This window comes from Nocardia callitridis (assembly GCF_039543305.1).
GTDB lineage: Bacteria > Actinomycetota > Actinomycetes > Mycobacteriales > Mycobacteriaceae > Nocardia > Nocardia callitridis.
Window position 1 is genome coordinate 404,713 of the sequence record NZ_BAABJM010000004.1, and the last position, 104,279, is coordinate 508,991.

Consider the following 104,279-nt stretch of genomic DNA (forward strand, 5'->3'; position numbering starts at 1 on the left):
TGGGGCAGCAGAATTGAAGTCAGGTGGTGGTGGCGCCGAGTTCGGTGCGCGTGGTGGGGGTGAGGGCGGTCGTGGTCACCATGTCCGGGGAGGGTGTGGTGCGTTTCACGGTGTTCTCGTCGTCGGGTGGTGTGGTGGCGTGCGCGGAGACATAATCAGCATCAGCATCAGGCAGTCGCTACGGCGGGTGCTGGGTGTTCAAACAGTGAACCCTGCTGTGGCTGGTGCCAACTCATGCGCAAACCGGTGGCGGTATCGAACAAATGAATGTGCGCGGGGTCCACGCGCAACGCGATGGCGTCGTCGGCGTTCACCCCGGCGGGCCGCGGTGCGCGAGCACACAGCATGTGCTCGCCGGTACTGAAATGGATCAGTTCCTCGCTGCCGAGGTTCTCCACCATCGTGGCCTTACCTCGGATCTGCACACTGGCGGGATCCAGGCGCAACTGCTCGGGACGCACGCCCGCGGTGACCTCGACGTCCGCGCCGAACTCGGCCGCCTCGATCCCCAAGGCCGTGTCGATGCCGTCGGCGACGAGAAACAGCTCGCCGGCACGCTCGGTGACCACGGCGGGGAAAAGATTCATCGGCGGCGAGCCGAGGAACCCGGCAACGAACGTGGAATGCGGCCGGTCATACAGCTCGGTCGGCGTGCCGAGTTGCTCCACCCTGCCCGCATTCAGCAGGGCGATGCGGTCGGCCATCGTCATCGCCTCCACCTGATCGTGGGTGACGTAGAGGAACGTCGCGCCCAGACGGCGGTGCAGCGAGATCAGCTCGGCGCGGGTGGCGCTGCGTAGCTTGGCGTCGAGATTCGACAGCGGCTCGTCCATCAGGAAGGCTCCGGGATCACGAACCATGGCGCGCGCCAACGCGACGCGCTGCCGCTGTCCACCCGACAGGGCGGCGGGCCGGCGCCGAAGCAGCTCACCCAAGCCGAGCACGTCGGCCACCTGCTCGACTCGTTCGGCGATCGCGGCACGCGGAGTGCGCCTGGCGCGCAACGGGAATCCGATGTTCTTCGCCACGGTGAGGTGCGGGTAGAGCGCGTAGCTCTGGAACACCATCGCCAAATCGCGCTGCTGCGGTGCCTGGTCGGTGATGTCGTTGTCGTCCAGCAGTATTCGACCCGACGACGGCTCCTCCAGTCCCGCGATCATGCGCAGCAGAGTGGATTTGCCGCAGCCGCTGGGGCCGAGCAGTACCAGGAACTCGCCGTCGGCGATATCCAGGCTCACCGAGCGCACGGCGTACGGGTCGGCGTCGGTATCGTTTTTCGAGGCGCCGAATTTCTTCGACAGCTGCTCGATGCGCAGTCGTGCCACCAGTTCTCCTCAGTCCGGCAACCGGCCGGAGTCAATCCATGACGCGACTTTCGTCGCGATCGCGGGTGCGTCTTTCACCCACAGAAAGTGATCGCGGTGCGCCACCGTCGAGTTCTCGTCGGCGTGCCACCTGCTGACCCGCGCGCTCGGCATCCTCGATACCAGGAAATCGACGTTCGACTTCGGGCCGAGCACATCCTCCGACAGCGAGATGGCCAGTACCGGTGCGGTCAGCTCGCGCAGCAGCGAGTTGTACTTGCGCCGAGTGCCTTTCGGTCGGTAGTAGCTGGTCAGCGAATGCCACGACCAGTCACGCATCACCCCGCCCGGCATCGGTGCGGGAATGAGCACCCCGCCGGGCCAGTGGCCCTTCCAACGTGCGATCAATCCGATCCATTGGATCTGGCTCAACGCCTCGAACCAGCGTCGGGGACCGAAGGCCCACCAGAACACCGTGCCGGTGCCGATCACGGTCACCCCGGCCACGCGGTCGGGGTTCGCGGCCGCGAACAGCAGGGCCAGCTGTCCGCCGAGGCTGTGGCCGAACAGGTGGATCGGGGCGCCGGTGAAGCGTTCGGTCACCGCCGCGACCACCGCGGGCAGATCGGTCTCCAAGAGCTCCAGGTAGCCGAAATCCCGGTGCTCGCCCAACGGTGGCGTTGCCTCGCCTTGCGCGCGCAGATCCACCGTGGCGACCGAAAGACCCTGGGCGTGCAGCGCTTTCGCCAACGGCAGATAGGTCTTGGCCTTGACCGCCATCGCAGGCAGGATCAGCACCACCGGCGCGTCGGGTCGGCTGTTCGGGAGAAAACGCAGTGTCAGCACACAGCCATCGCCCGTCTCGACCCGCCGCGATTCGAGCGCGTTGAATTCAGAGCGCTTCTTCGGGGCTTCGGTGGTCACCGGTCGTCCCCGGCGATCGCGAGGTCGCACACATAGTCGAAGGTGAACTTCGCGACCAGCACGTCGCGGTCGTCCAACAGCGAAGCCTTGCCGGACAATTCGTGGCGTCCGGACACCGTCGCCGTCAACACCTCGGCCAACTCGCGCAGATCCACGGTGGCGATCGCGCGAATCCGACCCATCGCTGGCTTGCGGTAGGACGCGGTCGCGGTGCGCAGCACCAGACGCTCGACGGTGTGCAACCTGGTCGCCGCCGCGCCGACGAACGCCGCCGCGCCGCCGATATCGGCGGCGGTGAACAACGCGCCTGCGTGCACGGTGCCCATGTGGTTGCCGACCGTGTCACCGGCGGGGATCTCGACGACCGCGCGTTCGGCGCTCACCTCGGTCACCGCCGTGCCGATGTGGCGACCGAACGGCACCAGATCGTGCGACACCGCGCGCAGGTATTCGTAATCGACGGCGGCGGGGTCGAGTTCGGGATAGGCGGAGGCGAATCCGGCGATCTCACGGGTGGTCATGTGTTGTGCTCCCTCTCGGCGGATGGTTTGGGTTCGGTGCGGTGTGCTGGACGTTTGTGGCTGTGTTGGATGTCGGCTGCCTGCGTTGGTGGTGAGCGGTGCTCGACGTCGGCTGCCTGCGTTTGGTGCTGTGCGTACTGCGCGACGGGTGTTGAGCTGGCACGGCATCTCCGAGGGGTCCCTCGCAGATCCGAGTCAGCTGCCTGTGCTCGATGCTGTGCGTACCGCGCGACGTGCGATAGACCAGCGCAACACCTCCGAAGGCCCCTCGTATATCCGAAATGCCCTCGCCTCCACCAGGAACCGCGCCACCAGGTAGTCCTCGCAGACGCCGAGTCCACCGTGTAGCTGCACCGCGCGGTCGAGCACCCGCCAGACCGCCTCGGAGACGAAGGTTTTCGCGATCGACGCCTCGTGCCTTGCTTGCGAGGCCGTCGGTCCCTTGGCGTCGATGGTTTCGGCGGCACGCAGGATCAAGCCGCGTGCGGCGGCGATATCGATCTCGCTGTCGGCCACCAGACCCTGCGCGATTCCGTGCTCGGCGATGGGTGTGCCGAAGGACGTGCGGGTGCTGATGTGGCCGATGGCCAGGTGGTGCGCGCGCACCGCGAGACCCAACCAGTTCATGCAGAACACCAGGCGCGACGGGGCAAGCCGCACCTGCGCCAGCGCCAGACCCTGGCCGACCTCGCCGAGTACCGCCGCATCCGGCACCTCGCAGTCGGCGAAGGTGACCTCGCAGTGTCCGCCGGGTGCGCTGGTGTAGTCCAACGTCGGCATCCTGCGCCCGACCCGCAGTCCCGGGTTGTCCTGATCGACGAGGAACATCGTCGGCCCGTCGTTGGTGCGTGCGACACAGATGGTGAACGCCGCACCCTTGGCACCGGTGATCAGGTGCTTGGCACCGTTGATCACCCATCCGCGGTCGGTTTCCTCGGCCACCGTCTGCAACATGCCGGGATCCGAACCAGCGCCGGGACCCGGCTCGGTCATCGCGATCGACGAACGCACCGCACCCGAGGCCAGCGGTGCCAGATACCGTTGCCGCTGTTCGGCATTCGCGACATGGGCCAACAGGTGGATATTGCCGTCGTCGGGCGCCCACGCGTTCACCGCGATCGGGCCCAGCAGGCTCGCCCCCGCAGCCTCCAAGACCGCGGCCTGAGCGCGCGTGTCGAGGCCGAGGCCGCCGTACTCGGGGTCCGACAGCGGCCCGAATACGCCCGCTTCCTTGGCCTTCTTCTGCAACTCGAGCCGCAGCGCGTCGTCCATCACCCTGCCGTCGACGACAACCTCGCGTTCGACCGGAATGACCTGTTCGCGAATGAACTGGGTGGTCTTGTCCACCAATTGGCCCACTGTGCTCATGGCGCAAGTGTCGGCGGGGCGAGCAAGCCGAGGTCGGGGCGATAGTCAATGTCGATTGTGCGAATCGACTGCCCGTTTCTCTCGCACAGACCCCCACGGCGTCGGCGACGGTGATCGCGACGACGAGAGCCGGTGAGGGGACGAGATGACGGAGTTTCCGGTACGGGTGAGCGCCCGACATGACGAGGCGGCGGGCGTGTTCTCGCTCCAGTTGGCCGCCGTCTCGGGTGCGTTGTTGCCGTCGTGGACGCCTGGTGCGCACATCGACGTCGCGGTCGGGGACGCCGGGGTGCGGCAGTACTCGTTGTGTGGCGACCCCGGTGACCGCGGCCGGTGGCGCATCGCGGTGCTGCACGAGCCGCGAGGCCGGGGTGGTTCGGCGTATCTGCATCGCACCGCCGAGGTCGACACGGTGCTGCGGGTTTCGGGCCCGCGCAACAACTTCGAGTTGGTCGACAGTGCGGACTATGTATTCGTGGCCGGGGGGATCGGGATCACGCCGATTCTGCCGATGCTGGCGGCGGCGCAACGCCAGGGTGCGCGCGCGAGGTTGTACTACGGCGGCAGGACGCGCGGCCACATGGCTTTCACCGAGGAGATCACCAGCCGGTACCCGGATTCTGCGCTGCTGCCACAGGACGAACACGGATTATTGCCGCTGGCGAGCATTCTCGACGCGCACCCAGCGGCCGTCGTGTATTGCTGTGGTCCCGAACCGTTGCTGTCCGCCCTGGAGGCGGTGGGCGCTGAGCGCGGTGCGTCGGTGCACGTGGAGCGTTTCGTACCCAAGGTCGTCGAGCACGCGCCGGACACGGAGTTCGAGGTGCGGCTCGCTTCGACCGGCAGGACGCTGCGCGTCGGCCCGAACCAATCCATCGCCGACGTACTGGAGTCCGCGGGTGTCGCGCTGATCACCTCCTGCCGCGAAGGCACCTGCGGCACCTGCGAAACCCCGGTGCGCGCAGGCGATATCGACCATCGCGACTCGCTGCTGACCGCCGAGGAACAGGCGCGCGGCGACACCATGATGCTGTGTGTCTCCCGTGCCAGGTCCGGGGTGCTGGTCCTGGATATCTGACTTGTCGACCCGTTCGGTGTCGGCACACGGTGCGCTCGACGCGCCGGATCTCGAGAAAATCGGAGAGGAAAACACAGACGATGAGGAAATTCGTTGCGGTGGCCGCAGGACTGGCCGCCGCACTCGGTATCGCGTCCGGAGCTGCGACCGCGCAGCCCGGCGGCGAGGAGGCGATCGGCTTCACCGCCGATCACACCGACACCACCACCATCATCAAGATCGATGCCGGTTCGATGGTCAACGAAGACGGCGTCTTCAAGATCAAGGCCGCCGACGGCACCACCCTGGCGGGCACCCCGCTGACCTTCCGCGTCGACGACTTCGAGTTCCCGATCGCCGCCGACATCGCGGATCGCTCGGCGACCCTGACCCCGCAGCTCGACATGGCGCACGCGACCTACAAGCCGGTCGCCCTCCCCTTCGAGGACAAGGCACCGTGGAAGACCGACTACGAGCGTGAGCAGGCGGCCTGGAGCCGGATGACCAGCACCATCAGCATGGGCGCCTCCATCGGCACCCTGGTTGGCGGCATCGGCGGCGGCGCCGTGGGATGCGTGCTCGGTGGCATCGCGGGCGCCACGGTCGCCTCGGCCACCATTGTCGGCCTGTTCGGTCCGTTCATCCCGGCCGCCGCCATCGGCTGCCTCGGTGGCGTGCTCGCGATCGGCGCGATCGGCACCGTCGCTGGTCAGATCTTCGTGACCGCACCGGTCGCGATCGGTGCGGCCATCCAGTACTTCACCACTATCAACCAACCGAGCGTCCAGCCCGCGAAGTAGGTAGTGGCGAAGATCCCGACGAGCATCGTTGGGGGACACCCGACCCCGTCCTGTCTGTCCTCGACAGGGCGGGGTTCTCGCCATCTCCGGGGTTCGGCGGGGCCATCGCGTCGGGCGCACGAGCGCGGGGTGGGCCGGGCGTGCCGAGGTCGGCGGCTCCTCGCCTCGACTCGTGGTCGAGGGTTGACGGAGACTGCGCGCGGGAGAACAGTTGATCGCAGCAGCGGCGTCCACCTTCCGCCTCACGGCCATAAGTCGGCGCCGATCTCAGCGCGACGGGTAGACGGTCGAGCCGCGTTCTCGCAGCTACGCGACTACGACGCGAGATGTCAGACACAGGCAGCACACCCCACTCTTCGCCGCCGCCATCGCGGTGGCGCTCAGGAGATGATCATGCGAGCTGTTGTGTACGAAGGCCCCAAGGAAGTCCGCGTCGAAGAAGTACCCGACGCCAGGATCGAACAACCGACCGATGTGCTCGTGCGGATCACCGCCACCAATATTTGCGGGTCCGACCTGCACATGTACGAGGGGCGGACCGCCATGGAGACCGGGCGGGTGCTTGGGCACGAGAACCTGGGGGAGGTGGTGGAGGTCGGGTCCGGCGTCGTCTCGGTGCGGGTCGGCGACCGCGTGTGTCTGCCGTTCAACATCAGCTGTGGGTTCTGCCGCAACTGCGAGAACGGACTGACCGCCTATTGCCTGACCAACAATCCCGACCCCGACATGGCCGGTGCGGCCTACGGCTTCGCCGGGATGGGACCGTTCAACGGTGGCCAGGCCGAATACCTGCGGGTGCCGTTCGGTGACTCGAACTGCCTGAAGCTGCCGGAGGACGCGCAGGAGAAAGAGAACGACTACGTCATGCTGTCGGATGTCTTTCCGACCGGATGGCACTGCACCGAACTCGCCGGGGTCAGCGCCGGTGACGCCGTGGTGATCTACGGTGCGGGCCCGGTCGGCCTGATGGCCGCGTACTCGGCGATGCTCAAGGGTGCCGGCAAGGTGATGATCGTCGACCGTCAACCGGATCGGCTGCGGTTGGCCGAGCAGATCGGCGTGGAGCCGATCGACGATTCCGCCGCGCCCGCCGTCGACCAGATCCTCGACCGCACCCACGGCAAGGGTGCCGACCGTGGCTGCGAATGCATCGGCTACCAAGCCCACGACCCCCAGGGCAATGAGAATCCCGCGATGGTGCTCAACGATCTGGTGCGGTCGGTGAAATTCACCGGCGGTATCGGCGTAGTCGGCCTCTACCTGCCGCAGGACCCCGGTGCGCGGGATGCCGAAAGCAGGCGGGGGCGGATCGATTTCGACATGGGTCAGTTCTGGTTCCGCGGCCAGTCCATGGGAACGGGGCAGGCGAACGTAAAGAGCTACAACCGCGGCCTGCGCGATCTGATCCACGAAGGCAAGGCTAAGCCGTCCTGGATCGTCTCCCATGAACTCCCGCTGAGCGAGGCGGCCAGCGGCTACCGGCACTTCGACGATCGCGACGCGGGGTGGACGAAGGTCGTCCTCAAACCCGACTTCGCGACGACGGCGGGCGTGTCGTGACCCGCCGACTGGTGTCGGTCTCGCGCAGTGCTCACCCGACCTCGACCAGGCGCTGGCCCGGTCCGACCGCGGTCAAGCCGAGCGCGCGCAGCGCACCCCAGACGGTGGCCTGGTTCGCGGTGACGATCGGTTTGCCGAGTTCGCGTTCCAGCGGTGCGATGAGGTCGTAGGTGGCGAGACCGGTGCAGCTGACGAAGAGGGCGTCGGCGTCGGGATGGTCGGTGCGCCTGATCAATTCGGCCACCCGGTCGTAGGGCACCAGGGGGATCTCGGCGGGCTGCAGGCCGAGGCCCAACTGGCTGACGACCTCGAAACCGGAGGCGGTGAGGAAACCGCGTAGGCGTTCGCCGACCGCGTCGATGTAGGGGTGTGCGACCGCGATTCGGCGCGCACCGACGGCGTGCAATGCGGCGACGGCGGCACCGGAGGTGGTGGTGGCATGCGGTGCACCCTCGTCGAGCATGGCCCGTCGCAACGCGGCCTCGCCCTCGATTCCGCCGATGAAACTGCACGCGGTGCACAGATATACGAACGATTCCGCCTGCAGCGTGCGCAGTTCGCGGGTCGCTCTGGTCAGTACTTCGGGTCGATTCAACGCCGTGACCAGAGCCAACCCCTCCCAGCTCGGCGCGGGGTCGGTGCGCGAGAGGAACAGTGACGTGCTCTCCGGTGCCCAGCGCCAGAGCTCGCGGTCTCGATTGAAGTCGAACGACGCGACGACGCCGATCCCGATCTGTGGCTGCGGACCCGCTGGAATTTCCGTCATACCTCCACGGATACCACGTGACACATCACCCCGAAATCCCTGCGGCCTCGCCGATTCGTGCTAACGATGCGGTATGGAATCGAGCCTGTCGAAGCCGTCGCGTTCTTCCTACGATGTGGTTGTCGTCGGGGGTGGGCACAACGGGTTGGTCGCGGCCGCGTACGCGGCGAAGGCGGGTCGTACGGTGCTGGTGCTGGAACGGCAGGCCAGCACAGGTGGGGCCGCGGTATCGGCGCGGGTGTTCGAGGGCGTAGACGCTCGGCTTTCGCGTTACTCGTATCTGGTGAGTCTGCTGCCCGATCAGATCGTGCGGGAACTCGGACTGACGTTCGCGACCCGGCGACGCCAGATCTCCTCCTACACTCCGGTCGGTGACACCGGTCTGCTGATCGACAACGCCTCGACCACGCGTACCGGCGAGAGCTTCGCGCGGCTCACCGGGTCGTCGCGCGAACATCAAGCGTGGCAACGGTTCTACGAGTCGACCGCGCGGATGGCCGAGCGGGTGTTCCCGACCATGACCGAGCCGTTGCCGACGCGGCCGGAGCTCGAACGCGTCGTCGACGACGCCGCATTGTGGCGGGCGGTGTTCGAGCGCCCGCTGGGGGAGTACATCGAGTCGAGTTTCGCCGACGACACAGTGCGCGGTGTCGTCCTCACCGACGCGCTGATCGGCACCTTCACCCACGCGCACGACACGTCGTTGCGACAGAACCGGTGCTTTCTCTATCACGTGATCGGCGGCGGGACCGGCGACTGGGATGTGCCGGTCGGCGGCATGGGGGCGCTCACCGACGCGCTCGCGACCGCGGCGCGTTCGGCGGGGGCGGAGATCGTCACCGACGCCGAGGTGACCGCGATCGAGACCGACGGTGCCGGTGCCGAGGTGCGATTCGGGGACGCCGTGGTGGGTGCGCGACATGTGCTGGTGAACGCGGCACCCTACGAGCTCGATCGGCTGCTCGGTCGACCGTCGGCCTCGAAACCCCAAGGTGCGCAATTGAAGATCAATATGTTGCTGCGCCGTCTGCCTCGACTGCGCGATGCTGGTGTCGACCCGAGCGAAGCCTTCGCGGGCACCTTCCACATCGCCGAGTCGTACGCTCAGCTGGACCGCGCCTACGGGGAGGCGGCGATCGGGCGGCTCCCGTCCGCGCCGCCCTCGGAGATCTACTGCCACACTCTCAGCGACCCATCGATCCTGTCGCCGGAGCTGACCGAGCAGGGGGCACAGACCTTGACTTTGTTCGGATTACACACTCCGGCAAAGCTTTTCGAGAAGAACCCGGAGGCCGCCAAGTCGGAAGTGGTGCGTGCGACCCTCGCACAGCTGGATGCTGTGCTCGCCGAGCCGATTTCGGAGTGCCTTGCCGTCGACGGAAACGGCGAACCGTGCCTGGAAGCGAAGACGCCGGTGGAGCTGGAGCGCGAGGTAGGCCTGCCCGGCGGGCATATCTTCCATGGGGACTTGACTTTTCCGTATCTTGCCGACGATGCCGAAGATACGGCGAACGATTCGGCTACCCGTTGGGGTGTGGCGACCGGTCTGCGCAATGTGTATCTGTGCGGAGCTGGCGCGGTTCGAGGCGGCGGGGTGAGCGGCATTCCTGGCCACAATGCGGCCATGGCCGTGTTGGAAACGGATCGACGCGGCGCGTGAGGCTCGCGCCGCGTCGATGTTCGTTCGCGTGCTGTCGCACGAGCGAACAGTTCGGTTTTCGGTAGTTCGCTGCTCGGTAGTTCAGTCCTCGGCGACAACAACCTGCACGTCGATATTGCCCCGCGTGGCATTGGAGTACGGGCACACCTGGTGCGCCTGGTCGGCCAACTGCTGTGCCTCGTCCTTGCTCAGGTTCGGCAGCGTCACCTCGAGGACGACCGCGAGTTCGAAGCCGCCCGCGTCGTTCGGGCCGATGCTCACCTTCGCGCCGACCGCCGAGTCGTCGATGTTCGCCTTGGCCTTCCCACCGACCAGGCGCAGCGCCGAGTGGAAGCAGGCCGCGTAGCCTGCGGCGAAAAGCTGCTCCGGGTTGGTGCCGACCCCGCTGCCGCCCATCGACTCCGGCGCGTTCAGGTTCACATCGATCTTGCCGTCGGTGCTGCGGGCGTGGCCGTTGCGGCCGTCGCCGGTGGCGAGCGCTTCGGCGGTGTACAGGACCTTCATGGATGTTCTCCCTAGGTTGACAGGTATCTGAGGTCGGTGCCCTGCATATTCAGAGCGATGGGGCGCAACCGATGGGTCCTGCTAGCTCGGGCCCGGCGGCTGGTCGATGCTGTGGGTATTGCGGGACAGCCGTGCGTTCCGCGTCGAGGCATCCGGTCATGTGGCTGCTCCTGTCGACTGCAGTGCGGTGCTCAAGCGGCGAAGCATGGCGCGCAGCGTCAGAAATTCTGCTTCGGAAAGGCCACTGGCCTCGCTCATTTCGGCCGGGATGCAGGCCGCCTCGGCCCGCAGGCCTTGCCCGCGTTCGGTGAGTTGGATCTCGACCCTGCGCTCATCGGTGTTACTGCGGCGTCGGTGTACGAGTCCCGTCGCCGCCAATCGCTTGAGCAGCGGAGACAGTGTGCCGGAATCAAGTGCGAGCGCGGTGGACAGGTCGCCGACGCTGCGACCGTCGCGCTCCCATAGTGCCATGAGCACGAGGTATTGCGGGTAGGTCACTCCGAGCCGTTCGAGCTTGGGTCGGTAGACCGCCGTCATCGCCCGCGACGCCGCGTACAGCGGGAAGCAGAGCTGCTCGTCGAGGGTGAGTGGATCGGTCATGCGACAAATATAGCTCACAATATAGTTGTGCACAATATAAATAACGCTGCCGTCTCGCGAGTTGCCTCGCGATGCGGTGGGCTCCGGGTTCAACAGCCGGAAAATGCGCGGCGGCTGGATGTTCGCTCCGAGCGGCTCGAGCCCCGACAAACCGAAGCGACCGCGCTTCACGTGAAATCCGCATAACTGTTGCTACGTTCACAGCCCAGTCGGAGGACTTACCAGTCCGCAACGTGTCGGTATCGCGTCGATGCCGACCCCAGCGAGGAGAGCGATGACGGCGGGGCGTGAAGTGGCACAGGCGATCGCGCACACGATTCGGGCGATGGTTGTGGTCACCATCCTCGTCTGCGTCGGCGTCACGGCAGGACCCGTTGCGGCGCAACCCGCTGCTACCGGCGACGCGCAACCCACCGTCGCGCAACCGGCGACCGGCGACGCGCGGGCCGAGGACTGGACCGCATTACACGACGGGCCGCAGCCGTATCCCGATGTGCGCATCGACTCGGATGTCCCGATCACGATGTCCGACGGAGTCGTGTTGAAGGCCAACGTCTACCGGCCGGTGAAGGCCGACGGCACGGTCGAGTCCGCGCCGTTGCCCACCATCGTCAACCTCACGCCGTACACGAAACTGCTGACCAATCTGGTGGATTCGGCGATGTCGGCCCCCGGCCTGCAACAGATGACCATGGACATCGTGCGGCGCATCAACCTGTCCGGGACGCCGATCAGTGGCTTCGAAGACCTGCTGCACGCACTCGACGGCGGCACCGTGCAGACGGTACTGGGGCTGGACCGCAACCTGATTCGCAGCGGCTACACCGAGGTCGTCGTCGACGTGCGCGGTACCGGCTTCTCCCAGGGAATTTGGGACACATTGGGTGCACGCGAGCAGCTCGACACCCGTGAGGTCATCGAGTGGGCTGCGGCGCAACCATTTTCGGACAAGCAGGTGGCGATGAGCGGTGGCTCGTACGCGGGGATCAATCAGCTGCGCGCGGCCGAGGACGCGCCGTCGGCATTGAAGGCGATCTTCCCGGTAGAGGCCGGTAGCGACCTGATGCGTGACGTCGTGGCACCCGGCGGCGGGATCGGCACCACGTTTCTTCCGTTGTGGCTGAGCAATGTCAACCAGTTGAAGCTCATCCCGGACGTGGCCTCGATGTTCAACGGCACGTTCGACTGGACGTGGCTGCGCGACCGCGCGAAGGAACCCGCCAGCAACTACGACCTGCTCACCCAGGCGTTGCTCACCCCGACGCTCAACGAGATTCCGCCCGCGCTGGCCTCGGTGCTGGACGAGAACAGTCCCTTCCGGCAGGGCATCCTCGGCCATCCCGAGCGTGTGAACGTGCCGACCTTCGTCTACGGCGGCTGGCACGACATCTTCGCCAACAGCGCGACCAAACTGTACAACGAGATCCCGTTGCCCGCGGGGGAGAAGCAGCTGATCGTCGGCGACACCTATCACGCGAATCCCGGTGCGGGAACAGGTGCTCCGGGCGCACCGCCGCGGCTCGAGGTATTGCAGCGGGTGTGGTTCGACAAGTGGCTCAAGAACATCGACCACGGAACCGACAGCTTCGGCCCGGTCACCGTGTGGGAGCAGGGTGGCGGCTGGGTGACCCACGGACAGTTCCCGCAGACCGACGTCAACCACCGGCGCATGTATCTGTCGCCCGCGGCGAGCGGCAGCACCACCGACAGTCGTCACGACGGCTCGCTGACCACCGGCGTCGCACCGGAATCCGAGACGCTCACGGTGGCACCGGGAATCTCCAATGCCTGTTCGCGTGACACCGCACAGGGGTCGGCGGGAATCGCCGCAGTCCTGGACCAATGCGCGAAGGATTCGCGAATCGCCGAACGGGACGCCCTCACTTTTACCACGGCGCCGGTCGAGGAACCCACGGTGATCTCGGGTCCGATCAACGCGCATCTGAACACCGTGCACGACGCCGAGGACGGCTACTGGAGCGTTACGGTGAATGATGTTTCACCCGACGGTGTTTCGACGGTGTTGAGCACGGGTCAGCTCACCGCGTCGATGCGCGGGGTCGACGAGGCAAGAAGTGTGCGTTCGGGTAACGGCGATTTCACCGCGCCCTACAACCCGCTCACCCTCGACAGCATGCTTGCGGTGGTCCCCGGCGAACCCGTCGAACTCGACGTCGCCATCATTCCGACGCAGGCGGTCCTGCAGCCGGGGCACCGGCTGCGGGTGGACGTATTCGCGGGAAACTCCCCGAAGGCGTTGGCATTTCGCCCCATGCTCAACAACACCGAGTTGAAACCGCAGCACCTGCGTCTCGACCCGAGTGCGCCGAGCTTCCTGAACATCCCGAGTACCAAGCCGATCGGCTGATCGGCGCTGGTATCGCGGAATGCGTTTGGTACGAAGCGATCAGAGGTGGGTCGCGCGTACGAAGCCCGCGCCCATCGAGTTGGTGTCGTCGGAGGGGCGGTCGAGGTACTCGGCGATCAGCGCCGGAGGATTGAAGTTCTCGACCTTGTCGAATCCGGCCACGCGCAGCTCCGCATCGATCTCCTCGGGGGTGAAGTAGCTCAGCACCGGCTCGCCGATTCCCGCGATGAGCTCGGCGCTGGCGGCCATCGCTTCCCTGTGCTCGGCCGCGACGCTGGACAGCGGGCCGAGGTAGTCGATGACGACCGAGGTCGGGCCCGGCTGCTCGATAATGAAACGCAGTGTGGCACGGATGGATTCGAGGGTCAGGTACATCACCACGCCGAGCCAGACGAACACCGCTGGTTCGTCGCGGCGGAACCCGGCCGCGGCGAGACCGTCGGCCAGGGTGCCGGTTTCGAAGTCGACCGGGCTGAAGGTGAGGGTTTCGGGGACGGCGATATCGGCGGCGGCGAGGCGCTCGCGCTTCCATGCCTGGGTGTCGGGGTGATCCACCTCGAAGACCTGGAGGCCGGGGAAGGGGTTGCGGTAGGCGAAGGTGTCCAGACCGGCGCCGAGGACGACCACCTGTGTTGTTCCGTTCTCGACGGCCGCGGCGACGGTGTCCTCCGCCAAGCGCGCGCGGGCGGCGACCATCAAATGCGCTTGGTCACGCAAGGTTTGGTTCTCGGGCAGGTCACCGAACATGTGGCTGGCGACGGCGAAGAAATCCTCCGTCTGTTCACCGATGATGGCAGTGGCCAGCGGGTCGGTGAAGATTCGCAGATCTTCGAACTCTTGGTGATAGGCGCGAGCGTAGGCGGCGGCGAAGGCAGTCTGACTGGGTTGACCGGTCTGCATACGCCCAAAAATACTCGCGAGTACAGGCGCGCGCAGCGGTAGCTACGCACACAGGAGCGTGAGGGTTCTCACGGCATATCTTGTGAGACAGGACATTTCGTACGGACCGCTGAATAGCCGACATTCCGGACGTGGCCGGGTTCTGGTGCGTACCCGGCCTCGTCGCGAAGTGTTCACACCTGCGGCAATACCTGCTCGGCGATCAGCGCGAGGTGATCGAGATCGGCCAGATCCAGAATCTGCAAATACACCCGGCTGGCTCCGATCTCCCGATACCGGCCGATCTTCTCGACCACCTCGGCGGGGGAACCGGCGAGACCGTTGGCCTTCAACTCATCGACCGCACGGCCGATGACGGCGGCACGGCGCGCGACCTCGGCGTCGTTCGCGCCGACACAGGCGACCAGCGCGTTGGAATACACCAGGTCGTCGCCGCGCCCGCGCTCCTTGGCTGCCGCGCGCACCCGATCGAACTGCTGCGCGCTGTCCTCGACCGAGGCGAACGGAATATTGAACTCGGTGGCGTACTCGGCGGCCAGGCGTGGCGTCCGGGTAGCGCCGAGTCCACCGATCAGCACCGGCACCGGCTGCTGCACCGGCTTGGGCAGCGCGGGGGAGTCGGCGAGCTGAAAGTGCTTGCCGTCGAAGGAGAAGGTCTCGCCCTGCGGGGTCCCCCAGAGCCCGGTGACGATTGCGAGCTGCTCCTCGAAGCGGGCGAACTTGTCGTCGGGATACGGAATGCCATAAGCGGTGTGCTCGTCGGCGAACCAGCCGGTGCCCAGCCCGAGTTCCACTCGGCCACCGGACATCTGGTCGACCTGGGCCACCTGGATGGCCAGCGGCCCAGGCAGCCGGAAGGTGGCAGCCGTGACCAGGGTGCCGAGGCGAATGCGCTTGGTTTCCCTGGCCAATCCGGCGAGGGTGATCCACGCGTCGGTGGGGCCGGGCAGTCCGTCGGCGTCGCCCATCGCGAGGTAGTGGTCGGAGCGGAAGAAGGCGTCGAACCCGAGATCCTCGGTGGCCTTGGCCACGGCCAAGAGCGTGTCGTAGCTCGCACCCTGCTGCGGCTCGGTGAAGATGCGTAGTTCCATATCCACCATCGTGCTCGATCGCCGCGCCCGGTCGCCGCGTGGGTCGGGCTTACGCGGGTGCCGGGCAGGACCCGTCGGACAGCAAGGGCACGCAGACCTCGGCGGCATCGGAGACCAACAGGCCGGCGCCGAGAACGAGCGACACCACCGCGATGACGCCGAAGACGAGCACCCAGAACAGGCCGGGCACGTGTGTCAACCTGGCCAGTTGATCGGCATCGGAGTCGACGTCACCGGTGTGGCGCCCACGCAACTGCCTGCGCCGTCCGCGTTGCAGCTCGATCACCGGCCGCGCCCCCGCGAACAGCAGCACCCACGCGGCGAGATACGCGAAACCCGCCTGCAATGTGTCGGTGCCGAACCAGGACACCGCGAACACCAGCGCACCGAGGCCGACGACGGTCAGCACACCGTAGACATTGCGCACCTTGAGCAGCATTACCGCGAGCAACACGATCGTCGTCCACAGCATCAAGGTGATGCGGCTCGACCCGAGTAACGCGGCGAAGGCGAGGCCGAGCAGTGGTGGCGCGGGATAGCCCGCCATGGCGGTGAGAATCATGCCGAGGCCGTAGGGTTTTCCGCTCGATACGGTGAGACCCGAAGTGTCGGAATGCAATCGGATGCTGTTGAGTCTGCGCCCGGTGAGCAGGGCGACCAAGGCATGCCCGCCCTCGTGCGCGATGGTGACCACATTGCGGGTGATCCGCCAGACCGGGGTGTAACCGACCAACAGCAGTGCGACCACCGCGGCACCCGCCACCAACCACCACGGCGGCTGCGCCTGGGTGGTCGTGAGGCGGTCGAGGAGCGAAGAACCATGGTCGACCAACTGCGCTGAGTTCACCGCCGCACCTTATCGGCCCGACGTCGAACGCGCGCGACTCGGCGGTGTAGTCGAAACGGAGGCGCTCATTGCCGAGCGCAGAGGGTGATTCACCTTCGTGTCCGCGGGTCCGTCGGCGGTGGCCCGCTAGTTGTGGGCCGGCTAGTTCTGGCGCAGCGTGCCCGAGATGGTGCCACCGAGCGCGCCGGGAGTGCGGTAGGACAGGGTGCCGTCCTGGCGCAGGGTGATGGTCGAAGCCTTGCCGTCGTCGGTGCAGTCGCTCGCACCGCCGGAAAGCCTTGCGGTGAAACCGAGTTCGGTGGCCGTCGCGGTGTCGAGCCGTTCGGTGCGCTCGCAGCGGGTGCCGAAGGTCGTGCCGATGTTCGCGGAGGTGGCGACCTCGTCGCCGACGGCGCCACCGTGAATACTCAGCTCGATGTCGAAGGCGACCATGCCATCTTGCGCGGTGCCCTGCCAATCGCCGACGAACGCCGCGGGCACTTCTGTGCTGGCCGGGCCAGCAGATCGCCGCACGGTGCTGCTCGGTGCGTCGACGGTGGTCAACGGTGATTGATCGGGAGTGGTCGCGGCGTTGTTGTCCCGCAACTGCGTCCCGACGACGAACGCGGCGGTGGCCACGGCTACGGCGACAAGTACCGCACCCGCGCCGAGCGCGACCCGAGCGCGGGTGCCGATGCTGTTTCCGGGCGGGGTGGGCCGACCGGGGATCATGCTCGCGCGGTCGGTGTGCGCCGAGGCCGAATACGTCGGTGGACCAGCTGGTGGCCCGAGCCGCACATGCGTCGTGGTTGCGCGTGATGGGTCCGGTGGATCGCGGCGGTCCTGTGTGGTGGTTGAGAGTGCCTGGTTTGGTGAGTGTGGATCGCGGTGGTCTTGTGTGCTGATCGAGGGTGAGTGGTTCGGTGAGTGTGGATCGCGTCGGTCGTGCGACGTGATTGCGTGTGACAGGTCTGCCGGGGGCGGCTCTCCCCGGTCTTGTGTCGTGGTCGAATGTGACGGGTCTCGTGCTGGCACCGCCGCGTTCGAGCGCGACGGGTCGGTCGACGTTGCCCTGGTAGTGGACCCAGTCGGCATTCCAGCCTCGGGTGGTGTCTCGAGGTCGAGCAGCAGCGCCATGCGTCTGCCGATCTCCGCCACCGCGGCGCCGGGTAGCCAGCCGCCACGCTCGGACGGGCCGAGCCGCGCCAGCTCGGCGACGATGTCGCTCGGCGTCGGTCGCGCGGCCGGGTCCTTCGCCAAACACGCGGCCGCCAAGGGGCGCAACGAGTCGGGAAGGCCGTCGAGTCGCGGCGGTTCGTAGACGACCCGCCAGAGCACCCGCATCATCTCGTCGCCACCGAAGGGGCCGTGCCCGGTCGCCGCGAAGACAAGCACACCGCCCAGCGCGAACACATCGCCCTCGGGGCCGACGGGCTCGTTGCTCGCCTGCTCGGGACACATGAACGCCGGTGAGCCGACGACCTTTCCGGTCGTGGTCAGCACGCTGTCATCGACCGCGCGGGCGATCCCGAAATCGATCACCCGGGGGCCGTCGAGAGTCAGCAAGACATTCGAGGGCTTGAGATCGCGGTGGATCACTCCGGCCGCGTGGACGGCGACCAACGCTTCGGCGAGGCCACGGGCGAGCACCACCAGCGAATCGCGCGAGAGCGGTCCGTAGCGCTCGACCGCCTCGGTCAGCGAAGGTCCCGGCACATAGCCGGTGGCGAGCCACGGCGGATCAGCGTCGACGTTCGCGTCGAGCACCGGCGCGGTGAACTTGCCGTCGACACGTGCGGCGGCCGCGACCTCGCGGCGAAATCTCGCACGGAATTCGTTGTCGCCCAACAAATCCGGGCGTACCACCTTGACAGCGACGGTGCGTCCACCCGCACTGCGCCCGAGATACACCCGGCCCATACCACCGGATCCGAGCAGGCCGAGGATGCGGTAGTCGCCGATCCGCGTCGGATCATCCACGCCGATCGGTCGCATCGCTCGGTCGTCCCTTCCCATCCTTCGAACCCAAGCAGAGTACCCAGCGGGGAGCAGCACGCTCGCCCCGCCGGTCGGATCTGCCCCGATCTCAGCTGGCGACGCTGGGGACCGGCGTCGCGACGCCCTGGCGCAGCCGCCGGGCCAGCAGGTAGGCCGCGATCGCGGCGGGCACATTCATCAGCACCCCGTATACCGCGGGCGGCACTGCCATCGCTTCACTGTGCAGCACGGATCCGGCGACGGCGATCGCGACGGCGGCATTGTGCACGCCGATCTCCATGGCCGAGGCAATCGCCTGATCGGTGTCGATCGAGAACAGTCGCGGCACGAAATAGCCGATGAGCAAGCTCAATGTGGACAGCAGCAGACATATGGCGCTGAGTGTGCCGATGTTCTCGGTAAGGGTGTCGAAGTTCTTGGCGACCGCGGCGACCACCACCAACGCCAACACCACGATCGACACGATCTTGACTGCTCCGCGCATGCGTTGCGCCCACGCGGTGAATCGGTGGTGCACCAGCATGCCGATCGCGGCGGGGATCAGCACCACCGCGAACACCTGGGCGAACTTGTCCGGGCGCAGGCCGACCGCGGCGTCGTCGTCGAGAAACAGCGTCGAGCCGAGCGCGACCACCAACGGCAAGGTGAACACCGCGAGCACCGAATTGATGGCGGTGAGCGTGATATTCAGCGCCACATTGCCCCCCGCGATATGGCTGAACAGGTTCGCCGACGGCCCGCCGGGGGAGGCCACCAGCAGCAGCATCCCCACCGCGAGCGCACCGTGCAGCCGGAACAAGGAGATCAGCCCGAGGCAGATCACCGGCAACACGATCATCTGACACACCAGCGCGATCACTGCCGCCTTCGGAAAGCGCAGTACCCTCGCGAAATCGCCGACGGTCAAGGTGAGCCCGAGCCCGAACATCACCAAGGCGAGGGCGAGCGGAAGAAACACCGCGAAAGCCGTTGAACCCATGCTGGTCTCCTCCCGTGCCGACGCGCATCGGCAGATATCGTCGGCTCGACGTTAGCCAGCGCAACCGGCACCGGACAACCGCAATCGTGCGGCGAGTGCGGGTGGCACAGCAACAGCCTCGCCGCTAATCCGTAACGACGGTGTTTGTTCGCGCGCTGCGCCGGGCTTGTTCGAGGACGCGCAGGGCCGCCGACGCTTCGGCGGGTGGCACAGCAACAGCCTCGCCGCTAATCCGTAACGACGGTGTTTGTTCGCGCGCTGCGCCGGGCTTGTTCGAGGACGCGCAGGACCGCCGACGCTTCGGCGGGTGGCACAGCAACAGCCTCGCCGTCCAATAGTGCTGCCGCGAGCGCGGTGTAGAACGCGGGGTAGTCGCCTGCCAGCGTCGGAACCGGCGTGAAATCGGGGGCCGCGCCGAGGATGCCGTAATCGCCGGGATCTACCAAGCCCCAAGGGTTTCCGTCGTCGGGACGGCGGCCGGAGCGCAGTGCCGCTTCCTGTGGGTCGAGACCGTAGGTGAGGTAACCCGCTTCGGAGCCGAGTACCCGAAGGCGCGGGCCGAGTTGCGGCGCCACCGCACTGGCCCACAGGTGTGAACGCACCCCGTTGGTGTGGGTGAGCGCGACGAATACATCGTCGTCGGTGCTGATGTCTTGGCGTCGTCGATCGAGTTCGGCGTACACCGAGTCGACCGGACCGAACAGGGTGAGCGCCTGGTCGACGAGGTGGCTGCCGAGATCGAAAAGCAGCCCGGCACCGTCGGCGTCGGTGCCGACCTCACGCCAACCGCCCTTGGACACCGGCCGCCAGCGTTCGAAACGAGACTCGAAACGACGGATCTCGCCGAGGCTTCCGTTGTCGATCAGCCGTCGCGCGGTCAGGAAATCGCCGTCCCAGCGGCGGTTCTGGAAGACCGTCAACGCGACGTTCGCCCGCTCGGCGCGCGCGATGAGATCTTCGCACTCGGCGACCGTGACCGCGAGCGGCTTATCCACCACCACGGGCAGTCCCGCCTCGATGGCCCGCACGGCCAACGGTGCGTGTGCGCGATTCGGGGTGGCGATGACCACCAGGTCGTAACGTGCGGCGTCGGTGAACACCGCGTCGGCGTCGGCCAGCACGCGCACCCCGGGGTACTCGGCTCTCGCCTGATCAGCACGCTCGGCCGAGGAGGTCACGACGGCCGCCACCCGCATCCGTGGCTGTGCGGCGACCAGCGGCGCGTGGAATACCGATCCGGCCAGGCCGTATCCGATGATCGCGACGTCGAGTGTGCTCATGCCGGGAACGCTACCCGCGACGTGGTGGTGGTCTGGAAAACCGCGATTCCTCGCGCCGGGGCGCAGTGCGGCTGTGCTCACACATCGCCGAGTGGGCGGTACGGGATTCGCGGGATGCCGACCCCCTGTCTCGGGCATTGCGGCGCGTGGAACACCGTCATGACCGGCAGTGAGCGCCTGTTTGTAACGATCGAAGCCGACGCCAAGACATACCTTCCGACGTGCGCTGCACTACCCGGCGAAACCGAGTGCACGGCAACGTGTCTCGTCAGCGTGACACAGGTCGGCCGGAAGAGCAGCCGACGCTCGACCAGGTTTCGGAGGTGTCTGCGATGGACACCCTGTTTATGGTGAAAGTGAACCGGTTCGTCGCTGTTGACCACGGTACGAACCGGTCGGCAACCTGAAAGGGGATACCCGTGATGCGGCTACCTCGACCCGTCCTCGTCGGCTTGTTCGCCGGACTCACCGTTGTCGCGAGCGCGGGCTGCGCCGGCGCCGACACCTCGGCTGCCGCCGAGCAAACACCGATCGTGGCTACCAGCGAGATCTCCCAGGACTGCGGGGTCGATCTGGCCTCGCAGACCATCCAGGACGCCATCGCGACCCTGCCGACCGAACCACAGACCGGCCGAGGCTGGTCGACCAACCCCGCGGGATTCCAGGGCAACTTCGACCCGTGCGCCACCCTGTCGACCGCGATCGTCTCGATCGAGGGCGCCACCGGCAGCTCACCGAACCACGTGCTGCTGTTCCACCAGGGTGAATACGTCGGCACCGCCACCCAGAAGGCCTACGGTCTCGTTTCTCTGGACGCCTCCGCGAGCACGGACGACACCGTCGTGATCGCCTACCGGGCACCCGGCACCTGCACAGCCTGCAACGACGGCGCCGTGACCACCGTCGGCTACCACTGGGACGGCACGAAGGTCGAGACGATCGGCACACCGCCGAACTGATCGCGGCTCAGCCGTATTCGGCGGTGGGTCGCCGCGACCCAATCATCGCGCCGGGGCGAAGTATTCCTGTTCCGGGCGGCCGGTGCTGCCGTAGCGCAGTCGCATGCGGACGATGCCCTCGCCGACCAGCGTGGCGAGATACCGTTGCGCGGTGGCACGGGAAATGCCGATAGCTGCCGCGGCTTCCGCTGCGGACAAGGCCGCGCCGCTTTCGATAATCGAGTGCAGGACAAGGTCTTTGGTGGGGGACGTGGCGACCATGGCTGGCGTCGACGGCACCGAGGGCGGGTGTAGTGCGCGCAGAGCCGTTGCCACCGAAGCGCCGTCGACCTGCGGTGCGGACAGTAGCCGACGATACCGGGCGTACCCGGCGAGGCGGGTGGCCAGCTCGGTGGGCGGGAACGGCTTCACCAGGTAGCCGAGTGCGCCGCCCGAGACCGCGGCGCGCACGGTCACTGTGTCGGTCGATGCGGTGAGAACCATGCTGTCGCAGTGCAGTTCATGAACGAGATCGATACCTGAGCCGTCGGGAAAGTAGACGTCGACCAGCGCGAGGTCCACCGGTGTTCGTGTCAGGAGATCGCGCGCGGCGACGAGGGTGTTCGCGGTGCCGGCGACGGCGAATCCCGCCATCGCCTCGACGATCCCCGCGTGCAGGTCGGCGACCCGGAAGTCGTCGTCGGCGACGAGGACGGTCAGATCCGACGGGGCTGGCGTGGCCATGGCACCTCACTGTCGATCAGCACGCCCGGAATGCGGGCGATGAATTCGGCGCCGGTCAGCGGCGCGCTGCCGCCTCCAGCACTGGACAACCGCACGTCTCCGCCATGGGTGCGGGCGATCTGGCGGATCAACGCCAGCCCGACACCGCGCCCACCGGGTATCTCGTCGTCGACATGCGTTGAGGTGCCCTCGGTGAACAACACCTCGGCAACCTCGGGTGCGACACCGTCGGCACTGTCGGCGACGGTGATGTGCAAGGTCGAATCCTCTTGCACGAGTTCCACTTCCACCAGGCCGCCGGTATCGGCGGTGCCGCGCACGGCCTCGATGGCGTTGTCGAGCAGGTTGCCGAGCACGGTGGTGACGTCCACCGGGTCGGCGAGGCTGCCGTCCACCCAGGTGTTGGGGCCGAGTACGAGTTCGACGCCGTTCTCCCTGGCGTGCGCTGCTTTGGCGGCGAGGAAGGCTTGCAGGTAGGCGTCGTGGATGGCGTCGATGCCCGGTGTGGCCGCACCCAGGGGGCCTGCGCCGATCAGCTCGTCGATCGAGCGCGCGGCCTCCTCGGTGTGTCCACCGTGCAGCAGTCCGCTGACCAGGTGCATTTTGTTGGAGAATTCGTGGCGTTGCGCGCGCAGCACGGTGCTCATCGACTGCACGGCGTCGAGTTGGCGGGTGAGTGCCTCCACGTCGGTGCGGTCGCGGACGGTGAGTACGGCGCCGAGGTCGTGACCGTCGTGGGTCACCCTGCGCGCGGAGATGACCACGATGTGCGAACCGACCGTGGCCGTGGTCGGCGCTTCGGCGAGGCCGCGGAAGATCTCGAGCACCCTCGGCGTGAGCCCGACCGCTTCGACCGGCTGCCCGATCGGCGCGTCGATGCCGAGCAATCGGCTGGCCTCGTCGTTGACGAAGGTGATGCGCCATCCGGCGTCGACGGCGAGCACGCCGCGCCCGATGCCGTGCAGTACCGCCGCCTGACCACGCACCAACTCCGCGAGTTCCGCGGGTTCGAGGCCGAGGGTGAGTCCGCGCCAGCGACGAGCGAGCAAGATCGAACCGGCGATGCCGACGGCCAGCGCGAGCGCCACCAGGATCCCGGCGGTCCGCAGGTCGTCGAGCAGCTGATCGCGTACAGCGCCGGTGCTGATCCCGACGCTCACCTGTCCGACTACGCGGTCCGAATCAGGTGCGAGCACAGGGACTTTCGCGCGCACAGAGTCGCCGAGGGTGCCCTCCTCCTGGACGATCACCTCGTGTCCGGCGAGCGCGTCGGAGGGATCGGTACTCACGTGCTCGGCCAAGCGGCCTCGATCGGGGTGGGCCAGGCGCATGCCGGAGTCGTCGGTGATCACCACGAACAGGGCGTCATTACGGACGGTGGCGTCGACGGCGAGCTGCTCCAGCGGGCCTTCGGCCAGCGTGCGCCGCGTCCGCGGATCGGTGCCGATGTCGCCGGGTGCGTACCCGGCGACGCCGAGGCGCACGGCGGGGTCGGCGGCGACGGTCCTGGCGACCGCGAGCGCGCGCTGGCCGAACGCGTCGTGCAGCCGCTGATCGCTGACGTAGCCGAAGACCGCGAAGGTGACACCGAGGGTGAGCGTGACAACCACGATCTGCAACAGCAGAACCTGTGTACGCAACCGCAAGGCCGGTGCCGCTTCGATGGCCATGGCCGGAGCATAAACCACGGCGATGGCGATGAGCAGAATGCGCAGAAACAGCGAATCCACCGTTTGCGCGGGTTGTGCGCACAAGCACTGAACTGTGGGCCCCGCCACATAGGTTCCCTCTATCTCGACTGTCAGGAATGAGGGCAATGACCGAACCACTCATCGAGCTGCGGAACGCGACGAAGCGTTTCCCCGGCTCAGGCGGCGGCATTCACACCGCCGTGAAGGATCTCGACTTCCAGGTAGCACCGGGCGAATTCGTCGCCGTGGTCGGCCCGACCGGGTGCGGGAAGTCGACCACGCTGTCGCTGGTGTCGGGTCTGGAACCCGCTTCGGCGGGACAGACGACCGTGCGCGGGCGTGCGGTGGACGGCATCCCCGAGGGTGTCGGCTACATGTTCCAGCAGGACGCGGTGCTGCCGTGGAAGAGCGTGCTGGACAATGTCGCGTTCGGTCCGAAGCTGCGCGGTGCCTCGAAATCCGAGGCGCGAGCGAAGGCTTCGGAATGGGTGCGCATCGTGGGCTTGGCCGGATTCGAGAGCTACTACCCCCACCAGCTCTCCGGCGGCATGCGCAAGCGGGTGTCGTTGGCGCAGACCCTGGTGAACGAGCCGGAGATCCTGCTGATGGACGAGCCGTTCAGTGCGCTGGACGTGCAGACGCGCCAACTCATGCAGGACGAGCTGCTGCGAGTGTGGGCGGGCACCGGTGCCGCGGTGATCTTCGTGACCCACGATCTCGAGGAGGCGATCGTGCTCGCCGACCGGGTGATCGTGATGACGGCGAGTCCGGCGACGGTGTGTGGCGACTTCACCGTCGGGCTCGAGCGTCCGCGCAGTGTCGAAGAGGTGCGCCTGACGCCCGAGTTCCGCGCGATCTACCAGGAGATCTGGCAGACGCTGCGCGATCAGGTCGAGGCGGCGCGAGCGAAGGGAGCCGACCGTGTCGCATGAGGTGACGACCCGCGCGTCGGAACCGGCCGAGGTGCCGGTACACGAAACCGAAGAACAGATCCTCGCACGCGTGCGAGGTAAGGCCAGGCAGGTGCGGCTGCGCACCTGGGGGCTGCGCCTGGCACTGATCGTGTTGTGGCTGGGCTCCTGGGAGCTCACGGCGACCAAGTGGATCGATCCGTTCTTCTACTCCAAGCCGTCGCTGATCTGGGAGCGGCTGATCGAATGGTTCACCGAGGGCACTCAATTCGGGTCGATCTGGTTGCAGATCTACACCACGGTGCAGGAGGCGGTGCTCGGCTTCGTCATCGGCACGGTCGCCGGTGTCGTCCTCGGCGTGCTGCTCGGCCGTAGCCGCTACTGGTCGGACGTGCTCGCGCCGTTCATCAAGGCGCTCAACGCCGTTCCGCGTATCGTGCTGGCGTCGCTGTTCATCATCTGGTTCGGTCTCGGCCTCAGCTCCAAGGTCGCGACCGTGGTGGTGCTGGTGTTCTTCGCGGTGTTCTTCAACGCCTTCACCGGCGCGCGTGAAGTGGACGGCAATGTCATCAACAACGCGCGCATTCTGGGCGCGGGACGTCGACAGGTGTTGGTGTCGATCGTGTTACCCAGTGCGACCACCTGGATTCTGTCCAGCCTGCACACCGCGTTCGGCTTCGCGTTGATCGGCGCCGTCGTCGGTGAATACGCCGGGGCCAGCAAGGGTTTGGGCCTGCTGATCAGCAACGCGCAGGGCACCTTCGACTCGGCGGGCATCTATGCGGGCATGATCGTGATCACCGTCATCGCGTTGCTCGCCGAAGGGTTGATCGGCGTCGCGGAGAGCAAGTTGCTGCGATGGCGGCCTTCGCAGGCGAGCGCGAGTCAGGCGGTCTGAGCATGCGGTATTCGGCAAGCAAGTACCGCAGGCGGGTCGTCGCGGTGGTGGTGGTCGTCGCCTCGCTGCTGCTGGCGACCGGTTGTCGGGATTCGCGGCATATCCCGATGAAGGACGGTCGGCCGCAGATCACGATCATGGTCGGCGGATTGGAGAAGGTGATCTACCTGCCCGCGATGCTCACCGAACGTCTCGGCTATTTCGCGGACGCCGATATCGACGTCCAGTTGCTCGGCGAGCAGTCCGGCGCGACCGCCGAAACGGCGTTGCTTGCGGGCGATGTGCAGGGCGTGGTGGGTTTCTACGACCACACCATCGACCTACAGGCCAAGGAGCAGTGCATCCAGTCGGTCGTGCAGTTGGCGGATGTGCCGGGCGAAGTGCAATTGGTGTCCGCGCAAGACGCCGCGAGCATCACCTCGCCCGCCGATTTTCGCGGCAAGAACCTCGGCGTGACTTCGCTCGGCTCCTCGACCGACTTCATCACCCAGGCGCTCGCGGGGCAGGAAGGCATGTCCACCGAGGACTACACCAGGGTGAAAGTCGGTGCGGGCCAGACCTTTATCGCTGGCATGAATCACGACGGCATCGACGCGGGAATGACCACCGACCCGACTGTCGCGCAAATGGTGAACTCGGGTGAGGCCCGTGTCCTGCTCGACATGCGTACCGAGGAGGGCACCCGTGCCGCGCTCGGCGGCCTGTATCCGGCGGCGTCGCTGTATATGGGCTGCGCGATGATCGACGCGCATCCGGAGATCGTCGGCAAGCTCGCATCGGCGTTCGTGCGGACATTGGGCTGGATCAAGGCGCACACCCCCGAACAGATCGCCGAGAAGATGCCCGCTCAGTATGCGGGTGGGGATCCCGCCCTGTACGTCCAGTCGATCCGGGACTCGATCGGCATGTTCAACGGCGACGGCGTGATGAAAGCCGAAGGCGCGCGGAACGTGTTGGACATCCTCGGCAAGTACTCGAAGAACGTGCAGCCGGTACGCGATCGGATCGATCTGTCGAAGACCTACACGACACGATTCGTCGAGCAGGCCGCACGCGCGCCACAGTAGCGACGCGCGTGCGTGGCGTCGGCCGGTATCAGCTACCGGCCGACGCTGCTGCCTGTTCGGCCCCGGATTGGGTGGTTTCCCGCGCCGCCAGCTCCGACTTCCACTCCCGGAAGCCTTCCTCGGTGCGCCCGCGCCGCCAGTACCCCGAGATCGAGTTGGCCCATTGCGCGGAGATACCGCGTTCCTTGCGGATGTAGCGGCGAATGCCGTGCATGACCGCGTTCGCCTCGCCGTGCACGAACACCTGGACGTTGCCTTCCGACCACGGCGCGGCGCGGACGGTTTCCGCGAGCAGTTCGCCGGGTGCCTGCGTACCCCGGTGCAGCCAGGTCACCTCGAGCCCCGCGGGATTGCGCAGGGGCAGTTCGTCGTCGGGCCCGGCCACCTCCAGATACACCTGGCCCACCGCGCCCTCGGGCATGGCCTCCAGTGCGGCCGCGATGGCGGGCAGTGCCGATTCGTCCCCCGCGAGCAGGTGCCAGTCGGCGTCCGCGCGCGGCGAGTAGGCGCCACCGGGGCCGAAGGCGTCGATGGTGTCGCCCGGCTTCGCCGCGGCCGCCCACGGTCCCGCGATGCCTTCGGTGCCGTGGAAGACGAAGTCCGCGGCCAGCTCGCCCGCCTCGGTGTCCACCGAGCGCACGGTGTAGGTGCGCAGCACGTCGATACCGTCGCGCGGGAAGATGAACTTGACGTAGGAGTCGGTGAACTCGCTCGGCTGGAACGCGCTGAATCCTGGTCCGCCGAGGTAGACCCGGATCAGATGTTGGGTCAACCACTCCGTGCGCTGCACGGTGAACGTCGTGCGTGGTCGTGCCATGAGATGATCCTCCCGGTGTTCTTAATGTTCAAAATTAGTTAGGGTTGCCTTATAAACCCTACCTTGCCGTGATCGTGGCTCGGGCACGGCCGCCCTCGCCCACCATCCTCGTCGGCCCTGTTCGCGGCCGCATCCTCGGTGTAGGTGTGACGCGTAGACCCAGGGTCCGGTGGGTCGGCCGTAGGCGCGGGGTGTATTTCTGAACCGTGAACTTTTCGGGGCGTTGCACCCGGTTGCTGGCTCGTTACCCGGCGAATCGGTGGTCGTGGCGGTAGCGTGTCGATGTCTCGAGGCCGGTGGCTGTCCAATCGGCGTTCGAGTTCCATTCGGCGAGCGGACATTTCGGGTCCGACGCCACCGCGTGTCTGGGAAGGACCCACAAGTATGACAGCCTCCGACCGTCAGTTGACGGACGCTGGAATGGCCGGGACGCCGGGCGGCTCGCCCGAGTCCGGGCCCTCCGAAGGCTATTCGCGTGGACTGAATCCACGCACCATTCAGATGATCGCCATCGGCGGCGCGATCGGCACCGGCCTGTTCTACGGCGCGGGTGGCGCGATCGAGCAGGCCGGACCCGGCCTCATCCTGGCTTACCTCGCCGCGGGCCTGGTGATCTTCGTGATCATGCGGGCACTCGGTGAGCTGCTCACCTACCGCCCGGTCTCCGGCAGTTTCGCCGAATACGCGCACGAATTCGTCGGTCGCTACGCGGGCTTCGTCACCGGCTGGTCGTACTGGGCGGTGTGGGTCTCGACCTGCATGGCCGAGATCACCGTCGCGGGCAAGTACGTGCAGTACTGGTTCGATATCGCGCCGTGGATCACCGCGCTGGTGGTGCTGGCGGTGATGTTCTTCGCGAATCTGATCTCCGTGCGGCTGTTCGGCGAGGGCGAGTTCTGGTTTTCCACGATCAAGATCGTCGCGATCATCGGCATGATCCTGCTGGGTATCGGCGTGCTGATCATCGGCTTCGGCAACGCGGCCGACCCGACGGTCACCAACCTCTGGGCCGACGGTGGCGTGTTCCCGACCGGCTTCGGTCAGTCGCTGCTGGTGTTGCAGATCGTGCTGTTCGCCTACGTCGGTGTCGAACTCGTCGGCGTCACGGCGGGGGAGGCGCGGGAGCCGCGCAAGACCCTGCGTAAGGCGATCAACACGCTGCCGTTCCGGATCGGACTGTTCTACGTCGGCGCGCTCGTGGTGATCCTGTCGGTGTCGAGCTGGCGCAACTTCCACGAGGGCAAGAGCCCGTTCGTCGAGGTCTTCCAGCAGATCGGCATCCCCGGCGCCGCGGGCATCATCAATTTCGTGCTGCTCACCGCCGCGCTCTCGTCGTGCAACTCCGGTATCTACTCCACCGGCCGCATGTTGCGCACCCTCTCGCTGCACGGCGAAGCGCCCGGCGCCTTGCGCAAGCTCAGCTCGCGCGCGGTGCCGCACGTCGGCATCATCATCTCGGCGGGCGCCATGGTGATCGGCGTGATCGTCAATCTCATCTCCCCGGACAAGGCGTTCGCCTACATCACCTCGGTATCCACCATCGGCATCATCTTCGTGTGGGGCATGATCCTGGTCTGCCACCTGCTCTACCGCGCCAAGGTCGCGCGCGGTGAATTGCCCGCGAGCGATTACCGACTGCCCGGCGCACCGGTCACCACGGTGATCGCGCTGGCGTTCCTCGCGATGGTGGTCGTGCTGCTGTTCTTCACCGAGAGTGGGCGCACCGCCGTCGCGGTCGGTGTCGGCTGGGGCGTGCTGGTGACCATCGGGTACTTCGTGATGAAGGCGGTCGTGAACAACGACGCTGATACGCCGGTGGCGACGACCGATCACCGCTGACGCTCATTCGGTTCGCCGAAAACGACGTTCGTGCCGACCCACCATCGCGGTGGGTCAGCACGAACGTGTTGGCAGTTGTACCGGCGCCTGTGCGGTCACGGTTTTCGGGCCAACCGGAGTATCGACGGCGACCGCGTCACCGGCGGTGAGGCTGACCGTCGTGGACCGCCGCTCGATCCGCACCGTGAGCCTGCTGTCGCGAACGGCCAAGCCGCGCACGGTCATTCCGTCCGGAAAACCCGTGGGCAGCAGGGGATCCAGGCGCGGGCCCGCCTCGGTCCAGCGCAAGCCCGTCGGTCCATAGAGCAGCCCTTGCAGGAATTCCGCCGCACCGGTGACGAAGACCCGCGCGGACCCACCGACCGCGTTCGCGCCGGAGCGCTCGCCGCGCGCCTCGGAATGCAGGCCGTAGGGCTCCTGCGCGTACGGCACCACCGAGGCGTCGAGAAATCCCTGCGTACGGCACGGGTCGAGGCCGGAGCTCAGTATCGCGCCGACCGCATTGCTCATGTTCGGTCCGTCGGGATCAGTGCGGTCGAAGTAATAACGCATCGTCGCCTCGGGCGAATACCCCTGCGTGGCATAGTCGAACGGATAACTCAGCAGGACCGTATCGGCCTGCTTGATCGGGGCGCCGGTGTAGCCGAGGTATTCGGCGGGCACGCCGGGCGCGATGTCGCCGGGCATCGCCATATGCGCGGCGATATCGGCCCAGCGCGGGTCGACCGGTGCGCCGACCGTCGCGGCGGCCTCACTGGCGGTACGCATGGTGTGCATGACGCCGCCATTGGTGAGCGCGTTGTCGATCGAGGTCGCCACGTATTCGTCCGCACCGCCGACGGGCGCGTAGTGATACCGACCGTCGGGGAGTTTCGGTCCGATGCGTGCGGTGAGATAGTCGGCGATCGCCATGATCACGGGCGCGCCCGCCGTGCGCAACCACTGTTCGTCGCCGGTCGCCAGGTAGTACTGCCAATGCGCGAGCGCGATCTCGTTCTGCAAGTGCTCCTCGACCAGCCCGCATACCGCGGGCGAGGCGCACCGCTGGGCAGGTCCGTCGTCCCAGGGATACAGCGCGCCGGGCAGGCCGTAGGCGCGAGCGTTCGCCTTCGCCTGGTCGAGCGCGGCGGCGCGGAAGTCCACGATGGTGCGCGCGAGGTCGGGGTAGAGGGCGAGCAGCGTTGGGTAGATCCAGGTCTCGGCATCCCAGTAGGTGAGGCCGCCGTAGTCGTCGGAGGACAGCCCCGCGGGCTGCACCGACCACCGTTGTCCCGCACGCACACTGGCGAGGACCGAGTACAAAGCCGTGTGGATCCAGCGCCGGTAGTCGGCGCGCCCGGGTATCTCGATGCTCGGCTTCCACAACCGATCCCACTCCGCGACATGCTCGGCGTGCAGCTGCTCGAAGCCGTTCTCGTGTCCTTGCTCGGAAGCCGAGGTGGCAAGTTCCCTCGGGTCGGGGCCGTCCGGGGTGGCGGCGATACCGACATACTTGGTGAACGAATAGGATTGTCCCGCAGCGACATCAGTGTTGAGCCGCAGACCTTCCTCGACGGGAACACGGCGGGAGTCGTCGGGGGCGTCGAGGGTGGAGACGAGGAAGGCGGTGTCGGCGGTGCCGTCGGCCCGCACACCGACGGTGCTGCGGCCATCGACCGGGTCGGTCTCCCGCGCGATCGGCGTCACCCGACGGGCAGCGGTGGTGTCGAGCGAATCGGTGACGGCGAGTTCGCCGGAACAGCCGGGCGTCAGCGTCAGCCGTGCGACGGCGAGATCGGGCCGCGACCTGGAAACGAAGGTGTCGTAGCGCAATTCGACGTCGTGGTCGGCATCCGGCGACCAGGTGAGCTCGGTGGTGACCGTCGCGGACCGAAAGTCCATGGTCTGTCGGTAGTTTCGCACCGTAGCGGGATCGACGTCGGGACGGTAGGTGTGTCCGGCGACGTCGAGGGCGAAGCCCGACCACGCGGGCAGCGCGGCGATCACCTGGGTGTTGTTCCACGAACCCGGTTGGCGCGCGTAGAAACCCGCGAGATAGGTCCCGGTGTAGCGCGACTGCTCGAGCGGAAACGACGTATGGACGCCGGGCCCGTAATCGAAATACCCGCCCCCGCTCGGCGGCAGGACGGTACCTAGGTGTCCGTTGCCCAGATAGGGTGCCGCGTGAAAGTCGGTGGGTTCGAACGTCTCCGCGACCGACGACCACTCGTCGAGCGGCGCCGCCGAGGCCGGTAGCGTGCCGATGGTCACCGCTGGCGCGAACGTCATCGGAAGAACTGCGCAGGTCACAAGCACGCGAATCATCGACGGCATGGCCAAGACTGTATCCGCGGTAACGCTGCCTACCCGGCACCTTCGCCGCTCGGCGCGAGTGCCGGTTCGCGCAGGGGAGGGTCGAGTGTGCGTGCTGCTCGAGGCTGCGGCTTGAACCGGCTGGACACGGTGCGGGTCGGAGTGTCGGTCCGCTCAGGGATCGAGTGTGCGTGCTGCGTTCGTTGATGTGGTCGGGGCACCCACGCGTCCAACAAGAACACCGAGCCGCCCATGGCCAGCGCGTACGTAGTGCACCCGACCCAGGACAGGACTTCCCGATCCGGGTGCGGCACACCGGTTCTCGTGTCGATGGCGCTCGCACCGAAGAATCGTCGCCTGGTCGCGGCCGTCTTCGGGGCGTGGGGCGGGCCCGAGGGGGTCAGCCGGGTAGCGCGCCCGGCTTGCGGTAGCTGCGTGCGATGAGCGCCGAGCGCAGGTACCAGACACCCGAGGACTGGGACGGGTCGAATCCGGTGAGCTGGCCGACGCGCTTGAGTCGGTAGTCGACGGTGTTGGTGTGCACGTGCAGCGAACGCGCGGTGCGCTGACGGTTGAGGTTGTTGCTGATGTGGCGTTGCAACGTCTCCAGCAGTTCCGGGTGTTCGTCGAGCGGGTCCAAGAGGGTTCGCAACCGGTCGAGTCCCGGTCCCGGCCTGGTGAGTTGGTATTCCAACGCCAGGTCGTCGAATCGGTAGAGGCCGCGCATGCAGTGCAGGCGCTGCACCATGTCCAGCAGTTCGTGGGCCTGGTCGGCGGCGGAGGGTACCTCCGAGGGGGCCGCCTCGACGACGGCCGCGGTCACCGGAACCTGGGCGGCGTGGGTGAGGTGTTCGACGAGTGCGTCCAGATCCAGTGCGGTGACCAGCTTCTCGGGCAGCAGGATGGTGCCGCCGTCGACGCTGAGCAGCGCGAGCACGCCGTGGCCGCACTGTTTGGCGAGCTCGGCCTGCAACCGACGCAGCTTACGGCGGGCGACCACCTGCTGGTTGACGCGGGGATTGCGTTCCTCCGGATGCGGCGGAATCGTCACCGCCAGCACCGAATACGACGCCGCGATCTCGATGCCGCATTCGCGCGCCATGGTGGAGGTGGGGTGCCCGCCGAGCAGCGCCGAGGTGAGGGTGTGTGCGGCGGTATGGTGTTCGCTGACCACCGAACGCAATTCCTTGACGTAGGCGCGCGAGACGGTGGAGGTGATGGTGTCGAGTACCTCCAGCAGCCTACGGTTGATCGTCTTGAGGTTCTCGAAGTCGTCGGCGGTGGCATTGGCGAGGATCATGTCGAAACCGAGCTTGCAGCCCTCGTGTACGGCGTGGTGGATGGTGTCGATCGGGATGCCTTCGCGTGCCCACGCTCCCGCGGCATTGTGCAGTTGCTGTGTCTTCTCCGGAATGTCGCTGCCGTCGAGCATGCTGACGGCCAATTCGAGACAGACGCGGGTGATGGTGGTGATGTCACCGTTGATGGCTTCGCCGGGCAAAGTGCGGCAGGGAACGACGTTCTCGACGAAGTGGCCGACCATCGTGCGCGAGAGCGCCCACACATCCTGTAGTGACGAGGTGATCGGTCGCCCCGAAACGATGAGGTCCTGACGAGTGGTACTGGTGATGGTCATTGACAGACTTCCTTCCATCCCCGAGCTGAGCACATCACGCTAACCCGCGTGGTCGCGTCCCGAGGGGGTCCGCTACGGGTTCTGAGTTTTGTCGAACCGCGTGGCGGGAACGCTGTGACAGGTCATAAGGCCAGTTTCCGACTTCGAGGTTTCGAATTGTGGGTGCGGTTGGACCTCCGGTTGGTCGGCATGCCCGTTTTGCCCGGTGCATACGCGGGAGCTATGGGTTGTGACCCCGCACAACCGCGGTGGTGGCAGCGGCGCCCGCGCCCTGCATAGTTACTGGTGGGTAACGTTAGTGGCGGTAGGGAACTATCACAAACGGTGCCGCTACCTGTTCGTTCATTTGCCGAAAGCTCCCGGTCAGCTCGAAGGAGACCAGTTCAGCCCGTACCGTCGAATGCTGGAGGGCGACGCGGAGGGAGTGCTGATGAGCATCGGCCCGCACGACGAGGGTTGGGCTGGGATAGACCGGTCGAACCGAGTACCCGAACCCTCGGGGCTCGACCGGAACTTTATCGACCCCCACCCGCAACATAGTCCGGACGCCTTGCTGAAGGCAGGCTTCGAGCAGGCACTGGTTCTGGTGGACGCCGCGGAGGCGTCGGGCATCGTGGCACTCGGATGGTTCGAGCGCGCGGCCACCGAGTGCGCACTCGCCGGCATCCCGATCGAGGCGGTGCACGCGGTGGTGAGTGATGGCGTGACCGCCGCATTGCAACGTTGCGAAGACTCGGTAGTCACCGTCACCGTCGCGGAAGCCGACTGTGAGCGGGAACAGAGCGCCGAGCCCGAGCCGGACACCCTGTCGGGCTTTCTCGGCCTGCTGAATTCGGCGGTGTCGCGTGCCTACGCCGTGGCGACGCCATAGTGCGGCGGGCGGCCGCGGCGACATTGGGCAGGGCGACACGGAACGGCGACGCCGGGTAAATCGGCCACACTGGGTAAATCAGCACCGAGCAGATCGAAACCGTAAGGCCGCCAGGCGCTTACGGTTTCGATCTGCTCGGTGTGCGCTGTTTGTCGCGCGGTGCTGTTTGTTGCGGGAACCTACCCCTGCGCACCCGCGTTCGAGCCAGCGCTACGACTGGGTCTTGCGGTCCATCGCCTCTTTGAACGACGGCCACGAATTGTGCAGATACTGCTGCCAGTAACCCCAGGAGTGGGTGCCGGTGTCGCGGAATTCGAAGGTGGCGGGAATGTCCAACGCCGCGAGCCGATTCTGCAATTGCAGCGAGCACTGGCGCATCACCGCCTCCAACACACCACCACTGACCAGCTGACCGATCAGCGTCCCGCCGTTGTCGATATTCGGGCCGTCCAGCGTGTCCAACTCACCCGCCGTTCCGGTGCCCGCGGCCACGTAAATGGTGGTGCCGCGCAGCTTGTCGGCGTTCACGAACGCGTCGTTGGCCGCCCACGCCGGGTCGCTGCCGGGGCCCCACATGTTGTCGGGGTTGCCGTTCCAACGGGTAACGACCGCCTGGGTCATGGCCTTGCCCGCGGGATCGCTGGTCCCCACGCAACCACTGTAGGAACCGATCGCCTGGTAGGTCTCGGGTGCGGCGATCGCCAGCTGGAACACCGAGGTGGCCGACATCGAGATGCCGACGATGGAGTTGCCGCCCGAGCCGTGGAAGGCGCTGTCGATGATCGGCGTCAGTTCGTCGACCAGGAAGGTTTTCCATTGCTGGCGTCCGAGGTCGGGATCGTCGGCCTTCCAGTCGGTGAAGTAGCTGCCCTCGCCGCCGACCGGGATCACCACATTGACCTGCTTGTCGGCGAAGAAACCGTCGACGTCGGTCTTGGTGTGCCAGTTGCTGCCCTCGGTACCACCGCTGCCGCCGTTGAGCAGATACAGCGTGTGCGCGGGGGCCGAACCGTCGGGTGCGGGGAGCACCTTGAGCGTGATGTTTTTCGCCATGGCCTGCGAATACACCGTCACGTCCAGCATCCGCCCCTTGTCCGGCTTGACGGCGACCAGGTGCGAGGTGTCCGGCGCGGGCAGGGCGGCGGCGGTCAGCTCCGGGATGCTGACGGGTGCCTGGTGCTCGGACGGCTGCGCGCCAGCGGCGTTCGGCAACGCCGCGGTCAGTCCCACGGTTACCAGTATCGGCATGACGCGGCATGCGCGACGGGCGATCCCGTTGCGGGACTGCCTTGTGGCACGGTCGAGCACTCGACGCCTCCTCGGGGGTGTTTTCGGTGGTCTTGGCTGTGCGCGTAGAACGGTATGTCGCAATCCAAGAGTGCGACAAGCGGTTTCATGGGTTATTAGGAGATACGACCAGTGCGCCATCTTTCGCTCTGGGTCGGATCACAAGATTTCCTCGGCCGCATGGCGATCGGGTGAGTGATGTCGTTAACTCGGTGATCGTGGTGGTGTCGATCGGCGTGATCGTCGACTACCACCGGCAGCCGGTTCTGCTCGGAACAACGTTGAGCACCTCGGTGTGCGACGCGACCTCGGGATCGTGCTGCCGGGCCTGGTGTTTTCGAACGGTGACAACCGCTCGACGGCACCCTCCCGCTGCGCGAATCGAGGGCATCTGTGGTCAATTTCGGGTTCATCGATGAATGGCGACCCAATCCCGGCAAGCTCACCAGCTGGTCGGTTACCCCACAATCGCTCGAGGCGGCGATGCGTGCCCCTCGGCATGCGACACCACCGTCGCACCAGCAGGAGGAATACCTGCGCACGGCGTACCGGACCGCAAGTCCGCAGTGGCGCGGATCGCGGCTGTGTACGGTCGTATTCACCGTGCCGGGTGTCGCCGACCTCGACGCGCTGACGCAGACCTTCAACGCGTTTCTGCGTCGTCACGACACGTTCTCCAGCTGGTTCGCCCAGCGCGACGATGGGAGCATCGTCCGGCACGTGATCGATCCCGACATCATCGATGTCGCGCCGACCGAGCACGGCTACCTGGACTCGGTCGAGGCGATCCATGCCCAGGTGGAGTCGGGGACCCCCAATGCCTTGCGATGGGATTGCTTCACCTTCGGTGTGATCGAGCACGAAGGGTCGTTCACCCTCTACGGTGCGGTGGACCATCTGCACACCGACGGCATGGCGCAGGGTCTGACCTGCGTCGATCTGCTGACCCTCTACGGCAACGTGCTCTCCGCTGGCAAGGCGCCCTCGGCGCCGGTGGACGGCCACATCGCCTTCAGCGAACGCGAACGCGCGGCCACCGCACAGCTGACGTGGGACTCCCCGAAGATCAAGACCTGGGTGGATCTGTTGCAGCGCAACGGTGGTGACATTCCCGGTTTTCCCGCCGATCTCGGCGTGACGGACGAGACCACCAACAGCGGAAGCGCCTTCCTCGACATCGAACTCGCGACCGAGGGACAGATGCTGCGGTTCGAGCAGGTCTGCGCCGAACATGGCGGCCGGTTCATCGGCGGATTGTTCGCAGCGCAGGCGCTCGCCGAGGCCGAACTCTCGGGCAACGACTGGTATTTCGGGCTCACCCCGGCCAATACCCGTGCCACCTCGGGGGAGGCGGGCTCGGTGGGTTGGTACACGAGCCTCGTGCCGGTCGCCTTCGACGTCGCGCCGCAGGCGAGCTTCTCCTCGCTCGTTCCCGTCGCGCAACAGGCGCAGGAGTCGGGCAGGGAACTCAACGATGTCTCGCTCTACCGCGCGTTCGAGCTGGTCACCCCGGACAGTGGCATTCGAACCAGGCCGGGTTGGTCGGCTCGCATGTTGTCGTTCGTCGATGTGCGCAAGATGGAGGGGGTGGAGATGTTCGACAAGATCGACGGCGGATTCTTCGCCAGCCGAGGCAATTCCACCGAGGTCTACATCTGGGTCAACCGGTTCATCGATGTGACCAAGCTCAGCGTGATGTTCCCCGACACACCGCAGGCGCACGCGGCGATCGGGCGGTTCCAGGAGATCTTCCGTGGCATCTTCGCGACGGTCGCCGCCGAAGGGGACTACGCGATGCGGGTCGATGTGCTGTCATGATCACCCCGCCGGCCGAATCGGCCGGTTCCGAGGTCGTTGAGCGGGCGCCCGGCATCACGGCCGCCGCCTGGGGTGCGTTGGGTGCGTGCCTGATCGCGGTGTTCATGCAGATGCTCGATCTGACCATCGTCAATACCGCGCTGCCGAGTATTTCCGAGGACATCGACGCGCCCGGTTCGGCGCAGGTGCTGGTCGTGACGCTCTACAGCCTCACCTTCGCCTGTTCGCTGATGACGGCGGCACGCATCGGCGACCTGGTCGGACGCCGCAGGATGTTCTCCAGCGCCATCGTCGCCTTCGTGCTCGCCTCGGTCTGGTGCGGTCTGGCCGGTGGTGCGACCGAGCTGGTCGTGGCCAGAGGGTTCCAGGGGGTCGCGGCGGCGGCGATGTCGGCGCAGACCATCGCGATCATCAGCCATTCGTTCCCGAAGGCCAAGCAGCCCATTGCCTTCGGCATCTACGCGGCGGCCTCGGGCCTTGCCGCGGTGATCGGTCCGATGTTGGGCGGTGTGATCATCGCGATGAATCCGTTCGGGCTCGGTTGGCACGCGATCTTCCTGCTCAACGTGCCGCTGGGCCTGATCGGTTTCGTACTGGCTCGCCGCTACCTGCACGTGGGCCGACAGGCCACGCACGAGCGACTCGACCTGGTGGGTGTCGCGTTGTCCATGGCCGGGACACTGCTGGTGATCTACCCGTTGGCCGTCGGCAGGGAGAACGGTTGGGCGCCAGGGTATTTCGTGCTGCTCGGCGTGGGTGTGCTGGTGTTGACGGTATTCGTTGTCCAGCAACGCTGGTACGCCCGAACGGGCGCGATCCCCTTGCTGCGCGGCGAGTTGTTCCGCGATCGGACCTTCTTGATCGGTGCGATCACGACGGCGGTGTTCTTCGGGATGTTCGCCGGGTTCCTGTTCACCGTGTCGGTGACCGCGCAGGACGGGCTGCACTTCACCGCGATGCGCACCGGACTGACCATGGCGCCGTTCGCGGTCGGCGCGGTGATCGGCGCGGTCGGCTCGCCGTTCGTCGTCGCACGACTCGGTCGTCGCGCGGCGACCGTGGGTGTTGGATTGTTCGCGATCGGGATCACCTGCGTCGCGGCGACGATCACTCCCTCGGACGCCACCGTTTCGCTTCGGGAGTTGAGTGGCTCGGTGTTCCTCGCCGGAATGGGGATGGGGCTGCTGGTTTCGGCATTGCCCGCACTGATGTTGAGCAGGGTGGAGGAGCAGACCACCGGCTCGGCGTCCGGAATCGTGCCGACGATCCAACAGATCGGCAGCGCGGTCGGGCTCGCGGCGATCAGTGTGCTCTTCTTCCATCAGGTCGGCGGCGCCACCCCCGAGTCGACCGAGCGCGCGGGAGTCGTTCTCGCGCAACGGTTGACCGAATCCGGCGTGCCCGCCGGGTCGCATGCGAGCGCGGTCGACGGGTTCACCGAGTGCGCGCGACGCGCGCTGACCGCACCCGCGCCGCGCCTGCGGGCCGACACCTGCGTCGGCTCGTCGGCGGTCGGGGCCGCCGACCTCGACGCGGCGGGACGCCAGGCTGCCGGGCAGACCTTCCTCGGTGCGTTCACCCTGGTGCTGTGGGTGGTCGCGGCACTGTCGTTCGCCACGACCGTGCTCACCCTGTGGTTGCCGCGCGCGAGTGGGAGCCGGGCATGACCGAGGCGAAATCAGCAGCGCCCGTTGACGCTGACACTGCGGGCGACCCCGATGCGGCGGTGTCTGGCGCGGTGGTGTCCGGGGTAATGCCAGGCGCGGTGGTGTCCGACACGGCGGGGCCTGGCACGGGAGCCTCTGACGTGGCGGTGTCCGGCGCGGTGGTGCGAGGCGCGGTGGTGTCCGACACGGCGGGGCCTGGCACGGTGGTCTCTGACGTGGCGGTACCCGGCGCGGTGGTGTCCGACATGACGGGGCCTGGCACGGGAGTCTCTGACGTGGCGGTGTCCGGCGCGGTGGTGCGGGGCACGGTGGTGTCTGACATGACGGGGCCTGACATGACAGGGCCTGACATGACAGGGCCCGGCACCAAAAAAATATCCACAGCGCTGCCCGCGTTCGCTTGGTGGCCGGTGTGCGTGGTCGTCGCGGTGACGGCGCTCGTGCTGCTGGCGCGTGCCGGGCGTTACGGCTTCTTCGGCGACGAGTTGTACTTCCTGTCCGCGGGTCATCGGCTCGCGGTGAGCTATGTCGATCAGGGGCCGCTGGTGCCGTTGATCGCACGAGCTGCCGACCTGATCGCGCCGGGATCGACTGTCGTGCTGCGTATTCCGGCGATCGTGGCCAGTGTGGTCGCGGTCGTTGTCGCGGCGGCGATCGCCAGGGAACTCGGCGGCGGACGCGCGGCGCAGACACTGGCCGCGTTGGCCTATGCGAGCTGTCCTTTTCTGGTCACCCAGTCGGCGACACTGTCGACGTTCGCGTTCGACACCACCTTGTCGGCCGCCATCGTCCTGGCGTTGGTGCGCTGGACCAGGACACGCGGGGACCGCGCGTTGCTCGCCGTCGGCGTCTTGGCGGCGCTGGATATGCAGGTGAAGTTGTTGGTGCCGATCCTGCTCGCCGGAATCGCGCTCGGCGTTCTGGTTTTCGGCCCGCGCGCGGTCCTGCGCCGACCCGCGCTCTGGGCCGCCGCCGCGGTATTCGCGGCCGCCTCGGCACCTGGGCTGCTGTGGCAGGCGGGGCACGGATGGCCGCAACTCGGTATGAGCGCGGTGATCCGGGCGGAGCAACGCGCGGCGATGGGTGGCGCGCTCGGGTTGCCGGTGCAGCTGGCGACGCTCGTCGGGCTGCTCGGCGGGCTGCTAGCGCTCTACGGTCTGTGGAAACTCTTGCGCGACGGGCGGTTCCAGCCATATCGGTGGGTGCTCGGCGCGGTGCTGGTGCAACTCGTGTTCGTCGTGGTCGCGGGCGGGCGCCCGTACTATCTGGCGGTCGTGCTGCCGGTGGTCTTCGCCGTCGGCGCCGTGGCCGCGGCGGATCGGTTGTCGAGCCGATGGGCTCGGCTCGGCTCGGCGTGTGTGGTCGCCGTCTCGGTGGCGATCACGCTGACGGTGGTGCTCGGCCTGCCGCGTCCGCTCGACGGACTGCGCACGCCCACCGAGACCCAAGCCGAATTATCTACCAGAATGCGGACATTCGGTACCACCGGTTGGCCGGAACTGGTCGACACCGTCGAGGCCGCCTATCGCGGTCTCGATCCCGACAAACGGGCGCGAACCGTGATCGTCGCCCAAAACTATTGGCAGGCAAGCGCGATCGACCGGCTCGGTGCCGACGGTCTGCCCGCGGTCTACAGTCCCAACCGCGGATTCGCCCGCTTCGCCACCCCGCCCGATGCCGCGACGATCGCGCTGTACGTCACCGCCGGTGATGCCGAAGCGCGGCTGCGCCAGAACTTCTCGCGGCTGGAGCCGATCGCTGGCCTGGACGACCCGCTCGGATTCCCGGGAATCACCCGGCATGTCACGGTGTGGCGCTGCGAGCGCCCCATCCGGAACTGGGCCGCCATCTGGGCGGCGACGACCACCGACGTTCTCGACCCCGGTCTGTGAGCGTCGGACTCGGCAACTGAAAGGAACACCCCACCGATGACGCCGCCGAACCACCGCGCGACCTGGTTCGACCAGGATTGGTCGCTCGACGAGTTGGTCGAACGCAAGAACAACCGCACCGTTTCGGTGGTCCTGCCCGCGCTCGACGAGCAGGAGACGGTCGCCGGGGTGATCGACTCGATCCGCGAGCTGGTCGGGTCGCTCGTCGACGAACTGATCGTGGTCGATTCCGGGTCGACCGACGAGACGATCGCGCGCGCCCGCGCCGCGGGTGCCACCGTGTACACCAGGGAAGAGGCACTGCCGCATGTGGCGCCGATACCGGGGAAGGGGGAGGTGCTGTGGCGCTCACTGAATGTCGCGTCCGGCGACCTGATCGTGTTCGTCGATTCCGATCTGATCGAGCCGAGCCCGAAGTTCGTCCCCGCGTTGCTGGCGCCGTTGCTCTTCGACGAGCGGGTGCATCTGGTGAAGGGTTTCTACCGGCGTCCGCTCTCCGGTGCGGGCCCCGGCGACAGCGGCGGCGGGCGGGTGACGCAGTTGCTGGCGCGGCCGTTGCTGACCGCATTGCTGCCCGAGCTTGGTGAGATTCTCCAACCGCTCGGCGGCGAATATGCGGCGACTCGTGAGTTACTCACAAGTATTCCGTTCGCGCCCGGCTACGGCGTGGAGATCGGTATTCTCGTCGATGCCTGGTTGCGGTACGGAATCGAGGCCATCGGCCAGGTCGACCTCGGCATCCGTATCCACCGCAATCGCCCGACGCACGAGTTGGCGGTGATGAGCCGCCAGATCGTTGCCACCCTGTTCGGGCGAACAGGCATCGCCGACTCGGGAATCGGCCTGACGCAGTACCTTCCACACGGGTCGACCTGGCAACCGACCACCACCGGTGTCTCGGCGCAGGACCGTCCGCCGATGGCAACGCCGTCGCCGCCACTCATCGACGGCGCGACGTCATATTCGATGGCGTTCCCGGAGATAGGAGCACGATGATGTCCAACCGAGCGACCCGGCGGCGGTGTCGCGTGTTGCTGACGACGGTACTGCTTGCCGCCGCACTCGGCGTGGAGCCCGGTGCGGCGCTGGCGGATCCGCCGCCGCCGTCCCCGTTCCCCGATGCGGTGTCGGCTAACGGCTCGCATCTGATCGATGTGCGGCACGAGACTCCGAAATTGGTGCAGGCGCATGCCTACTCGGCGTCGATGAACCGATCGATCGATCTGCTGGTGCTGCGCGCCGCCGACGAGAGCAAGCCAGCGCCGACGATGTATCTGCTCAACGGGGCCAACGGCGGCACCGAGGGCAACTGGTTGGACGAGACCGACCTCGTGGACTTCTTCAAGGACAAGCAGGTCAACGTCGTCATCCCGATCGGCGGTGGCGGTAGCTACTTCACCGACTGGCAGCGCGACGACCCACTGTTGGGCAAGCTGCGGTGGCGCACCTTCCTCACCGAGGAGCTACCGCCGGTGGTGGACAAGGCATTCAACGGCAACGGCACGAATTCCATTGCCGGGCTGTCGATGTCGGGTACCTCGGTGTTTCAGCTCGCGCTCGCCAAGCCGGGGTTGTACCAGGGCCTCGGTTCCTACAGCGGCTGCGTGCGTACCAGCGACGAGCAGGGGCAGGCGATGGTGAACGCGGTGGTCGCGCGGCAGTTCGGTAATGCCTCCAACATGTGGGGTGCGCCGAATGATCCCGCGTGGGCGGCCAATGACCCCTACCTGCACGCGGACGAGTTGCGTGGCACGAGCATCTACGTGTCGGCGGGTACGGGTGCTCCTGGCCCGCTCGACACTCTCGAGGGCGCGCGCGGCGATGTGGCACACCTGGCCTATTCGTTGCTGTTCGGTGCGCCGCTCGAGGCGGTCATGCGGATGTGCACCGACCAGTTGAAGACGCGCTTCGATGATTTGGCGATCCCCGCGACTTTCGATTTGCGACCGTCGGGGACGCATTCCTGGGCGTACTGGGAGCAGGATCTCTACAACTCGTGGCCGCAATTCGAGAAGGCGATGGCGGCGAAGGCCGCGGAGGTGTCGGGAGCGGCGGGGGATTCCGACAAGGATTCCGAGGAAGGGCCGACCGGCTGATTCGGTCTCGCCGTGTGAGCGGCAATTGTAAATATAATCGTTTCAAACAGAAGCGTTCACCGTCGTTTCAGCTCGCGGCGGTGAACGCTTCGGTCGTCATGGTGGTCAGCGGCACCCTGCCGGTCCAGCCGCACGGCAGGTTGCACGTGGCGACCACCGTGGTCTCCACCGCGCCGGTGTCGAAGACCAGCGTCGTGGTGACGGCGCGGGCGGGATAGCCGCATGCCTGACATTTGCCGAAGTAGTTGAGGATTTCCTCGGATCGGGCAATTGCGATCCGGCGATCGGATTTTTTCATCCGCGTGCTCCAGGTGCTCTTGGGTCGGAACGAATTCCGGTGCGGGTCGGTGATATCTATGAACGCTAGAGTCGCGATGAGTTGACGACAGGTGCCATCGCGGATCCTTGGTGGTGTTCACACCGTGATCGGTGGCGGTTTGTGTGGCGACCCAAGGGTTTGCGGCGGTTTCGCTGGTGCGCAAGATACGGTGGTCGGGTGCGTTTCGGTGGGCGGAATACGGTGACAACTGGGAGTTATCACAGTGTCGGGCACCGCCTTTGGTGTGATGCTCACTCCGGTGGCGAATTATGGGCGACTGTCCAGATTGTGCCGTCGTAGTGTCGGTGCTGCCGACAGTGGCGCAAACACATGCAGGTCAGGCACTTTCGTGCGCAATCGGCTTGACCTGGGGTGTGCCCGAGGTTACAAAGGAAGTTATCCGCCGACCCGAGCTTTTCGAACCGGCCCGGAAGAAGTGCGAATAGTTGGTTACCGATCTCGTTGATGTGGTCGCAGAATTCCCGATAGCCCGCAGGGCACTGTGGGACCTTCTGCTCGAACCTCAGACCTACCCTCGTGTCTTTCTCGGCGTCGGCGCCTGTGAACGACTACACGACGTCGACGGTCATCCGCTGCTGGAGCTGCGGATCGGCTCGCCCCAGACCGAAATTCGACTACGCCAGATCCGGGTGGTGGTCGGACGCTGGTATGAGAGCTTCGAGCTGCAATGCCCCGGCACGAGCAGCTTCGCCTCGGTGCGCCTGAGCGGTGAGGGTGAACGCACGCACGTCACCATCACCCTGTTCGCGCCCGCTCGGATACACCCGTACGTGACGCAAATGTCCAATGGTGAGGTGATCGACTGGGCGCGCAGCGGATTGCGGCGTGCGGCCGACCTCGTGCGTGGCACACCGACCTCGGTCGCGGTCAACGCGGAGAACTCGCCGGTGCGCCTACAGGTGGGGGTCGCGCGCCAGATGATGTCCTCCGGTGTACTCACCTCCCGACCGGACCTGGCCGCCAAACAGCTTCGCGGCCTGGCCAAGTGGGGCTTCAATCTGGCGGGCGGCTACGCCGCCGCGGCGGCGCACTCCCCGGATCGGCTCGCGCTGGTCGCCGACGGATCCACTCGTACCTTCCGCGAGATGAACGACCGCACCGACGCGTTGGCCGCCGCGATGGCGAGCGTGGGTCTCGGTGCGGGCGACGCGGTGGGTCTGCTCTCGCGCAACCACGCGGGCATGGTCGAGTGCATGGTGAGCGCGGGCAAGCTCGGCGTCGACGTGGCCTTGCTCAATGCCGGGTTGTCCGGTCGCCGGATCGAGGAAATCGTGCAGCGCCACCGGCTTTCGGCGCTGTTCGTCGACGGTGATCTCGAGGAATTGGTGCGCTACCTGCACTCCGACATTCCGCGCTACAACACCGACGGCAGGCCGACCTCTCCGGAACAGGCCACCGTCGAAGACCTGGTGGCGACAGGCGGCAGCGAGTTCCGCAGGCCCTCGCAACCGGGCAGGCTGATCGTGCTCACCTCGGGTACCAGCGGGGTGCCGAAGGGGGCGCGGCGGCCACATCCGAAGGGTTTCGGCACTGTCGCCGCGTTGTTGTCGCGCATCCCGATGGGGATGGACGAGACCATGCTCATCCCCGCGCCGCTGTTCCACACCTGGGGCCTTGCCGGGCTGCAATTGAGCACCGCGCTGCGTGCCACGGTGTTGCTGTCGGAGCGTTTCGACGCCGAGGAGTGTCTGCGCAAGGTCGCCGAACACCAGGCGTCGACTATGATCGTCGTGCCGACGATGGTCAATCGCATTCTCGATCTGCCCGCCTCGGTCCGGGAACGGTACGACACCTCCAGCCTGCGGCACGTGGTGAGCTGTGGCGCACCGCTGGCCGGTGCGACGGTGCTGCGGTTCATGGACGCCTACGGCGAAGTCCTCTACAACGTCTACGGTTCCACCGAGGTCTCCTGGGCCACCATCGCCGATCCCGACGACCTGCTCACCTCGCCGACCACCGCGGGGACACCCCCGCTCGGTACGAAGGTGGCGGTGCTCGGCCCTGATCATCGTCCGGTGCCGCGCGGCGCGACCGGGCACATCTACGTCGGCAATCACATGCTGTTCGACGGGTACGTCAATGCCGCACCGCCGGACGAGGCCGACGGCATGCTCGACACCGGCGACCTGGGTTATCTCGACGCCGCGGGTCGGTTGTTCGTCGCCGGGCGCGACGACGAGATGATCATCTCCGGCGGCGAGAACGTCTTCCCACGTCCGGTGGAGGAGGCGCTCGCGCACCTTCCGCAGGTGAGCGAGGTGGCCGTGGTCGGGGTGCCCGATCACGAATTCGGCCAGCGGCTGGCGGCTTTCGTGGTGAAACGTGAGGGTTCCGGTCTCGACCCGGACATGATCCGCTCCTATATCCGCAATCGCCTCAGCCGCTTCTCGGTGCCGAGGGACGTCACCTTTCTCAGCGCGCTGCCGCGCGGCGAGACCGGCAAGATCCTCAAGCGCATGCTGGTCGGCGGGCCGACCGAGCGGACGGTGTGAGCCGCGGCGCGGTCACGACGGCGCGGCGGCGGTGTCCTCGGACAGGATGACCACCGGGATCTTGCGTTCGGTCCAGGACTGATAGTTGTCGAAGTCGGCGTAGAGCCGCAGCAGCAGCGGCCACAGGCGCGTGCGTTCGTCCGTGGTAGCGACGCGTGCGAGCACCGGCCGCCGCTCGGCGCGAATCCTGATGTGCGCGTGCGGGTCCGCGACCAGGTTGTGGTACCACTGCGGATGTGTCGGCAGCCCGCCCTGCGAGGCGACGATGACGATCTCGGCGCCGTCGGTGAGGTAGAGCAGGGGAGCGGTGAACAGCTTGCCCGACTTCCGTCCTCGATGTTCGAGCAGCAGGGTCGGTACGGGCTTGCGCAGTCCAGCACCGATGCGCCACGTCCCGCCGATGCGCCCGTTGGTCTTGCGGTAGACCCAGGCCTGGGCCCGCGCGCTGTATTTGATCATGGTGGGCACCAGCGGGGAATCGAGCTGGCGCGGTCGCTTGGTCGGCATTGGTGCATATCCTTGCTGGCGGGGTCTCTTCGCGGGCTGGGTGTATTCGCGCGCGGGGGCGAACGCGGTGCTGGTGGTTGTGTGGTGCGTTCTCGATCGCGCGGGACGGCGCTCGCGGTCTGATTGCCGTGCGCCGTCGATTCATAGTATCGTCCAGACACCTGTCCGGAAATAGTTCGGCGGCTTATGCCTCGCGTAACGGGTGCTCGCGCGGCGTGGAGAAGCGAGGAATGAGGTCTGTAGCGCTCGAGCGCCCGGGATGGCTGAGCGTCCGTAGTGTCTGGTAGTGCTCGAGCGGGCGCAGAGCTCGAGCGCTCGGAGTTCTCAGCCGCTTGTCGGCGCCTGGGCGTCCGGCGTGTCGAGTGTCTGGAGTGCTGTGCGTGCGGAGGACTCAGCGTCCGAAGTGTGGCGCTCAGCAGGGCGTGGTTCAGCAGGGCGTGTTCAGCCGAAAATACAGAGCCAGGGAGTGCATGTGTCGAGCGTCGAGCAGATGACAGTGCCGAAGTTGTTCGAGATCGCAGCCGCCGCAACGGGGTTCCTGCCCGATGACGAGGGGCTGGCGCTGTATGAGGCGGCGCGGCGGTATTGCCGCGCGGGTGTGGTGGTCGAGATCGGCACCTATTGCGGCAAGTCGACCATTTTGCTCGGCGCGGCCGCACGCGAGAGCGGGTCGGTGGTGTTCACCGTGGACCACCACAAGGGGTCCGAAGAACACCAGCCCGGCTGGGAGTATCACGACACCTCACTGGTGGACCCGGTGACCGGCCGCTTCGACACCGTGACCGAGTTTCGTCGAAACATCGTGCGCGCGGAGCTGACCGAAACCGTCCTCGCGGTGGTCGGACGTTCGGCGACGGTGGCGCGGTTCTGGTCGGCGCCGATCGACTTGTTGTTCATCGACGGCGGACACACCGAAGAAGCCGCGCAACGCGACTATGCGGGCTGGGCGCAGCACGTCGGAGTCGGTGGGGCACTGGCGATCCACGACGTCTTTCCCGACCCGCGTGACGGTGGTCGGCCGCCGTATCACATCTATTGTCGCGCACTGGAATCCGGACGGTTCAGGGAAGTCTCGGCGACGGGCTCGCTGCGTGTGCTGGAGCGGATCGAACCGGACTGAGCGGTCGCGGGTGAACCTGCTGTCGCGCGGATCGCGCAGCTGAGTGCTGCGGCTTTCCAGCCGGACGACCCCCGAGGGAGCTGCGATCAAGTCGACCGTGCGGGTGCGTGCCCCATCCAGGCCGCGCCGCGACCACTGACCAGCAGCTCAGCTCACCGGCAACGGGTCGGCTGCCAGGTCGCGGAACACGCCGTTGGCGGGGGTGGTGCGACTCAAGGCATCGGCGGCGAGCACCATCGCTGCCGCGGTCCAGGTTGTACGCTCCTCCGGCCAACGCTTTCCGTCGGCGAAAACCAGTCCTGTCCAATAACTTCCGTCGGCTTCGCGCAGGTGCTGCATGTTGCCGAACAGCGCGCGTGCCCGTGCGTGGTCGCCGAGCGATTCCAGGGCGAGTACCAATTCGCAGGTCTCCGCGCCGGTCACCCACGGCCGATCGGCGACGCAGCGAATGCCGATCTCGCCGACCACGAATTCGTCCCAGCGCGCCGCGATCCGCCGGTGACCCGCCGCGCCACGCAGGACACCGCCGAGTACCGGGTAGTACCAGTCCATCGAATAGCGATCTTTGGGTGTGAAGAGTTCCGGCCACCTGCGCAACGCGTCACCGAGCCGATCGGCGGCCGATTCCCATGCCGGACAGTCGATGTCGAGTCGTCGCCCGAGCGCGACCGCGCAGCGAATGCTGTGATACATGCTGGCGCACCCGGTGACCAGTGCTTCGCTCACCGGACCGCCGGGGCCGGTGGCCCACGGGATCGCCCCCGTCTCGTGTTGCAGCCCGACCACGAAGTCGACGGCCGCGCGGACCGTCGGCCACATCTCGGCGGCGAAGGCGAGGTCATCGGTGTAGCGCAGGTGATGCCAGACCCCGGTGGCGAGGTAGGCGCAGAAATTGGTGTCGGTGTCGTCGGAATCGACGCGATCGTCCTGGAACCGCGACGGCCACGAACCATCGGGGCGCTGCGTCTCGGCCGACCAGCGGTACGCGGCGACGGCGGGGTCGAGCAGCCCGCACGCCGTGAGCGCCATGGCGGACTCGACGTGATCCCACGGATCGGTATGGCCGCCGACCGACCACGGAATCGCGCCCGACGCGAGCTGTGTCCCTGCTATCGATTCGGCCGTCTGTAAACACTGTTTGCTGCTGAGAACACCGGGCACCGACGGTATTTCAGGCTTCGACAAGGCTCACCACCGGCTTCTGGAAATACAACGCGACGCTTTTGCCGAGCAGTGGATCCAGCAGCGATTCGGCGATCCTGGTCGCCGCGGGCTTCGACATCATGTCCCACACCAGGAGTCGGTGATAGGCGCGCACCAGCACGTGCTCGGTATTGGACACTCCGACCGCGCATTTGAGCCACCAGTAGGGCACGTGCAGCGCGTGCGCGTGTGCGTCGTGGACGAAACGAAGGCCGCGATGGGTGATCTTGGCGCGAAGTTGGTCGGCTTTGTAGATGCGGACGTGGCCGCCCTCGTTGCTGTGATACTCCGTCGACAGCAGCCAGCACACTCGTTCCGGCAACCATCTCGGCACCGTAACCACCAGTGTCCCACCGGGTTTCAGTACACGTACCAGCTCGGCGATCGCGTCGGTGTCGCGCGGAACGTGCTCGAGGATCTCCGAGGCGATCACCACATCGAAGTCGTGATCGGGAAACGGCAGCGCCAGCGCGTCGCCGCACACGGTGCGCGCGGACGCGTGCTCGGGCACCTCGCCTGCTTCGACCATCGCCTCGAACATGGTGGCTACCCCGGCGAGTTCGGCGGCGTCCTGGTCGAACGCGATCACGTCGGCACCACGGCGGAACGCTTCGAACGAGTGTCTGCCCGCACCCGCGCCGACGTCGATCACCCGCGATCCACGTGCGATTGCGAGCCGATCGAAGTCGACGGTCAGCATGGTTGTATCCCTTCCGGTGCGGCGTCCGCCCCACGGCGGTCGATGGCGCGCTGGTACACCTCGACGGTCTGCGCGGCGACCGACTCCCAACTGAACACGCTGACGGCACGTTCGCGACACGCCAGGCTCATCCGCTCGCGTCGAGCAGGCGAGTCCAGCAGCGCCCCGAGCGTGGTGCCGAGTTCCTCGGCAGCACCCGGCGTGGTGAGCTCGGCGCATTCCCCCTCGGGGCCGACCACCTCGGGCAGCGCACCGGTGCGGCTCACTACCAGCGGCGTCCCGCTGGCCATCGCCTCCACCGCTGGCAACGAGAACCCCTCGTACAGCGAAGGGATACAGGCGATTTCGGCCGAGCGCAGCAGCGCGGCCAACTCCTGGTCGGTGAGACCGGAATGAACGGTGACGATATCGGAGAGTCCGAGTTCGGCGATCAGCTTCTCGGTGGGACCGTTGGGCTCGAGCTTGGCGACCAGGCTGAGCTCGACCGCGTGGGTCACGCGCAACGCGGCGAGCGCGTGCAGCAGGTGGGTGATTCCCTTGAGCGGTTTGTCCGCGCTGGCGACCGCGACGATGCGCCCGGCGTGGCGTGGTGCGGTGCCGGGGGCGAACAGCTCGGTATCTACGCCCAGCGGCACCGTGCGTAGTCGCTCGGGGACGACGGAGAAGTCCTCGGCGATGTCGGCGGCCGAGGACGAGGACACCGTGATCAGATCCGGCAGGGCGCGCGCCACCCGCATCTGCATGTCCAGAAAGCCGTACCACCTGCGCACCAACGGCTTTCGCCGCCAGATCGCCGCCGCCACGTCCAGCTCCCGATCCTTGGTGATCGGATGGTGGATGGTCGCGACCAGCGGCAGGTGGCGGGCGATATCGAGCAGCCCGGTGCCGAGACACTGGTTGTCGTGGACCACGTCGAAGTCCGCAGCGCGCTCGCGCAGTATCCGTGCGGCCCGGAGACTGAAGGTGCGGGGCTCGGGGAAGCCCGCGGTCCACATGGTCGCCAACTCGAGCAGATCGATCCGGTCGCGGATCTCGCCGGGACGCGGGGTGCGAAACGGGTCTGGTTCGCGATACAGATCGAGGCTCGCCACCTCGGTGAGCCGCACGCGCGGATCCAGGTCCTCCGGGTAGGGCTGCCCGGAGAACACCTCGACCTCGTGACCGAGTTCGGCGAGTCCGGCGCTGAGGCGCCGCACGTACACCCCTTGCCCGCCACAGTGCGGTTTGCTGCGATAGGACAACAGGGCGATGCGCACGGTCAGCTTCCTTCGGGGTCGGGGGTCACTCCGGTGATCGTTGCCAGCTTGCCCGACAGTCGTCCGAGATAGGCACGCACCTCGTCATCGGACTTGTCGGGTAGCCCGTAGAGCACGTCGGTGACGCCGCCGTCGGCCCATGCGGCAAGGCGCTCGGCGTCGGGTTTGAAGTCCAGTGCCACCACTCGCGGCCGCCCTGCGCGTCCCGCGTCGGTCCAGATCTTGCGCAGCAATGCCAACCGGTCGGTGATGTCGGTTTCGCCGGGTGTGGTGATCCACCCGTCGGCCGATTCGGCGATCCAGTGGAAAGTGCGTTCGGTTCCCGCGGCGCCGATCAGCACAGGAACGGTGCGCGTCGGCTTCGGCCACGCCCAGCTCGGCCCGAATCGAACGTGTTCGCCGTCGTAGGCGGCCTCTTCCTCGGTCCACAGCGCGCGCATGGCGCCGAGGTATTCGCGCAGCACGGTGCGCCGCTTCTTCGGCGGTACCCCGTGATCGGTGAGTTCGTCGGTGTTCCACCCGAATCCAGCGCCGAGCACGACCCGTCCGCCGGAGAGGTGGTCGAGGGTGGCGATGGTCTTGGCGAGAGTGATCGGATCGTGTTCGACCGGAAGCGCGACGGCCGTCGCGAGTTCGATGCGTTCGGTCACCGACGCGGCGGTGGCCAACGAGACCCAGGGGTCGAGCGTGCGCATGTACCGGTCGTCGGGCAGTGAGGCGTCCCCGGTCTGCGGGTGCGCCGCCTCGCGCTTGACCGGAATATGGGTGTGTTCGGGCACGTAGAACGAGTCGAACCCCGCGTCCTCGGCGGCGCGCGCCGCCGAGGCGGGAGTGATGCCGCGGTCGCTGGTGAACAGGACGATGCCGAACCGCAATCCGGCGACGGATCCGTCGGGCTCGGTGCGGCGGGAATCGTTCGGGCTGGAATCAGTCATTGTCGGCGTACCCTATCGCTGCGCGTCCGGCTCGCCGCGCTTACGCGCGGCCTTCTTCTCCTGCGCGACCACTTTGCCGACAACCGAATCCAGCTGGGTTCCGCTCGGCCAACCGACGTAATGGCAGAGGAACAGGGCGATTTCGCGCAGTTGTTCCTCGTCGAGTTCCTCGTTGCGCAGTGCCGCGCCGATCTGGATGTCGGCCACGTCGAACAGCCCCTGCGCGGTGAGCGCGCCCAACAGCAGCAGTCGGCGATCGCGCAGGCTCAGCGCGGGCCGCGACCAGATGTCGGCGAAGAGGTGATCGGCGGTGACCTCGAAATGCTTGCCGGGCCCGTCCTGGAATTCCCAGCCGTACACCTCGCTCATTTTGGCCAGTCCGCGTCGGCGTGTCTCGGAGGCGGGGGTGTCCTCGGTCATGGGTGTGCCTACTTTCTGCGGGTCGTCGGGGCGTGCTCGGTCAGGCGCGCAGGATCTGTCCGCCGTCGATATTGAAGATCTGCCCGGTCACCCAGCTCGCGTCGTCGGAGAGCAGGTACAGGCACGCGCCGACGAGGTCCTGCGGTGTGCCCATGCGCTTGAGTGGCAACCGTTTCACCATGTCGTCGACGATCACGCTCGGCGTCACGGTCTTGGTGGCCTCGGTGTCGATCGGTCCTGGCGCGATGGCGTTGATCCTGATGTTCGAGCCGCCGAGCTCGGTGGCCAGCTGCTGGGTCAAGCCGTTCACGCCGACCTTGGCCAGCCCGTAGAAGCCGGAGTACACCCATGCGGCGGTGGAGGATTGGTTGACGATCGAGCCGCCGCGTTCGGTCATGTGCGGCCAGACCGCGCGCGTGACATTGAGCGCGCCGTCCATGTTCACGCTCATGAACTTCTTGTAGTAGTCCCACGGCACGGTGAGCAGCAGGTCGAGTTTCATCTGCCCGTAGATGGCGGCGTTGTTCACCAGATGGTCGATGCCGCCGAACTTCTCGACGGTGGCGGCGGCCAGTGCGACGGCTGAATCCGGTTCGGCCACATCGACTTCGGTGAAGACAGCGGTGCCACCCGCCGCGCTGATCTCTTTCGCGACTCCCTGGCCGAGTTCGGTATTCAGGTCGGCGACAACGACATTCGCGCCTTCGGCGGCGAGGGCGTGTGCGTAGGCGGCACCGATGCCCTGCGCGGCGCCGGTGACGATGACGGTCTTTCCCGTGAAACGAGACATGTTCGGGCTCCTGATGTTTCGGGTGTGCGTGCGGTCAGCGCGCGGTGGCGACGAGCTTGGTCTCGAGGTATTCCTCGAATCCGGCGCGGCCCATCTCCCTGCCGATGCCGGAGTGTTTGTAGCCGCCGAAGGGCGCGTCGGCGCTGTACCAGATGCCGCCGTTGACGCCGAGCGTCCCGGTGCGCACGCCCTCGGTCACGCGGCGGATGCGGTCGGGATCGGTGCCCCATACCGAGCCGGAAAGGCCGTAGGGGGAGTCGTTGGCGAGTCGGATCGCGTCGTCGTCACCGTCGTGCGGGATGACGACCAGGACCGGGCCGAAGATCTCCTCGCGCGCCACGGTGGCGGTGTTGGGTGTGTCGGCGATGAGTGTCGGCTCTACGAAGAAGCCGCGGTCGTTTCCGGCAGGGCGCCCACCGCCGACGACGATCCGTCCGCCCTCCTCGCGGGCGATCGCGAGATAGCGTTCCACCCGCGCGCGTTGGCGTTCGGAGATGAGCGGTCCGCAGACGGTTCCGGGATTCGCCGGATCGCCGGGCACGATGCCACCCATGGTCGCCGCGGCGACGCGCACGGCCTCGTCGTAGGCGGCACGTGGCACCAGCAGTCTGGTGTTGATCGCGCAGCCCTGACCCGCGTGCACGCAGACGGAGAAAGCGGCGATCGAACACGCGCCCGCGATATCGGCGTCGTCGAGGACGATGCACGCGGACTTGCCGCCGAGTTCGAGGAAGGTCTTCTTGAGTGTGGCCGCGGCGCTGGTCATTACGGCGCGGCCGGTGGCGGTGGAGCCGGTGAAGCTGACCATGTCGACGCGGGGGTCTTCGGTGAGGCGTGCGCCGAGGGTGTGGTCGGCGGAGGTCACGATGTTCACCACGCCCGCGGGGATGTCGGTGTGCTCGGCGATGATGGTGCCCACCGCGGCGGCGCACCACGGGGTGTCCGGTGCTGGCTTGAGTACGAGGGTGTTTCCCGCGGCGAGCGCGGGTCCCAGTTTGGCGAAATTGATCTGGTGCGGGAAGTTCCACGGCGTGATCGCCCCGACGACCCCGATCGGTTCGCGCCGCAGTAGGCGCTGCGAGCGGATGCCCATCGGCTCGGCGGTGCCGAGATCGGTTTCCCAGTCGTAGTTTTCGGCGAGGTCGGCGCTGAAGCCGAGGTCGTCGATGGGGCCTTCCAGCTGCGGCCCCTTGGTGAACATCGCGGGTGCGCCCGCCTCGGTGACGGTGATCTCGCGCAGTTGCTCGAGGTTGTCGCGCAAGGCGGTACGTAATTGACGGAGGCAATGCGCGCGAAATGCGTGGTCACGCGACCATTCCGAGGTGTCGAAGGCGCTGCGGGCGGCCCCGATCGCGGCGTCCATATCGGTGGCGTCGGCATCGGCGGCCTGGCCGAGTTCTTCCTCGGTCGCCGGGTTCACGGTGGGGAATCGGCCGCCGCCGCCTTCGCGTAGTTCACCGCCGATCAACAGCGGGGAGCCGTCGGTGGGCACAAGACTCATGAGCATCGCTCCGATGGTGTCTGGACAGGTGTACGGAATATAGTCTGAACGGTTGATCTTGCGCAAGAACGAGTTGCATTACCTGGTCGAAGTCGCCGAAACGGCAGCGAGGAAACACCTGCCGCGTGATACTGCGAAAACCGCTCGTCTTCTCGGCATGATTGCTGGTTGTCGTTGTCACGCTCGACCGTCGGTGGTACCGTCCAGACACATGTCCAGCTATGTGTCTCTGTCGGCTGACCGCGCATGGTCTTCCGAGCAGAACTCGTTATAGAAATCGGGGTGTGCACAATGACGGCCGCTTCGGTCGAGCCGCTGACGTTCGACCCGTACGACTACCAGTTCCACGAGGACCCGTACCCCATCTATCACCGGCTGCGCACCGAAGCGCCGCTGTATCACAATCCGCGACTGGACTTCTGGGCACTGTCGCGGCACGCGGATGTCACCGCCGCGTTCCGGGACACCACCCGCCTGTCCAGCGCCAATGGTGTCTCGCTCGATCCCGCGGCGTGGGGCCCGAACGCGCACAAGGTGATGTCGTTCCTCGCGATGGACGATCCGCGACACATGCGCATGCGCCGCCTGGTCTACAAGGGGTTCACGCCCAAACGTGTCGCGCAGATGGAAGATCGCATCCGCGAACTCACCGTCGCGCATCTCGAGCCCGCGTTGGCGCGCGGCACCTTCGACTGGATCGAGGAGTTCGCCGGCCTGCTGCCGATGGACGTCATCTCCGAACTGATGGGTGTGCCCGAGGCCGATCGCGCGGAGATTCGACGACTCGCCGACCTGGTCGTACACCGGGAAGACGGCGTTTTCGACGTGCCGGAAGCGGCGATGGACTCCTCGCTGCGCCTGATCGGCTACTACGCGGACATGGTCGCCGAGCGCAGGGCGCACCCGACCGAAGACCTCACCTCCGCGCTGCTGGAAGCCGAGATCGACGGTGACCGGCTGTCGGAAGAAGAGATCATCGGCTTCATGTTCCTGATGGTGGTCGCCGGGAACGAAACGACCACCAAGCTGCTCGGCAACGCATTGTATTGGGGCGCACGCAATCCCGGGGAATATGCCGAGGTCGTCGCCGACCGCGAGCGGGTCGGGGAATGGGTCGAGGAGACGCTGCGCTACGACACCTCCAGCCAGATCGTCGCGCGCACCGCCACGGTCGATATCGACCTGCACGGCGCGACGATTCCGGCGGGAGCCAAGGTGTTGCTCCTGATCGGTTCGGCCAACCGCGACGACACGGTCTTCACCGACGGTGACGACTACCGGATCGGACGCACCGACGGCGGCAATCTGGCCAGCTTCGGCGCCGGCGTGCACTTCTGCCTCGGTGCGCACCTCGCACGTCTGGAAACCAGCGTCGCGCTGCGTGAATTCGCGGATCGGGTCAGCGCGTACACGCTGCACCCGGAGGACATCGTGCGGGTGCACTCGAGCAATGTGCGCGGCTTCGCGAAACTGCCGATCACGGTGCGGAGGTAACCATGCGCATTGTCGTCGATCCCGATCTGTGCCAGGGCCACGCGGTCTGCGCGGCGGAGGCGCCGGAGGTATTCGCCGTCCCCAAGCGCGGCACGGTCGAGGTGCTCGCACCGGACGCGGCGGTGACCGAAGAGGTCAGGAACGCGATCCGCTACTGCCCCACCCAGGCGCTCTCGCTCATCGAGAGTGCCCCCGAATCGTCCAGTGCGTCCACTGGGTCCACGAAAGGTTCTGACCGATGACAGGTTTCGAGCGCGCCGAACTCGACGAGATGGTGCGGCGCTGGGTGCTGGAGAACGAGCGCTGTGAGCAGGCCGGCGACTGGAAGCCGCTGGCCGAGATGTACACCGAAGACGCCACCTACGGCTGGAACTACGGGCCCACCCAGGAATTCATGTCCGTTGGTCGCGCGGAGATCCGCGATATCGCCCTCGGCCAGGAGATGCTCGGACTGGAGGGCTGGACCTACCCGTATCAGGAATTCGTCGTCGACGAGCGCAGCGGGAACGTCATCGGCCTCTGGAAGCAGGTCAGCGAACGCACCCGCGCCGACGGCAGCCACTACAGCCCACAGGGCATCGGCGGCAGCTGGTTTCGCTACGGCGGCGACTACCAGTGGTCGTGGCAGCGCGACTTCTTCGACTTCGGCAACGTCTCGGCGTTGTTCCTGGAGATGATCACCGACAACGCGCTGTCGGACGGCATGCACAAGCGCATCGAGCGCTCCACCTCGAAGACCCCGCTGCCGGGGTGGTATCGCATCGGTGAATCGCCGGTCGCGCTGTGGTGAGTCCCGTGCCAGCCAGTAATTTCGCGAAGCTGACCCGCGACCAGCTCGCCGTCCTGGTCCCCGAGCTCCTGCTGTGTGGACACCTGATCGACCGTTCGGGGATGGCGCACTCGCTCGGGGCCTTCGGACGCGAGGGGATGACGGCCGCCGCCATCGAAGAGTGGCAATTGGCCAGCCCCGTCTACACCCGCAGGATCCGCGAGGCGCTCGCGATTCCCGGCACCGACGTGGTCACCATTTTCAAAGGGCTGCAACTGGATATCGGCGCGCCGCCGCAGTTCATGGACTTCCGGTTTCGGGTCGAGGACTCGACGCACGGCGAGTTCTGGCTCGATCACTGCGGCGCGCTGGCGGATGTGGAGCCGATGGGGGAGGCGTTCGTGGTGGCCATGTGCCACGACATCGAGGACCCCACCTTCGACGCGACCGCGTTGGCCACCAACCCGTACGCGCAGGTTCGTCCGATTCACCGACCACCGCGCAACCCCGCCGGACGTACCCCGGCGTGCGCGTGGACGGTGGTCATCGACCAGGCGCACGTGCCGCCGCCGGTGCCACCCAATGCCGAGCTCATCGCGAACTCTCGTGCGGCACAGCTGGTCTTGGCGCCGATCGACCCCGAGGACGAGGGTGCCAGCGACTACGCGGGACCCTTGCTCAGCGACCTGCGCTTCGGCGACTTCTCCCGGTCGGCATTGATTCGACTCGCCGACGAGGTGTGCCTCCAGCAGCACCTGCTGACGCTGGGATTCCTGACCGCCGTGCGCGCGCTCGGCGACGACGACACCGCGGTGAGCATCGGCCGTAAGCAGTTCACCGGGATCGCGGGTCTCACCGCACAGCGACTTCGTGACTGCCTCGACCTGGGAACCGGCCCGAACGCCCTGGCCGAGGTACTGCGGCTGCACCCGATGTCGAACCCGTTGCCCTACACCGACATCACCGTGGACGACGCGAAGTCGACCGTCCGCCTGCGGATTCCGTCGGAGAGCGCAGCTCGAGTCGACGGGGGCTGGGCCGCGTTGCTCGACGCCGAGCACCTCGAACCGGTGCTCGCTCTCGCTCGCGGCGTCGATCCGCGCTTCGAGGCGAGCGCCACCGTGGACGCGGGCGCGTTGAGCATCGAATTCCGGGTGGGCACCCGGTCATACAAGGAAGCCTCCGAGGTCGCGGTGACCCGCTTCAGCACGGGTGCCGACTTCCACTTCACCGATCGAGGAATACCGCTGCCGCTCACCGTCGTGTGAGGCGCTCACCCCCGGAGGGGAACGATGTCCTACAACTTCGCCGACCTGTTCGAGCATTCCGTCGACGCCATGCCCGAACGGATCGCCCTGATCCAAGAAGATCGCCTGATTACCTACCGCGACTTGGATATTCGAGCCAATCAACTGGCGCACTACTTGGCGGCGATGGGGGTCGGCAGCGGCACCAAGGTGGGGTTCCAGCTGCACAACAGCATCGAGACGATGGAGACGCTGATCGCGTGCTTCAAGCTCGCCGCGGTCCCGATCAACATCAATTTCCGGTACGGCGTCGCCGAGGCGGCTTACGTCTACGAGAACGCCGACCTCGAGGTACTGGTGCACCATGCGGTCTTCGCCGACACCGTGCGCGCGGCGCGGGCGCACGCGCCGAAGCTGCGGCACTGCCTCAGCGTGGACGACGACGAGGTCACCGCCGAAGCCGAAATCGGCACCGTCCGTTACGAACTCGCGATAGCCGCCGGTGCGACGTGGCGGCCCTTCACCGCGCGCACCGGCGACGACCTTTTCATGATGTACACCGGCGGCACCACCGGAAAGCCCAAGGGCGTCATGTGGCGACAGGAAGACATGTGGCGCGTGCTCGGCGGCGGCATCGACTTCTACACCGGCGAACCGGTCGCCGACGAATATCAGCAGTCGCGGGTCGGTAAGGCGAACGATCCGAGTATCTGGTTCATCCTGCCGCCGCTGATCCACGCCGCCGCGATGATGCCCACCTTCACCGCGCTGTGGTCGGGCAATACGGTGCTGTTCGAGCCGCGTTTCGATGCTCGTCGGGTGTGGCAGGCGGTGGCGCGTAACCGGCCACAGATCATGGTCATCACCGGTGACGCGATGGCGCGACCGCTGCTCGACGCGTTCGCCGAGGAGTCGGTGGACGCCGGATCGTTGATCGCGGTCGCCTCCGGTGCCGCGCTGCTGTCGCAGCCGGTGAAAAACGCACTGCTGGAGTTGTTTCCGTCGGCGGTGGTCTCGGATTCGATCGGCTCGTCCGAAACCGGTTTCGGCGGTATCGGATTCGCGCAGAAGGACGACGACCCCGCGCGGGGGCCACGAGTGCAGACCGGTCGCGGCGCCGTCGTCGTCGATGAAGCGGGGCGGCCGGTCGCCGCGGGCGAGGAGGGCTGGTTGGCCAAGACCGGCTCGGTGCCGTTGGGCTACTACCGGGACCCCGAGAAATCCGAAGCCCTGTTCAAGACCGTCGACGGCATCCGCATGGTGGTCACCGACGACCGTGCGCGCGCCGAGGCCGACGGCGCCATCACGCTCATCGGGCGCGGCAACATGGTGATCAACACCGGCGGCGAGAAGGTCTTCGTCGAAGAGGTGGAGAGCGTCGTGAAGTCGCACGCCGCGATCTACGACGCCGTGGTTGTCGGTGTGGCGCACCCGCGTTGGGGCCAGCAGGTCGCCGCGGTGGTGTCGGCGGCTGGCGCCGACGGCATCGATTTCGGCGCTGTGCTCGCGCACGTGCGTGAGCACCTTGCGGGATACAAGGTGCCCGGATGCGTCTGGGTCGCCGAGGAAGTCGTGCGCGCGCCCAGCGGCAAACCCGATTACCGGTGGGCCCGTGGGGTTACCGAGGGGCGCGACCCCGATCACCGGTCCAAGTGACCGATTCATATCCACTCGTGCAGGAAGTAGGTAGTCATGGCAGCACCGTCGTTGCCGGTGGGATTCGATTTCACTGATCCGGAATTGTGGGAGTCCCGAACTCCCGTCACCGAATTCGCGCAGTTGCGGCGCACCGCGCCGGTGTGGTGGAACGCGCAGCCCGACGAGACCTCGGGTAGTTTCCGCGACGGCGGCTACTGGGTGGTGAGCAGGCTCGAGGACATCAAGGAGATCTCGCGCAACCCGCAGGTGTTCTCCTCGCAGCGCAAGGGCTCCATCATCCGCTTCCCGAATGACTCGACCGACGAGCAGCGGGAGGCGACGGGCGCGCTGCTGGTGAACATGGACCCGCCCAAGCATTCCAAGATCCGAAGGATCATCGCCAAGGGGTTCACTCCGCGCGCGGTCGAGGGGTTGCGCGCGGCGCTGACCGAACGGGCCGCGAAGATCGTGCACGACGCGAAGCGTTCGGGTGCGGGGGATTTCGTGGAGCAGGTGGCGTGCGAGCTGCCGCTGCAAGCCATCGCGGAACTGCTCGGCGTGCCGCAGGCCGATCGGCGCAAGCTGTTCGACTGGTCCAATCAGATGCTCAACTACGACGATCCCGAGTACGGCGATCCCGCGCTCGCCTCGTTGGAGATCCTCGGCTATGCCTGGCAGATGGCCGAACAACGCAGGGCCGACCCGGTGGCCGATATCGTCTCGGAGTTGGTGCACGCCGACGTCGACGGGGAAGCCTTGGCCTCGGACGAATTCGGCTTCTTCGTCATCCTGCTCGCGGTGGCGGGCAACGAGACCACCCGCAACGCCATCACCCACGGCATGAAGGCGTTCCTCGAGAACCCGGAACAGTGGGAGCGCTACAAGCAGCAGCGACCGAGGACGGCGCCGGACGAGATCGTGCGCTGGGCGACACCGGTCACGGTGTTTCAGCGCACGGCGACCGAGGACGTGGTGCTCGGCGGTCAGTCGATCAAGGAGGGCGAGCGCGTCGGCTTGTTCTACGGCTCGGCCAATTTCGACGAGGACGGCTTCGGCAATCCCTTCGATTTCGATGTGCTGCGTGACCCGAACCCGCACGTCGGTTTCGGCGGCACCGGCACGCACTACTGCGTCGGCGCCAACCTCGCCCGCCTGGAGATCGACCTCATGTTCAACGCGATCGCCGACGCTATGCCGAACGTGAGCCAGGTCGCCGAGCCGGTGCGGCTGCGGTCAGGGTGGATCAACGGAATCAAGAGCTGGCAAGTGCGCTACGAATAGTCTCGCGCTACGAATAGTTTGCTGCCGCAGAGGATAGTTTGCTGCCGCAGACGAGAAAAGGGGCGTTCCGCACCGGAACGCCCCTTTTCGTCGGCGCTAGCGCTTGCGCTTGCGGTAGCGGACGGTGCACGGCTTGGCCAGCTGTACCACCATTTTGCTGTGATCGTTGCGGTAGCTCTCCGAAGGCTGGGTCATCTCGAACTCCCAGTCCCGCAACAGGATCGAGAAGATCGCCTTCAGCTGCATGAGTGCGAACGCCGCGCCTACGCAACGGTGACGGCCCGCGCCGAACGGAATCCAGGTCCACCGGTTGACGATGTCGGCCTGATTCGGGTCGATGTAGCGGCCTGGGTCGAACAGGTCGGGGTCGGGGAAGTCCTCCGCGATCCGATTCGAGATAGCCGGCGTGGCCGCCACGTGGTCGCCCGGACTGATCAGGGTGCCGCAGACCTCGAATTCCTCCCGTGCGACGCGCATCAGGATGATCAGCGGCGGATGCAGACGCAACGTTTCCTTGAGCACCGATTCCAGCTGCGGGATCTGGCGCAGCGCGTGGAAGCTGATCTCGGAACCGTCGGCGTAGAGCTCATCGAGTTCCTCGACCACACCGGCGAGCACCTCGGGATGGCGCAGCAGTTCGATCACCGACCACGCCGCGGTCCCCGAGGTGGTGTGGTGGCCGGCGAACATCATCGAGATGAAGATGCCGGTGATCTCGCTGGCGCTGAAGCGCGGATCGCCGTTCTCGTCGGGCACCGACACCAGGACATCGAGCATGTCCCGATCCTGTTTGTCGGTGGGCGGATTCGCGGCCCTGCCGTCCATGATGTCCTGCACCAGGGCCACCAGTTCGGCGCGGGCGGCGTCGCGGCGACGGAAACTCTCGATCGGCGCGTAGGGGTCGACGTAGGCCAAGGCGTCGGTGCCCTGCTCCAGCTCGTGGTACAGGTGCGCGAAGCGTTCGTCGAGTTCGTTGCGGAACTTGACGCCGATCAGGCACGCCGAGGAGGTGTAGATGGTCAGCTCCGCGAAGAAGTCGAGCAGGTCGATCTCGCCCTCGTCGTCCCAGGTCGCGAGCATCCGTTCGACTTCGTGTTCGATCGTCGCCGCGTGCCCGCGCATCTGGTCGCCGCGCAGCGCCTGGTTGTGCAGCATCTCCTTACGGCGTTCCGGGCTCGCGTCGAAGACCACGCCCTCGCCGAAGATCGGTGTCATGAACGGGTAGGCCGCGGCCTGGTCCAGTTCCTCGTCGCCGGCGCGGAAGAAGAACTCGTTGGCCTCGGCGCCCGACAGCAGGATCACCTGGCGGCCAGCGAGTTCGAACAGTCCGACGTCGCCGCATTCTTCCCTGACCCTGCGCATCAGGGCGAGCGGGTCGACGCGGAACTCCTCGAGATGGCCGTGTTCGTGTTCGCCGCCGGATACCCGCCTCGGTTTCAGCGCAGTCATTGGAATTCCTTCCCCGGATCACTGTCCAGACAAATGATGGACACGTGTCTGGACAGTACTACGGTGCGCCCGGCGTGGGCAAGGAATTCGCAGGACCCGTCACTGTCGGCCGACGTCGCGGTACCCCCCCACACACACAGCGCGACGCGCGCCGGAGTACCGGCGCGCGTCGCGAAAACCCGCGGTCGAACTACGGGGTGGAGTACCCGATGAGGGCGCCGATTCCGGCACCGATCGGCACCGTGACCAGCGCGCCGACGCCACCGAGGAAGAAGCCGATCACGCCGCCGATCCCGGCTCCGATGAGCGCGCCGACACCCGCGTTGTGCTCCTTACGGGCCTGCGTATCCGAGGCCTCATCGACCAGCTGCGCGATGTGCTCGGTCGCGGTGGGCGCGTTGACCGGCGTCATGGTGAGCGTGCGGCCGGCCTCGCCGATCTGCGCGTTCAGGCCGAACGTCTGACCGTTGGTCTGGAAGGCCAGGGGCAGGGTCGCGACGACAGCCCCGGTGCTGTCGGTGAGTGCGACAGCCTTGGCGTCGTCGGTCACCGTGAAGGCACCTGAGGCCAGCGTGGTGACGACGGACTTACCGTCGACACTGGGCGCGGTGGTGTATTCGACTCCATGCTCGGCACCTGTCACGCTGATGTCGGCGGCCTGGTTCGGCTGCGCCTGCGCCGCTCCCGCGGTTACCGCGACGGCGCCGACCGCGATCATGGCGGTGGCGGCAAATCTCTTGACTCTCATCGTGTTTCCCCATAGTTCTGTCGGCGCTGCGGCCGACGTGTCCCCTGGAAGCCGGATCTCGGCCACCCTCATTTTCACTGGGGCACACCGGATGAGCAACCGTTTCGTGATATTGACAAGACGAAGTCGTTGCGGTGCAAGGAATCCTGAGCTAGGCCCCGGACAGCTCCGGTCCTGGCCACACGTCTTTCTGCGTTCGCGGGGTGCGGGCCGAGAGTGTCCAATAATGGACGTGGCTGAATGTGGTCATATCTGGCCGAGGTGGTTTAGTCGCAGGCCGGCGCGACCGGTGCGTTCGGGATGATGTACCGGCGTCGCGGCGACGGCGGTGGTCTGCGTCGGACACATCCGCCCTCGGTCGTCGGCGAGTGGGTAGTGCCGGGGCTGATTGTCGACGGGCCGGTGGGGTATGGCGTAGTCGATGGGCTCCGGCACGCTTCCACGGCACGATGGCACAACTGGCGACTCCGTCCTCGAAGCGGGCGTGGGTCGACCAGGTCGTCGGCTACCGGTGACGCCGAACAGCAGGTCGACCGGTCGCGCCGCCGAACCCGATGACCTCGGCGCCGTCATGATCACCGGCGCCAGCACGGGCACAGTGCGATGGGCAGCAGCTACCAGCAGAGGAAGGGACAGATGAGCGCACCGTCGAACCAGACCACAGGGGGACTCGAGTCGACCAGGATCGTATTGGCTTCGCGGCCCGTCGGCGCGCCGACCGCCGCGAACTTCCGCACCGACACCGCACCGCTGCCCGCTGTGGCGGACGGCCAGGCGCTCGTGCGGATCAAGTACCTGTCGCTGGACCCCTACATGCGCGGCAGGATGAGCGAGGCCGAGTCCTACGCCGAACCGGTGGCGGTCGGCGACGTGATGGTCGGTGCGACCGTGGGGGAGGTGCTCGAATCCCGCGACCCCTCGCTGACCGAAGGTGATGTGGTGCTCTCGTACTCCGGCTGGCAAACCCATGACGTGGTGTCCGCGTCGCAGGTGCGCAAACTCGACCCCGACGCGGTCCCCGCCTCCACCGCCCTCGGCGTACTCGGCATGCCGGGCTTCACCGCCTACTCGGGACTGTTGCGCATCGGACAACCCCGCGCGGGTGAGACCGTGGTGGTCGCGGCCGCCTCGGGCCCGGTCGGCTCGGCGGTCGGGCAGATCGCCAAGGTCAAGGGCGCCCGTGCGGTAGGTATCGCGGGTGGTCCGAAGAAGTGCGCGCACCTGCTCGACGACCTCGGCTTCGACGCCGCGATCGACCACCGCGCACCGGATTTCGCCGACCGCCTCGCCGAAGCGGTGCCCGACGGCATCGACGTCTATTTCGAAAACGTCGGCGGCGCGGTCGCCGACGCCGTATTCCCCCTCCTCAACACCTACGCCCGCGTCCCGGTCTGCGGCCTGATCGCGACCTACAACGCGACCGACAAACCCGAAGGCCCCGATCGTTGGCCCGCCTTCTACGGCCGCGTCCTCATCAAAAGCCTCACCCTGCGCGGATTCATCCAAACTGAATTCGCCCGAGAGATGTTCCCGGACTTCCTGCGCGACATGACCACCTGGGTCGCCGACGGCACAGTCCGCTACCAAGAGGACTTCACCGACGGCCTCGCCAACGCCCCCGAAGCCTTCATCGGCCTCCTGGAGGGCCGAAACTTCGGCAAGCTGGTCGTCCGCGTGGCCGAGTAGTGTGTCGCCGCGTGGAAATGCTGCGCGACAGCATCACCGCTCCCGACCAACGAGACATCGCACCGGTGATGCTGGCGACCGCTTGCCGAAAACACCGATCCGGTCGTAGACCGTGAGCACCGGACACCGGAGCCGCTGACACCGGAGCCGCTGACACCGGAGCCGCTGACACCGGAGCCGCTGACACCGGAGCCGGGTCGCGGGTGACGCCGAAGATCGCTCTGATCAAGGCATTCCATGAAGACCGCACCACTGGTGGCCGACCCACTGCCGAGACGCGGCCCCCTCGAACGGCATGGGGCACGTGCGGAGGCGGGGCATGGGGGAGTCGGCTCGGATGTGCCTTGTCGCGTACCTTGGGTCCGGAACTTGCACGCCTGTGCGGGAAAACTGGCGTTGCGGCTGCGGTAGGGAGAGGTATGCGGGTCGAGAAGCTCAGTGACGGGATGGTCGATGTCCGTGGCACCGCGGAGGAGTTCGACGATCTGGCCGCGGTGGTTGCTCGTGGGGAGGGGCGATTCGAGACCGAGGATCTCGCGGCGGTCGAGGTGAGCTCCGACGATGGCGCCGGACTGCTCGTCCAGGTCATCGAGCAGCGCAGGGTGCTGCTTCTGTTGGGGGACAAAGAGAGTCGAGCGCGTCTCGCCGACGACCTCCGTGCCGTCGGTGCGATGACCGACGGCGGGCATCAGCACATCGAGTACGACGAGGGCACCGGCTATCTGCGGAAAGGTTCGGCGCCCGTGGTGCTCACCAGTCCGCACGGGGGCATGCCGAAACTTTAAGCAGCTCGAGTCCTTTCGTGTCGAGGTGACGAACCCGGCCTCGGCGGCGCAGGGTCAGACGGGCGTGATCGGCAGGCGCAATGCTCCCGGCGCGGCAGTCGGTACCGCGGGATTCTTCGGCGTGATCGGCGTGAGTCGACGATAAGGCTCGCCCAGCGGGGGACGCTGGTCGTCCTCACCCTTGTTGGGCCACAACGACATCGCGCGTTCGGCCTGGGCGGTGATGGTCAACGACGGGTTCACCCCGAGGTTGGCGGAGATGGTCGAACCGTCGGTGATGTGCAGGCCCGCGTAGCCGAAGACGCGGTGATACGCGTCCACCACGCCGGTCTCCGGTGCGTCGCCGATGGCGCAGCCGCCGATGAAGTGGCCGGTGATCGGGATATTGACGAGATCGGTCCACGCGCCTTGCGGGATGCCGTCCATCTTCTGCGCGATCCGCCGCGTCACCTCGTGACCCTCCGGAATCCAGCTCGGCGGTGCCGCGCCCGCGCCCGGCTTGGTGGTCATCTTTCGGCCGAACAGTCCGCGCTTGGCGTAGGTGACGATCGAGTTGTCCACGTTCTGCATCACCAGCAGGCCGACCATCCGCTCGGACCAGCGCCTCGGATTATGCAGCCGAAACACGTTGCGGCGCTCGGCGATCAGTGTCTTCAGCCCGAGTACCCAGCGGCGCTTGCCTTCTTGCCCGTCGACCAGTGCGGTGGTCATCAATCCCATCAGGTTGCTGCCCTTGCCGTAGCGCACCGGCTCCACGTGGGTGTAGTCGTTCGGGTGGATCGAGGAGGTGATCGCCACGCCCTTGGTGTAATCGACATCGCGACGGGTCGAGCGCGCGGCCAGCACGGCCTCGGAGTTGGTGCGGGCCAGATGACCGAGGCGCGGCGAGATGTTCGGCAGCGCACCACTATCGCGCAGGGTGTGCAACAGGCTTTGGGTGCCGAGTGCCGCGGCGGCGAAGATCACTTGATCGGCGGTGAAGACTTGCTTGTCCTTGCGGACCCAGCGTCCGGTGCGCACGGTCCGCACCGTGTAACCGCCCTCGGCGCGCGGACGTACGTCGGTGACCTTGGTGAGCGGATGCACCGTGGCCCCGGCCTTTTCGGCCAAGTAGAGGTAGTTCTTCACGAGGGTGTTCTTCGCGCCGTGCCGGCATCCGGTCATGCATTCACCGCAGTGCGTGCAGGTCGAGCGGGTCGGTCCGACACCACCGAAGTACGGGTCGGGGACTTCGTCGCCCTGACGCGTCGACCCGTCGGAGAACAACACGCCCACCGGTGTGCGGCGATAGGTGTGCGCGATGCCCATGTCCTCGGCGACCTCCTGTAACACCCGGTCGGCAGGGGTGGTCGCGGGATTCTCTGTGACGCCGAGCATGCGCTTGGCCTGGTCGTAGCACGGCTCGAGTTCGGAACGCCAGTCGGTGATGTGCGCCCACTGCTTGTCGCGGTAGAACTTCTCCGGCGGTTCGTAGAGCGTGTTCGCGTAGACCAGCGAGCCGCCGCCGACGCCGGTGCCGCTCATGACGAACGTGTCCTTCAGCAGGGTCAGCCGTTGGATGCCGAAGCAGCCGAACTGTGGGGCCCACAGGTATTGGCGCAGATGCCACGAATTCTTCGCGTACTCGTCGTCGGCGAAGCGGCGGCCCTGTTCGAGGACACCGACCCGATATCCCTTCTCCGTCAAGCGGAGTGCGGCAACGCTGCCGCCGAATCCGGAACCGATGACGAGCACGTCGTAGTGGCTACCCATGGCTCGAGGTTAGTGTGTGGTCGGCCACAGCGCAGCGGGATATGCGGACGCGATATCGAGATATTCGGCCATACGGGCCGGTTCGCGGTTTTCGCCGGTCACGACCCGTGTCCGGGAAGGACGCTGGCCATCCGCCATCGCATGGTGGGCTGGCACGGGGGTGAATCAGGTTCGGTCGGCGTTCATTTCATCGAGCCGCTGCCCGAGCACGTTGATCTGATCGCGCAGCGCGTAGAGGCTTTCGAGGGAATACCCCGCCGAGCCGCGCACCGAATCGACCATCGTCCGCGCGCCGTCGCGCAGCGCCAATCCCTGCTCGGTGGCACGCAATCGGACCGCCCGGCGATCCTTCGCGCTGCGCACGCAATCCACCAACCCGTTGGCCTGTAGTCGCGCGATGAGCGGCGAGACGGTGCCGTAGTCGAGCGAGAGCTTCGCGCCGAGTTCCTTCATCGTCATATCCGGTTGCTCCCACAATGCGAGCAATGCCAGATACTGCGGATAGGTGATCCCCATGGCGTCCAGATGCGGCCGGTAGGCCGCGGTCATCGCGCGCGAGGTGGAATACAGGGCGAAGCACAGTTGCGAGGCGAGCGAGAGCAGGTCGGGGCCGGGCTCTCCGGCCGACGAGTGGCCGGCGACCGGGGCCGGGTCGACACGCACCGCTGATCCCGGATGCGTTTGTTCGGACATAACTGCACGATACGCACCACGTCTAGCACTTATGCGAGCGGTCATGACGTAGCTCACAGTTTTGAACCGTGCTTGTTTGGCTAAGGCGCGCTTACCATCGGCAGGGAGATACTTCCGATCGGTGCAGGGCGGCGCCGAACGTTCATCGCTGACACCACCGTCGCGCACGGGGAGGACACCATGGACACGACTTTCCTACTTCCGCTGCTTCTCATCCTGCTGAGCGTCACCGCCGTAGCGACCATCGCCAGCTACACCACCGTGTTCGCGACCTACTGGTTCGAACTGCGCAACCACCGCAAGAGCCCCGATCCCACGGCGCCGTAGTGGTTTTCGAGTTTCGCGGTAGACCGTACGCGGTCGGCTGCTTCTTTCTCGACGGCATCACCGCTGCTTTCGCGTGGCTGGCGGGCGGACTCGCGCCGGGTACCGTGGGGCGGTGAACCCAGCTGACGTGCGAGGCCTCGAAGACGGCAAGCTAGAGACCCGTGAGGAACATCTGCGACAGCTGTTGGCGCGGGCTGGTGACGGGGACATTTCCGCCAAGGAAGCCCTGCGCGTGCTCGTGCGTGACTATCCCGCTTATCACCGGTCGCTGTATGGGCGGGCGTTGAATCGGGCGGCGGTCTTCGGTGACGAGACACTCGAGGCGCCACTGCTGGCGTCACTGGCCGACACTCGGTACAACTGTCAAGCCTGGGCGGCGAAGGGGTGTGCGGCGCTCGGCTTCCGTGCCGCGGTCCCCGGTTTGGTTGCGCTGCTCGATCATTCGCAAGATATCGCGCGCGAGCAAGCCGTGATCGCCCTCGGCATCGTGGGTGGCGAATCTGTCGTCCCCGCGCTCGCGCCGCTCTTACGGGATTCGATCGTGGGAACGCGCGAGCGTGCTGCCGAGGCACTCGGCGCGATCGGCGGAGACGCGGCGCTGGCCGCACTGTGGGCGGAATTCGAGCACCGTCGGTACTTTCGCATCGGCTATATCGCCAGCGCGCTGGCACGATTCGCCCCCGACGTGCTCCCGAGACTGTGCGCGGCGGCCGACAGCAAGGACCCCGACCAACGCTATTGGGCCGCCGTCGCACTCGGCTCGACCGGCGACGAGCGCGCCGTGGCGACCCTGGAACGGCTGATGGCCGACGACCGAGGCACGACGGTCTTCGACGGCATGGTCAGCGTCGCCGCGAAGAAGGGCTTGCGCACGCTACGGCGAATCCAAGCGGCAATCGCGGCCCGCGAAAACCTGTCGACGGACCACCCCGGCGCCTGATCTGCCCCTCCACGCAAGGACATTCGAGTATCGGTAGTGGCGACGAGCTGCCGACCTGCGGAAGGTTTCCGGCCGGGGACCACGACCGACCCTTTTCCGCCCCAGCGTGCGAGCCTCGCGCTGTCGGCGATGTGGCGTCGAAGCTGCCCGAGCGTGGTCGCCCAGACGTCGCCGGAAGACCGAGCCATCGTCAAGCCAGAGCCATTGTCGCGGCGATGGCGCCCTGGCTCATTCAATGACCGGTCGAGGACCGGCCGCCGAGATGCCGGCCAGAAAGCGTACGAGCGTGCGGTACAACGCGATATTGCTGTCCTGGTTGATGAACCAGTGGACTTCGTTCTCGTTCAGCAAGTACTCGACCTCGGCGCCACGGGCACGCAGCGCGTCGACGATGCGGTCGGAGTGGCGGCGGTGGACGCGAACATCGTTGGCGCCGTGGATCAACAGCGTCGGCGCGGTGATGTCGTCGACGCGGCTGATGGGCGAGCGGGCGAGCATGTCGGCGGCCCGGTGGGGGTCGTCCGGGTCGCCGATATAGCGCGGGTAGCTGTTCTCGACCGCGCGGCGGGCGAACGAGACGACCGACCGGACGAGGTCGACGAGGTCGGACATTCCGGTGTAGCTGACCGCGGCGGCGAACCGTCCAGAAAAAGGGTGTCGATGTTGCGGCTGATCGCTGTCGAAGAGTTTTCGGCCTGCCCACCCGCAGTCGAGCGCTGCTTTCCCCGGATGGAACGAACGTCGCCTACCTCGCGCCGTGGCGTGGTCGGCTCAATGTCTTCGTCCGTGACGTGGACTCGGACTGGGCGACTCCCGACCATGCGGCCGGTGCCGATGCTCCTGGCGCCGGACGCCTCACCTCCGACACCCGAGGCGACGGGACGGTCATGAACGATCCTTCCAGGGGACAGGATGCTGACAGCCCGAGTCCACACTGTGTGGTCCCGGCATACTCGAGACCGCGGGAAGATCTGCGTCATAGCCCTCGTCGGCCACACGGGTGTCGTCAGGTCACCCGGTGCTCTCTGCCGCACGCGAGCCGCCGGAATACGATGTGTACCTTTCGATTCCGGTCGCGGCTTTGGACGCAGGCGCCGTTGGGCGGCACCATCGGCGCAGCGAACAACCGCTTACCCGGTGACCCTCGGCCGCAGCACCTCGCCGATGGATTCCGCGCGCCACCGCCGCAAATGCTCGTGGAAGGCGACCGCGCCGTGCGGATAAGAGCTCCGGGTATTCGGTCGCCCGCGTCCCTCGCGGTTGTAGTAGCCGGGGGTGCACTCGGCATGGAACCACTCGTGGTCGGGGGCGCCCTCGGCCAGCACGGCCAGCCACGCGTCCTCCAGTTCGGTGGAGGGTTCGATCACGGCGTGCGTGGCCTCGGCGGCCTCGACGAGTGCGGCGGCATGGGTGGCCTGCTCGTCGAGGATGTGCGTGTAGTTCACGCTGCTGGCGTTGTGCAGCGTGCCCATCTGGATCAGGTTGGGAAACCCGTTGCTGGTGAACCCGTGCAGCGAGCGCGCACCGTGATCCTCCCGAGCCTGTTCGAGTTCGATGCCGCCACGGCCGCGCACGGGGATCTTGCCCGCGAGGATGCCCGAGACGCCGACGGAGAATCCGGTGGCGAAGATCAGGCAGTCGAGTTCGTAGGCGGTGTCGCCGACGACGACGCCGTGCTCGGTGACGCGCTCGATGCCGTGGGTGTCGGCGGTATCGACCAGGGTGACGTTCGGTCGGTTGAACGCCGCGTAGTACTTGTCGGAGAACGTTGGTCGCTTGCAGGCGTACCGGTACCAGGGCTTGAGCTTCTCGGCGGTGTGCCGGTCCAGCACGGTCTGCTCGACGCGGGTGCGCAGTTCGTCCATTTTCGCGGCATCGGCGGCCTCGTAGGCGGATTCGAAATCCGTTGCGGCACTGTCGCGGCGGAAGCTCGGGAGCAGCTTTTCCAGGAGGGCGGCCGAACTGGTCCACCGGTCGGCGACGAGATCGGTGTCGGCGTGCTCGCCGGACACGATACGCAGGAAGTTCTCCCGACGTTCCCGCGCCCAACCGTCGTGGTCGGCGCCGACGTCCCGCGCGCTGGTACGGCGGTTGCCACGCACGTCGACGCTGGAGGGCGTGCGCTGGAAAACGTAGAGCTGGCGGGCGTCCTCGGCCAGCATCGGAACGACCTGTACGCCGGTGGCGCCCGTGCCGATGACGCCGACGCGCTTGTCGGCCAGCCCGGTCATGCCGCCGAACTGGGTGCCGCCGGTGTACCCGTAGTCCCACCGCGAGGTGTGGAAGGTGTGGCCGCGAAAGGTTTCGATGCCGGGAATCCCCGGCAGTTTCGGGTCGGACAGGGTGCCGGTGGCGGTGACGACGTAAACGGCATGGAACGCGTCGCCGCGATGTGTGGTGACCAACCACGCCTGCGCGTCCTCGTCCCAGTCCAGCGCGGTGACGGCGGTGGAGAACAGTGCGTCGGCGTAGAGGTCGAACCGCTCGGCCATGCGGACCGCGTGCTGCCGGATCTCCTCGCCGGGGGAGTACTTCCACTCCGGCACGTACCCGGTCTCGTCGAGCATCGGCAGGTAGACGTGGGATTCGATATCGCAGTGGACGCCGGGGTAGCGGTTCCAGTACCAGGTGCCGCCGAAGTCGCCGCCCTTGTCGATGATTCGCACCCGGTGGGAACCCCGCTGCCGGATGCGCGCTCCCGCGAGGAGGCCGCCGAATCCGCCGCCGACCACCGCGACGTCGACGGTGTCGTGCAGTGGATCCCGCGTGATCGGCTCCGCGACATAGGGGTCGGCGGCGTAATAGCCGAATTCGGTTTCGGCGTCCCGGTATTGGTCGGCGCCGTCGGGCCGGACTCGACGGTCGCGTTCGGTGCGGTAACGCTGCCGCAGCGCGGAAAGTCGATCGGGGGTCCACGCTTGCGCGGTTGTCATGAGGGGTCGCTCCTATCGGTCGGCCGCCCAGAATGCGGCGCCGACCGCTACGGTACAACTACCCGGACACTGTTGTCCGGGTGGAGTGCGGGTAATCATGTCGCCCGAGCGGGCCTGCCCGCTCCCGGCGTGCGCACCCGGAATACAGTGGAAAGAGAGCACACCCATGCGACTGACCTCGATTCGATGCCTAGCCGTGCTTGCCGTCGGCACGCTGACTCTCGGTGGATGCGGCACCGACGGCGGTGGCCGCACGGTGGACACGACGATCCGTGCCCGCGAGGTCATGCGGGTGACGCAGCCGCACGACAAGACCGGAATGACCCTGTTGGAGGGGCCGACCTTCGACGAGAGCGGCGCACTGCACGTCGTCGATGTCACCGCGCCATCCGGCGCGCCGAAGGTGCTGCGCATCGACCTGGACGAGAAGACGGCACGGACCTTCCACACCGACGACCGGGGCACCTACACCTCGGCGCAGTTCAGTCCGCACGACGGACGCCTCTACCTCACCGACTTCCTGCACGGCGAGATCGTCAGCCTCGCGAAGGACGGCAGCGATCCACGAATCTTCTTCTCCGGCAAGGTCGACGGGGTGCAGATGAACCCCGACGATCTCGCCTTCGACCGGGAAGGCAACCTCTACGTCAGTGATTCGCACGGCTTGACCGAGGGTGTCGAACAGGGCCGGGTGGTGCGCATCGACCGCGGCGGCAAGAAGACCGAGGTACTGGCCAAAGGTATGGCCGCGACGAACGGCATCTCGTTCGACGTCGACTACGAGGGCCTGTGGGTCAGCGAACTCACCAAGAACCAGATCTCCTACCTGCCCATCGACAGCAAGGGCGGACGAGCTTCCCGGCACGTCGCCATCCGCGTCGACGGCGGCCTCGCCGAGACCGACTCCATCGCCGTCGACGCCGACGGCAACCTCTACCAAGCACTGCACGGTCGACCGGCGATGCTCGTGTTCAACACCCACGGCGAGCGCATAGCCACCATCGAGATCCCCGCACCCGCAACCGGTTTGGAGTCGGCGACCAACGTGGCGATCACACCGGGCGAGACCACGGCATATATGACCGTCAGCGGTCCGTCCGGCGGATACCTCTACACCTTCGAGGCGCTCGCGGAGGGGATTCGGCAGTCGAACGGGGGGTGACACAGCCGACGCGCGCCGCGACTGTGGCGCTGAGCCGGGAGTTGTGGCCGTCACCCCCGTTCAGCCGGGTCGAACCGGCCCTACCTCGACGCCGAGCAGTCGCCACGCGGCCAGTGCGCGGCGCCGCCGCGCCTGTCTGGTCGCGCCCCTGACGGCACCCGAGACCATGGCGCACGCGAGCATGAGGTCACCGCCCGCAGCGAGTTGGTGCGCCTTCGGCATCCGCGCGCGTATCGCCGTTTCGACGCGCTCCGACAGATTCGTGGCGTGCGCGCGCACCGCCGAACGGTCGACGGCGAGATCGGCATTCAGCAAATCCACGAACGCCGCCGACTCGGTCAGATGCCAGGTGAGCACGCCGATCAGATCGACGAAGGCCAGGTCGTGGTTCGCGGCGGCCTCTTCGATTCGGTGCACATTCTCTTCCAACACCGCGTTCGCCAGCGCCACCCGGTCGGGGAAATTCCGGTACAGCACCCCCTGTCCGACACCGGCGCGGCGGGCGATGGCCGAGAGGGGAACGTCCAAGCCGGACTCCGCGTAGATCTCGCGTGCGGCGGCGATGAGCGCGGCCCGGTTGCGGGCAGCGACCTTGCGTCCGTCATTCGGGGGTCGCCGCCCCTCGGGGGCGAGGGACTCGGGCATACCGCAGCCTACCGGTTCGGCCCACGACCACGGCTTGCCAGCGGCGGAGAATTCGCTGTCGCTGTGCTCGATTATCTCGACAGATTCCCCGAGGCGTTCGAAAAGTTGCGTGCATGGCATGCCGGGGGCGCGATCAGCGTCGCCGAACACATCGACGAGGGGCTGGAATCGGCGCCCTCGGCATTGCGCGGGTTGTTCGAGAGCCGCAACCTTGGTAAGCAACTCGTCGAAGTATCAACCGGCGGTTGAGCATTCGTCGGCGCGCGCACCGTCGCGCGCGCCGACTGTGACCGCGCCGCTCAGGCGATCGCGAAATGCAACAGCGCCTGCTTGTCGCCCTGCTTGATCTTGCCCTTGCGGTTGATCACCTCGAGCTGCCACACGTCGCCGTTGCGGAAGGCACGCGCGACCGCGTTGGCGTTGTCGTTGCCCAGCAGTGAAGGCCAGATGTCGGCCACCTGCTGCGACCCGCCGCCGGTGGCGTCGTAGACCTTGAACGAGATGTTGTTGGCCTTCTCGAACGAAGAGCCCTTCTTGAACGCCGCCGCGACGAACACGATGGCATCGATGCCGCCGGGGACGTCGGCGAAGGTGACGTGCACGGTCTCGTCGTCACCGGAGGCGGCGCCGGTCTGTTCGTCACCGGTGTGCAGAACCGAGCCGTTGCCCAGCGGGTCGAGCGAGTCGAGTCCGGCGAATCGGACCGGCTCGCTGCCCTGCATGAGAATCGCGATGAGGTCGAGGTCGACGCCGCGCTTGCGGCGCGCCCAGCCGAGCGCTCCGCCGCTGGCACCCGCGGACGGGTCCCAGCTCACCCCGACACTCAGTTTGGTGATGCCCGCGAGATCCGCGGCACCGTCTTCTTTTTTGAGCGTGATCATGCCTTCAGGTTACCGATGACGTCGATTTACTCGACATCGCAATGGTTTCGGTGCGGCATCGGACAGTGTGACGAATCGGTCATCCCATGATGCGAGGAACTGCGGCGCGTGAACAGTAGGGTGTGCCGATGCGGATCTTTCTGGCCGGTGCGACCGGCGTCATCGGAGTCAGGTTGGTGCCGTTGTTGGTGGAGGTCGGGCACGAGGTCGCCGGTATGACCCGTTCCCAGGCCAAGGCCGACCAGGTGCGCGAGGCGGGCGCGGTCCCCGTGGTGTGTGACGTCTACGACCTCGACGCACTCACCACCGCCGTGGTCAGTTTCGGCCCCGATGTGGTGCTCCACCAATTGACCGACCTGCCCGACGACCCCGCCGAGCTCGCGGCCGGTGCCGCCGCGAACTCGCGCATCCGTACCGAAGGGACCCGAAACCTGATCGCCGCGGCCACCGCCGCCGAGGCGGGCAAGTTCCTCGCCCAGAGCATCGCGTGGGAGCAGCCACCGGAGCGCAGCGCCGCGGTCACCGAACACGAGTCGGCGGTACTGGACTTCGGCGGCGTGGTCCTGAAGTACGGCCAATTCTACGGCCCAGGAACATATTACGAGAACACCCTGCCGGACCACCCACGCGTACAGGTGGACGACGCCGCAGCCCAAACTTTGAAGTACCTGGACGCCCCGAGCGGCGTAGTGGTGATCGCCGACCCAACCGAGTAGCCCCGCACCGCACCCCCACAGAATCCACACCCGCGTCCTGCTGACCGTGTAGGTCAGCAGGCCCGCCCCCAGATCCCGGTGAAACTCCACCACCCGAACCAACTCGCACCGCCCCCTCCACCCCTCAGCCCACCCCGGAAGGCAGCGCACGTCGCGCATACGCACGAACATCGGCATCGGTATCCCCAACAGCCCGATGGAGAGCCGCTAACGCACCGGCATGCCCGCCCCACGTGGTGAGCGCGAGCACCGCGGCCTTGCGAACGTCGAGATGAGCGTCCCGCAATCCCTCGGTCAGCGGCCCAACGGCGTATTCGGGATCGGCACCCGCGAGCCCTTTGGCGGCACCGACACGGACCTGCCACGCCGAACTCTCCAGCGCACCGACCAATTCGGTGACATCGGACCGCTCGGCGCCGAGCCGCGCGAATGCGGTGAGCGCGGCCGCGCGGACGAGCGGGTCGCGGTCGGCGGCCAACACTCGGATGACTTCGTGCCCACCCACCCCGATCGCACTGAGTCCCTGCGCCACGCCGATGCGCACCTCGCGATTGTCGTCGGCGACGAGCGTAGCGACCGCGTCGGCGGCATCGAGCGAAACCAGCGCGCGGACCGCTTCCAGCCGCACGCGATGATCTGAATCGCCCAGCGCGACACCGTATTGTGCTGCGGTGCCGGTACGGCGAGCGCGCAGCAGATCGATCACCGTCGCGCGGACGACGGGATCCGGTGAGTCGAGGCGCCCGGCCAATCCGTCCGCCGAGGGCAGCACCTCCACGAGTTCGCGCAGGCTCGCCGCGGCCGCCCCGCGTACCGACGCCGCCGAGTCGTCCAGTGCCAGCACCAATGCGCCCGCGAAGCCTTCCGGCGTGTTCTCGGTGAGGACCGACAGCGCGGCTACGCGCACCACCGGGTCCTCGTCGGCGAGGTAGTCCCCGAGTTCGGCGACGGTTGGCGCGTCCAAGGCGAGCAGCGCGACGAGTCGAGGCGATGACGCAGCGGGGGTTTCGCGGTGGGTTTCGCGCGCGGGCGCGGCGGTGTCGACTTCCAGGTGCGGTGCCCGTGCGCCCGTCGTCTCCGGTTGGCGCACCACGATTTCCACCGGCTCGGCCGAAGGTAGGTCGTCGAATCCCGGTACGGCGACCAGATACGGAGCGACAGAACGCTTCACGAACTCCATGGCGCCGTCGCGGTCCTTGCGCAGATTCAGGTGATAGCGCCATTCGGCATCGTCGCGCTCGGGGACGTCCGCGCGTTCGTGATACAGGCCCCAACGGGATTCGGTACGGGTCAGCGAACTCCGTGCGGCCATTTCCGCGCAGTCGCGAATGAAGCTCACCTCCACGGCGCGCATCAGTTCGTGCGGTGTGCGGGCGCCGATACCTTCGACGTCGGCACGCATGCGGTCGAACGTCTCGACGGCGAGCGACAACTTCGTCGCGGTTTTCGGTGGTGCGACATAGTCGTTCACGAAGCGCCGCAACTTGTATTCGACCTGTGGTTGTGGTGGACCGTCGGGCTGGCGTAACGGGCGGTAGATCAGCTCGTGTGCCTCGGCGAGTTGCCGCTCGGGCAGTGTGTCCGGCGCGGGCAGGTCCGCCAGGGTGCTCGCGGCGTGCTCACCGGCGAGGTCGCCGTAGACGAAGGCGCCGATCATGTAGTTGTGTGGCACACAGGCGAGGTCGCCCGCGGCGTAGAGGCCGGGGACCGTGGTGCGCGCGTGCTCGTCGACCCATACTCCGGACGCGGAATGCCCACCGCACAAACCGATTTCGGAAATATGCATCTCGATGTCGTGGGTGCGGTAGTCGTGCCCGCGGTTGGCGTGGAAGGTGGAGCGCGTCGGCCGCTCGGTGGTGTGCAGGATGCCTTCGAGGGCCGACAGCGTCTCGTCCGGCAGGTGCGAGACCTTCAGGTAGATCGGTCCGCGCGCGGACTCGATTTCGCGTTTGACCTCCGACATCATCTGACCCGACCAGTAGTCGGAATCGACGAAGCGTTCACCGTTGGCGTTCACCTGGTACCCACCGAACGGGTTGGCGACATAGGCGCATGCCGGTCCGTTGTAGTCCTTGATCAGCGGGTTGATCTGGAAGCATTCGATACCCGACAGCTCGGCACCGGCGTGATAGGCCATCGAGTACCCGTCGCCGGCGTTGGTGGGGTTCTCGTAGGTGCCATACAGGTAGCCTGAGGCGGGTAGCCCGAGGCGCCCACACGGTCCCGTCGCCAGGATCACGGCTTTGGCGGCGACGGTGACGAATTCACCGGTGCGGGTGTTCAGCGCGGCCGCACCGACCGCCCTGCCGTTCTCGGTGAGTACCCGGACCGGCATGAGTCGGTTCTCGATCGTGATCTTCTCGCGCATCGTGCGTTGGCGCAGCACGCGATACAGCGCCTTCTTGATGTCCTTGCCCTCCGGCATGGGCAGCACGTAGGAGCCGGAACGGTGCACCCTGCGCACGGCGTACTCGCCGTATTCGTCCTTCTCGAATTTCACGCCGTAGCGTTCGAGCCGCTGCACCATGGCGAAACCGCGGGTGGCGGTCTGGTAGATCGTGCGCTGGTCGACGATGCCGTCGTTGGCCCTGGTGATCTCGGCGACGTAGTCCTCCGGCTCCGCCTTGCCGGGAATCACGGCATTGTTCACCCCGTCCATCCCCATGGCGAGCGCGCCGGAGTGCCGCACGTGCGCCTTCTCCAGCAGCAACACGTTCGCGCCGTGTTCGGCGGCGGTGAGCGCGGCCATGGTGCCCGCGGTGCCGCCCCCGACGACGAGCACGTCGCAGTCGAGGCGCGTGCGCTGCGAGGGGTCCGGGATGTTCACAGTTTCTCCAAAATCCTGGCCTTCACCGACCGGCGGTCGACGACCTGGCGTGGGTCGGGAACGGCGACGACGGCGCGCAGTTCACCGTCGGCGAGCACGGCGACGCGGTCGCCGAGCAGCAGTGCCTCGTCGAGGTCGTGGGTGACGAAAACGACGGTGGTGGGATGGCTGCGCCACGTCTCGATCAGCAAGCGCTGCATGGTTTCTCGGGTTTGGCTGTCGAGCGCGCCGAACGGCTCGTCCATCAGCACCGCGCGTGGGGAGGCGGCGAGACCGCGCGCGAGTTGCACACGCTGGCGCATACCGCCGGACAGATCGCGCGGCAGGTAGTCGCGATACTCGTCGAGCCCCACCTGGCCGATCCAGTGTCGAACGGCGCTGCGACGCTGAGCTTTCGGCACCCCGCGCAGGCGCAGTGCCAGCTCGATATTGCGCTCGACGGTGCGCCACGGCAGCAGGGCGTCGTCCTGGAAGATCAGCGCGCGATCGGCGGAGGGACCGCTCACCGGTGCGTCGTCGGCGAGGATGTGCCCGCCTTGTGGGCGGCGCAATCCGGCGAGCGCTCGCAGCACGGTGGACTTTCCGCACCCGGATTTGCCGACGAGAACAAGGATTTCGCCGGGGTCGATCTCCAGGTCGAGTCCGAGGATCACCGGCGCGCCGCCGCCGTAGGCGATCCGCACGCCACGCAACGCCAGCCGCATGCCGGTCGAGGTCGTGTCGGGAAGTGTTTCGGTGGTGGTCATCGCGCGCCCTCCCTCGGCAGCCAGCGGGTGACACGGCGTCCGGCGAGTTCCACCAGGCCGGAGGTGGCGAAGCCGAGGACGCCGATGGTGATCATGCCGACGAACACCGCCGGATAGTCGACGATGGTGTAGGCCTGCCAGGTTCGGTAACCGACGCCGAGGCGCCCGGAGATCATCTCCGCGGAGATGAGGCAGATCCAGGCGACCCCCATGCTCACCGAAAGTCCGCTGAAGATGCCGGGAAGGATGCCGGGAAACACCACGCGCAGCAGGATGTCTCGACGTTTCGCGCCAAGGGTGCGTACCGCGTCCTCCCAGATCGTCGGCAGTGCGCGCACGGCGTGTCTGGTGCTGACCAGCACCGGGAACAGCGAGGCGGTGAAAGTGATGAAGACGATGCCGGATTCGTCGCTGGGGAACAGCAGGATCGCGACCGGCACGAGGGCGATGGCGGGGATCGGCCGAATGAGTTCGACGAGTGAGCCGAAGCCGTCGGCCAGTGCGCGCGAACGGGCGAGCCCGATCCCGGCGAGGACACCCACGACGGCGGCCAATCCGAAACCGGTGACGATACGGATCAACGACTGCGCGACATCGATGAAGTACTGCTGTGAGCGCAGTTGCGTGCCGAATTCACCGACGATCTCGGTGACGGTCGGCAGGGTGTCGAAGCGCAGCCAGATCCGCACGTCGTTGGCGGTGAGCAGCTGCCACACGGCGATCGCGGCGACGATCGAACCGATCCGCAGCAGGCGTGAGCGCCATGCGGAGAACTCAGCGTCCCTGGGCTTGTCGAACTGGGTCGCGTGCTCGATGCCGTGTGCTTGCGCGCGCGGTGCCGACGTGGTGGCCGTCGGTGTGGTGACAGTGGCTTCGGTCATGTCAGCGCACTTCCGCGACGGCCTGGTCGTAGGACAGCTGCGCCGCCCCCGGATGGGTGGTGCGATACCGCTGCGCGGCCGCCTCCGTGGTGAACGGCAGGTAGTCGGTCCCGTCGTGGAGCCAGACGGCCTTGTCGGCGAACCAGCGGGTGCCGAGTTCGGCGTCGGGGATGTACGCGGCACGGATCGCGCTCCCGCGCTCCTTGGCCGCTTTGACCGCGCGCAGCAGGCAGGTCGGGGAGGCCGCTGCCTGCGGGCGGTTCGCGCCGTCGACCCACAGTTCACCCGCGCGCGTCGGATCGTCGACGGCGGTGCCGCAGACGGGGTCGGTGCCGGTGATCTTGCTCGGGTTGGAGTTGTCGGCCAGATCCGCGTCGTAGTCACCGAACCCGTTGTCGGCATACGCCTTTCGCAGCGGTTTATCGTCGACGAAGCGGTCGATGTCGAGATCGGCGAAGTCACCGATCGACTTCAGGTACGGCACATCGCCTTTCAGTGCGTCGATCAGACTCGGCGCGAGCGGGGTGTCGAAGGTCGTTCCGCCTGGACCGTTGTAGAGGTACACCACCTCGGGCGGCAGCCCGGAATTCTGCGCGACGATTCCCGCTGCCTCGAATGGGTTCTCGTTGAGGAACCGCGTCGCGTCCAGTTGCGCGGCGAGGAATGCTTGCAGCACCTCGGGGTGCTCGGCGGAATAGGATCGCCGTGCGACCACGCCGTGAAAGGTCGGCACGCCGAGTTCCGCGCCGTCGTAGAGCAGCGTGGCCTTGTTCTGGAACACCAGCAGCCCCGGCCAGGCGACGAATTGCGAGACCGCGTCCACCTGCCGCGATTCCAGTGCTGTCGCACCGACCTGCGGTTGCTGGTTGAGCACCTCGACGCCGGTCGCGGGGTCGATGCCCGAGCGCGCCAGCGCCTGTACCAACGTGCCGTGTCCGGCCGAGCCGACGCTGGCCGACACCTTTTTTCCGGTGAGGTCGGCGAGGGTTTTCGCGTCCGAATTCGGCGCCACCACCACCATATTGAGCGCCGAGGGGGTTGTATCCGGTGACCGACACCAATTCCGTCCGCGCCGGTTCGATCGCCTGCGTGCGAGATCCGTTGATCAGCAACGGATAATCGCCCATCGATCCGATGTCGATCTTCTGCGCGACCATCTGCGCGGTGATCGGTGCGCCGGTGTCGTAGTCCTGCCACTCCACCTGATACTTGGGGCCGCCGTCGTCGGTGATCCGCTGAAGGTGTTGTTCGAGAAAGCCTTTGGCGCGCAGCAGCGTGCCCGCGGTGACGGTGTTGATGGTCTTGGACTGGTAGCCGACCACCACCTTGACGGTGCCTTCGGGCGCGGCATCCGGGTTCTGGAGTGCGCAACTGGCCAGTCCGAACGCGGCGGCGAGGAGCAAGGGGACGAGACGAGTTCTTCTTGGCTGTTTCATGGGAGATTCCCGTGACTTCCGGATCAACGCAGCAGATAGGGCATATTGACGGTGACGGCGCCGGTCGGACAGCGTGCCGCGCAGGGGCCGCAGTACCAGCACTCGTCCACGTGCATGAAGGCCTTGCCGTTGTCGGGGTTGATCGCCAGGGAGTCCAGGGGGCAGATCTCCACACAGAGCGTGCAGCCGGTGATGCACAGCGATTCGTCGATGGTGACGGGGATGTCGGTGCGCTGGTTCGCGAGTGCCATCTAGAGCACCTTCCATTCGGGGGTGGCGCGGGCAAGGCTGCCGCGCATGGTGATTCGGTCGCCGCGCATCCGGATGTACTCCAGGTCGACCGGTCGTCCGTCCTCGAGCCTGGTCAATCGCTCCAACATGAGCAGGGCGGCGCTGGCGGGGACCTCGAGGATCGAGGCGGTGTGCGCGTCGGCGGAGACGGCCTCCAGGGTGAGCTCGGCGTGGCCGAGTCGTTGCCCGGCGAGTTGTTCGATGAGCACGAAGATGTCGGTGTGTTCCAGGTCGTGGTCGAGCAGCGCGGTGCCGATGTCGGGGGCGAGGTAGGTGAGATCGAGGCTCAACGGCAGGTCGGCGAGATATCGCAGCCGCTCGATATAGACGACCTGTTCGCCGGGCGCGAGGTCGAGGCGCCGCGCCACCGCTGTCGGTGCGCCGACCCGCATCGCCACCCGTACCTCGTTGCGCACGGTGCCGCGATCACTGAACGTCTCTTGCAGGCCGAGCAGCGTATCGAGACCGTGATCGAGTTTGCGTGTGGCGACTCGGGTGCCGAGCTTCGGCGCGCGATCGATCAGTCCTTCCTCCTTGAGTAGGGTCAGCGCATTGCGCACGGTGTTGCGGGAGGCGTCGAATTCGGCGGCGAGTTCGGCTTCGCTCGGTAACGCGTCATCGAAGGAGCCCGTGTGCACCTGGTGGCGCAGAATGTCTGCGATGCGGCGCGCGTGATCGGCCCGGGGCTGGCGTACCGGGGCGGGTTCCGCGGTCATCGCCGCACCGTTGTCTTTCTGACCTGCACGGATAGCGACGATAGTTCGCATCGCCCGCGCCGGTCGGGTGCGCTGTTCGCGCGCGGCTTCGGCGGATTTCATTGCGCAACGCGCCCACGGGGTCCGACCTGGCGAAAGCCGCGATCAGCTGGTGATTACGCCACCTCGGGCACGAGCAGCGGTATTGCGATCACACGGATTCTTTTGCGGCTCGCGGCGAGGTCATCGGCTCTCGGCGACGCCGAGCAGTGCGGCCTGCACCTCGTGCAGTCGCTCGATGTCCCCGCGGATCCCGGCGACATTGTCGTTGTAGAGGAACGCTTCGCCCAGGCGCACGAGGGTGTAGGCGAGCAGGTCGGTGTCGAGGGGCGGACGGTAGCCGTCTTCGGTTTCGGCGCGGGTGACCAGTGCGGCGACGGCGGCGACGACCACCGGCTGCACCGGCCCGTCGGTCGTGGTGAGGATGCGCAGGCCCGCCAGCGGCTCGTTCTCGAAATAGCGGCGGAAGGGTTCGTTGTCGGTCATCCAGCGGTTGACCCGATTCAGCACATCCAGGATGCGGCGGGCTCCGGTGGAGCGGCGGCGCGCGTCGGCCCGTGCGAGCAGACCTTCGAATTCGCCGGCGAGTACCGTGCCGAGCACGGCGTCGCGCGAGCCGAACCAGCGGTAGATGGAGGCCCTGCTGAGTTTGAGCTGCGCGGCGATCGCCTGGATGTCCACCCGTTCACCGGCGAGGAAGGCCCTGCGGGCCAGTTCGACGACCTCTTCCCTGGTCGCCGAGGCTGGTCGACCTGGAGAGCGGGTGGGGCGCCGGGCTGATGTCACGAACGTATGATACAGAGCGGTATGCATGTATCAAAATTGACAGTGGGAACCGGTTGTCGCTCAGCTAGCGGCTGTTCCCGGCCGCCAGCTGGGCTGTGCGGATGACATGCGTTGTTGTATCAGGTAATTCGCACCGAGAGGACAATCGTGCGGCGTGTTGCTCGCCCGCGCGGAAGTCGTCGTCGACCGGTGCGACACGGAACTGTTCGAGCCGGATCCCGGGCGAACGTCACGTGGCCGAAGTCCTTCATGTGCGCAGTGCTCCCGCGATGGAAGTGGCAGCCGGGGGCTCAGTCCGTGCTAGCGAGCGCCGCCATGATCGCCGCGGCCATGGCGGCAGGGTCGCCGTCGTCCGGGCGGAGCACTAACTCCGCGTCGGTCGGGCGTTCATAGGGTGCGTCGATGCCGGTGAATCCGGTGATCTCGCCCGCGCGTACCTTCGCGTACATGCCTTTCGGGTCGCGCGCCTCGCACACCGCCAGGGGCGTGTCCACGAAAACCTCGAGGAACGGGAGCCGCGCGGTGGCGTGCGTCGCACGGGCGGTGTCGCGATCGGCGCGATACGGGCTGATCAACGAGACCACCGCCACTACACCGGCTTCCGCGAACAACCGGGCCACCTCACCGACCCGCCGCACGTTCTCCGCCCGGTCTTCGGCGCTGAACCCGAGATCCGCGTTCAGGCCGTGGCGCAGATTGTCGCCGTCCAGCAGGAAAGCGGGACGACCGGCCGCGACCAAGCGTCGCTCCAGCTCCACCGCCACGGTGGACTTCCCCGATCCCGACAGGCCGGTCAGCCACACGGTGGCACCCCGCGTCGCGCGCTCGTCGCGCCCGACGGCGGTGGAATGCCAGACCACCCGCGACGACGGCAGGCTCGGCCCGGTGATCATGCCCGCGCCGACGGTGTTGCCGGTGGTGTTGTCGACCAGGATGAAGCTACCGGTGAACCGATTGCGGCGGTACGGATCGAACAAGAGTGGTTGCCGGGTGCGCAACTGGACGCGGCCGATCTCATTGAGCGACAACGCCGTCGCGTTCTCGTCGCGGTGCAGCGTGTTCACGTCCAGGCGGTAATCGAGACTGCGCACTTCGGCGGGCACCGCGCGGGTGGTGTGGCGCACCGTGAAGGTGGCGCCGGGGGTGAGCTGGGTCTCGTCGGCGAACCAGCACACCATGGCGTCGAGATCGCGACCGACGTGCGGCCGATTGTTGGGGCGGCACAACAGATCACCGCGCGCCACATCCAGATCGTCGGCCAGTTGCACCGTGACCGCCTGCGGCGGAAACGCTTCGGCGACCGGTCGGCCGCCAGGACCCCAAATCGCGGTGATCTCGGTGGTGAAACCCGAAGGCAGCACCGCGATCTCGTCGCCGGGTTTGAACACCCCGCCCGCGACCGTCCCCGCGTAGCCACGGAAATCCGCCGCGTGTGCGCGGGTCACGTACTGCACCGGCAGGCGCGCGTCGATCAGGTTGCGGTCGGAGGCGATGTGCACCTCTTCGAGGTGATGCAGCAGGGGGGTGCCCTCGTACCACGGCATGCCCGCGCCGCGATGGACGATGTTCTCGCCGTGCAGCGCCGACATCGGCACGAAGGTGAGGTCGGCGACGTCGAGCTTGGCGGCGAAGCGGCTGAACTCGGCCCGGATCTCCTCGAATCGCTCCTGCGACCAGTCGACCAGGTCCATCTTGTTCACACACAGCACCAGGTGCGGGATACCGAGCAATCCGGCGAGGAAGGCGTGCCGCCTGGTCTGCTCGACGACTCCTTTGCGCGCGTCGACCAGCACCAAAGCCAGGTCGGCGGTGGAGGCGCCGGTCACCATGTTCCTGGTGTACTGGGTGTGGCCGGGGGTGTCGGCGATGATGAATTTTCTTCGGGGCGTGGCGAAGTAGCGGTGCGCTACGTCGATGGTGATGCCCTGCTCGCGTTCGGCGCGCAGGCCGTCGGTGAGTAAGGCGAGGTCGGGTCCGCTCGGGTCGGTCCAGCCGCGGTCGCGGCTGGTGCGTTCCACGGCGGCCAACTGGTCGGTGAAGATCGTCTTGGAGTCGAACAGCAGGCGGCCGATGAGGGTCGACTTGCCGTCGTCGACGCTGCCGGCGGTGGCCAGGCGCAGCAAACCGGTCGTCATCAGAAGTAGCCCTCTCGTTTGCGATCTTCCATGCCCGCCTCGGAGATACGGTCGTCGGCGCGCGTGGCGCCGCGTTCGGTAATCCGCGCCGCGGCGATCTCGGTGACCACTTCCTCGGGTGTGGCGGCGGCGGACTCCACGCACCCGGTGCAGGTAGCGTCGCCGAGCGTGCGGAAACGCACCGTCGCCTCGTAGGGTTGTTCGTCGTCGGCGAGGTCGAGAAATCTGGTGTGTGCCAGCAACATTCCGTCACGCTGCACAACCGGGCGACGGTGCGCGTAGTACAGGCCGGGCAGATCGATGTCCTGGGCGGCGACGTAGCTCCAGATATCGAGCTCGGTCCAGTTCGACAGCGGAAACACCCGAATGTGTTCGCCGGGACGATGTTTGCCGTTGTAGAGGTTCCACAGCTCCGGTCGCTGATTGCGCGGATCCCACTGGCCGTATTCGTCGCGAAAGCTGAAGACCCGTTCCTTGGCGCGCGCCTTCTCCTCGTCGCGGCGGGCGCCGCCGAATACGGCGTCGAAGCCGCCCTCCCGGATCGAGCGCAGGAGGGTGGTGGTTTGCAGCCGGTTGCGGGTGGCGCGGGGTCCGGTCTCCTCGGCGACCCTGCCCGCGTCGATGTCGTCCTGGACCCGGCCGACCAGTAGTCGCAGCCCGAATCGTTCGACCGTCGCGTCGCGGTGGGCGATCACCTCGTCGAAGTTGTGTCCGGTGTCGATGTGCAGTACCGGGAACGGCAGTGGTGCGGGCCAGAAGGCCTTGGTCGCCAGATACAGCATCACCACGGAGTCCTTGCCGCCGGAGAACAGCAGGACCGGGCGCTCGAACGTCGCGGCGACTTCGCGGAATATGTGTGCCGACTCGGCCTCGAGTGCGTCGAGATGGGGCAACTCGTAGGTGCTCGCCGTCGACTTCTCGTACGGGCTCACGCCATAAAACTAGAACAAGTTTCGGTTATTGGTCAATGGTTCTCGGGGGTTCTCGGGCGTTGTCGGTAGCGGGTCGATGGTCGCGTCGGCCGCCGGTTCGTCGGCCACGACGCGTTCGGGTCCGCGTCCGCCGCATCGTTCGGTGACCGCGTCGGCGGCGGTTACCAGCGCTGCCCCTCGGCGCGCGATCTCGGCGCCGGTGATGGATTTGCCGACGTACATCGTCAGCACCATGCTCTGGTGGCCGTCCCCGCCGTAGGTGGGTGCCGCGAGCAGGCTCACCGCGTGCTCTTTGCGCGGGCGCAGATCCGCGCCGAGGTACACCCGTTCACCGAGGCTGGTGACCAATTCGCCGACCAATTCGCGCAGCTCGTCGGACAATTCATGAGTGGCGACCCCCGCGAGCAGCGAATACAGCCTCCTGCCCGCCGGTGCGAGGCTCTCCACCAGGTAGCCGCGCTGCCTGCACTCGGTGACGAGCTGGCGCAACCGGGTCTCGTCCTGGCGCAGCGGCACCGAAGACGGCGTGGCCAGCCAACTCTCGAAGGCCGCGTCGGTATCCCACAGCACGTACATCAGTCCGACCGGCGGCGCGAACTGATAAGAGGCGCCCACCTTGACCGTGCCGGGACCGGTGCTCTCCAGCACCATGATCCGCTGGCTGACCACCGCCGACGCGGTGCATGTCGTCCGGAATCTGGCGCTGAGCTCGGCCAATTCCGTGCGCGCCAGGGCCGAGATGGCGAAACTTTCCTGGGCGACCCTGCCCGCGGCGATCAACGCGGGACCGAGGCCGTAGGTGTGGGTTCCGGTGTCGCGCACGAGGTAGCCGCCCGCGGTGAGCTCGGTGAGGATGCCGAGGCAGGTCGGTTTCGCGAGGTCGAGCGCGCGGGCCAGTTCGGAGAGGCCGAAGCGTTTGCCGCGTTGTTCGACGAAGAAATCCAACACCTGGACCACGCGGGCCGTCGGCGCCGATCGCCTGCTGACCATTGACCACTCCTAGAACAAGTTCTAATATTCGTGCGAGGAAAATGTACCAGGTCGGTACAAATATGGAACACCGGAGAGAGCCTCTTGCTGACACAGCCGTTCGCGGACGCCATCGCCGCCGCCGAGCAGATCATCACCGAAGCGCCGCACATCCGCACCGAACAGGACCTCGTCGAGGGTTTCGACTACCTCGCCGGCAGTATCCGCGCCTGTTTGCAGATGGCGTGGGCCTATGAGCGGGACTTCCCGTTTTTCGTCCAGTCCACCGGGCCCTACACGAAGATGGGCCTGGACAATCCGGACACCCTCTACTTCCACGCCTACCTGCGCCCCGACGCCGAGTACCTGGTGACCGGACAGCGCGGCAGCACGCGCGACCTGAGCTTCCAGGTGCTCAACGGCAACTACTCGCCGGTCGACGTGCCCGACAGTCTCACCGCTTTCGACGACAGGGAACTGGCCATCGCCGAAGACGGAACCTTCGAGATCCGGTTCGGGCCTGGGCCCGCCGCGCCCGGTTACGTGCATGTCAGCGAGGATTCCTCGATGCTCGTGGTGCGCGAGGTACACAGCGACTGGGCCACCGAGCGGGCGGGCACCCTGCGCATCCAACGGGTCGACCGGATCGGCGACGCGCCCCCCGCGCTGACCCGCGATCTGCTGACCACGCGATACGGCGTCGCGGGCAAGATGCTGCTGTCGCGGCTGAAGACCTTCCTGGCGTTCCCGGAATGGTTCTATCTGAAGCTGCCGGTGAACACGATGACCGAGCCACGCTCGACACCGGGGGGCCTGGCTACGCAGTTCTCCTCGGTCGGGCACTACGAACTCGACGACGACCAGGCGATGATCCTCACCGTGCCGAAATCCGATGCGCCGTATCAGGGTTTCCAGCTCGGCAGCATGTGGTATGTGTCGCTGGACTACCTCAATCACCAGACCAGCCTCACCGCCGACCAGGCGCGGCTGGACCCGGACGGCAACTTCCGACTCGTCGTCAGCGAGCGGGACCCCGGGCTGGCCAACTGGATCGAACGCACCGGTCACGAACGCGGCTACCTGCAATTCCGCTGGCAACGACTGTCCCGAGAGCTGACACCCGCCGACGGGCCGAAGGTCGAGATCGTGTCCGTCGACGAGTTGGCCGAACGGCTGCCCTACTACGAGCAGGCGCGGGTCACGCCCGAACAGTGGCGGGAACGGATCGCGGCGCGACAGGTCGCGGTGGCGGAAAGGATGCTCGGCTGATGTTGTTGCGAGACAAGGTCGTTGTGGTCTCCGGGATCGGCCCCGGACTGGGGCGAGGCATCGCGATCCAGAGTGCGAAGGCGGGCGCGGACGTCGTGCTCGCCGCACGCACCGAGAGTCGACTCACCGAGGTGGCCGAGGAGATCACTGCGCTCGGGAGGCGTGCGGTCGCGGTGCCCACCGATATCAATGACGAGGATGCCGTCGTGCGCCTCGTACAGACCGCACTCGACCGCTTCGGTCGGGTCGACACGCTGGTGAACAACGCGTTCGCGATGCCGCCGATGACCGATCTCACCGAGGTCGACCTGGACAAGGTGCGCGCCACCTTCGAGACGAATGTGTATGCGGCGCTGCGGCTCACGCGTTCGTTGGTGCCCGCCCTCGAGCAAACGGGTGGGTCGGTCGTGATGATCAACTCGGCGGTACTGCGGCATTCGCAGCGCACCTTCGGCCCCTACAAGATGGCCAAATCGAGCCTGCTCGCCCTCGCGCAGAGCCTGGCCACCGAACTCGGTCCACGTGGTATTCGCGTGAATACCGTCGTACCAGGCTATATCTGGGCCGACAACCTGAAGTGGTACTTCAGCTACCTCGCCAAGCAACGTGGCATCACCGCCGAGGAGGTCTACGCGGAAATGGCGCAGACCCTCGACCTACGCAAGTTGCCGGAACCCGACGAGATCGCCGATGCCGTGGTGTTTTTCGCCTCGTCGATGGCGCGCGCGATCACCGGGGCCAGCCTGGATGTCAATGGCGGCGAGTACCACCATTGAGGAGGGCATCCCGGCTGCGCGCTGGGCTCCGACGGTGATACAGCGCATGCGTTGCCGATCGACATCATCGGTGCATGTGCCGTCGCGGTGGAGGTGCGCAAGGATCCGTCCGCCGTCTTTCGGGACGGCTTCGGGCTATTCGATGTGAACGATGATGATCAGGAGAAGAACGTGATCGGCAGGGACGACGTCGGCACCATCGACGATCTGCACGCCTCGGCGACCAAGGTCGTCGGCCTCGACGATTTCGGCGCCGACGACTATCGCGAAGGACTCGGCGTGCTGCTGGACTCCTACGCGAAAGACGCCGAGCTGACCCCCTTCGGCAACAAGATCAACCGCGCGTTCCTGCGCGGCGCGCTGATCGCGCGGCTCCTCAGTGAGTCCGCGTGGCAACGGTTTCCCGAGCACGCCGAGGTGGCGATCGAACGACCGATCTTCGTCACCGGCCTGCCGCGCTCGGGAACCACCGCTCTGCACCGGCTGCTCAACGCCGATCCTGCGCATCAGGGCCTGGAAATGTGGCTGACGGAAATGCCGCAGCCGCGCCCGCCGCGCGAGAGCTGGGCCGACGATCCGGTGTACCAGCGGATCGAAGCGGGATTCGCCCAACACCACGTCGACCATCCGGAATTCATGGGTGTGCACCATATTTCGGCCGACCAGGTGGAGGAGTGCTGGCAGTTGCTGCGCCAGTCGGCGATGTCGGTGTCCTACGAATGTCTCGGCTATCTCCCCGGCTACTCCGAATGGCTGCGTACGCAGGACTGGACCGGTGCCTATCGTAGGCACCGGCGCAACCTGCAACTGATCGGGCTCCCCGACAAGCAGCGCCGCTGGGTGCTCAAGAACCCCAGCCACCTGTTCGCCCTCGACGCCATCTTCGAGGTCTACCCCGACGCGCTGATCGTCCAACTACACCGCGACCCGCGCACGATCATCGCTTCGGTATGCAGCCTCAACGAACAAGCCTCCGACGGCTGGTCGACCGAGTTCAAGGGCGAGGTGGTCGGCTCGACTCAACTCGACCTCTGGGCGCGCGGGGCGGACCGATTCCTCGAAGACCGCAAGCGTCACAACCCGAATCAGTTCTGCGACGTGTACTACGACGATTTCGTCACTAACCCGATCGGGACCACCGCCTCGATCTACGAACACTTCGGCCTACCGCTGTCGAATAAGGCGGTGGCCACGATGACCGCGTTGCACGCCGAAAGTACCGGGGGAGCGGCCCGTCCCACCCACCGTTACTCCCTCGCCGACTTCGGTCTCAGCGCCGAGCAGGTGGACGAGCGGTTCGCGACCTACCGCACGCAACATTTCCCCGGACGGTGACGCGCGATTTCTATTGCTGCCCGGCCTTCAACACGATGAACAACCCGTGCGCTTCGGCGCAGAGGCGTTCGCCGTCGTGCAGGGTGGCGCGGACGTAGACCTTGCGGCCCTCCTGACGTTCCGGCCACGCGCGCAGCGTGAGTTCGGTGTTCAGGGGGGTCAATGAGCGGTAGTCGACGGTGAGGGACGCGGTTCTGGTCACCGCGCCCGAACTGAGGGCGGCGGTCATGCCGAGCATCTGGTCGAAACCGACGCAGACCTGGCCGCCGTGCACCGCCGCGTTGGCGCCGAGGTGGAAGGTGCGGAAGGTCATGCGTGCTTCGACGCCGTCGGGTTCCGCGCGATCGAGCAGGTAGGGCGGCTCGGTGATATTGCCGCGCGCTGGCACGTCGAGCCTGGTCCACGCCGGTGCGGACCATTCGTCGACGACCGTGTCCGCTAGCTTGTCGTTGAGCTGCTTCAGCAGCCCGATCAGTTCGGTCGCCTGTTCGTTGGAGGGAGACGCGAGCCGGGCCTTGTCCATCACGCCGCGGATCTGTTCGATGAACTCGCCGTAATCGGGTCCGCCGCGCATCGTCTCCGGGGTGATCCCCTCCAGCGCTTCGTACAGCTTGTTCATCGGCCGGAACGCGCCTTCGTGGTGTTCCTTGCTCGGGAGGGAGCTGCCGACCTGGAGTTCGTCCATGAATAACACGTTATAGGTGAGTGGCGGGAGACTGCCGACCGGTCGGTGCCCCGATGCGCCGCGTGAGATTTACCCGGCCGCCGATACCGAGGGTTCGGCGTCGATAGCGGACCAGGCGGGTTCGTCGAGCTCCCGGCATGTCTGTCTTCCCGACCGGCTGCCAAGATCACCGGGATACGGTGGGTATCTGTCCTACTGAGCCCGGCCCGGCCCGACGGAAGGATTGCGTGATGAGTGTGGTGGCGGTTGTCTTCGACATGGACGGCGTGTTGGTCGATTCCGAGCCGGTGTGGGAGCGGGTGCGGCGCGCGTATGTCGCAGACCGCGGTGGGCAATGGAAGGACGACACGCAGCGGCGACTCATGGGGATGAGCACCAAGGAATGGTCGGAGTACCTGAGCGGGGAATTGGGCGTCGACGCGTCGCCGGAGACGGTGGCGCGCGAGGTGATCGAGCAGATGGCCGCGCATTACGACCGCGAACTGCCCCTGCTGCCGGGTGCCGTCGCCGCCGTGCGGCGGATCAGCGCGCGCTGGCCGTTGGCCGTCGCGAGTTCGTCGCCGCGCGCACTGATCGATGTCGTCTTGCGCGACGCCGACCTGGTCGACAGTTTCACGGTGACGTTGTCCACCGAAGAGGTCCAGCACGGCAAACCTTCACCCGAGGTATATCTTGCCGCCGCCGAAGCGCTCGGGCACGGACCGGAAAGCTGTGCGGCGGTGGAAGATTCGAGCAACGGCATCCGCGCCGCACATGGTGCCGGGCTGCTGGTGATCGGCATACCCAGCTCCGATTACCCGCTGGACTCCGACGCCGCCACCATGGTCACCCACACCATCACCAGCCTCGACCAGCTCACCCCGGAGTTGATCGAGGGCTGAGCGACCGCCGACGCGCGTGCCAAGGGCTTCGTCGACGGAATTGAGCGCGCGCCGAGCGCGAGTTTGTGCGACCCGCCGTCAGTGCGACGGCGAAGCCGGGTCGGCCGTGTCGGTGCGCGCACCGGGCGGTGTGTCGGTGAGCTGACGCCTGCTCGCGCGGGCGGTCCAGCGGCCGTCATCGTGGCGCACCCGCACCGGATGCGCGAACGCGGTCGTCACATTCTCGGTGGTGACGATTTCCGCCGCGGGCCCGGAAGCGACGGTGTTTCCGTCGGCGATGAGCAAGGCGTGCGTTGTGGTGCTCGGCAGTTCCTCCAAATGGTGGGTGACCAGGATGGAGGCGACGTCGGGGTGGGTGTCGTCGAGATTGTCGATGGTTTCCAGCAGCTGCTCGCGCGCGGCGACATCCAAGCCGGTGGAGGGTTCGTCGAACAGCAGCAGTTCCGGTTCGGCGATCAGCGCGCGGGCGATCAGTGCGCGACCCCGTTCGCCCTGTGACAGCGTCGGCCAGATCTCGGTCGCCTTACCGGTGAGGCCGACCGTGTCGATCATGGCCTCGGCGCGGGTCAGGTCGGCGGCGGTGGGCGTCCAGTGCATCGGAAGATCGACGGTCGCGGTGAGGCCGGTGAGCACCACCTCGCGAATCGTCAGCGCCGAACGCAGGGGGTGTCGAGGATTGACGTGGCCGATGGAATGACGCAGCCGCTGCAACTCCACCCGACCCAGCTGCTCACCGAGCACGTGCACGGTCCCGGAAGTCGGGAAGGTCACCGCACCGCAGAATCCGAGCAGCGTGCTCTTGCCGGCACCATTGGGGCCGAGTAACGCCCAATGCTCACCTGCCCGCACGGTGAGCGAGATGCCGTTGATGATCTTCTTGCCCTCGCGGCGGAAGGTCACGTCGGTCAGTTCCAGTACCGGTGCTCCGGTCACGTCAAGCTCTCCTTCAATGCGGTCAGATGAGTGCGGCTGTACCGCGCCGCAGCCGCGGGGTCACGGGCGGCAATGGCGTCGGCCAACTGCTCGTGCGCCATGTGATCGGCGGCTTCGGAAGGCACAGGGCGGATTTCGAGCATCGCGATCATCGCCGCGCGCAGTCGAGGCAGGAAGTTGTCGAACAATGGGGTCAGCACGTCGTTGTGCGCGGCGACGATGACGGTGCGATGAAACGCCATATCGGTGTCGACGTGCTCGGCCACGGGCTCGCCGTGTGCTTCGCGTGCGGTGAGTGCCCGTCGGATCGCACGCAGATCGGCGGGGGTGCGGCGGTGCGCGGCCAGCGCGGCGGCCTCGGCCTCGATGGCGATGCGCGCCTCGATCACGGAGACGATGGTCGCGTGGCGCAGCACCGAATCCCAATCGTCGGTGACGTCCAGTGCCGTGACGAACACGCCCGCACCCTGTCGACTGTCCAGCACCCCGCGACCCGCCAGTTCGCGGATCGCCTCGCGCAGCGTCGAGCGTCCGACGCCCAACTGCACCGCGAGGGTCGTCTCGCCGGGAATGCGATGGCCCAGCGGCCACTCACCGTCGCGAATGCGGGCGAGCAACAACTCGGCCGTCTGCGCTGCCAAGGGATGCCGCTTGATCTGCGAAATAGCCCCCATCTGGGAAGAAGCCACCGGTACCTCTCTGCTTGTCTGAGGAGTTGCGCTACAGTCTACCCATCATGCGCACCACGCTTCTGCTTAGCCGCCACGGCGGGGCCTGAACGACCGGCCCCCCGCCGTGGGGTTCAGTCGTGGCCGGTCACCTCTCGTTAGTGCCGACCAGAAAGCAGTGCCGAAGCATGTCTACTCATCCCGTTGCCGCATGGAATCGCCAACAGCCCTCGCCGCTGCCGTCACACCGGTACCGCGAGGTCTTCGACCGGGTCGCCGTGCCGCTGACCGAAAGGCGTTGGCCGCAAGCCCGATTCACGCAAGCACCACTCTGGGTGCCGGTGGATCTGCGTGACGGCAACCAGGCGCTCGCCGAACCGATGGACCCCGACCGCAAACGCCGCTTCTTCGAGCTCATGGTGGCCATGGGTTACAAGGAGATCGAGGTGGGCTATCCGTCGGCCTCGCGCACCGATTTCGACTTCGTGCGGTTGATCGCCGACACCGACATCGCGCCCAACGACGTGACGATCGTTGTCTTCACTCCCGCGCGCCGCGACCTCATCGAACGCACCGTGGAATCGATCCGCGGCATCGACAACGAGGTGGTCATCCACATGTACACCGCGACCGCGCCCGCCTGGCGCGAGATGGTGTTGGGCAAGGATCGCGGCGAACTGCGCGAACTGATCCTCGCGGGCGGACGCGATGTTCTCGACTTCGCCGCCGACCTGCCGAATGTGCGATTCGAGTTCTCGCCCGAGGTATTCAACCTGACCGAGCCGGACTTCGTGCTCGAAGTGTGCGACAGCATTACCACATTGTGGGACGCCACTCCCGAACGTCCGGTGATCCTGAATCTCCCCGCGACCGTGGAGGTAGCGACCCCCAATATCTACGCCGACCAGATCGAGTACATGCACCGCAATCTGGCTCGCCGCGACAGTGTGATCCTGTCGGTGCACCCGCACAACGACAGGGGCACCGGCATCGCCTGCGCGGAGCTGGCCGTGCTCGCCGGTGCGCAACGGGTGGAGGGGTGCGTATTCGGCAACGGCGAGCGCACCGGCAATGTCGATATCGCCACGCTCGCACTGAATCTGCACGCCCAAGGCATCGACCCGATGATCGACTTCTCCGATATCGACGCGATCCGCCGTACGGTCGAACACTGCACGAGAATGCCGATTCACGAACGCCACCCGTACGTGGGCGATTTGGTGCACACCGCGTTCTCCGGCACCCATCAGGACGCGATCAAGAAGGGCATGGCCGCGCACCGTGAACGCGCCGCCGCGACCGGAGTGCCCGAACGCGAACTCGCCTGGCAGGTCCCGTATCTGCCGATCGACCCGACCGACATCGGCAGGGACTACGACGCGGTGATTCGGGTGAACTCCCAGTCCGGCAAGGGCGGCATCGCCTACCTGCTGCACACCGAGTACGGCATGGACCTGCCGCGCCGTTTGCAGATCGACTTCGCCAAACATGTGCAGGAGCACACCGACGACAGCGGCGCCGAAATTACCGCCGCGCAATTGCACACGCTGTTCTCGGCGGTGTACCTCGACGAACCGCGGCCCGCGTGGGTCGAACTGAAAGACTGGCGGACCGGTGGCGAAGGAGACGAGGCGAACACCGAGATCACCTTCTCCGTCGACGGCAGCACTCGCACCAGCGCGCACCACGCGGTCGGCCCGGTCGCCGCACTCACCGTCGCACTCGCCGAAATCGGCTGTGCGGTGGAGGTATTGAGCATGACTCAGCAGTCGCTGGGGGATGGCAACGACGGTTCTGCGATCACCTACCTGGAATATCGGATCGGCGAGCGCACCGGATGGTCCTGCGGGCGCAGCGATTCGGTGCTCGCGGCGTCCTTCGCCTCGGTGGTGCGCGCCGCGAACACGGCCGGAGGCGGTGTCGTCGGCTGACCCACCACAGGGCGCCCGGTTTTCCCGGGGCGGCCGCATATCTCGACCAGCGGCGTGCGAGGTGATGCGCCGCCGATCGATAGGCAATCCGCCGTCGTTTGCTCGCGGATGCTGCCGCCGGAGGTGGCCGCGGGTCGCTCGGCGCTCGAGCGCCTGCGGCGCTACGCCCACCGCACTGATGCCTCGGTGGGTGCACCCGGGCCGGTGCCGGGAGGTCTCCTCGGCTCGATGGGCCGCCTGCGGCTGCCCCGCGACGTGGCGTTCTGGTCGCACGGACACGATGTGTCGTAGACCGGGCCGAACACCGTGATCGACGGCGCGAGCGTCAGATCCCGGTCGCGCCGTCGATGCGTTCACGCAGGATATCCGCGTGGCCGTTGTGCCGGGCGTACTCCTCGATCATGTGTTGATAGACCCAACGCACACTGAAATCCGTGTCGTGCCATTGGAAGACATGCTCGAGCGAGAGATCGGCGACGGCGGCGTCGGCCAGTTCCACCTCGGATCGATACGTCGCGAAATTCGCCTCGGCCGCGGCGGGGTCGGCGTCATCGATATCGCCGTCCACGTTGCCCTCGCTGCAATAGAGGTAATCCAGGGGTTGTCCGGCCGCGGCGATGCGGAACCAGCCGCGTTCGTCCTCGGTGAGGTGGCGGACCAGGCCGAGCAGCGACAGCGTTGACGGTGCGGCGCTGCGCAGCACGAGCGCGTCACCGTCGAGTCCCGCACACTTGCGTAACAGTGTGCGTCGATGCTGGTCGAGCCACGAGCGCAGCAGCGTGCGCTCGTCGCCGGTCCTCGGCGTGCGGATCGAGTCGACCTCGGGGGCGATCCATTTCGTCACCGCGCCAGGCTATCTCGCGACCCCGATTCGTTGCGCACTCTTTTCGTCCGTGGCAGGCGTGCACTCGCTGCGGCCGGGCACTCAGCGCCTGGTTTTGTACCTGGTCAAGATCACGCGTTTCCGCAGAGCGCAGCCTCCCGTGACTCGGTACTCGATATAGAGACGGGGACGCGCGGAAAAATCATCGGTCAGGCCACGCCCAAGGCCCGGGGCAGCACCGTGTTGGCTGCGGAGGACGTCCCTTCGCGAGAGCGCCGACTCGCCGAACGCCGCGAACCCGCGCAGGTATGCGGAAGTGCACTGTGGGAGGTGGGCCGTCCTCGGCAATCCGCCTATTCCTCGGCCGCCGCACCGTAGAGCGAAACCCGGGCGTCTCGATAACGCGCGCGAATGTCCGCGCCTGCCGATTCGTCGTCCGGTGCCGGGACCCGTGCGGCGGTGCGCGCGGCCCAGTTCGGCGGCGCGGCGCCACCGCTGCGCGCCCATGCCGCTTGTCGTGCCGCACCGAGCGCGACGTATTCCAATGGCTCGGGGACGGTGACGGGCACGGCGAAGATCTGTGCGGCGATCTCGGCGACCAGTGGTGAGCGCGCCGCACCGCCGATCAGCAGCACTCGCCGGAGCGCAACGCCCGCGGCCGTGAGGTGACCGAGCGCTTCGGCAAGATTGCAGAGCATGCCTTCGTAGGCGGCGCGGGCGATATTCGCCGGACGCATATTGCCCGCGCGCAAACCGTGCAGGCTTCCGCTGGCCTTCGGCAGGTTTGGGGTGCGCTCGCCCGCCACATAGGGCAGTAGCACCACGTCGTCGGCGCCCGGGCGCGCCTGTGCGGCAAGTGTTTCGAGTGCGTCGAGTTCGACGCCGAGCAATCGCGCGGTGTAGCTGAGCACGCGCGCGGCGTTGAGGGTGCATACCAAAGGCAGATAGGCGCCGGTGGCGTCGGCGAACCCGGCGACCATGCCGGTAGCGTCGGCGGTCGGTGCCGCACCACGGGCGAAGACCGCGCCGCTGGTGCCGAGCGAGACAACCACATCGCCTTCGCGCAGGTCGAGACCCAAGGCGGCACCGGCATTGTCGCCGGTACCCGCCGCGATCAGCACACCGTCCTCGGTGCGGCCCGCTGGCTCGGCGGGATCGAGCACCCTCGGCAGGTCCGGTGTGCGCCCGCGCAACGCGAGCGCGAGCAGATCCTCGCGGTAGGTGCTCTCGGCGGGGGAGAAGTACCCGGTCCCGGACGCGTCGCCGCGATCGGTGGTGGGCGCATCGGTAACGCGGCCGCCGCGTAGCCGCCAGGTCAGGTAGTCGTGCGGCAGCACGATCCGCGCGGTGCGGTCGGCCGCGTCCGGTTCATGGTCGGCCAGCCACCGCAGCTTCGTCACCGTGAACGACGGCACCGGCACGCTGCCGATCGCACGCGCCCACTCATCGGGTCCGCCCAGTTCGGTGATCAGTTGACTCGCGGCATCGGCGGACCGAGTGTCGTTCCACAACAGAGCGTCTCGTACCGTGCGCCCCTCGGCGTCCAACGCCACCATGCCGTGTTGCTGCCCCGCCACGGCGATCGCATCGACCTGGTCGAGCACCCCGGACCCGGCCTGACGCAACGCATCCCACCACGCCCGCGGCGACACCTCGGTCCCGTCGGGATGCGGTGCGGTGGCCTGATGTCGGATCTCACCGGTCTCGGCGTCACACACCACGACCTTGCAGGATTGGGTGGAGCTGTCCACTCCCGCGACCGTCGCCATCAGCCGATCCCCCCGACTCGCGCATCAACGACGTCACCCACCGGCCTGTGCCCGGCGGCGGGGCCGGACCTCTGGATCACCACGTGCATACGACCACCTTGCACCCGATCGACCCCCGCCCGCCGAATTTCCGGGCATCGGGCACACTGTCGCCGTGAGCACCGACGAACTCGACGTGCGAATTCGCGCCGGCGACGGGACCACGTTGCCGGAGCTGACCGAGTCGCTGCTCGCCGAATTGCTCGGCGGCGACGACCCTTTCATCGAACTGAGCCGCGACGACACCCACCTGATCAGCGCACGCACGCTCCCCGACGGCGTCTACCAACTCGACCATCGCGCGGGAGCGGTGACCGACCAATTCCAGCTCTACACGCCGGATCGCGAATTGGTGCGCGACGTGCTGTGGTCCTGGCTCGCCGACGACCGATGGTGGCATACGGGTGTCGCGTGGTTCCCGGTCAACCCCGAGGTTCCCGAGCTCCGCGCGGTCCACGACGAGATGTCCGGCCTGCTGGACGGTCTCGGCGTACTCGACGGCCTGGAATCGAGCCTCGGCGAGATCGAGTCGAGCATGGACGACGCACTGGCACGCGCCGACGCGCTGCTCGCCGACAACACCGAGGGCGAGGACGCCTGAGCGGCGCGCGCACCCGGTCGCCTTTCCGAAAATGGCCGCACCCATCGAGGCGGTATCCGGAGGGGGGCACTCACGCATGAGCGCCCCTTGCGGATGGCGCACAACCTGCGACGGGCCGCATTCGTGGTCGCGTCGAACACCTCGACGCCGTCGAGGGTTTCGGGTTGTCGGCGCCGGATGTCCTGGTGACGTTCGCGCGAGTTGCCGTCACAGGAGCCGAGTCGGACGGGATCGTCGCCTCAGCGGACCGCGCGTCCCCGATACCACCATGCGGTGCTGGCGACGTCGGCGTCTTCCAACGGGAGATAGGTTTCGGGGTCGCTCCATCCCAGAGCCTGCACCGTGACCTGTAGTTCGTCCTGAAAACAGATCGGATCGCGCACGTGCCAGCGGTACATGCCGAATTGCTGGTGTGACTGGTAGATCTCGTCCGAAGGCAACACCTGGGGCAATCCGAGATACGGCGTGGAGTACGGGCGGTATTCGCCGTTGAGATCGAAGTTCCACGCACCGCCGAAGTAGTCCTCGGTACCGGTTCCGCAGATGGTGGGGTGGTCGCGGTCGCCGTCGAGGTAGAACTTGAGCTCACCCTCACCCCACCAGCCGGGCGCCCCGGGCGCAATAGCCAGGTAGGTGCCCACATACCGGCCGGGTCCGGCCGCGCCGGTGTCGAGAATCGTGTGTACCGCGGGACTGCCGAGGCGTTTGGTGCGCGACCACGCGGTGTGCAGGTACCCGGCGGACTCCGGCACATCCTCTTCGCTGTAGGTAATCTGGTAATACACCGGAACCGAACGCCCACAACTGTTTTCGAGGGTGATACGGGCGTGCCCGCGAAACGGCATCGGCCAGTAGCTGTTCAGTCCGCCCGCCGGCGCGACCACCACCATGTCCGAGTTCACCAGGGCCAACTCGCCCCACGCGTTGCAGAAGAAGTCGCCGAGCGGCAGTTCGATCGCGGGCTGCTCGTCGTCGTCCCAGTACACGCGCAGGGTGATCGCACGAAGGACGGTCCGGTCGGTGGTGAGCCAGAGGTGGCGCAGCACACCGGGGCCGGAGACGTCGGCGAGCGTCGCGGTCTCGCCGTCGGCCAGATCGATCGACGGCGACACCTTCCAGCCCACGCCGAGCATCCTGGCGGCGTGCTTGCCGGTGCCCTCGCTCGCGCGCGCACCGGCTCCGGCCTCGCCGGTCGGATTCTCCGCGCTGATCGATCGGGTGCGAGCAGTGTCGAGCCGCCAGAGTTCGCTCGCGCTCATAAGCCGGGCCAGCCGTAGCTCGCGGTGGCGCTGGCCAGACCCGCCTTGACCGACGGTGCGGCGGACACCGTTTCCGGCGCGGGTGTTTGGTACTCCTGCCCATTGCGCTGCGCCTCGGCCTGCTCGGCCATCGTACGGCGCACCTGGTCCATATCCAGCCAGATGACCTGCTGGATCAGATCTTCGAGCGCGTCGCCGGGAAGAACACCCGCCTCGGAGTACACGAGTACGCCCTCCCGAAACGCCATGAGCGTCGGATATTGACTGACGTTCGCTGCCTCGGTCAACGACTTCTGGGCTTCGACATCGACCTTGCCGTACACGATGTCGGAGTGTTGCTCCGACGACGACTCGTAGATGGGCGCGAAGTGCTGGCACGGTCCGCACCAGTCCGCCCACCAGTCCACCAAGACGATCCGATTACCGGTGACGACGGAGTCGAAGTTTTGTTCGGTCAGGGTAACTGTGGGCATCCCGGTCCTCATGCTGTGTTCACCAAAATAACCCCGCATCATGCCACGGCCCGGCGTGCTCAGTTCGACCCGCCGGCCCGACGTTGTTCGGCGGCCAGGAAATGCGTGATGGCGGTGGTGCGTTCGTACAGTTCGCGGTAATTCCGATAGTACGACTCGTACCGCTCGGTGCGTTCGGAGTCGGGTTCGATCGTGTCGACGATCGGGTTCCACCCCGAGGTCTCGACTCCGACGGACTCGGCAGCCAACAAGGCGTCGCCGAGGCATGCCCCCACCGTGTCGGCGGGGATCTGCTGGGGCAGGCCGGTGATATCGGAGACGATGCGTGTCCACAGTCCGCCTTTCGTGCCGCCGCCGACGGCGATCAGTCGTCGGGCGTGTCCGCCCGCTTCGGTCATCGCGCTGAGGTTGTGGCGCACACCGTAGGCGATGCCTTCCAGGACAGCCCGATACAGCTCGGCGCGCCCGTGCCCGAGGGTGAGCCCCGCGACGATGCCGCGTGCGTCGGGGTCGAAGATCGGCGTGCGTTCGCCGGCGAAATACGGCAGCGCGAGCAGGCCCCTGCTGCCGGGTGGGACGGTGTCCGCGGCGGTGACGAGTTCGGTGAAGTCGCCGCCGACGAGCTGTCGCAGCCAGTCGGTGACGGCGCCCGAGGTAGCCATTCCGGCCGCGAGTGTGTAAGTGCCTGGCCACGTTCCGCAGGTTCCCCACAGGCCGGGGTGCGGGCGTGGCCGTCGGAGTACCTGGACCAGGAACAGGGTGGTGCCGTACATGATCATCGCGTCTCCCGGCGTGCGTACGCCGACGCTGGCCGATTCGGCCCACGCGTCGATGGTGCCGGTGGTGACCGGAAGCCCCGCGGGCAGTCCGGTGATTTCGGCGATGTCGGCACGAACGCAGCCGACCACTTCGGTGGGCCACGCCAGCTTCGGCAGCCGCAGTCCCGGCGCCACCTGCGCGGCCCAGTCGGTGGCCCACTCGCGTGCGCGCAGGTCGTAGAGGGGCACGCACTGACTGGCGGACTGGTGATCGAGCACGTAGCGGCCCGTCAACCGATGCACCAGAAAAGAACTGGCCATCAGCAGCATTTCGGTGCGTGCGGCGATGTGCGGTTCGTGTTTGTGCAGCCATCGAATCTTCGGGCCGATCGCCTGACTGGTCAACGCGGACCCGGCGCGTTCCAGGACCGCCTGCTCGCCGAATTCTTTGTTCAGCTCCCCGATTTCGACGGTGGCCCTGGTATCGACGCCGTAAAGGATCGCGGGACGCAATGGACGTCCGGTGTGGTCGGCGGGCAACAGGCACGGCCCGATACCGGAGACGCCGAGCGCCGCCAAGCGTTCGCCGTCGGCGGCCGCGACCAGTTCGCGAGTGATCGCGACGAACTCGTCCCACCACACGCGTTCCGCGTCGTGTTCCACCCAGCCGGGGCGCGGCGTCGAAACCCGGTGCGACCGTTGCGCCCTCGCCACGATCCTGCCGTCGGCGGTGGTGAGTACTCCTTTACTCGCGGATGTGCCGATGTCGACACCGAGGAACAATGTCACCGGGCGGCCCCGTTGGTGCCGGGTATCCATTGCCGGATGCTGATCTGGGCCATGCCGTTGCCTCCCGTAGTTGGGTGGTCGGTCGTGCGAGGTCGCCTCGGTCAATAAATACCATTCGCGCCCATGACTTTTGGGCGGATCAGCGAAATCGGATCGTGTTGTCCGGTTGGTGTGACTTCGGTTTGTGATCGGCGAGATAATGGTTGAGTGATTATCCCAAACTATCCCTGTCGAGTGCTGCGGAATTCCGCGGAGGTTGCGTCCCTTGCCGTATAGCGGGTGCAGAACCGGGCGACCTGTCGATGATTCGCGGTTACCTGGCATGAACCGCGTGCGGCATCGACTTGGCGGTCACCTGGCGTGCATGCGCAACCAGAACCGTTGTAGCACTTATGGTCTCGGCGAGTCGCGTACACACCCCGTCGGATGGAAAACGCGACGGTGTGCGGGATCCGCTATTCCCGGACCGGTGATTCACTGACGGGATCCGGAAAAGTCAGCGGTGCGAGGTAAACGCCGCCCTGCCCCCAGCCCGCGGCTGTGATCCACCAGGAACCGTCCGCCCGGATCAGCTCGGCGGCATGCGCGGCCACGTAGCCGACTTTGTCCTCGACACGAAAATGGAACGGGTTGTCGCTCCGAAATACCTCGGTGCCCACATAATCGGGTCGGGGTCCGATGAACAGATACCACGCGTCGTCGTGTCGGACGACGAACGGCGACTCGGTATTTCCCGCCTCGGTACCGCTGGTCGGATCGGTGTAGGCGATCCGACGGTCACTCCAACGCACCAGATCTGTGCTGGTGCGGTACGCGACGACATGGTGGCCGCCGGTGGGTGCGCTGTTGGCGCAGTAGTACATCACCCATTCGTCGCCGACCCGCGTGACCATCGGGTCGCGTCCGTCGTAGCCGTCGCGGAAGACGGGTCCGCCGGGGTGTCGGGTCCAGTGGAACAGGTCGGTGGAGGTGGCCAGATTCATCGCGGCGGCGGTTCGGTCGGGGCCACCGCCCGCATAGAACATGAAGTAGCGTCCGTTCGCCGTCAGTACGAACGGCGCCCACAGGTGCGTCTCGCCGTAGGCTCGATCGACGCGCAAGGCCATCGGATGCTTTGTCCACGGCCCGTGCGGATCGGGCGCGCTCGCGTGCGCGAACTCGGTCTCGTCGAACGGGTCGGCGGGCTCACGGTGGGTGATGCCGAACAGGTGCCACCGCCCGTCCGCGGCCTGAATGATGGTGTGGTCGTTGATATACCAGTCGTCGGGCTCGTCGACGCCGGGGTCGTAGATCTTCGCGAACGTCCCCGCTCGCACTGCACCGCGTTCCGTCATCGGCCCATCATCGCCGCTGACCGCTGCGCTGTGCGCTGGATCGGATGGACGAGTTTTTCACCGCCACGGTGGTTTACAACGTGAGCGCCTACGGCTTCGGTGAGTTGCGCGGGATCGAGGCGATCCAGGCGGCCGCGCTGGTACTGGGTGCGGGGAACCCCGTTGGCCATCACGTGACGAATGTGGTCATCGACGATGTGGCCGACAGCGGAGAGGTGCGCGTGCAGTCCAAAGGCGTCGGGATCAATGTCGACGGGACCTGTGGGCGCGTGACGTATGACGATGTGGTGGTCCGGGATTCGGAAGGCTGGCGGATCGCCTCTCGCTCGGTGACCCCGCGTCGGGTTCCGCTGGGTGGCTGACGATCCTGGCTGAAAACCATCGTTACGCAGGCGATTTGACGTGGCGTTCGTTAGTGCGTAACTTATTCCAGGTCAGAGCGACACGGACACCGACCCGGAGCCGAGAGCGAAGCGGAAACGCCGAGCAGCAGGACCGGGAAACGAGGTAGTACGAGGAGCGCCTGGCACTCCAAGTAAGGTTCGATCGGGGCCCCGATTTTGTTTGGGTTCTGGGTTGAGCTAGAGTGGGAAACCTGCCGCACGGATTGATCGGGTTAAGGCCCGGGAGATTGTGTGTGCGTGTGTTCTTTGAGAACTCAATAGTGTGTCGATGAATGTCAGTGCCAAATTTTTATTTGGTTCCGATGCTTTTGCACCCCCGTGTGAGGGTGTCGGACATTTTAGTCAACATTTTTTGTTGGCGTTTTGTTTTGCTAGGTTTTCGGACTCTAGTTTTTACTTCTGATTGCCCCTTTT

General features: G+C 66.7%; 90 protein-coding genes and 3 pseudogenes. 38 read left to right on the plus strand and 55 right to left on the minus strand.

Annotated elements, in window-relative coordinates; genetic code table 11:
* Positions 1-167: 167 nt before the first annotated feature.
* The 4 genes from ABEA50_RS22140 to ABEA50_RS22155 all read right to left on the minus strand — a co-directional run bounded on the left by ABEA50_RS22140 (position 168) and on the right by ABEA50_RS22155 (position 4,117).
* On the minus strand, positions 168-1,325 hold the full coding sequence (locus tag ABEA50_RS22140) for an ABC transporter ATP-binding protein (RefSeq protein WP_345497568.1): 1,158 nt from the start codon (positions 1,323-1,325) through the stop codon (positions 168-170).
* A 9-nt stretch (positions 1,326-1,334) separates the two neighbouring features.
* Positions 1,335-2,228, minus strand: a complete 894-nt coding sequence (locus ABEA50_RS22145; protein WP_345497569.1) for an alpha/beta hydrolase family protein — start codon at positions 2,226-2,228, stop codon at positions 1,335-1,337.
* Entirely contained in the window at positions 2,225-2,749 is a 525-nt protein-coding gene (locus ABEA50_RS22150; protein WP_345497570.1) for a YiiD C-terminal domain-containing protein, read from the minus strand. The genes ABEA50_RS22145 and ABEA50_RS22150 overlap by 4 nt, the downstream gene beginning before the upstream one ends.
* Before the next feature lie 195 nt (positions 2,750-2,944).
* A complete protein-coding gene (locus ABEA50_RS22155) occupies positions 2,945-4,117 on the minus strand; it encodes an acyl-CoA dehydrogenase family protein (RefSeq protein ID WP_345497571.1) in 1,173 nt (390 codons plus the stop codon).
* 145 nt (positions 4,118-4,262) lie between these two features.
* Here ABEA50_RS22155 and ABEA50_RS22160 point away from each other — a divergent pair, with 145 nt between their 5' ends.
* The 3 genes from ABEA50_RS22160 to ABEA50_RS22170 all read left to right on the plus strand — a co-directional run bounded on the left by ABEA50_RS22160 (position 4,263) and on the right by ABEA50_RS22170 (position 7,534).
* On the plus strand, positions 4,263-5,195 hold the full coding sequence (locus tag ABEA50_RS22160) for a PDR/VanB family oxidoreductase (protein WP_345497572.1): 933 nt from the start codon (positions 4,263-4,265) through the stop codon (positions 5,193-5,195).
* A gap of 80 nt (positions 5,196-5,275) precedes the next feature.
* Positions 5,276-5,974 carry a hypothetical protein gene (locus ABEA50_RS22165; protein ID WP_345497573.1) on the plus strand — a complete coding sequence of 233 codons (699 nt, stop codon included), beginning with the start codon at positions 5,276-5,278 and terminating at the stop codon, positions 5,972-5,974.
* A 393-nt stretch (positions 5,975-6,367) separates the two neighbouring features.
* Positions 6,368-7,534: a glutathione-independent formaldehyde dehydrogenase gene (locus ABEA50_RS22170; protein ID WP_345497575.1), complete on the plus strand. Its 1,167-nt coding sequence runs from the start codon at positions 6,368-6,370 to the stop codon at positions 7,532-7,534.
* A gap of 31 nt (positions 7,535-7,565) precedes the next feature.
* Here ABEA50_RS22170 and ABEA50_RS22175 read toward each other — a convergent pair whose 3' ends face one another.
* Positions 7,566-8,300 (minus strand): maleate cis-trans isomerase family protein, encoded by a 735-nt coding sequence (locus ABEA50_RS22175; RefSeq protein ID WP_345497577.1) that lies wholly within the window; start codon positions 8,298-8,300, stop codon positions 7,566-7,568.
* A gap of 73 nt (positions 8,301-8,373) precedes the next feature.
* Here ABEA50_RS22175 and ABEA50_RS22180 point away from each other — a divergent pair, with 73 nt between their 5' ends.
* Positions 8,374-9,960, plus strand: a complete 1,587-nt coding sequence (locus ABEA50_RS22180) for a phytoene desaturase family protein (protein WP_345497579.1) — start codon at positions 8,374-8,376, stop codon at positions 9,958-9,960.
* A gap of 81 nt (positions 9,961-10,041) precedes the next feature.
* Here ABEA50_RS22180 and ABEA50_RS22185 read toward each other — a convergent pair whose 3' ends face one another.
* A complete protein-coding gene (locus ABEA50_RS22185; protein ID WP_345497581.1) occupies positions 10,042-10,464 on the minus strand; it encodes an organic hydroperoxide resistance protein in 423 nt (140 codons plus the stop codon).
* A 156-nt stretch (positions 10,465-10,620) separates the two neighbouring features.
* Positions 10,621-11,064: a MarR family winged helix-turn-helix transcriptional regulator gene (locus tag ABEA50_RS22190; protein ID WP_345497583.1), complete on the minus strand. Its 444-nt coding sequence runs from the start codon at positions 11,062-11,064 to the stop codon at positions 10,621-10,623.
* Between the two features lie 274 nt (positions 11,065-11,338).
* Here ABEA50_RS22190 and ABEA50_RS22195 point away from each other — a divergent pair, with 274 nt between their 5' ends.
* Positions 11,339-13,432 (plus strand): CocE/NonD family hydrolase, encoded by a 2,094-nt coding sequence (locus ABEA50_RS22195; RefSeq protein WP_345497585.1) that lies wholly within the window; start codon positions 11,339-11,341, stop codon positions 13,430-13,432.
* A 39-nt stretch (positions 13,433-13,471) separates the two neighbouring features.
* Here the strand turns inward: ABEA50_RS22195 and ABEA50_RS22200 are convergent, their stop codons facing one another.
* The 6 genes from ABEA50_RS22200 to ABEA50_RS22225 all read right to left on the minus strand — a co-directional run bounded on the left by ABEA50_RS22200 (position 13,472) and on the right by ABEA50_RS22225 (position 20,506).
* Positions 13,472-14,332, minus strand: a complete 861-nt coding sequence (locus tag ABEA50_RS22200; protein WP_345497587.1) for a class I SAM-dependent methyltransferase — start codon at positions 14,330-14,332, stop codon at positions 13,472-13,474.
* A gap of 173 nt (positions 14,333-14,505) precedes the next feature.
* Positions 14,506-15,423 carry an LLM class F420-dependent oxidoreductase gene (locus ABEA50_RS22205; protein ID WP_345497589.1) on the minus strand — a complete coding sequence of 306 codons (918 nt, stop codon included), beginning with the start codon at positions 15,421-15,423 and terminating at the stop codon, positions 14,506-14,508.
* Between the two features lie 49 nt (positions 15,424-15,472).
* A complete protein-coding gene (locus ABEA50_RS22210) occupies positions 15,473-16,270 on the minus strand; it encodes a M50 family metallopeptidase (RefSeq protein ID WP_345497591.1) in 798 nt (265 codons plus the stop codon).
* 141 nt (positions 16,271-16,411) lie between these two features.
* The gene (locus tag ABEA50_RS22215; protein WP_345497593.1) at positions 16,412-18,265 is read right to left on the minus strand and encodes a protein kinase domain-containing protein; all 1,854 of its coding nucleotides are present in this window, start codon (positions 18,263-18,265) and stop codon (positions 16,412-16,414) included.
* A 70-nt stretch (positions 18,266-18,335) separates the two neighbouring features.
* On the minus strand, positions 18,336-19,226 hold the full coding sequence (locus tag ABEA50_RS22220) for a bile acid:sodium symporter family protein (protein WP_345497595.1): 891 nt from the start codon (positions 19,224-19,226) through the stop codon (positions 18,336-18,338).
* Between the two features lie 227 nt (positions 19,227-19,453).
* Entirely contained in the window at positions 19,454-20,506 is a 1,053-nt protein-coding gene (locus tag ABEA50_RS22225; RefSeq protein WP_345497596.1) for a Gfo/Idh/MocA family protein, read from the minus strand.
* 422 nt (positions 20,507-20,928) lie between these two features.
* On the opposite strand from ABEA50_RS22225, the gene ABEA50_RS22230 reads away from it, so the two are divergent.
* Complete coding sequence (locus ABEA50_RS22230; protein WP_345497597.1) at positions 20,929-21,465, plus strand: LppP/LprE family lipoprotein; 537 nt, start codon at positions 20,929-20,931, stop codon at positions 21,463-21,465.
* Positions 21,466-21,507: 42 nt separating this feature from the next.
* On the opposite strand, the gene ABEA50_RS22235 is transcribed toward ABEA50_RS22230, so the two are convergent.
* Positions 21,508-22,188 carry a response regulator gene (locus ABEA50_RS22235; RefSeq protein ID WP_345497599.1) on the minus strand — a complete coding sequence of 227 codons (681 nt, stop codon included), beginning with the start codon at positions 22,186-22,188 and terminating at the stop codon, positions 21,508-21,510.
* A complete protein-coding gene (locus ABEA50_RS22240; RefSeq protein WP_345497715.1) occupies positions 22,161-23,858 on the minus strand; it encodes a sensor histidine kinase in 1,698 nt (565 codons plus the stop codon). The genes ABEA50_RS22235 and ABEA50_RS22240 overlap by 28 nt, the downstream gene beginning before the upstream one ends.
* A 146-nt stretch (positions 23,859-24,004) precedes the next feature.
* On the opposite strand from ABEA50_RS22240, the gene ABEA50_RS22245 reads away from it, so the two are divergent.
* From ABEA50_RS22245 to ABEA50_RS22255, 3 genes are read left to right on the plus strand one after another with little or no spacing between them, the layout of a single operon-like run.
* Entirely contained in the window at positions 24,005-24,811 is an 807-nt protein-coding gene (locus ABEA50_RS22245; protein WP_345497601.1) for an ABC transporter ATP-binding protein, read from the plus strand.
* The gene (locus ABEA50_RS22250; RefSeq protein WP_345497603.1) at positions 24,801-25,688 is read left to right on the plus strand and encodes an ABC transporter permease; all 888 of its coding nucleotides are present in this window, start codon (positions 24,801-24,803) and stop codon (positions 25,686-25,688) included. The genes ABEA50_RS22245 and ABEA50_RS22250 overlap by 11 nt, the downstream gene beginning before the upstream one ends.
* Entirely contained in the window at positions 25,649-26,755 is a 1,107-nt protein-coding gene (locus ABEA50_RS22255; protein WP_345497605.1) for an ABC transporter substrate-binding protein, read from the plus strand. Before ABEA50_RS22250 ends, ABEA50_RS22255 begins: the two co-directional genes overlap by 40 nt.
* A gap of 28 nt (positions 26,756-26,783) precedes the next feature.
* Here the strand turns inward: ABEA50_RS22255 and ABEA50_RS22260 are convergent, their stop codons facing one another.
* Positions 26,784-27,572: a siderophore-interacting protein gene (locus ABEA50_RS22260; protein WP_345497607.1), complete on the minus strand. Its 789-nt coding sequence runs from the start codon at positions 27,570-27,572 to the stop codon at positions 26,784-26,786.
* A gap of 420 nt (positions 27,573-27,992) precedes the next feature.
* On the opposite strand from ABEA50_RS22260, the gene ABEA50_RS22265 reads away from it, so the two are divergent.
* Positions 27,993-29,411 (plus strand): amino acid permease, encoded by a 1,419-nt coding sequence (locus ABEA50_RS22265; protein ID WP_345497716.1) that lies wholly within the window; start codon positions 27,993-27,995, stop codon positions 29,409-29,411.
* Positions 29,412-29,465: 54 nt separating this feature from the next.
* Here ABEA50_RS22265 and ABEA50_RS22270 read toward each other — a convergent pair whose 3' ends face one another.
* Entirely contained in the window at positions 29,466-31,724 is a 2,259-nt protein-coding gene (locus tag ABEA50_RS22270; RefSeq protein ID WP_345497608.1) for a glycosyl hydrolase family 65 protein, read from the minus strand.
* A gap of 379 nt (positions 31,725-32,103) precedes the next feature.
* A complete protein-coding gene (locus tag ABEA50_RS22275) occupies positions 32,104-33,339 on the minus strand; it encodes a PucR family transcriptional regulator (RefSeq protein ID WP_345497609.1) in 1,236 nt (411 codons plus the stop codon).
* Between the two features lie 430 nt (positions 33,340-33,769).
* Here ABEA50_RS22275 and ABEA50_RS22280 point away from each other — a divergent pair, with 430 nt between their 5' ends.
* Positions 33,770-34,210 (plus strand): hypothetical protein, encoded by a 441-nt coding sequence (locus ABEA50_RS22280; RefSeq protein ID WP_345497611.1) that lies wholly within the window; start codon positions 33,770-33,772, stop codon positions 34,208-34,210.
* 210 nt (positions 34,211-34,420) lie between these two features.
* Here the strand turns inward: ABEA50_RS22280 and ABEA50_RS22285 are convergent, their stop codons facing one another.
* Positions 34,421-35,440, minus strand: coding sequence for an alpha/beta hydrolase (locus tag ABEA50_RS22285; protein WP_345497612.1), 1,020 nt, complete (start codon positions 35,438-35,440; stop codon positions 34,421-34,423).
* A gap of 450 nt (positions 35,441-35,890) precedes the next feature.
* Here ABEA50_RS22285 and ABEA50_RS22290 point away from each other — a divergent pair, with 450 nt between their 5' ends.
* The 5 genes from ABEA50_RS22290 to ABEA50_RS22310 are packed head-to-tail and all read left to right on the plus strand — an operon-like array spanning position 35,891 to position 42,970.
* Positions 35,891-37,315, plus strand: coding sequence for a condensation domain-containing protein (locus tag ABEA50_RS22290; RefSeq protein ID WP_345497613.1), 1,425 nt, complete (start codon positions 35,891-35,893; stop codon positions 37,313-37,315).
* Positions 37,312-38,982, plus strand: a complete 1,671-nt coding sequence (locus tag ABEA50_RS22295) for an MFS transporter (RefSeq protein WP_345497614.1) — start codon at positions 37,312-37,314, stop codon at positions 38,980-38,982. Before ABEA50_RS22290 ends, ABEA50_RS22295 begins: the two co-directional genes overlap by 4 nt.
* Positions 38,979-40,874, plus strand: coding sequence for an ArnT family glycosyltransferase (locus ABEA50_RS22300; protein ID WP_345497616.1), 1,896 nt, complete (start codon positions 38,979-38,981; stop codon positions 40,872-40,874). Before ABEA50_RS22295 ends, ABEA50_RS22300 begins: the two co-directional genes overlap by 4 nt.
* 36 nt (positions 40,875-40,910) lie before the next feature.
* Entirely contained in the window at positions 40,911-41,870 is a 960-nt protein-coding gene (locus ABEA50_RS22305) for a glucosyl-3-phosphoglycerate synthase (RefSeq protein ID WP_345497617.1), read from the plus strand.
* Positions 41,870-42,970, plus strand: coding sequence for an alpha/beta hydrolase (locus ABEA50_RS22310; RefSeq protein WP_345497618.1), 1,101 nt, complete (start codon positions 41,870-41,872; stop codon positions 42,968-42,970). The genes ABEA50_RS22305 and ABEA50_RS22310 overlap by 1 nt, the downstream gene beginning before the upstream one ends.
* Positions 42,971-43,037: 67 nt before the next feature.
* Here the strand turns inward: ABEA50_RS22310 and ABEA50_RS22315 are convergent, their stop codons facing one another.
* Positions 43,038-43,268 (minus strand): hypothetical protein, encoded by a 231-nt coding sequence (locus ABEA50_RS22315; protein ID WP_345497619.1) that lies wholly within the window; start codon positions 43,266-43,268, stop codon positions 43,038-43,040.
* A 467-nt stretch (positions 43,269-43,735) separates the two neighbouring features.
* On the opposite strand from ABEA50_RS22315, the gene ABEA50_RS22320 reads away from it, so the two are divergent.
* Positions 43,736-45,802 (plus strand): AMP-binding protein, encoded by a 2,067-nt coding sequence (locus ABEA50_RS22320; RefSeq protein ID WP_345497621.1) that lies wholly within the window; start codon positions 43,736-43,738, stop codon positions 45,800-45,802.
* 12 nt (positions 45,803-45,814) lie between these two features.
* On the opposite strand, the gene ABEA50_RS22325 is transcribed toward ABEA50_RS22320, so the two are convergent.
* Positions 45,815-46,309, minus strand: coding sequence for a nitroreductase family deazaflavin-dependent oxidoreductase (locus ABEA50_RS22325; protein ID WP_345497622.1), 495 nt, complete (start codon positions 46,307-46,309; stop codon positions 45,815-45,817).
* Between the two features lie 490 nt (positions 46,310-46,799).
* Between ABEA50_RS22325 and ABEA50_RS22330 the strand changes: the two genes are divergently transcribed.
* Positions 46,800-47,429 (plus strand): class I SAM-dependent methyltransferase, encoded by a 630-nt coding sequence (locus ABEA50_RS22330; RefSeq protein ID WP_425577687.1) that lies wholly within the window; start codon positions 46,800-46,802, stop codon positions 47,427-47,429.
* A 147-nt stretch (positions 47,430-47,576) separates the two neighbouring features.
* Here the strand turns inward: ABEA50_RS22330 and ABEA50_RS22335 are convergent, their stop codons facing one another.
* The 7 genes from ABEA50_RS22335 to ABEA50_RS22365 form a co-directional block, all read right to left on the minus strand.
* Positions 47,577-48,614, minus strand: coding sequence for a glucosidase family protein (locus ABEA50_RS22335; RefSeq protein ID WP_345497624.1), 1,038 nt, complete (start codon positions 48,612-48,614; stop codon positions 47,577-47,579).
* Entirely contained in the window at positions 48,601-49,332 is a 732-nt protein-coding gene (locus ABEA50_RS22340; protein ID WP_345497626.1) for a class I SAM-dependent methyltransferase, read from the minus strand. Before ABEA50_RS22340 ends, ABEA50_RS22335 begins: the two co-directional genes overlap by 14 nt.
* Entirely contained in the window at positions 49,326-50,588 is a 1,263-nt protein-coding gene (locus tag ABEA50_RS22345) for a glycosyltransferase family 4 protein (protein WP_345497627.1), read from the minus strand. The genes ABEA50_RS22340 and ABEA50_RS22345 overlap by 7 nt, the downstream gene beginning before the upstream one ends.
* A gap of 2 nt (positions 50,589-50,590) precedes the next feature.
* Positions 50,591-51,463: an LLM class F420-dependent oxidoreductase gene (locus tag ABEA50_RS22350; protein WP_345497717.1), complete on the minus strand. Its 873-nt coding sequence runs from the start codon at positions 51,461-51,463 to the stop codon at positions 50,591-50,593.
* Between the two features lie 72 nt (positions 51,464-51,535).
* Positions 51,536-51,943 carry a carboxymuconolactone decarboxylase family protein gene (locus tag ABEA50_RS22355; protein WP_345497628.1) on the minus strand — a complete coding sequence of 136 codons (408 nt, stop codon included), beginning with the start codon at positions 51,941-51,943 and terminating at the stop codon, positions 51,536-51,538.
* Positions 51,944-51,983: 40 nt separating this feature from the next.
* A complete protein-coding gene (locus ABEA50_RS22360; RefSeq protein WP_345497630.1) occupies positions 51,984-52,733 on the minus strand; it encodes an SDR family oxidoreductase in 750 nt (249 codons plus the stop codon).
* A 34-nt stretch (positions 52,734-52,767) separates the two neighbouring features.
* Positions 52,768-54,234, minus strand: coding sequence for an aldehyde dehydrogenase (locus tag ABEA50_RS22365; protein WP_345497719.1), 1,467 nt, complete (start codon positions 54,232-54,234; stop codon positions 52,768-52,770).
* A 291-nt stretch (positions 54,235-54,525) separates the two neighbouring features.
* On the opposite strand from ABEA50_RS22365, the gene ABEA50_RS22370 reads away from it, so the two are divergent.
* Genes ABEA50_RS22370 through ABEA50_RS22395 form a run of 6 tightly spaced genes read left to right on the plus strand, consistent with a single transcriptional unit; the run spans position 54,526 to position 60,663 of the window.
* On the plus strand, positions 54,526-55,728 hold the full coding sequence (locus ABEA50_RS22370; protein WP_345497631.1) for a cytochrome P450: 1,203 nt from the start codon (positions 54,526-54,528) through the stop codon (positions 55,726-55,728).
* Between the two features lie 2 nt (positions 55,729-55,730).
* Positions 55,731-55,970, plus strand: a complete 240-nt coding sequence (locus ABEA50_RS22375) for a ferredoxin (RefSeq protein WP_345497632.1) — start codon at positions 55,731-55,733, stop codon at positions 55,968-55,970.
* A complete protein-coding gene (locus ABEA50_RS22380) occupies positions 55,967-56,518 on the plus strand; it encodes a Cif family virulence factor (RefSeq protein WP_345497634.1) in 552 nt (183 codons plus the stop codon). Before ABEA50_RS22375 ends, ABEA50_RS22380 begins: the two co-directional genes overlap by 4 nt.
* Positions 56,512-57,765, plus strand: a complete 1,254-nt coding sequence (locus ABEA50_RS22385; protein WP_345497636.1) for a hypothetical protein — start codon at positions 56,512-56,514, stop codon at positions 57,763-57,765. Before ABEA50_RS22380 ends, ABEA50_RS22385 begins: the two co-directional genes overlap by 7 nt.
* Before the next feature lie 24 nt (positions 57,766-57,789).
* Positions 57,790-59,400, plus strand: a complete 1,611-nt coding sequence (locus ABEA50_RS22390; protein ID WP_345497637.1) for an acyl-CoA synthetase — start codon at positions 57,790-57,792, stop codon at positions 59,398-59,400.
* Positions 59,401-59,436: 36 nt separating this feature from the next.
* Positions 59,437-60,663: a cytochrome P450 gene (locus tag ABEA50_RS22395; RefSeq protein ID WP_345497638.1), complete on the plus strand. Its 1,227-nt coding sequence runs from the start codon at positions 59,437-59,439 to the stop codon at positions 60,661-60,663.
* A gap of 96 nt (positions 60,664-60,759) precedes the next feature.
* Here the strand turns inward: ABEA50_RS22395 and ABEA50_RS22400 are convergent, their stop codons facing one another.
* Together ABEA50_RS22400 and ABEA50_RS22405 are read right to left on the minus strand one after the other, a co-directional pair.
* Complete coding sequence (locus ABEA50_RS22400) at positions 60,760-62,112, minus strand: cytochrome P450 (protein ID WP_345497639.1); 1,353 nt, start codon at positions 62,110-62,112, stop codon at positions 60,760-60,762.
* A 190-nt stretch (positions 62,113-62,302) separates the two neighbouring features.
* Entirely contained in the window at positions 62,303-62,860 is a 558-nt protein-coding gene (locus ABEA50_RS22405; protein ID WP_345497641.1) for a hypothetical protein, read from the minus strand.
* A gap of 636 nt (positions 62,861-63,496) precedes the next feature.
* Between ABEA50_RS22405 and ABEA50_RS22410 the strand changes: the two genes are divergently transcribed.
* Both ABEA50_RS22410 and ABEA50_RS22415 read left to right on the plus strand, forming a co-directional pair.
* Positions 63,497-64,546: an NADP-dependent oxidoreductase gene (locus ABEA50_RS22410; protein ID WP_345497643.1), complete on the plus strand. Its 1,050-nt coding sequence runs from the start codon at positions 63,497-63,499 to the stop codon at positions 64,544-64,546.
* Between the two features lie 419 nt (positions 64,547-64,965).
* Entirely contained in the window at positions 64,966-65,331 is a 366-nt protein-coding gene (locus tag ABEA50_RS22415; RefSeq protein ID WP_345497644.1) for an Imm32 family immunity protein, read from the plus strand.
* A gap of 54 nt (positions 65,332-65,385) precedes the next feature.
* On the opposite strand, the gene ABEA50_RS22420 is transcribed toward ABEA50_RS22415, so the two are convergent.
* Complete coding sequence (locus tag ABEA50_RS22420) at positions 65,386-67,083, minus strand: GMC family oxidoreductase (protein ID WP_345497645.1); 1,698 nt, start codon at positions 67,081-67,083, stop codon at positions 65,386-65,388.
* 165 nt (positions 67,084-67,248) lie between these two features.
* A complete protein-coding gene (locus tag ABEA50_RS22425) occupies positions 67,249-67,776 on the minus strand; it encodes a MarR family winged helix-turn-helix transcriptional regulator (protein ID WP_345497646.1) in 528 nt (175 codons plus the stop codon).
* A gap of 180 nt (positions 67,777-67,956) precedes the next feature.
* Between ABEA50_RS22425 and ABEA50_RS22430 the strand changes: the two genes are divergently transcribed.
* Together ABEA50_RS22430 and ABEA50_RS22435 are read left to right on the plus strand one after the other, a co-directional pair.
* On the plus strand, positions 67,957-68,103 hold the full coding sequence (locus ABEA50_RS22430) for a hypothetical protein (RefSeq protein ID WP_345497648.1): 147 nt from the start codon (positions 67,957-67,959) through the stop codon (positions 68,101-68,103).
* Positions 68,104-68,215: 112 nt separating this feature from the next.
* On the plus strand, positions 68,216-69,043 hold the full coding sequence (locus tag ABEA50_RS22435; RefSeq protein ID WP_345497650.1) for a HEAT repeat domain-containing protein: 828 nt from the start codon (positions 68,216-68,218) through the stop codon (positions 69,041-69,043).
* A 228-nt stretch (positions 69,044-69,271) separates the two neighbouring features.
* Here ABEA50_RS22435 and ABEA50_RS22440 read toward each other — a convergent pair.
* Together ABEA50_RS22440 and ABEA50_RS22445 are read right to left on the minus strand one after the other, a co-directional pair.
* Positions 69,272-69,673, minus strand: a pseudogene (locus tag ABEA50_RS22440) (alpha/beta hydrolase family protein); the annotation flags it as partial.
* A gap of 500 nt (positions 69,674-70,173) precedes the next feature.
* Positions 70,174-71,976 (minus strand): flavin-containing monooxygenase, encoded by a 1,803-nt coding sequence (locus ABEA50_RS22445; protein WP_345497651.1) that lies wholly within the window; start codon positions 71,974-71,976, stop codon positions 70,174-70,176.
* Between the two features lie 166 nt (positions 71,977-72,142).
* Here ABEA50_RS22445 and ABEA50_RS22450 point away from each other — a divergent pair, with 166 nt between their 5' ends.
* Positions 72,143-73,138 carry an SMP-30/gluconolactonase/LRE family protein gene (locus ABEA50_RS22450; protein ID WP_345497652.1) on the plus strand — a complete coding sequence of 332 codons (996 nt, stop codon included), beginning with the start codon at positions 72,143-72,145 and terminating at the stop codon, positions 73,136-73,138.
* 60 nt (positions 73,139-73,198) lie between these two features.
* Here ABEA50_RS22450 and ABEA50_RS22455 read toward each other — a convergent pair whose 3' ends face one another.
* Positions 73,199-73,783: a TetR/AcrR family transcriptional regulator gene (locus ABEA50_RS22455; protein WP_345497653.1), complete on the minus strand. Its 585-nt coding sequence runs from the start codon at positions 73,781-73,783 to the stop codon at positions 73,199-73,201.
* A 63-nt stretch (positions 73,784-73,846) separates the two neighbouring features.
* Here ABEA50_RS22455 and ABEA50_RS22460 point away from each other — a divergent pair, with 63 nt between their 5' ends.
* Positions 73,847-74,032 carry a hypothetical protein gene (locus ABEA50_RS22460; RefSeq protein ID WP_345497654.1) on the plus strand — a complete coding sequence of 62 codons (186 nt, stop codon included), beginning with the start codon at positions 73,847-73,849 and terminating at the stop codon, positions 74,030-74,032.
* Between the two features lie 50 nt (positions 74,033-74,082).
* On the opposite strand, the gene ABEA50_RS22465 is transcribed toward ABEA50_RS22460, so the two are convergent.
* A complete protein-coding gene (locus ABEA50_RS22465; RefSeq protein ID WP_345497656.1) occupies positions 74,083-74,664 on the minus strand; it encodes a TerD family protein in 582 nt (193 codons plus the stop codon).
* Between the two features lie 128 nt (positions 74,665-74,792).
* On the opposite strand from ABEA50_RS22465, the gene ABEA50_RS22470 reads away from it, so the two are divergent.
* Positions 74,793-75,380, plus strand: coding sequence for an NAD-dependent epimerase/dehydratase family protein (locus ABEA50_RS22470; protein ID WP_345497658.1), 588 nt, complete (start codon positions 74,793-74,795; stop codon positions 75,378-75,380).
* Positions 75,381-75,504: 124 nt separating this feature from the next.
* Here ABEA50_RS22470 and ABEA50_RS22475 read toward each other — a convergent pair whose 3' ends face one another.
* The 10 genes and pseudogenes from ABEA50_RS22475 to ABEA50_RS22520 form a co-directional block, all read right to left on the minus strand.
* The gene (locus ABEA50_RS22475) at positions 75,505-78,207 is read right to left on the minus strand and encodes a fumarate reductase/succinate dehydrogenase flavoprotein subunit (RefSeq protein WP_345497660.1); all 2,703 of its coding nucleotides are present in this window, start codon (positions 78,205-78,207) and stop codon (positions 75,505-75,507) included.
* Positions 78,204-78,953 (minus strand): ABC transporter ATP-binding protein, encoded by a 750-nt coding sequence (locus ABEA50_RS22480; protein WP_345497662.1) that lies wholly within the window; start codon positions 78,951-78,953, stop codon positions 78,204-78,206. The genes ABEA50_RS22475 and ABEA50_RS22480 overlap by 4 nt, the downstream gene beginning before the upstream one ends.
* Positions 78,950-79,834, minus strand: coding sequence for an ABC transporter permease (locus ABEA50_RS22485; RefSeq protein ID WP_345497664.1), 885 nt, complete (start codon positions 79,832-79,834; stop codon positions 78,950-78,952). The genes ABEA50_RS22480 and ABEA50_RS22485 overlap by 4 nt, the downstream gene beginning before the upstream one ends.
* A 1-nt stretch (position 79,835) precedes the next feature.
* A pseudogene (locus ABEA50_RS22490) lies at positions 79,836-81,270 on the minus strand (ABC transporter substrate-binding protein).
* Between the two features lie 23 nt (positions 81,271-81,293).
* Positions 81,294-81,521 carry a 4Fe-4S dicluster domain-containing protein gene (locus tag ABEA50_RS22495; RefSeq protein WP_345497666.1) on the minus strand — a complete coding sequence of 76 codons (228 nt, stop codon included), beginning with the start codon at positions 81,519-81,521 and terminating at the stop codon, positions 81,294-81,296.
* Complete coding sequence (locus ABEA50_RS22500; RefSeq protein WP_345497667.1) at positions 81,522-82,277, minus strand: GntR family transcriptional regulator; 756 nt, start codon at positions 82,275-82,277, stop codon at positions 81,522-81,524.
* Between the two features lie 222 nt (positions 82,278-82,499).
* Entirely contained in the window at positions 82,500-83,102 is a 603-nt protein-coding gene (locus ABEA50_RS22505; RefSeq protein WP_345497669.1) for a QsdR family transcriptional regulator, read from the minus strand.
* Between the two features lie 290 nt (positions 83,103-83,392).
* Entirely contained in the window at positions 83,393-85,237 is a 1,845-nt protein-coding gene (cysC, locus tag ABEA50_RS22510) for an adenylyl-sulfate kinase (RefSeq protein WP_345497671.1), read from the minus strand.
* Positions 85,237-86,169: a sulfate adenylyltransferase subunit CysD gene (gene cysD / locus ABEA50_RS22515; RefSeq protein ID WP_345497673.1), complete on the minus strand. Its 933-nt coding sequence runs from the start codon at positions 86,167-86,169 to the stop codon at positions 85,237-85,239. Before cysD ends, cysC begins: the two co-directional genes overlap by 1 nt.
* Positions 86,170-86,178: 9 nt before the next feature.
* The gene (locus ABEA50_RS22520; RefSeq protein ID WP_345497675.1) at positions 86,179-87,159 is read right to left on the minus strand and encodes a helix-turn-helix domain-containing protein; all 981 of its coding nucleotides are present in this window, start codon (positions 87,157-87,159) and stop codon (positions 86,179-86,181) included.
* Between the two features lie 84 nt (positions 87,160-87,243).
* Here ABEA50_RS22520 and ABEA50_RS22525 point away from each other — a divergent pair, with 84 nt between their 5' ends.
* From ABEA50_RS22525 to ABEA50_RS22535, 3 genes are all read left to right on the plus strand, one after another.
* On the plus strand, positions 87,244-88,407 hold the full coding sequence (locus tag ABEA50_RS22525) for a hypothetical protein (protein ID WP_345497676.1): 1,164 nt from the start codon (positions 87,244-87,246) through the stop codon (positions 88,405-88,407).
* Positions 88,407-89,183 (plus strand): SDR family oxidoreductase, encoded by a 777-nt coding sequence (locus tag ABEA50_RS22530; protein WP_345497677.1) that lies wholly within the window; start codon positions 88,407-88,409, stop codon positions 89,181-89,183. Before ABEA50_RS22525 ends, ABEA50_RS22530 begins: the two co-directional genes overlap by 1 nt.
* Before the next feature lie 171 nt (positions 89,184-89,354).
* Positions 89,355-90,518: a sulfotransferase family protein gene (locus ABEA50_RS22535; RefSeq protein ID WP_345497720.1), complete on the plus strand. Its 1,164-nt coding sequence runs from the start codon at positions 89,355-89,357 to the stop codon at positions 90,516-90,518.
* A 10-nt stretch (positions 90,519-90,528) separates the two neighbouring features.
* On the opposite strand, the gene ABEA50_RS22540 is transcribed toward ABEA50_RS22535, so the two are convergent.
* Entirely contained in the window at positions 90,529-91,203 is a 675-nt protein-coding gene (locus tag ABEA50_RS22540) for a PaaI family thioesterase (protein ID WP_345497678.1), read from the minus strand.
* A 230-nt stretch (positions 91,204-91,433) separates the two neighbouring features.
* Here ABEA50_RS22540 and ABEA50_RS22545 point away from each other — a divergent pair, with 230 nt between their 5' ends.
* Positions 91,434-92,084: an HAD family hydrolase gene (locus ABEA50_RS22545; protein WP_345497679.1), complete on the plus strand. Its 651-nt coding sequence runs from the start codon at positions 91,434-91,436 to the stop codon at positions 92,082-92,084.
* Positions 92,085-92,162: 78 nt separating this feature from the next.
* Here ABEA50_RS22545 and ABEA50_RS22550 read toward each other — a convergent pair whose 3' ends face one another.
* Together ABEA50_RS22550 and ABEA50_RS22555 are read right to left on the minus strand one after the other, a co-directional pair.
* Entirely contained in the window at positions 92,163-93,017 is an 855-nt protein-coding gene (locus ABEA50_RS22550; RefSeq protein ID WP_345497680.1) for an ABC transporter ATP-binding protein, read from the minus strand.
* The gene (locus ABEA50_RS22555; RefSeq protein ID WP_345497721.1) at positions 93,014-93,691 is read right to left on the minus strand and encodes a FadR/GntR family transcriptional regulator; all 678 of its coding nucleotides are present in this window, start codon (positions 93,689-93,691) and stop codon (positions 93,014-93,016) included. Before ABEA50_RS22555 ends, ABEA50_RS22550 begins: the two co-directional genes overlap by 4 nt.
* 182 nt (positions 93,692-93,873) lie before the next feature.
* Between ABEA50_RS22555 and ABEA50_RS22560 the strand changes: the two genes are divergently transcribed.
* On the plus strand, positions 93,874-95,616 hold the full coding sequence (locus ABEA50_RS22560) for a 2-isopropylmalate synthase (protein WP_345497681.1): 1,743 nt from the start codon (positions 93,874-93,876) through the stop codon (positions 95,614-95,616).
* A gap of 325 nt (positions 95,617-95,941) precedes the next feature.
* On the opposite strand, the gene ABEA50_RS22565 is transcribed toward ABEA50_RS22560, so the two are convergent.
* Entirely contained in the window at positions 95,942-96,460 is a 519-nt protein-coding gene (locus ABEA50_RS22565; protein ID WP_345497683.1) for a DinB family protein, read from the minus strand.
* 332 nt (positions 96,461-96,792) lie between these two features.
* Positions 96,793-98,208, minus strand: coding sequence for a xylulokinase (gene xylB / locus ABEA50_RS22570; RefSeq protein WP_345497685.1), 1,416 nt, complete (start codon positions 98,206-98,208; stop codon positions 96,793-96,795).
* 154 nt (positions 98,209-98,362) lie between these two features.
* On the opposite strand from xylB, the gene ABEA50_RS22575 reads away from it, so the two are divergent.
* Positions 98,363-98,848 carry a hypothetical protein gene (locus ABEA50_RS22575; RefSeq protein ID WP_345497687.1) on the plus strand — a complete coding sequence of 162 codons (486 nt, stop codon included), beginning with the start codon at positions 98,363-98,365 and terminating at the stop codon, positions 98,846-98,848.
* A 239-nt stretch (positions 98,849-99,087) separates the two neighbouring features.
* Here ABEA50_RS22575 and ABEA50_RS22580 read toward each other — a convergent pair whose 3' ends face one another.
* From ABEA50_RS22580 to ABEA50_RS22595, 4 genes and pseudogenes are all read right to left on the minus strand, one after another.
* A complete protein-coding gene (locus ABEA50_RS22580; protein ID WP_345497689.1) occupies positions 99,088-100,107 on the minus strand; it encodes a glycoside hydrolase family 172 protein in 1,020 nt (339 codons plus the stop codon).
* 107 nt (positions 100,108-100,214) lie between these two features.
* Positions 100,215-100,580, minus strand: a pseudogene (locus tag ABEA50_RS22585) (thioredoxin family protein); the annotation flags it as partial.
* Positions 100,581-100,639: 59 nt separating this feature from the next.
* On the minus strand, positions 100,640-102,157 hold the full coding sequence (locus tag ABEA50_RS22590; RefSeq protein WP_345497690.1) for an FGGY-family carbohydrate kinase: 1,518 nt from the start codon (positions 102,155-102,157) through the stop codon (positions 100,640-100,642).
* A gap of 425 nt (positions 102,158-102,582) precedes the next feature.
* Positions 102,583-103,461: a glycoside hydrolase family protein gene (locus ABEA50_RS22595; protein ID WP_345497692.1), complete on the minus strand. Its 879-nt coding sequence runs from the start codon at positions 103,459-103,461 to the stop codon at positions 102,583-102,585.
* A 35-nt stretch (positions 103,462-103,496) separates the two neighbouring features.
* Between ABEA50_RS22595 and ABEA50_RS22600 the strand changes: the two genes are divergently transcribed.
* The gene (locus ABEA50_RS22600; RefSeq protein ID WP_345497722.1) at positions 103,497-103,823 is read left to right on the plus strand and encodes a nuclear transport factor 2 family protein; all 327 of its coding nucleotides are present in this window, start codon (positions 103,497-103,499) and stop codon (positions 103,821-103,823) included.
* Positions 103,824-104,279: the final 456 nt, after the last annotated feature.

Bases quoted from the DNA above. Each gene is read 5' to 3' on its own strand.
- ABEA50_RS22150 (WP_345497570.1), bottom strand. From the start codon at position 2,749: ATGACCACCCGTGAGATCGCCGGATTCGCCTCCGCCTATCCCGAACTC.
- ABEA50_RS22155 (WP_345497571.1), bottom strand. From the start codon at position 4,117: ATGAGCACAGTGGGCCAATTGGTGGACAAGACCACCCAGTTCATTCGC.
- ABEA50_RS22160 (WP_345497572.1), top strand. From the start codon at position 4,263: ATGACGGAGTTTCCGGTACGGGTGAGCGCCCGACATGACGAGGCGGCG.
- ABEA50_RS22165 (WP_345497573.1), top strand. From the start codon at position 5,276: ATGAGGAAATTCGTTGCGGTGGCCGCAGGACTGGCCGCCGCACTCGGT.
- ABEA50_RS22170 (WP_345497575.1), top strand. From the start codon at position 6,368: ATGCGAGCTGTTGTGTACGAAGGCCCCAAGGAAGTCCGCGTCGAAGAA.
- ABEA50_RS22175 (WP_345497577.1), bottom strand. From the start codon at position 8,300: ATGACGGAAATTCCAGCGGGTCCGCAGCCACAGATCGGGATCGGCGTC.
- ABEA50_RS22180 (WP_345497579.1), top strand. From the start codon at position 8,374: ATGGAATCGAGCCTGTCGAAGCCGTCGCGTTCTTCCTACGATGTGGTT.
- ABEA50_RS22185 (WP_345497581.1), bottom strand. From the start codon at position 10,464: ATGAAGGTCCTGTACACCGCCGAAGCGCTCGCCACCGGCGACGGCCGC.
- ABEA50_RS22190 (WP_345497583.1), bottom strand. From the start codon at position 11,064: ATGACCGATCCACTCACCCTCGACGAGCAGCTCTGCTTCCCGCTGTAC.
- ABEA50_RS22195 (WP_345497585.1), top strand. From the start codon at position 11,339: ATGACGGCGGGGCGTGAAGTGGCACAGGCGATCGCGCACACGATTCGG.
- ABEA50_RS22200 (WP_345497587.1), bottom strand. From the start codon at position 14,332: ATGCAGACCGGTCAACCCAGTCAGACTGCCTTCGCCGCCGCCTACGCT.
- ABEA50_RS22205 (WP_345497589.1), bottom strand. From the start codon at position 15,423: ATGGAACTACGCATCTTCACCGAGCCGCAGCAGGGTGCGAGCTACGAC.
- ABEA50_RS22215 (WP_345497593.1), bottom strand. From the start codon at position 18,265: ATGGGAAGGGACGACCGAGCGATGCGACCGATCGGCGTGGATGATCCG.
- ABEA50_RS22220 (WP_345497595.1), bottom strand. From the start codon at position 19,226: ATGGGTTCAACGGCTTTCGCGGTGTTTCTTCCGCTCGCCCTCGCCTTG.
- ABEA50_RS22225 (WP_345497596.1), bottom strand. From the start codon at position 20,506: ATGAGCACACTCGACGTCGCGATCATCGGATACGGCCTGGCCGGATCG.
- ABEA50_RS22230 (WP_345497597.1), top strand. From the start codon at position 20,929: ATGCGGCTACCTCGACCCGTCCTCGTCGGCTTGTTCGCCGGACTCACC.
- ABEA50_RS22235 (WP_345497599.1), bottom strand. From the start codon at position 22,188: ATGGCCACGCCAGCCCCGTCGGATCTGACCGTCCTCGTCGCCGACGAC.
- ABEA50_RS22240 (WP_345497715.1), bottom strand. From the start codon at position 23,858: ATGGCCATCGAAGCGGCACCGGCCTTGCGGTTGCGTACACAGGTTCTG.
- ABEA50_RS22245 (WP_345497601.1), top strand. From the start codon at position 24,005: ATGACCGAACCACTCATCGAGCTGCGGAACGCGACGAAGCGTTTCCCC.
- ABEA50_RS22255 (WP_345497605.1), top strand. From the start codon at position 25,649: ATGGCGGCCTTCGCAGGCGAGCGCGAGTCAGGCGGTCTGAGCATGCGG.
- ABEA50_RS22260 (WP_345497607.1), bottom strand. From the start codon at position 27,572: ATGGCACGACCACGCACGACGTTCACCGTGCAGCGCACGGAGTGGTTG.
- ABEA50_RS22265 (WP_345497716.1), top strand. From the start codon at position 27,993: ATGGCCGGGACGCCGGGCGGCTCGCCCGAGTCCGGGCCCTCCGAAGGC.
- ABEA50_RS22270 (WP_345497608.1), bottom strand. From the start codon at position 31,724: ATGCCGTCGATGATTCGCGTGCTTGTGACCTGCGCAGTTCTTCCGATG.
- ABEA50_RS22275 (WP_345497609.1), bottom strand. From the start codon at position 33,339: ATGACCATCACCAGTACCACTCGTCAGGACCTCATCGTTTCGGGGCGA.
- ABEA50_RS22280 (WP_345497611.1), top strand. From the start codon at position 33,770: ATGAGCATCGGCCCGCACGACGAGGGTTGGGCTGGGATAGACCGGTCG.
- ABEA50_RS22295 (WP_345497614.1), top strand. From the start codon at position 37,312: ATGATCACCCCGCCGGCCGAATCGGCCGGTTCCGAGGTCGTTGAGCGG.
- ABEA50_RS22300 (WP_345497616.1), top strand. From the start codon at position 38,979: ATGACCGAGGCGAAATCAGCAGCGCCCGTTGACGCTGACACTGCGGGC.
- ABEA50_RS22305 (WP_345497617.1), top strand. From the start codon at position 40,911: ATGACGCCGCCGAACCACCGCGCGACCTGGTTCGACCAGGATTGGTCG.
- ABEA50_RS22310 (WP_345497618.1), top strand. From the start codon at position 41,870: ATGTCCAACCGAGCGACCCGGCGGCGGTGTCGCGTGTTGCTGACGACG.
- ABEA50_RS22315 (WP_345497619.1), bottom strand. From the start codon at position 43,268: ATGAAAAAATCCGATCGCCGGATCGCAATTGCCCGATCCGAGGAAATC.
- ABEA50_RS22325 (WP_345497622.1), bottom strand. From the start codon at position 46,309: ATGCCGACCAAGCGACCGCGCCAGCTCGATTCCCCGCTGGTGCCCACC.
- ABEA50_RS22330 (WP_425577687.1), top strand. From the start codon at position 46,800: ATGACAGTGCCGAAGTTGTTCGAGATCGCAGCCGCCGCAACGGGGTTC.
- ABEA50_RS22340 (WP_345497626.1), bottom strand. From the start codon at position 49,332: ATGCTGACCGTCGACTTCGATCGGCTCGCAATCGCACGTGGATCGCGG.
- ABEA50_RS22355 (WP_345497628.1), bottom strand. From the start codon at position 51,943: ATGACCGAGGACACCCCCGCCTCCGAGACACGCCGACGCGGACTGGCC.
- ABEA50_RS22360 (WP_345497630.1), bottom strand. From the start codon at position 52,733: ATGTCTCGTTTCACGGGAAAGACCGTCATCGTCACCGGCGCCGCGCAG.
- ABEA50_RS22365 (WP_345497719.1), bottom strand. From the start codon at position 54,234: ATGAGTCTTGTGCCCACCGACGGCTCCCCGCTGTTGATCGGCGGTGAA.
- ABEA50_RS22370 (WP_345497631.1), top strand. From the start codon at position 54,526: ATGACGGCCGCTTCGGTCGAGCCGCTGACGTTCGACCCGTACGACTAC.
- ABEA50_RS22375 (WP_345497632.1), top strand. From the start codon at position 55,731: ATGCGCATTGTCGTCGATCCCGATCTGTGCCAGGGCCACGCGGTCTGC.
- ABEA50_RS22380 (WP_345497634.1), top strand. From the start codon at position 55,967: ATGACAGGTTTCGAGCGCGCCGAACTCGACGAGATGGTGCGGCGCTGG.
- ABEA50_RS22390 (WP_345497637.1), top strand. From the start codon at position 57,790: ATGTCCTACAACTTCGCCGACCTGTTCGAGCATTCCGTCGACGCCATG.
- ABEA50_RS22395 (WP_345497638.1), top strand. From the start codon at position 59,437: ATGGCAGCACCGTCGTTGCCGGTGGGATTCGATTTCACTGATCCGGAA.
- ABEA50_RS22400 (WP_345497639.1), bottom strand. From the start codon at position 62,112: ATGACTGCGCTGAAACCGAGGCGGGTATCCGGCGGCGAACACGAACAC.
- ABEA50_RS22405 (WP_345497641.1), bottom strand. From the start codon at position 62,860: ATGAGAGTCAAGAGATTTGCCGCCACCGCCATGATCGCGGTCGGCGCC.
- ABEA50_RS22410 (WP_345497643.1), top strand. From the start codon at position 63,497: ATGAGCGCACCGTCGAACCAGACCACAGGGGGACTCGAGTCGACCAGG.
- ABEA50_RS22415 (WP_345497644.1), top strand. From the start codon at position 64,966: ATGCGGGTCGAGAAGCTCAGTGACGGGATGGTCGATGTCCGTGGCACC.
- ABEA50_RS22420 (WP_345497645.1), bottom strand. From the start codon at position 67,083: ATGGGTAGCCACTACGACGTGCTCGTCATCGGTTCCGGATTCGGCGGC.
- ABEA50_RS22425 (WP_345497646.1), bottom strand. From the start codon at position 67,776: ATGTCCGAACAAACGCATCCGGGATCAGCGGTGCGTGTCGACCCGGCC.
- ABEA50_RS22430 (WP_345497648.1), top strand. From the start codon at position 67,957: ATGGACACGACTTTCCTACTTCCGCTGCTTCTCATCCTGCTGAGCGTC.
- ABEA50_RS22445 (WP_345497651.1), bottom strand. From the start codon at position 71,976: ATGACAACCGCGCAAGCGTGGACCCCCGATCGACTTTCCGCGCTGCGG.
- ABEA50_RS22450 (WP_345497652.1), top strand. From the start codon at position 72,143: ATGCGACTGACCTCGATTCGATGCCTAGCCGTGCTTGCCGTCGGCACG.
- ABEA50_RS22455 (WP_345497653.1), bottom strand. From the start codon at position 73,783: ATGCCCGAGTCCCTCGCCCCCGAGGGGCGGCGACCCCCGAATGACGGA.
- ABEA50_RS22465 (WP_345497656.1), bottom strand. From the start codon at position 74,664: ATGATCACGCTCAAAAAAGAAGACGGTGCCGCGGATCTCGCGGGCATC.
- ABEA50_RS22470 (WP_345497658.1), top strand. From the start codon at position 74,793: ATGCGGATCTTTCTGGCCGGTGCGACCGGCGTCATCGGAGTCAGGTTG.
- ABEA50_RS22480 (WP_345497662.1), bottom strand. From the start codon at position 78,953: ATGACCACCACCGAAACACTTCCCGACACGACCTCGACCGGCATGCGG.
- ABEA50_RS22485 (WP_345497664.1), bottom strand. From the start codon at position 79,834: ATGACCGAAGCCACTGTCACCACACCGACGGCCACCACGTCGGCACCG.
- ABEA50_RS22495 (WP_345497666.1), bottom strand. From the start codon at position 81,521: ATGGCACTCGCGAACCAGCGCACCGACATCCCCGTCACCATCGACGAA.
- ABEA50_RS22500 (WP_345497667.1), bottom strand. From the start codon at position 82,277: ATGACCGCGGAACCCGCCCCGGTACGCCAGCCCCGGGCCGATCACGCG.
- cysC (WP_345497671.1), bottom strand. From the start codon at position 85,237: ATGACGACCGGTTTGCTGCGCCTGGCCACCGCCGGCAGCGTCGACGAC.
- ABEA50_RS22520 (WP_345497675.1), bottom strand. From the start codon at position 87,159: ATGGTCAGCAGGCGATCGGCGCCGACGGCCCGCGTGGTCCAGGTGTTG.
- ABEA50_RS22530 (WP_345497677.1), top strand. From the start codon at position 88,407: ATGTTGTTGCGAGACAAGGTCGTTGTGGTCTCCGGGATCGGCCCCGGA.
- ABEA50_RS22540 (WP_345497678.1), bottom strand. From the start codon at position 91,203: ATGGACGAACTCCAGGTCGGCAGCTCCCTCCCGAGCAAGGAACACCAC.
- ABEA50_RS22545 (WP_345497679.1), top strand. From the start codon at position 91,434: ATGAGTGTGGTGGCGGTTGTCTTCGACATGGACGGCGTGTTGGTCGAT.
- ABEA50_RS22555 (WP_345497721.1), bottom strand. From the start codon at position 93,691: ATGGGGGCTATTTCGCAGATCAAGCGGCATCCCTTGGCAGCGCAGACG.
- ABEA50_RS22560 (WP_345497681.1), top strand. From the start codon at position 93,874: ATGTCTACTCATCCCGTTGCCGCATGGAATCGCCAACAGCCCTCGCCG.
- xylB (WP_345497685.1), bottom strand. From the start codon at position 98,208: ATGGCGACGGTCGCGGGAGTGGACAGCTCCACCCAATCCTGCAAGGTC.
- ABEA50_RS22580 (WP_345497689.1), bottom strand. From the start codon at position 100,107: ATGAGCGCGAGCGAACTCTGGCGGCTCGACACTGCTCGCACCCGATCG.
- ABEA50_RS22590 (WP_345497690.1), bottom strand. From the start codon at position 102,157: ATGGATACCCGGCACCAACGGGGCCGCCCGGTGACATTGTTCCTCGGT.
- ABEA50_RS22595 (WP_345497692.1), bottom strand. From the start codon at position 103,461: ATGACGGAACGCGGTGCAGTGCGAGCGGGGACGTTCGCGAAGATCTAC.